Source organism: Cryobacterium sp. Y11 (assembly GCF_002929535.1).
GTDB lineage: Bacteria > Actinomycetota > Actinomycetes > Actinomycetales > Microbacteriaceae > Cryobacterium.
The window spans coordinates 1-115,343 of record NZ_PJJO01000059.1; the positions used below are offsets into that span (position 1 = coordinate 1).

Annotated in this window: 103 protein-coding genes, 3 tRNA genes and 2 pseudogenes; 61 read left to right on the plus strand and 47 right to left on the minus strand. The window is 61.7% G+C overall.

Annotated features, from left to right (window positions below):
- The first annotated feature begins 283 nt into the window (after nucleotides 1-283).
- Nucleotides 284-928, plus strand: coding sequence for a penicillin-binding transpeptidase domain-containing protein (locus CXY75_RS13445; RefSeq protein WP_104083338.1), 645 nt, complete (start codon nucleotides 284-286; stop codon nucleotides 926-928).
- A gap of 339 nt (nucleotides 929-1,267) precedes the next feature.
- On the opposite strand, the gene CXY75_RS19525 is transcribed toward CXY75_RS13445, so the two are convergent.
- From CXY75_RS19525 to CXY75_RS13465, 3 genes are all read right to left on the minus strand, one after another.
- A complete protein-coding gene (locus CXY75_RS19525) occupies nucleotides 1,268-1,621 on the minus strand; it encodes a hypothetical protein (RefSeq protein WP_146069477.1) in 354 nt (117 codons plus the stop codon).
- A gap of 512 nt (nucleotides 1,622-2,133) precedes the next feature.
- Nucleotides 2,134-2,601 (minus strand): Dps family protein, encoded by a 468-nt coding sequence (locus tag CXY75_RS13460; RefSeq protein ID WP_104083569.1) that lies wholly within the window; start codon nucleotides 2,599-2,601, stop codon nucleotides 2,134-2,136.
- Between the two features lie 405 nt (nucleotides 2,602-3,006).
- Nucleotides 3,007-3,675: a metalloregulator ArsR/SmtB family transcription factor gene (locus tag CXY75_RS13465; protein ID WP_104083341.1), complete on the minus strand. Its 669-nt coding sequence runs from the start codon at nucleotides 3,673-3,675 to the stop codon at nucleotides 3,007-3,009.
- A gap of 101 nt (nucleotides 3,676-3,776) precedes the next feature.
- Here CXY75_RS13465 and CXY75_RS13470 point away from each other — a divergent pair, with 101 nt between their 5' ends.
- Nucleotides 3,777-5,006 carry an NAD(P)/FAD-dependent oxidoreductase gene (locus CXY75_RS13470; RefSeq protein ID WP_104083342.1) on the plus strand — a complete coding sequence of 410 codons (1,230 nt, stop codon included), beginning with the start codon at nucleotides 3,777-3,779 and terminating at the stop codon, nucleotides 5,004-5,006.
- A 101-nt stretch (nucleotides 5,007-5,107) separates the two neighbouring features.
- Nucleotides 5,108-5,698, plus strand: a pseudogene (gene ribA, locus CXY75_RS13475) (GTP cyclohydrolase II); the annotation flags it as partial.
- Between the two features lie 418 nt (nucleotides 5,699-6,116).
- Here the strand turns inward: ribA and CXY75_RS13480 are convergent.
- The 5 genes from CXY75_RS13480 to CXY75_RS13500 form a co-directional block, all read right to left on the minus strand.
- Entirely contained in the window at nucleotides 6,117-7,493 is a 1,377-nt protein-coding gene (locus CXY75_RS13480) for a glucose-6-phosphate dehydrogenase (protein ID WP_104083344.1), read from the minus strand.
- A gap of 527 nt (nucleotides 7,494-8,020) precedes the next feature.
- Complete coding sequence (locus CXY75_RS13485; protein WP_199182466.1) at nucleotides 8,021-8,743, minus strand: ABC transporter ATP-binding protein; 723 nt, start codon at nucleotides 8,741-8,743, stop codon at nucleotides 8,021-8,023.
- On the minus strand, nucleotides 8,740-10,497 hold the full coding sequence (locus CXY75_RS13490; protein WP_104083345.1) for an ATP-binding cassette domain-containing protein: 1,758 nt from the start codon (nucleotides 10,495-10,497) through the stop codon (nucleotides 8,740-8,742). Before CXY75_RS13490 ends, CXY75_RS13485 begins: the two co-directional genes overlap by 4 nt.
- A complete protein-coding gene (locus CXY75_RS13495) occupies nucleotides 10,484-11,341 on the minus strand; it encodes a branched-chain amino acid ABC transporter permease (RefSeq protein WP_104083346.1) in 858 nt (285 codons plus the stop codon). Before CXY75_RS13495 ends, CXY75_RS13490 begins: the two co-directional genes overlap by 14 nt.
- A gap of 43 nt (nucleotides 11,342-11,384) precedes the next feature.
- A complete protein-coding gene (locus tag CXY75_RS13500; protein ID WP_104083347.1) occupies nucleotides 11,385-12,566 on the minus strand; it encodes an ABC transporter substrate-binding protein in 1,182 nt (393 codons plus the stop codon).
- A gap of 487 nt (nucleotides 12,567-13,053) precedes the next feature.
- Here CXY75_RS13500 and mftF point away from each other — a divergent pair, with 487 nt between their 5' ends.
- On the plus strand, nucleotides 13,054-14,541 hold the full coding sequence (gene mftF / locus CXY75_RS13505) for a mycofactocin biosynthesis glycosyltransferase MftF (protein ID WP_158251210.1): 1,488 nt from the start codon (nucleotides 13,054-13,056) through the stop codon (nucleotides 14,539-14,541).
- Between the two features lie 56 nt (nucleotides 14,542-14,597).
- Here mftF and mftG read toward each other — a convergent pair whose 3' ends face one another.
- On the minus strand, nucleotides 14,598-16,250 hold the full coding sequence (gene mftG, locus CXY75_RS13510) for a mycofactocin system GMC family oxidoreductase MftG (protein WP_104083349.1): 1,653 nt from the start codon (nucleotides 16,248-16,250) through the stop codon (nucleotides 14,598-14,600).
- A 14-nt stretch (nucleotides 16,251-16,264) separates the two neighbouring features.
- On the minus strand, nucleotides 16,265-16,897 hold the full coding sequence (gene mftR / locus CXY75_RS13515; protein WP_104083350.1) for a mycofactocin system transcriptional regulator: 633 nt from the start codon (nucleotides 16,895-16,897) through the stop codon (nucleotides 16,265-16,267).
- Nucleotides 16,898-16,996: 99 nt separating this feature from the next.
- On the opposite strand from mftR, the gene mftA reads away from it, so the two are divergent.
- The 12 genes from mftA (at nucleotide 16,997) to CXY75_RS13575 (ending at nucleotide 27,661) form a co-directional block, all read left to right on the plus strand.
- A complete protein-coding gene (gene mftA / locus CXY75_RS13520; RefSeq protein WP_104083351.1) occupies nucleotides 16,997-17,128 on the plus strand; it encodes a mycofactocin precursor MftA in 132 nt (43 codons plus the stop codon).
- Between the two features lie 9 nt (nucleotides 17,129-17,137).
- Complete coding sequence (gene mftB / locus CXY75_RS20810; RefSeq protein ID WP_104083352.1) at nucleotides 17,138-17,413, plus strand: mycofactocin biosynthesis chaperone MftB; 276 nt, start codon at nucleotides 17,138-17,140, stop codon at nucleotides 17,411-17,413.
- Nucleotides 17,410-18,786: a mycofactocin radical SAM maturase gene (gene mftC / locus CXY75_RS13530; RefSeq protein WP_104083353.1), complete on the plus strand. Its 1,377-nt coding sequence runs from the start codon at nucleotides 17,410-17,412 to the stop codon at nucleotides 18,784-18,786. Before mftB ends, mftC begins: the two co-directional genes overlap by 4 nt.
- A 274-nt stretch (nucleotides 18,787-19,060) precedes the next feature.
- Nucleotides 19,061-19,894, plus strand: coding sequence for a mycofactocin-coupled SDR family oxidoreductase (locus tag CXY75_RS13535; protein ID WP_104083354.1), 834 nt, complete (start codon nucleotides 19,061-19,063; stop codon nucleotides 19,892-19,894).
- 35 nt (nucleotides 19,895-19,929) lie between these two features.
- Nucleotides 19,930-20,763, plus strand: coding sequence for a mycofactocin-coupled SDR family oxidoreductase (locus CXY75_RS13540; RefSeq protein ID WP_104083355.1), 834 nt, complete (start codon nucleotides 19,930-19,932; stop codon nucleotides 20,761-20,763).
- 63 nt (nucleotides 20,764-20,826) lie between these two features.
- A complete protein-coding gene (locus CXY75_RS13545) occupies nucleotides 20,827-21,666 on the plus strand; it encodes a mycofactocin-coupled SDR family oxidoreductase (protein ID WP_104083356.1) in 840 nt (279 codons plus the stop codon).
- A gap of 157 nt (nucleotides 21,667-21,823) precedes the next feature.
- Nucleotides 21,824-22,651 carry a mycofactocin-coupled SDR family oxidoreductase gene (locus CXY75_RS13550; RefSeq protein WP_104083357.1) on the plus strand — a complete coding sequence of 276 codons (828 nt, stop codon included), beginning with the start codon at nucleotides 21,824-21,826 and terminating at the stop codon, nucleotides 22,649-22,651.
- A gap of 122 nt (nucleotides 22,652-22,773) precedes the next feature.
- Nucleotides 22,774-23,628: a mycofactocin-coupled SDR family oxidoreductase gene (locus tag CXY75_RS13555; RefSeq protein ID WP_104083358.1), complete on the plus strand. Its 855-nt coding sequence runs from the start codon at nucleotides 22,774-22,776 to the stop codon at nucleotides 23,626-23,628.
- A gap of 44 nt (nucleotides 23,629-23,672) precedes the next feature.
- Entirely contained in the window at nucleotides 23,673-24,584 is a 912-nt protein-coding gene (locus CXY75_RS13560; RefSeq protein ID WP_104083572.1) for a MoxR family ATPase, read from the plus strand.
- Nucleotides 24,585-24,722: 138 nt separating this feature from the next.
- On the plus strand, nucleotides 24,723-25,565 hold the full coding sequence (locus CXY75_RS13565; protein ID WP_199182467.1) for a VWA domain-containing protein: 843 nt from the start codon (nucleotides 24,723-24,725) through the stop codon (nucleotides 25,563-25,565).
- Between the two features lie 25 nt (nucleotides 25,566-25,590).
- On the plus strand, nucleotides 25,591-26,796 hold the full coding sequence (gene mftD, locus CXY75_RS13570) for a pre-mycofactocin synthase MftD (RefSeq protein WP_104083360.1): 1,206 nt from the start codon (nucleotides 25,591-25,593) through the stop codon (nucleotides 26,794-26,796).
- A gap of 49 nt (nucleotides 26,797-26,845) precedes the next feature.
- On the plus strand, nucleotides 26,846-27,661 hold the full coding sequence (locus CXY75_RS13575; RefSeq protein WP_104083361.1) for a mycofactocin-coupled SDR family oxidoreductase: 816 nt from the start codon (nucleotides 26,846-26,848) through the stop codon (nucleotides 27,659-27,661).
- A 121-nt stretch (nucleotides 27,662-27,782) separates the two neighbouring features.
- On the opposite strand, the gene CXY75_RS13580 is transcribed toward CXY75_RS13575, so the two are convergent.
- Nucleotides 27,783-28,649, minus strand: coding sequence for a mycofactocin-coupled SDR family oxidoreductase (locus CXY75_RS13580; protein ID WP_104083362.1), 867 nt, complete (start codon nucleotides 28,647-28,649; stop codon nucleotides 27,783-27,785).
- Between the two features lie 134 nt (nucleotides 28,650-28,783).
- Here CXY75_RS13580 and CXY75_RS13585 point away from each other — a divergent pair, with 134 nt between their 5' ends.
- Nucleotides 28,784-29,350: a TetR/AcrR family transcriptional regulator gene (locus CXY75_RS13585; RefSeq protein WP_104083363.1), complete on the plus strand. Its 567-nt coding sequence runs from the start codon at nucleotides 28,784-28,786 to the stop codon at nucleotides 29,348-29,350.
- A gap of 184 nt (nucleotides 29,351-29,534) precedes the next feature.
- Here the strand turns inward: CXY75_RS13585 and CXY75_RS13590 are convergent, their stop codons facing one another.
- Both CXY75_RS13590 and CXY75_RS19850 read right to left on the minus strand, forming a co-directional pair.
- Nucleotides 29,535-30,716, minus strand: coding sequence for a gluconokinase, GntK/IdnK-type (locus CXY75_RS13590; protein ID WP_233201908.1), 1,182 nt, complete (start codon nucleotides 30,714-30,716; stop codon nucleotides 29,535-29,537).
- A 75-nt stretch (nucleotides 30,717-30,791) separates the two neighbouring features.
- Nucleotides 30,792-30,938 carry a hypothetical protein gene (locus CXY75_RS19850; RefSeq protein ID WP_158251211.1) on the minus strand — a complete coding sequence of 49 codons (147 nt, stop codon included), beginning with the start codon at nucleotides 30,936-30,938 and terminating at the stop codon, nucleotides 30,792-30,794.
- Nucleotides 30,939-31,680: 742 nt separating this feature from the next.
- Here CXY75_RS19850 and CXY75_RS13595 point away from each other — a divergent pair.
- Genes CXY75_RS13595 through CXY75_RS13605 form a run of 3 tightly spaced genes read left to right on the plus strand, consistent with a single transcriptional unit; the run spans nucleotide 31,681 to nucleotide 34,664 of the window.
- Complete coding sequence (locus tag CXY75_RS13595; RefSeq protein WP_104083365.1) at nucleotides 31,681-33,405, plus strand: carbon starvation protein A; 1,725 nt, start codon at nucleotides 31,681-31,683, stop codon at nucleotides 33,403-33,405.
- Between the two features lie 6 nt (nucleotides 33,406-33,411).
- Nucleotides 33,412-33,705: a cory-CC-star protein gene (locus CXY75_RS13600; RefSeq protein WP_233201909.1), complete on the plus strand. Its 294-nt coding sequence runs from the start codon at nucleotides 33,412-33,414 to the stop codon at nucleotides 33,703-33,705.
- Nucleotides 33,696-34,664 (plus strand): ArsA family ATPase, encoded by a 969-nt coding sequence (locus CXY75_RS13605; protein WP_104083366.1) that lies wholly within the window; start codon nucleotides 33,696-33,698, stop codon nucleotides 34,662-34,664. The genes CXY75_RS13600 and CXY75_RS13605 overlap by 10 nt, the downstream gene beginning before the upstream one ends.
- Nucleotides 34,665-35,105: 441 nt before the next feature.
- Here CXY75_RS13605 and CXY75_RS13610 read toward each other — a convergent pair whose 3' ends face one another.
- Nucleotides 35,106-35,540 carry a transposase gene (locus CXY75_RS13610; protein ID WP_104083367.1) on the minus strand — a complete coding sequence of 145 codons (435 nt, stop codon included), beginning with the start codon at nucleotides 35,538-35,540 and terminating at the stop codon, nucleotides 35,106-35,108.
- Between the two features lie 256 nt (nucleotides 35,541-35,796).
- Nucleotides 35,797-35,880, minus strand: a tRNA-Leu gene (locus CXY75_RS13615).
- Between the two features lie 350 nt (nucleotides 35,881-36,230).
- Here CXY75_RS13615 and CXY75_RS13620 point away from each other — a divergent pair.
- The 7 genes from CXY75_RS13620 to pknB all read left to right on the plus strand — a co-directional run bounded on the left by CXY75_RS13620 (nucleotide 36,231) and on the right by pknB (nucleotide 45,080).
- Nucleotides 36,231-36,980, plus strand: a complete 750-nt coding sequence (locus CXY75_RS13620) for a DUF3662 and FHA domain-containing protein (RefSeq protein WP_104083368.1) — start codon at nucleotides 36,231-36,233, stop codon at nucleotides 36,978-36,980.
- Nucleotides 36,977-37,519, plus strand: a complete 543-nt coding sequence (locus CXY75_RS13625) for an FHA domain-containing protein (protein WP_104083369.1) — start codon at nucleotides 36,977-36,979, stop codon at nucleotides 37,517-37,519. The genes CXY75_RS13620 and CXY75_RS13625 overlap by 4 nt, the downstream gene beginning before the upstream one ends.
- Nucleotides 37,520-37,522: 3 nt before the next feature.
- The gene (locus CXY75_RS13630) at nucleotides 37,523-38,752 is read left to right on the plus strand and encodes a PP2C family serine/threonine-protein phosphatase (protein ID WP_104083370.1); all 1,230 of its coding nucleotides are present in this window, start codon (nucleotides 37,523-37,525) and stop codon (nucleotides 38,750-38,752) included.
- Complete coding sequence (locus CXY75_RS13635; protein WP_104083574.1) at nucleotides 38,736-40,136, plus strand: FtsW/RodA/SpoVE family cell cycle protein; 1,401 nt, start codon at nucleotides 38,736-38,738, stop codon at nucleotides 40,134-40,136. The genes CXY75_RS13630 and CXY75_RS13635 overlap by 17 nt, the downstream gene beginning before the upstream one ends.
- Entirely contained in the window at nucleotides 40,136-41,587 is a 1,452-nt protein-coding gene (locus CXY75_RS13640) for a penicillin-binding protein 2 (protein WP_104083371.1), read from the plus strand. Before CXY75_RS13635 ends, CXY75_RS13640 begins: the two co-directional genes overlap by 1 nt.
- Nucleotides 41,584-43,302: a protein kinase gene (locus CXY75_RS13645; RefSeq protein ID WP_104083372.1), complete on the plus strand. Its 1,719-nt coding sequence runs from the start codon at nucleotides 41,584-41,586 to the stop codon at nucleotides 43,300-43,302. Before CXY75_RS13640 ends, CXY75_RS13645 begins: the two co-directional genes overlap by 4 nt.
- A gap of 77 nt (nucleotides 43,303-43,379) precedes the next feature.
- Nucleotides 43,380-45,080, plus strand: a complete 1,701-nt coding sequence (gene pknB, locus CXY75_RS13650) for a Stk1 family PASTA domain-containing Ser/Thr kinase (RefSeq protein WP_104083373.1) — start codon at nucleotides 43,380-43,382, stop codon at nucleotides 45,078-45,080.
- A gap of 110 nt (nucleotides 45,081-45,190) precedes the next feature.
- Here pknB and CXY75_RS13655 read toward each other — a convergent pair whose 3' ends face one another.
- Genes CXY75_RS13655 through CXY75_RS13660 form a run of 3 tightly spaced genes read right to left on the minus strand, consistent with a single transcriptional unit; the run spans nucleotide 45,191 to nucleotide 46,921 of the window.
- Nucleotides 45,191-45,829, minus strand: coding sequence for an aminodeoxychorismate/anthranilate synthase component II (locus tag CXY75_RS13655; protein WP_104083374.1), 639 nt, complete (start codon nucleotides 45,827-45,829; stop codon nucleotides 45,191-45,193).
- Nucleotides 45,826-45,987 (minus strand): hypothetical protein, encoded by a 162-nt coding sequence (locus tag CXY75_RS20115; protein ID WP_199182468.1) that lies wholly within the window; start codon nucleotides 45,985-45,987, stop codon nucleotides 45,826-45,828. The genes CXY75_RS13655 and CXY75_RS20115 overlap by 4 nt, the downstream gene beginning before the upstream one ends.
- Nucleotides 45,988-45,997: 10 nt before the next feature.
- Entirely contained in the window at nucleotides 45,998-46,921 is a 924-nt protein-coding gene (locus CXY75_RS13660; protein WP_233201910.1) for a class E sortase, read from the minus strand.
- A gap of 79 nt (nucleotides 46,922-47,000) precedes the next feature.
- Here CXY75_RS13660 and CXY75_RS13665 point away from each other — a divergent pair, with 79 nt between their 5' ends.
- Nucleotides 47,001-47,246, plus strand: coding sequence for a cell division protein CrgA (locus CXY75_RS13665; RefSeq protein WP_104083375.1), 246 nt, complete (start codon nucleotides 47,001-47,003; stop codon nucleotides 47,244-47,246).
- Nucleotides 47,247-47,365: 119 nt separating this feature from the next.
- Here CXY75_RS13665 and CXY75_RS13670 read toward each other — a convergent pair whose 3' ends face one another.
- Nucleotides 47,366-47,980: a rhomboid family intramembrane serine protease gene (locus CXY75_RS13670; protein WP_369826728.1), complete on the minus strand. Its 615-nt coding sequence runs from the start codon at nucleotides 47,978-47,980 to the stop codon at nucleotides 47,366-47,368.
- Between the two features lie 243 nt (nucleotides 47,981-48,223).
- Nucleotides 48,224-48,763, minus strand: coding sequence for a peptidylprolyl isomerase (locus tag CXY75_RS13675; protein ID WP_104083377.1), 540 nt, complete (start codon nucleotides 48,761-48,763; stop codon nucleotides 48,224-48,226).
- Between the two features lie 143 nt (nucleotides 48,764-48,906).
- On the opposite strand from CXY75_RS13675, the gene CXY75_RS13680 reads away from it, so the two are divergent.
- Nucleotides 48,907-49,434: a hypothetical protein gene (locus CXY75_RS13680; RefSeq protein ID WP_104083378.1), complete on the plus strand. Its 528-nt coding sequence runs from the start codon at nucleotides 48,907-48,909 to the stop codon at nucleotides 49,432-49,434.
- Between the two features lie 166 nt (nucleotides 49,435-49,600).
- On the opposite strand, the gene CXY75_RS13685 is transcribed toward CXY75_RS13680, so the two are convergent.
- The 9 genes from CXY75_RS13685 to dnaA form a co-directional block, all read right to left on the minus strand.
- A tRNA-Ala gene (locus CXY75_RS13685) sits at nucleotides 49,601-49,673 on the minus strand.
- A 49-nt stretch (nucleotides 49,674-49,722) separates the two neighbouring features.
- Nucleotides 49,723-49,796, minus strand: a tRNA-Ile gene (locus CXY75_RS13690).
- A gap of 139 nt (nucleotides 49,797-49,935) precedes the next feature.
- Nucleotides 49,936-50,340, minus strand: coding sequence for a DUF3566 domain-containing protein (locus CXY75_RS13695; protein WP_104083379.1), 405 nt, complete (start codon nucleotides 50,338-50,340; stop codon nucleotides 49,936-49,938).
- Nucleotides 50,333-52,900, minus strand: coding sequence for a DNA gyrase subunit A (gene gyrA / locus CXY75_RS13700; RefSeq protein ID WP_233201935.1), 2,568 nt, complete (start codon nucleotides 52,898-52,900; stop codon nucleotides 50,333-50,335). The genes CXY75_RS13695 and gyrA overlap by 8 nt, the downstream gene beginning before the upstream one ends.
- 76 nt (nucleotides 52,901-52,976) lie before the next feature.
- Nucleotides 52,977-55,007, minus strand: a complete 2,031-nt coding sequence (gene gyrB, locus CXY75_RS13705; protein WP_104083381.1) for a DNA topoisomerase (ATP-hydrolyzing) subunit B — start codon at nucleotides 55,005-55,007, stop codon at nucleotides 52,977-52,979.
- A gap of 121 nt (nucleotides 55,008-55,128) precedes the next feature.
- Entirely contained in the window at nucleotides 55,129-55,668 is a 540-nt protein-coding gene (locus tag CXY75_RS13710) for a DciA family protein (protein ID WP_104083382.1), read from the minus strand.
- A complete protein-coding gene (gene recF, locus CXY75_RS13715; protein WP_104083383.1) occupies nucleotides 55,661-56,830 on the minus strand; it encodes a DNA replication/repair protein RecF in 1,170 nt (389 codons plus the stop codon). The genes CXY75_RS13710 and recF overlap by 8 nt, the downstream gene beginning before the upstream one ends.
- A 4-nt stretch (nucleotides 56,831-56,834) precedes the next feature.
- The gene (dnaN, locus tag CXY75_RS13720; RefSeq protein WP_104083384.1) at nucleotides 56,835-57,983 is read right to left on the minus strand and encodes a DNA polymerase III subunit beta; all 1,149 of its coding nucleotides are present in this window, start codon (nucleotides 57,981-57,983) and stop codon (nucleotides 56,835-56,837) included.
- A gap of 440 nt (nucleotides 57,984-58,423) precedes the next feature.
- On the minus strand, nucleotides 58,424-59,842 hold the full coding sequence (gene dnaA, locus CXY75_RS13725) for a chromosomal replication initiator protein DnaA (RefSeq protein ID WP_104083385.1): 1,419 nt from the start codon (nucleotides 59,840-59,842) through the stop codon (nucleotides 58,424-58,426).
- A gap of 483 nt (nucleotides 59,843-60,325) precedes the next feature.
- Between dnaA and rpmH the strand changes: the two genes are divergently transcribed.
- The 8 genes from rpmH (at nucleotide 60,326) to CXY75_RS13765 (ending at nucleotide 65,503) form a co-directional block, all read left to right on the plus strand.
- Nucleotides 60,326-60,463, plus strand: a complete 138-nt coding sequence (gene rpmH / locus CXY75_RS13730; RefSeq protein ID WP_010204566.1) for a 50S ribosomal protein L34 — start codon at nucleotides 60,326-60,328, stop codon at nucleotides 60,461-60,463.
- 23 nt (nucleotides 60,464-60,486) lie between these two features.
- Nucleotides 60,487-60,873, plus strand: coding sequence for a ribonuclease P protein component (gene rnpA / locus CXY75_RS13735; protein ID WP_104083386.1), 387 nt, complete (start codon nucleotides 60,487-60,489; stop codon nucleotides 60,871-60,873).
- Nucleotides 60,870-61,181, plus strand: coding sequence for a membrane protein insertion efficiency factor YidD (gene yidD, locus CXY75_RS13740; protein WP_104083387.1), 312 nt, complete (start codon nucleotides 60,870-60,872; stop codon nucleotides 61,179-61,181). The genes rnpA and yidD overlap by 4 nt, the downstream gene beginning before the upstream one ends.
- Before the next feature lie 8 nt (nucleotides 61,182-61,189).
- A complete protein-coding gene (yidC, locus tag CXY75_RS13745) occupies nucleotides 61,190-62,179 on the plus strand; it encodes a membrane protein insertase YidC (protein WP_104083388.1) in 990 nt (329 codons plus the stop codon).
- A gap of 29 nt (nucleotides 62,180-62,208) precedes the next feature.
- Nucleotides 62,209-62,787 carry a R3H domain-containing nucleic acid-binding protein gene (locus CXY75_RS13750; RefSeq protein ID WP_104083577.1) on the plus strand — a complete coding sequence of 193 codons (579 nt, stop codon included), beginning with the start codon at nucleotides 62,209-62,211 and terminating at the stop codon, nucleotides 62,785-62,787.
- An 11-nt stretch (nucleotides 62,788-62,798) separates the two neighbouring features.
- Complete coding sequence (rsmG, locus tag CXY75_RS13755; protein ID WP_104083389.1) at nucleotides 62,799-63,494, plus strand: 16S rRNA (guanine(527)-N(7))-methyltransferase RsmG; 696 nt, start codon at nucleotides 62,799-62,801, stop codon at nucleotides 63,492-63,494.
- 76 nt (nucleotides 63,495-63,570) lie between these two features.
- Nucleotides 63,571-64,527: a ParA family protein gene (locus CXY75_RS13760; protein WP_104083390.1), complete on the plus strand. Its 957-nt coding sequence runs from the start codon at nucleotides 63,571-63,573 to the stop codon at nucleotides 64,525-64,527.
- A 13-nt stretch (nucleotides 64,528-64,540) separates the two neighbouring features.
- On the plus strand, nucleotides 64,541-65,503 hold the full coding sequence (locus tag CXY75_RS13765) for a ParB/RepB/Spo0J family partition protein (RefSeq protein WP_199182470.1): 963 nt from the start codon (nucleotides 64,541-64,543) through the stop codon (nucleotides 65,501-65,503).
- A gap of 1,325 nt (nucleotides 65,504-66,828) precedes the next feature.
- On the opposite strand, the gene CXY75_RS13770 is transcribed toward CXY75_RS13765, so the two are convergent.
- The 6 genes from CXY75_RS13770 to CXY75_RS19530 all read right to left on the minus strand — a co-directional run bounded on the left by CXY75_RS13770 (nucleotide 66,829) and on the right by CXY75_RS19530 (nucleotide 74,730).
- Nucleotides 66,829-67,785 (minus strand): D-alanine--D-alanine ligase, encoded by a 957-nt coding sequence (locus CXY75_RS13770; RefSeq protein WP_104083392.1) that lies wholly within the window; start codon nucleotides 67,783-67,785, stop codon nucleotides 66,829-66,831.
- 43 nt (nucleotides 67,786-67,828) lie between these two features.
- Nucleotides 67,829-69,199 carry a PLP-dependent aminotransferase family protein gene (locus tag CXY75_RS13775; protein ID WP_104083393.1) on the minus strand — a complete coding sequence of 457 codons (1,371 nt, stop codon included), beginning with the start codon at nucleotides 69,197-69,199 and terminating at the stop codon, nucleotides 67,829-67,831.
- Nucleotides 69,200-69,300: 101 nt separating this feature from the next.
- Nucleotides 69,301-69,624 carry a thioredoxin gene (gene trxA, locus CXY75_RS13780; RefSeq protein ID WP_104083394.1) on the minus strand — a complete coding sequence of 108 codons (324 nt, stop codon included), beginning with the start codon at nucleotides 69,622-69,624 and terminating at the stop codon, nucleotides 69,301-69,303.
- Between the two features lie 10 nt (nucleotides 69,625-69,634).
- On the minus strand, nucleotides 69,635-70,606 hold the full coding sequence (gene trxB, locus CXY75_RS13785) for a thioredoxin-disulfide reductase (protein ID WP_104083578.1): 972 nt from the start codon (nucleotides 70,604-70,606) through the stop codon (nucleotides 69,635-69,637).
- 187 nt (nucleotides 70,607-70,793) lie between these two features.
- Entirely contained in the window at nucleotides 70,794-72,431 is a 1,638-nt protein-coding gene (gene murJ / locus CXY75_RS13790) for a murein biosynthesis integral membrane protein MurJ (protein ID WP_104083395.1), read from the minus strand.
- Nucleotides 72,424-74,730, minus strand: coding sequence for a DUF6049 family protein (locus tag CXY75_RS19530; protein WP_146069478.1), 2,307 nt, complete (start codon nucleotides 74,728-74,730; stop codon nucleotides 72,424-72,426). Before CXY75_RS19530 ends, murJ begins: the two co-directional genes overlap by 8 nt.
- 80 nt (nucleotides 74,731-74,810) lie before the next feature.
- Between CXY75_RS19530 and CXY75_RS13805 the strand changes: the two genes are divergently transcribed.
- From CXY75_RS13805 to dnaB, 9 genes and pseudogenes are all read left to right on the plus strand, one after another.
- Nucleotides 74,811-76,241 (plus strand): CCA tRNA nucleotidyltransferase, encoded by a 1,431-nt coding sequence (locus tag CXY75_RS13805; protein WP_104083579.1) that lies wholly within the window; start codon nucleotides 74,811-74,813, stop codon nucleotides 76,239-76,241.
- Nucleotides 76,231-77,127: a carbohydrate ABC transporter permease gene (locus CXY75_RS13810; RefSeq protein ID WP_233201913.1), complete on the plus strand. Its 897-nt coding sequence runs from the start codon at nucleotides 76,231-76,233 to the stop codon at nucleotides 77,125-77,127. Before CXY75_RS13805 ends, CXY75_RS13810 begins: the two co-directional genes overlap by 11 nt.
- Nucleotides 77,114-77,944 (plus strand): carbohydrate ABC transporter permease, encoded by an 831-nt coding sequence (locus CXY75_RS13815; RefSeq protein ID WP_104083399.1) that lies wholly within the window; start codon nucleotides 77,114-77,116, stop codon nucleotides 77,942-77,944. Before CXY75_RS13810 ends, CXY75_RS13815 begins: the two co-directional genes overlap by 14 nt.
- A gap of 44 nt (nucleotides 77,945-77,988) precedes the next feature.
- Entirely contained in the window at nucleotides 77,989-79,332 is a 1,344-nt protein-coding gene (locus tag CXY75_RS13820; protein WP_104083580.1) for a sugar ABC transporter substrate-binding protein, read from the plus strand.
- 167 nt (nucleotides 79,333-79,499) lie between these two features.
- Nucleotides 79,500-79,868: pseudogene (gene rpsF / locus CXY75_RS13825) on the plus strand (30S ribosomal protein S6); the annotation flags it as partial.
- A gap of 246 nt (nucleotides 79,869-80,114) precedes the next feature.
- Nucleotides 80,115-80,633: a single-stranded DNA-binding protein gene (locus CXY75_RS13830; RefSeq protein ID WP_104083400.1), complete on the plus strand. Its 519-nt coding sequence runs from the start codon at nucleotides 80,115-80,117 to the stop codon at nucleotides 80,631-80,633.
- 49 nt (nucleotides 80,634-80,682) lie between these two features.
- On the plus strand, nucleotides 80,683-80,946 hold the full coding sequence (rpsR, locus tag CXY75_RS13835) for a 30S ribosomal protein S18 (protein WP_035835236.1): 264 nt from the start codon (nucleotides 80,683-80,685) through the stop codon (nucleotides 80,944-80,946).
- A gap of 9 nt (nucleotides 80,947-80,955) precedes the next feature.
- Nucleotides 80,956-81,405 (plus strand): 50S ribosomal protein L9, encoded by a 450-nt coding sequence (gene rplI, locus CXY75_RS13840; RefSeq protein ID WP_104083401.1) that lies wholly within the window; start codon nucleotides 80,956-80,958, stop codon nucleotides 81,403-81,405.
- Between the two features lie 624 nt (nucleotides 81,406-82,029).
- Nucleotides 82,030-83,325 (plus strand): replicative DNA helicase, encoded by a 1,296-nt coding sequence (gene dnaB / locus CXY75_RS13845; protein ID WP_369826732.1) that lies wholly within the window; start codon nucleotides 82,030-82,032, stop codon nucleotides 83,323-83,325.
- A gap of 102 nt (nucleotides 83,326-83,427) precedes the next feature.
- Here dnaB and acs read toward each other — a convergent pair whose 3' ends face one another.
- Both acs and CXY75_RS13855 read right to left on the minus strand, forming a co-directional pair.
- The gene (gene acs, locus CXY75_RS13850) at nucleotides 83,428-85,518 is read right to left on the minus strand and encodes an acetate--CoA ligase (protein ID WP_104083582.1); all 2,091 of its coding nucleotides are present in this window, start codon (nucleotides 85,516-85,518) and stop codon (nucleotides 83,428-83,430) included.
- A gap of 69 nt (nucleotides 85,519-85,587) precedes the next feature.
- A complete protein-coding gene (locus CXY75_RS13855; protein ID WP_104083403.1) occupies nucleotides 85,588-86,178 on the minus strand; it encodes a flavin reductase family protein in 591 nt (196 codons plus the stop codon).
- A 137-nt stretch (nucleotides 86,179-86,315) separates the two neighbouring features.
- Here CXY75_RS13855 and CXY75_RS13860 point away from each other — a divergent pair, with 137 nt between their 5' ends.
- Entirely contained in the window at nucleotides 86,316-87,689 is a 1,374-nt protein-coding gene (locus CXY75_RS13860) for an LLM class flavin-dependent oxidoreductase (protein WP_104083404.1), read from the plus strand.
- A gap of 99 nt (nucleotides 87,690-87,788) precedes the next feature.
- Here the strand turns inward: CXY75_RS13860 and CXY75_RS13865 are convergent, their stop codons facing one another.
- A complete protein-coding gene (locus CXY75_RS13865) occupies nucleotides 87,789-88,358 on the minus strand; it encodes a CoA-binding protein (protein WP_104083405.1) in 570 nt (189 codons plus the stop codon).
- Nucleotides 88,355-89,665, minus strand: coding sequence for an O-acetylhomoserine aminocarboxypropyltransferase/cysteine synthase family protein (locus tag CXY75_RS13870; RefSeq protein ID WP_104083406.1), 1,311 nt, complete (start codon nucleotides 89,663-89,665; stop codon nucleotides 88,355-88,357). Before CXY75_RS13870 ends, CXY75_RS13865 begins: the two co-directional genes overlap by 4 nt.
- A gap of 153 nt (nucleotides 89,666-89,818) precedes the next feature.
- Between CXY75_RS13870 and CXY75_RS13875 the strand changes: the two genes are divergently transcribed.
- From CXY75_RS13875 to CXY75_RS13890, 3 genes are all read left to right on the plus strand, one after another.
- Nucleotides 89,819-90,325 (plus strand): OsmC family protein, encoded by a 507-nt coding sequence (locus tag CXY75_RS13875; protein ID WP_104083407.1) that lies wholly within the window; start codon nucleotides 89,819-89,821, stop codon nucleotides 90,323-90,325.
- Nucleotides 90,326-90,859: 534 nt separating this feature from the next.
- Nucleotides 90,860-91,486, plus strand: coding sequence for a hypothetical protein (locus tag CXY75_RS13885; RefSeq protein ID WP_104083409.1), 627 nt, complete (start codon nucleotides 90,860-90,862; stop codon nucleotides 91,484-91,486).
- A 71-nt stretch (nucleotides 91,487-91,557) separates the two neighbouring features.
- The gene (locus CXY75_RS13890) at nucleotides 91,558-91,767 is read left to right on the plus strand and encodes a hypothetical protein (protein WP_233201914.1); all 210 of its coding nucleotides are present in this window, start codon (nucleotides 91,558-91,560) and stop codon (nucleotides 91,765-91,767) included.
- Nucleotides 91,768-91,845: 78 nt separating this feature from the next.
- Here the strand turns inward: CXY75_RS13890 and purB are convergent, their stop codons facing one another.
- Nucleotides 91,846-93,228: an adenylosuccinate lyase gene (purB, locus tag CXY75_RS13895; protein WP_104083410.1), complete on the minus strand. Its 1,383-nt coding sequence runs from the start codon at nucleotides 93,226-93,228 to the stop codon at nucleotides 91,846-91,848.
- Between the two features lie 177 nt (nucleotides 93,229-93,405).
- Here purB and CXY75_RS13900 point away from each other — a divergent pair, with 177 nt between their 5' ends.
- Both CXY75_RS13900 and CXY75_RS13905 read left to right on the plus strand, forming a co-directional pair.
- On the plus strand, nucleotides 93,406-93,687 hold the full coding sequence (locus CXY75_RS13900; RefSeq protein WP_104083411.1) for a hypothetical protein: 282 nt from the start codon (nucleotides 93,406-93,408) through the stop codon (nucleotides 93,685-93,687).
- Nucleotides 93,684-95,144 carry a hypothetical protein gene (locus CXY75_RS13905; RefSeq protein ID WP_104083412.1) on the plus strand — a complete coding sequence of 487 codons (1,461 nt, stop codon included), beginning with the start codon at nucleotides 93,684-93,686 and terminating at the stop codon, nucleotides 95,142-95,144. Before CXY75_RS13900 ends, CXY75_RS13905 begins: the two co-directional genes overlap by 4 nt.
- A gap of 12 nt (nucleotides 95,145-95,156) precedes the next feature.
- Here the strand turns inward: CXY75_RS13905 and CXY75_RS13910 are convergent, their stop codons facing one another.
- A complete protein-coding gene (locus CXY75_RS13910; protein WP_104083413.1) occupies nucleotides 95,157-95,549 on the minus strand; it encodes a phage holin family protein in 393 nt (130 codons plus the stop codon).
- A gap of 113 nt (nucleotides 95,550-95,662) precedes the next feature.
- Between CXY75_RS13910 and CXY75_RS13915 the strand changes: the two genes are divergently transcribed.
- From CXY75_RS13915 to CXY75_RS13930, 4 genes are all read left to right on the plus strand, one after another.
- The gene (locus tag CXY75_RS13915) at nucleotides 95,663-96,769 is read left to right on the plus strand and encodes a histidinol-phosphate transaminase (RefSeq protein WP_104083414.1); all 1,107 of its coding nucleotides are present in this window, start codon (nucleotides 95,663-95,665) and stop codon (nucleotides 96,767-96,769) included.
- A 91-nt stretch (nucleotides 96,770-96,860) separates the two neighbouring features.
- Nucleotides 96,861-97,952 carry a thiamine pyrophosphate-dependent dehydrogenase E1 component subunit alpha gene (locus CXY75_RS13920; protein ID WP_104083585.1) on the plus strand — a complete coding sequence of 364 codons (1,092 nt, stop codon included), beginning with the start codon at nucleotides 96,861-96,863 and terminating at the stop codon, nucleotides 97,950-97,952.
- Nucleotides 97,952-98,956: an alpha-ketoacid dehydrogenase subunit beta gene (locus CXY75_RS13925; protein ID WP_104083415.1), complete on the plus strand. Its 1,005-nt coding sequence runs from the start codon at nucleotides 97,952-97,954 to the stop codon at nucleotides 98,954-98,956. The genes CXY75_RS13920 and CXY75_RS13925 overlap by 1 nt, the downstream gene beginning before the upstream one ends.
- Nucleotides 98,957-98,979: 23 nt before the next feature.
- A complete protein-coding gene (locus CXY75_RS13930; protein WP_104083416.1) occupies nucleotides 98,980-100,347 on the plus strand; it encodes a dihydrolipoamide acetyltransferase family protein in 1,368 nt (455 codons plus the stop codon).
- 409 nt (nucleotides 100,348-100,756) lie between these two features.
- On the opposite strand, the gene CXY75_RS13935 is transcribed toward CXY75_RS13930, so the two are convergent.
- The 5 genes from CXY75_RS13935 to CXY75_RS13955 all read right to left on the minus strand — a co-directional run bounded on the left by CXY75_RS13935 (nucleotide 100,757) and on the right by CXY75_RS13955 (nucleotide 105,919).
- Entirely contained in the window at nucleotides 100,757-101,698 is a 942-nt protein-coding gene (locus CXY75_RS13935) for an aldose 1-epimerase family protein (RefSeq protein ID WP_104083417.1), read from the minus strand.
- A 10-nt stretch (nucleotides 101,699-101,708) separates the two neighbouring features.
- Nucleotides 101,709-102,668 carry a glycoside hydrolase family 43 protein gene (locus tag CXY75_RS13940; RefSeq protein WP_233201915.1) on the minus strand — a complete coding sequence of 320 codons (960 nt, stop codon included), beginning with the start codon at nucleotides 102,666-102,668 and terminating at the stop codon, nucleotides 101,709-101,711.
- Nucleotides 102,669-102,719: 51 nt separating this feature from the next.
- Nucleotides 102,720-103,598 (minus strand): carbohydrate ABC transporter permease, encoded by an 879-nt coding sequence (locus tag CXY75_RS13945; protein WP_233201916.1) that lies wholly within the window; start codon nucleotides 103,596-103,598, stop codon nucleotides 102,720-102,722.
- Nucleotides 103,595-104,518, minus strand: a complete 924-nt coding sequence (locus CXY75_RS13950; protein WP_233201917.1) for a carbohydrate ABC transporter permease — start codon at nucleotides 104,516-104,518, stop codon at nucleotides 103,595-103,597. The genes CXY75_RS13945 and CXY75_RS13950 overlap by 4 nt, the downstream gene beginning before the upstream one ends.
- Nucleotides 104,519-104,611: 93 nt before the next feature.
- Nucleotides 104,612-105,919 carry an ABC transporter substrate-binding protein gene (locus tag CXY75_RS13955; protein ID WP_104083419.1) on the minus strand — a complete coding sequence of 436 codons (1,308 nt, stop codon included), beginning with the start codon at nucleotides 105,917-105,919 and terminating at the stop codon, nucleotides 104,612-104,614.
- A 217-nt stretch (nucleotides 105,920-106,136) separates the two neighbouring features.
- Here CXY75_RS13955 and CXY75_RS13960 point away from each other — a divergent pair, with 217 nt between their 5' ends.
- The 3 genes from CXY75_RS13960 (at nucleotide 106,137) to CXY75_RS19855 (ending at nucleotide 111,454) form a co-directional block, all read left to right on the plus strand.
- Complete coding sequence (locus CXY75_RS13960; protein ID WP_104083420.1) at nucleotides 106,137-107,186, plus strand: LacI family DNA-binding transcriptional regulator; 1,050 nt, start codon at nucleotides 106,137-106,139, stop codon at nucleotides 107,184-107,186.
- 20 nt (nucleotides 107,187-107,206) lie between these two features.
- Nucleotides 107,207-109,042: a glycoside hydrolase family 2 protein gene (locus CXY75_RS13965; RefSeq protein ID WP_104083421.1), complete on the plus strand. Its 1,836-nt coding sequence runs from the start codon at nucleotides 107,207-107,209 to the stop codon at nucleotides 109,040-109,042.
- Between the two features lie 693 nt (nucleotides 109,043-109,735).
- Nucleotides 109,736-111,454, plus strand: a complete 1,719-nt coding sequence (locus tag CXY75_RS19855) for a cell wall-binding repeat-containing protein (protein WP_158251212.1) — start codon at nucleotides 109,736-109,738, stop codon at nucleotides 111,452-111,454.
- A 123-nt stretch (nucleotides 111,455-111,577) separates the two neighbouring features.
- Here CXY75_RS19855 and CXY75_RS13985 read toward each other — a convergent pair whose 3' ends face one another.
- A complete protein-coding gene (locus CXY75_RS13985) occupies nucleotides 111,578-112,369 on the minus strand; it encodes a DUF1684 domain-containing protein (protein ID WP_104083425.1) in 792 nt (263 codons plus the stop codon).
- Nucleotides 112,370-112,520: 151 nt separating this feature from the next.
- On the opposite strand from CXY75_RS13985, the gene CXY75_RS13990 reads away from it, so the two are divergent.
- Nucleotides 112,521-114,041: a class I adenylate-forming enzyme family protein gene (locus CXY75_RS13990; protein ID WP_104083426.1), complete on the plus strand. Its 1,521-nt coding sequence runs from the start codon at nucleotides 112,521-112,523 to the stop codon at nucleotides 114,039-114,041.
- A 38-nt stretch (nucleotides 114,042-114,079) separates the two neighbouring features.
- On the plus strand, nucleotides 114,080-115,285 hold the full coding sequence (locus tag CXY75_RS13995; protein ID WP_233201919.1) for a beta-ketoacyl synthase: 1,206 nt from the start codon (nucleotides 114,080-114,082) through the stop codon (nucleotides 115,283-115,285).
- Nucleotides 115,286-115,343: the final 58 nt, after the last annotated feature.

Consider the following 115,343-nt stretch of genomic DNA (forward strand, 5'->3'; position numbering starts at 1 on the left):
GCTTCGCGCTGGACCCCGATCTTTCACGCCACGCCGCAATCGAAACAGCAGACGCATTCGAGCGAACGTCGTTCTTCCTGAAAACCCATTTAAACTAGGCCAGCCAGCCACTTCCGTAAAGATCACCACCACTCATCGACAGCGCTCACGGTTGATGGTAAAGCCAATTCTCAACCCCGCAACCACAAGTCTTGCCTGCGATGCAACGCACATTTCCATGCTTGATCGCGGTCCACTTGTGTCGCGCGGGCATGTAAACAACCCGCGAAAGTTTCAGCTCGAAATGCCGGACAGCGTCACCAACGGTGCCGCCAACGACTATGCCGCCAATAAGATGCGCCGCGATTATATTCTTGAGGAGATGCTTACCGAGGAGACGATCTCTGCAGCCCAGTATGAGGGAGCTGTTGCTACGGTGATTGCACCGGTCATCACGGCGTCCACTACCGGCTGCGCTACGGCCGGTGCCAACGCCTACTTCTGCGAGTACGTCGTGCACGCACTCCAGACCGACCCCATTTTTGGTGAGGACGAGGAAACGCGGCTGCTTAATTTTCGTCGCGGTGGGTACGACGTGTACACCACGCTCGACCTGGACCTGCAGGGTGCGGCCGTGACGGCCATGAACGAAAACGTTCCCAAGATCTCCGACGAGGGAGACGTGGGCGCCGTCATTTCCAGCGTTCAGGTCGGCACCGGCCGGGTGCTCGCGATGACCCAAAACAAGGACTATAGCCAGGATCCGGCCGTGCTGAATTCCGGGGCCAACTCCACCGCGATCAATTACAATACCGACCGTGCTGCTGGGGGCTGGAGCGGTTTTCACCCCGGTTCCACCTACAAGGTATTCACGCTGGCCGAATGGTTGAACGAAGGGCATTCCCTCAATGAGCGCGTCAATTCTGCGCGCACGTCGCACTGGGGCTGAACGATGCAAGTCACGCAGCTGAACAATGGGGCTCACTCGCACCACAAGTGGTGCCCACCGAAGCCAATATTCAGAAAGCAGATCGGAGGCCATTATGCCTCTCGGTTAGTTCTTCTCCGGGCTCAACCGCGGAAGCGTGGCCCAATGGTGGCGCTTGACGTGCTGACTGTCGTCGCCGTTGTTCGATCACCCGATCACGCAGCTGTGTGTTTGATCTTCCTGGTCATCAAATAACGTCCCGCTGGTCGCTGCCAGATTCAGGCGGCTACAGTGGCTCGCTATCGATAAGAGAAAGTGGCCAATAAGTCACTATTCAAAGTTCTTAATTGGGGCGGCAAATTAGGTTACGGGGCCGTTAGAAGGGAAGGACCTGAGCTCTACGGAAAACGCTCGTTCGTTGTCATCAGTGGTAACAGGAACCGAATTAACCTTGATAACCGGCTCCTCTCGACCAGTACGCTGCCAACGATGTGAGGGATTTGCAACTTCTAGAACAGCTACTGGATCACCGACTTGAATGCCGTCAACGGTCTCGGGTTCTCTCCCGAATACATCCGTGAACGCAGCGGCCAGCAGTTCAGTGGGTTCGAAATAATCCAACTCATCGCCAATTGTTTCATCGGCCAGGACGACCTGGAAACTACTCGCAGACACAACCAAATGGGCCGGCGCGGCACGAGCCTCAAGGCTCACTTCACTCTCTCCTGTGGCCGTTGGGGTAACCGCTGAAGCCGGAATATTTGGTTGAGGCCCATTCGAGGAACAACCGGTCAGGACCACAGCCGTCAAAACAGTGACGCACATCCACTTCGTTGTCCATATCCATACTGAGCTTTCCGATGTGGCACACGTATGCCTACGCGTCAACGGGTCTGTCCAGACACGCCTCATCTTTTTGGCCGCTGCGTGCGCGTCGAACATGACAGGCTGCACTGCTGCACTCGGCGGCTCTTCAGTGCAGGCGCGCACGGCGGAAGAGAACGTCATTGTTGCTTGAAAGCAGCAAGCGCCGGATCGGAGGATATCCTGAGCACACGCGTTCTCGCCGCATCTTCCAATCAAACCAACCTCGCGGAGACTGAGACAGTGGTCTTCGAGACCTTCGTAAAGAATGAAGGATCAAGGATGCTCCGAGGAGTCACCGCCCTCGACTACGACACGGATCAACTCGTTGAAATTGAACCCGTCGAAGCCTGAGCTTGGGCTTAGTTCTGCGCCGCCGATTGTGGCTGTCGATTCTCGGCGCTGACCATCCAGGCGTGCTGTTCCAACTTCTCAATGAAAATGTGCAGGATATCGGCGCTGGTGGGATCTTCCTCGTCGACGTCATCGTGCACGATCCGCATGTTCTCTACCGTGAGGTTCAGGCGTTGTGTGATGAGGTTGACCGCGTCCGTGGTGAGTACCTCGCCAGCGGGAAAGCTCGGCAAGTGCGTCGTCGCGGCCACGGTTTCGATGCGTCCGTCGGGCTGCGCGTTGAGGGCGCGCAAGCGTTCGGCCAGTTGATCAGAGAATTTACGCACATCTTCGACGATTTCGTCGAGTTGCAGGTGCAGGTCACGAAAGTTTGGTCCGACGATGTTCCAGTGTGCCTGCTTGCCCTGCAGATGCAGCGCAATCAGGTCGACAAGAACGGACTGCAAGTTTGTACGGAGTGTTTCGGAGGCGTGCATGGTGTCCTTCCGTGGTACGGGATCGGGCTCAAAATTTGACGCCATTGCATCAGCCACCCGTGTTGTTGAACGGGTTTCAACGAACGGCTTGACCTGCTTGAGCTGTCTCTTGATGATATGACCATCAACCCAAAGACCGCGTCGAGCCGTATTTTTCCCGGCAGTGCGCCTGACCTTGTTGTGAGAACAGCTCACAAAAAGCAATGTTCACTAGCGCAAAATCACGTCGGGACTTCACTTCCGAATATAAGAACGAGGCCGTGAAATAGGTCGTCTTCACAACCGGGCCGTCACGACCGCTCTTCGGGGGCGTGGTGTCAACGAGACCACTCGGTGCGGTTGGGTGATACCGTTTACGACCCGCCATGAGACCGTACAGGTCGAAGGAAGGTCAGAACGCCCCGCCTACTCGGTATTTCGGGCGATGCGCACGCAACAGTATCCGTCTCTCGGCGCAAATTCGATCTTGCGCGCGCTCTCACCCGCACCTTCCGCGACTCCTATCAGTAGGGCGAGGTTGGCTGCACAGATGGTTTCGGTATGGCCCTTAGCCAGCTGGTGAAATGGGCAGTTGTGAAGAAGCAGCCCGCCATCACCATCGTCCAAAGGCTCATATCCGGTTGACTGCAGCACCGCATCGAGCGAACCGGCACTCATGCCCAATGCACGACCGTGTTCTACAGATACCCGAGTGAGCGACTCCCGGACGGGCTCTCCTGTGCGATCGGATTGTTCAATGGCAGAGATCAACACCTCGCCGGCCAGACCGTAGTGTCGACCCGGAACGGACACAACGATTTCGTCGACCGCACGCCGATACAGCTTGGCAGGCCGTCCAGCACCAGGACCAGTTCGGCCCGTGCGGCGTTGGAATTCGGTATCCAACAGCCCACATCGAGCAAGTCTCTCCAAGTGAAACGCCACCGTCCCGCGCGGAACGCCCAGCGCCTCGGCCGCCTCATCACGGCCTATCGGCGTGGCGCTTTGAGAGACAAGATCGAACAAAGCACGACGTAATGGGTCGCTCAGCGACGCTATAGCGGAGATGTCGTCCGACCGTGATTGTTCGTTCATAGTGATGATCGTAACTCTAAAACAAAGTATCTTGACAAAAGAAACGGAAGGCTCCTAAAGTTGGGCTACGAAGCTCGCCAGCAGACCAGTAAAGAGGAAACATGCCGGATTCTCAGAGTTATGTCATCGTCGGAGCAGGGCTCGCTGGTGCGTCCGCTGCCAGGACGCTGCGCGGAGAGGGCTTCACGGGACCGATCCAGCTGATCGGCGCCGAGGCGCACCGGCCCTATATCCGGCCCCCGCTTTCGAAGGATTACCTCAGCGGATCCAGTGACCGCGACTCTGTCTACGTAGAGCCTAAGGACTGGTACGCGGAACATGACGTCGACTTAATCCTCGGCACTTCTGTTGTCCGCATTGATGCCGCCCGCCAGCTCATTCATACCGCCGCCGGTGAGGACCTCGCGTACAACAAGCTGTTACTAGCCACTGGCTCGTCACCCCGCCGCCTGTCGATTCCTGGGGCAGACCTCGACGGGGTGCGCTATCTGCGTACCCTCGATGACTCCGACATGCTGCGCCCTTTGCTTGCGGGTGGCAGCTTGCGCCTCGTCTTGATCGGCTCGGGCTGGATCGGCATGGAGGTGGCTGCGACGGCACGCACCCTCGGAAACGACGTGACAATTCTCGAACGCGACCCGATCCCTTTGGCGAACGCGCTCGGCGACGAGCTGGGCCAAATGTTCGCTGATCTCCACGAACAAAACGGCGTCATTTTGCGACGTTCGGTGTCCGTTGACAGTGTTCTCGGACAGGACGGCCGAGCTACCGCTGTGAAACTCAGCAGCGGGGAGGTCATTCCCGCAGACCTCGTCTTAGTCGGCATTGGTGCCACGCCCAACGTTGAGTTGGCCGACGCAGCGCGGCTAACGATCGATAACGGTGTCTCCGTCGATGCATCCCTTCGTACGAGCGACCCGGCAATCTACGCAGCGGGTGACGTTGCCAATGCCTACCATCCCGTGGCAAAGTTGCGGCTGCGCAGCGAACACTGGGCCAACGCATTAAATGGTGGGAAGGCTGCGGCCCGGTCGATGCTCGGCCAGAAGGTGTCCTTCGACGACATCCCCTATTTCTATACCGACCAGTTCGACGTCGGAATGGAGTACTCCGGGTTCGGGCCCTTGGCCCGGGGAGCTGATGTGGTGTACCGAGGCGACCGGGCTGGTCGCGAATTCATCGCCTTCTGGGTCGCGGGTGGAAAAGTTGTGGCGGGAATGAACGTGAATGTCTGGGACGTCAACGAAGCCGTGCAAGGCATCATTCGGCGCGGCAACCAGGTCGATCGCGCCAGGCTCACGGATACCGACGTACCACTGGAATCGCTGTGATCATGACCGAAACAAGTTTCAGTATCAACCCGACGGGGTCACCCGCCACCGCACTCTCGGCAGAAGAAAACAGTATCTGCGCTGTCCGTACCATCGCGATATCCGGTGTCACCTTTGAAGTTGAAACGACCGTCCCTACCAAGCATGGCACTTTCCAGTTCCGCGCCTATCGCGACCTTGTCTCCGGCAGCGAACATCTCGCTGTCGTGTCCGGCGCACCAACCGACGGCTGCTTCGTTCGTGTCCACTCAGAATGTCTGACCGGTGAGGTGTTCGGGTCTCAGAAATGTGAATGCGGTCCACAACTTGACGCCGCCCTCGACATTATTAATAAGAAGGGCGGCGTTGTGATCTACATGCGCGGTCACGAAGGGCGCGGCATCGGTCTCGTCAACAAACTCAAGGCCTACCGGCTGCAGGAAGCCGGTTTGGACACGCTCGATGCGAACCTCGCGCTGGGCCTCCCCGTGGACGGCCGTGACTACTCTGCCGCGGCTGCGATCCTCCACGACCTTCGGCTTCATGCGGTGCGCCTCCTCACAAACAACCCCGACAAGGTCGACCAGCTCACCGAGCACGGAATCACCATCCTCGAACGCGTACCACTTACAGCAGGCGCGCATCCGGCCAACTCCGCCTATCTACGCACCAAACACGATCGCATGGGGCACCTCCTTCAACACGCGCTCTGATCCTGGGGTCCGAAACCCCGTCGAGCCAACTCGTGACTGACCTGGTCGCGGCCGCACAATCATCGTTCATACGCCACCCGAATGCTTAGGAAATTTCCAAAAATTTCATGCGGATTCATATCTGGCTGTGAAAGATCCCATTCTGCGAAATACCCGTGGCAGCTCAGTTCAACCTGACCCGCGCCTCCGCGACCATCGCCGGCGACGAGCTCACATGAGCGTCCACAGCGACAATCCGCCGCACATTCGTCAGCATCCCCGGCCCGCATCGGTCTCAACAGAAACACCAGTGGAACACTCCGGGCAGAGAGACCCGGGCCTCAACCGCGCACAAAACACCCAAATAGAAACAAGCCGAAATCAGAATCCCTCACAAGCCGACCGGTGGAATCACCGGCTAAGCCTTCCTAACTTCGGCCTAAGCGATCGGGGCCCAGTTCGACGGGCCCTGCGTCCCGGCCGCGTATTCGTCGAGCGGCACTTTTTTCGCTCGCCAGGCCGCCAGCACGGGCGCCACGATCCGCCAGCATTCTTCAGCCGTGTCACCGCGCACCGCAAGCGATGGATCCCCGTCGAGCATTCCTTCGAGCACTTCACCATGCGCGAGCAATTGGCCGGGACCGAAGGTGGCCCCGAGGCTGACGCGCTCGAGTTCATACGGATCGCCTGGGCCGTTGAGGTTGAGTTCGAGTGACATCTTGTCTGGGGCGAGAAAGATCCGCAAAACCGTCGGCTCCTCATGACCGTGCAGGCCCGTCGGTAAATGCGGAACGGCTCTGAACGTGATCACTATCTCGCGACGTCGAGTTTTGAGCCCCTTGCCAGACCGCAGCGTGAAGGGCACGCCGGCCCAACGCCAGGTGTTGATCTCAAAGGTCACCTCGGCGAGCGTTTCGGTGTCGTTCTCCGAGTCGACGCCGGACTCGTCAACGTAGGCAGGCAGCGCGTGCGAGTCGACCGTGCCTGCTGCGTACCGCGCACGCCGACTCGAACTCGCCGCACTGCCGCCGCGCACGCGCGCCGCCCGCAGTAAAATACCCTTTGCATCACGGAGGTCGGCGGCGCCCAGCGACGACGGCGGCTCCATTGCCAGGACGGCCATGACCTGTAGCAGGTGACTCTGAATCATGTCTACGAGGGCACCGGCGTGGTCGTAGTATCCGGCGCGGCCCTCCAAGCCGAGCTGTTCGTCGTAGACGATATCGACGCGCTCAATATGGTTGTTGTTCCACAGCGGTTCAAAGATACGGTTGGCAAACCGCAGCCCGACCAGATTCAAAACCGTCGATCGGCCCAGGAAATGGTCGACGCGGTGAATCTGGTCTTCCGGAACGAGTTTCTCCAGCCGCGCATTGAGGGCACGGGCACTCGGCTCGTCGACTCCGAACGGTTTCTCCAGGGCGAGCACGGTGCCTCCGGGCAACGCAACCTCGGCAAGCGCATCACAGACCAGCGCCGTGACGACGGGCGGGAGTGCAAAGTAGATGGCGGGGGTGCCAGCGCACTCCGCGAGCAGCCGTTCCATCTCTGCCGGAACAGTGACGTCGGCCGTACGGTACACGGTTGTGGCAAGGAGCTCGTCGACGGCGGCTCCGGAGGCCTCGGCTGTCGTAAACGATTTCTTCACCGTGGCCTGCCACTGCGCAGGGGTGAGCTTCTTCCGCCCGGTACCGATCAGGTGCAACGGCCGGTCAGGGTGAAGGGTGAGGAGTTGTCCGAGGGCGGGAAGCAGCAGTCGGGAAGCCAGATCTCCGGATGCGCCCAACACCAGAAGAGTCGAGATGGACGAAGTCATCCCTCCACCGTAGCTGTCATGGTAGGTTCATGGCACTCAACACGAGGACTATGCCCTGATCAGCGATTGTCACACAACCGTCCTGGTCGGCCGTGACTGCAGCATCGACTCGCTCTGTTCCCCCTCCCGGCTATGATTCCGCCTCCATGTTTGGTGCCCTACTCGGCGACGAACAGCACGGGCGGTGACTCCTTGGGGTTCGAAGTGGGTCATCCGATAGGAATTCTTCGACGACTCGCCGGACGCCAGAGAGCACCCCGACTGCCGATATAAACCGCCGGAAGTTTAACAGCGCACTGGCGGCGGGCTAATCCTCCATCTCGAACTGCCCCAACCGGGACTGTCTCTTAAACGGTGTTGAGGTCTGTTTTCACACACTGGGTTCAACACCCTCCACCCTCGATTAACAGCGCCCACGCGGGGAAAATCCGAGCGGACTGAGCAGTCGGCGGGCTACCGACCTCATGGCCGAGTACGCCTAGCCCCGGCACTGTTTGAGGATCGCCGTGTCGTCGCGATAGCTTGTTCTATGGCTCCGGTTGCTGGCGAGAAGCAACGCCCAAGTAGTAGGGCGAGATGCGCGAGGTATGATCTTGCAATATTGTGCTGCATGCGTCCGTGTGGACGATCTGGCCTCGTTCCATGACATAGGCCGTGGTGCCCACCCGAAGGGCTACCTCCGCAAATTGCTCGACCAGTAGGATCCCCATGCCGGACTCGGCGAGTTTCACCAGCGTATCCATGAGCATGCGCACAGCCCGCGGTGCGAGGCCGAGGGACAGCTCATCGATTAGCAACATCGTCGGCCTGGTCGCGAGTGCCCGTGCGATGATGAGCATCTGCTGCTCTCCGCCCGAGAGGAGGCCGGCGCGCACGTTCCGTTTGTCGGCGAGCCGAGGAAACAGTTCAAAGGCCTTGTCACGTGTGTGCTGGGAGCGATCAACGACCGCGAGGTTCTGCACGACCGTGAGGCGGGAGAAGACGCTCCGCCCCTGCTCGACATACGACAGTCCGAGAGAAGCCCGGCGGTGCACAGGTATCGCATCGATGCGGCGGGCTCCGATCGAGATAGAACCGGCAGCCGCGGGGAGTACCCCAGCGATTCCATCGAGCAACGTTGTCTTGCCCGCACCGTTTGCGCCGAGCAGCACCGTGATCTCACCTTTAGGAACGGTGAGATCGACGTCGCGGCAGATCGTCAGGTCGCCACGCTTGACCGTGAGCCCCTCCACCCTCAGTCCGCTCGTCACGATGCCGTCTCCTGCCCCAGATAGGCCGCGATGACACGCGGGTCATCGAGTACCTCGGAGACCGCGCCGCTCGTCAAGAGGCGACCATCATCAAGTATGGTCACCCGGGTCGATGCCACACGGACGAATCCCATGTCGTGTTCGATCAACAACACCGCGCAGCCGAAGACAGCCGGAATCTGACGCACGCGTTCCGCGAGCGCGCGACTCTCGGCTTCACCGAGTCCCGCGGCGGGTTCGTCCAGCAACAGGATTTCTGGCTTCGATGCCAGCGCGCCCGCGATCTCGAGAATGCGGCGGGAGCCGACGTCCATGAGACGGATTGGTACACCTCCGTCAGGTAGATCGAGAAACTCACGGACGGCGGGGATTCGCTCGGAACCTGCAGCGCCAGCGGCGAGCTTCAGATAGTTCTCTACCGTGATCGCGTCGATGGCATGCACATGCTGGAAGGTGCGGCGGATGCCGAGCCGGGCACGTTCTCGGGGTCCAAACCGCTCGATCGGCTTTCCGTCGAGGCTGACCCGTCCCTCGTATGAGGGCAAGAACCCGGTGACCGCATCGACGAGCGTCGATTTACCCGCGCCGTTCGGGCCGATGAGAGCGTGCACCTCTTCGTGTTCGACCGTGAGGTTCACCGCTTCGAGCACCCGGTGGTCGCCGAAGGCCACCGTCAGGTTGTCGACGTGAAGGCAGGCTGCCTGGAGCGTTTGATGCTTCACGGTTTCACCTTGCAGCGCTGCACCGTCAGGTTGCATTGCGCCAACCTGCAGCCGTTCGTCGCTTACTGGTAAGAGTTGGCAAGTCACCCGGGTGTTTCGAAAGGCGCGCTCTTGGAGTTGGTCGTTCAGCTTCTCGACCAGGCCGCCACCCCCGCGTCGGAGCACATCGAAGGCACCGAGCGCGAGCAACGCGTTTGCGGCGTCGAGGGGAAGGCCTATGCGCCGTAGTAGCTCGGGAATGAAGACAACGAACACCCCGGCGAGCACCGCACCACCGAATACACTCGCCCCGCACAACACTGCGGTCACCAGGTGCACCATCGAAGTCAGCGGGGTGAAGACTGCCGTAGTCAACAGTCCGTATTGTCCGGCCAGCAAACCGCCGGCGATGCCCGCGAATAGTGCCCCAAGAGCAAAAGCGCTCGTCTTCGTACCCCCGACCCGTACGCCCAGCGCCGCTGCCGCCCGCTCGCTCACTCGCACGGCTGTCCAACCAAGTCCGTGCACGGAGCGGCTGAGGGCCCTGATGCCGATCTGCAGCACAATTAGTAGCGCCCAGGCGAGGGCGAAGAACCAACGCGGGTCATCAAACGGCGCTGAAGGGATCACCGGTGTGCCCTCACCGACGCCGGGGAAGCTCCCCTGCCGCAATACGAGATCGAGTGCGGTCGCAAACCCTACGGTGACGACCGCGAGCTCGACGCCGCGAACACGAGTGGTGGCGATGCCGATCAGTAGTCCGACCGGAGCGGTTACGGTGCCTCCGATCAGTACGAGCAGCGGGAATGGGGCCGTCGGCCAGGCAATGGCAAGATAGGAGACCGCCCAGCCGCCGAGCGCGGCGAACGACATCTGGCAGAGCGTTATGATGCCAGCCTGATGCGTGACGAGGCCGATGCTGCGCGCGATGATTGCCGTGATTGCAACAGTAGAAAGTAGATACACCCAATATGTTGGGAGAATCAGGCCGAGCGTCACCAGCACGAGAAGGAACAGTCCTCCGCCCAGATGGGTCGGTTTACCGAGCCGCATCCCACACCTCTCTCCGGCGCAACCAGATGAGCGCGACGATGATAATGGCGAACGGGATCGCCCCGCGATAGTCCGCGAGCCCCTCGATCCGGGCACCCGCACCCTCGACTGCCCCGATGGCGAGGCCACTGGCAACGGCGATCCACACGTTTGAGAACGCCCCGAGCAGGCCTGCGACCAACGCCGGCACGACGAGAAATGACATCGACTCAAACGTTGGGTTACGGGTCGGCGCGATCAGCAGCATCGCTAGTGTCGAAAGCAATCCCGTCGCGGCCCACACCCCGACGGCCAGCTGACGCGAGTTCACACCGAGCAGTTGCACGGTCAGTGGACGCTCCGACATAGCTTCAAGACGGATGCCCAGCTGCGTGTAGCGCAGAAGGAGTGATAGCACACCCGCAATCGCAATGGTAACCAGCAGTGCGATTACCGTACTGAGCGACACGCGTACCCCGCCCAGATCAAATGACGCCTCCGGTACGAGACTCGGCATCGCTCGGGGCGAGTCACCGAAAAGCCTGAAGCCAGCGGTAAGCAGCAGAATCAAGAGCACCACCGTGCCGACTGACCGCGCGATCGCCGACGGTTCGCCCAACCATCTAGCCAACACCCAGCCGGAGAATCCGGCGGTAACGCTCGCGACGGCGAGGCCACAGAACACCGCGAGCGCGAGCGACACCTCGGCACCGACCAACGCGTAACAAACATAGGCGCCGAGCGCGCCGAGCGCCGCCTGGCCGAAGTTCAGCACGCCGACAAGTCTATACAGCACGACCACGCACACGGCCAGGATTGCGTAGGTGGACCCCGACACGAGCCCGGAGATGATTCCGTCCAGCACGGTTAAGGGCGCCTCACCTCTGCGGTTCCGCCCGGGCCAGGTGTCACGGCACCCGCACCCAGTCGCTTACGGTCTCCCACCCGTTCTCGCCAGCCTGCACCATCATGCTCGCCCGGTTAGGGTTATGCGCGGTTTCATCACCGAAGGTAAACGGCATGCCCATCAGCGGATTCTCCACCGGTTCGAGGCTGCGGAACGCCTCGGTCACCGACTCGCTAGTAATGTCACCCTCGATGCTTTTCAACACGTCGACGACGATCTCGGCGCTCACATACCCGCCCATGGACAGGGAAGTGAGCGGCACTCCCGCATCGGTGAGGGTGCTGCGCCATCCCGCCAACTTGGGATCGTCACTCATGAAGGGGAGAAACTCGGAGTTCGCGTACAGGCCCAGCGTGCCCTGCTCCTTCAGCGCCTCGAACACGCTCTCGCTGTACGCCGAAGTCAGTGTCAGCCAGTCCATCTGGTCGAGCAGCTCCTGCTGTTTCACGGTGTTCATGAACGCGACGGCAACGGGCTCGTTCGCGTTGAATACGACAGCCTCGCACCCCGCATCCCGCGCGGCGAGGATCGCCGGCGTCGGGTCATCGCCGAGCACCACCGAGGTGTCGATGTGGGCAGCGGTGCTTCCGGTCTCCTCTTCCCACTTTTCTATGAGTTCGAGGTAGGGGTCAGTCAGGCCGGCGCTATTGAGAATCACCGGGCACACCTTTTCGTGACCGAGTGTTTCGGATGCGTAGTAGAGCAGGCTCGCGTAGCCCTGAATCGTGCCGTTATTCACCGGAGCGATGTTCGTTGACTCGAAGCAGGCTGGCTCGACCCCGGTTCCTGAGATGGAGACGATGTCACGCTGCGCGTAGAACGCGGCGTTCGCACTGCACTCGACCAGGCTCGCGGAACCCACGAAGGCGACAACCTTGTTCTCGTCGACAAGGCGCCGCGCGGCCTGGCTTGCCTGTGCGGGGTCGGCCCCGTCGTCCTCGGAGAAGAACTCGATCGGCCTGCCGTTGATGCCACCCTCGGCGTTTACGCGGTCGAAAACGGCCTGCGCAGCCCCGGGAACTTCCGGGAATGGCGCCGGGCCGGTAATTGAGCTCACTGCTCCGATCTTGATCGCCTGCGCCTCGTCGGCGTTGCCGCTCCCTGCCGCGCAGCCGGTCAACCAGAGACCCGCGATAGTGGCGAGCGAGATCAACGCGATACCTCGTGTTCTGTGCGGCGTCATTCTGCCGCGATCTTCTCTGGGTCAGTGTTTTTCTGCAATGTTTATGTGCTCGCTTTCTTCGGCCAAAAAGAGGAAACGCAGGCGAGGCACGACGGTCTTCCGATGAGAGTCCAAGGATCAGCATCGATACGCGCTCAGATGTGCTGCCCGCTTTCTCGGCTCACAGCTCTGTGTCGATATTGGTCGTTAGTAACATTGAGCGTCAATGGAAAAGATGGTCAAAACAGGCGCCGACGATATTTCGGAAGAGGTGGCCCGACGACGACCTCACGCTAATAGTACGCTCGCCAAGGCGTGGAGCGTTGCTCATTTTGGCACCCGGTGTCAATATGTCAGGATGGGGCGGTTCCCGAAGTGCATCAGATGGTGTGCTGCGAAGCGTCACATCGAGAAGGCGGTGCAGAAGTGGGTACTGCGACCGGACTCCGCTGAGATCCTGGTATCGCCGGCCAAAAGTCCGTCTCGTTTTGATCACGAAAGAGTGTCCATGACCGATTCCACACGCGCCGCCGCCTGGGGGCCACCACCATACCCGGCGCCGCCGGCCAGAACGCGGGAATCCTCCGAGTTCACGCGCCGAATTCCCATGGCGTGGACAACGGGGGTGGCGCTACGCAATCGAAAGATCGCGATCGGTGGGTCCCCGTGGGAAGTGACGATGTTGCCGGAGGAGGTACGTCCCTTCGCGCGCAAACTCTATGACTCCGAACGCAGAGGGATTGTGGCAACTGACGCCACGGAACAGGACGCTGCGATCTACCTACTGGATCATGGCATCGCCGACCCATTGCCGCTCATTGATCGCACCGTGAACGATGTCGAGATCGTTATCCCGGTCTACGGAGACGCCGGGCCGCTTGCACGCTGTCTGGAATCTCTCAAAGCCGAAGGGCTGCCGGTCACCGTGGTCGACGACGCCTCACCGGAGCCATTCGCATCCGCTATTAAAGTTGTCGTTGCAGCTTTCGGTGCACGTCTCATTGTCCGTGACGAGAATGGAGGCCCCGGCGGGGCACGCAATGCCGGTGTCGCCGCGACAACGGCACCGTTCGTGGCGTTTATCGATGCGGATGCGATCGCCGCCCCCGACTGGATCGCGAGGATGCGCCCCCTGTTCGACGACCCGCGCATTGGCGCGCTTGGCCCACGCATCCGCCCTGATCTGCTGGGCAACTCTGTAATCGAGCGCTATGAGGAGACCCGTTCGGAACTCGACATGGGAGCGGAGCCGAGCCGGGTGGTGCCCGGGGTGCCGGTGGGATGGCTGCCGAGCGCTTCAGTGCTCGTGCGCCGCGAGGCGGTGACCGATCCTGCGTTCGAGCCCGGGCTTCGGGTCGGTGAGGATGTCGACTTTTTCTGGCGTATGGATGAGGCGGGATGGACGGTCCGCTATGTGACAGATGTGCTGAACTATCACGGCGTACGCACGTCACTGAAAGAATTCTCCTACCGACGCACCATGTACGGCGGATCAGCCGCGGAGTTGGAACAGCGCCATCCGGGACGCCTAATTCCGGCTCGCCCATCTATTTCCGGCCTCGCAGCGGTTGCGGCTCTTGCTCTTGGTCGACCCTGGATCGCTGCGAGTATCGCCGGATACGAACTGGCGCGGCACCGGCGCCTCTTGGACCCGGAAATTCCACTGCCGGTAGTCGCCGAAATCGTCGCTCGCACTATGTGGTCCGACGGTTTCTGGATGGGACATCTCCTGCGCCGCGACTGGTGGCCGGTGGGTCTGGCCGTGCTGATAGCCACACCGAAGTCTCGCCTTGCCCGAGGAATCGCCGTCGCGATGCTCTGGGAGCCCGTGCGCGACCATCTGCTGCGGCCCACCCGGTTAGACCCAGTGCGCAGCCTCGCGCTGCGCGCACTCGATGATGCGTCATATGGCACGGGGGTCATCAGAAATGCGATCCGGAAGCGAGTTCCGAATGTCGTCACTCCCCGACTTCGATTTCCCCGCTGGCCGCGCTGACCCAGCGATTCCTCCAAGGGATCCAATCAGCGTCACTCGAAGAAGAGCCCACCTGACTACAGTCCGCGGCGAATAAAGTCGGCCACGAGTTCACCGACGAGAACGGCGGTCGCGGCCGGGCCGCGCACGGGCGTTGTCGGTAAAATCGACGTGTCGGCGACGCGCAACCCGTTGATACCGTGCACGCGCCCGTATTGGTCGACGACGGCGTCCGGGTCATCTGCTGGCCCGAAGCGTGCACTGCCGCACAAGTGGATTGCCGTTCCGAGGTGCGACCGCAGCCAGCTATCGAGCAGGTCGTCGCTCTCGAGGACGGTGTCGGTGAGTTCGGTCAATCGCTTAAACAGGGGTTGGTAAGCATCCGTTCGGAGCAATTGCACCGCCACCCGCACGACTTCGCGCATGCGTTCGAGATCCCACTCGGTTGAGAGGTAGTTATAGTCAATCCGCGGTTGCACGGCCGGGTCACCCGAGGCGAGGCTGATGCGCCCGCGCGATGTCTCCGACTGCACGGCAACGAGAAATGCGAGGTCGCCGCGGTGGGCGACCTGTTTTGCGAAGCGCCGCACCGATATCCCGCGCGTTGCCCGGAGCGTTCGAAGCGGATGCCGCACTGCGGCCCTTACTCCGACAAGGACGCCGCGCGCGCTGCCGGTCAATAGATAGCCCATCGGTTTGATTATCGGAAGGATCTCCAGATCCCCGAGCACGGTAGAACCGGTCGCCGTGAAGTTCAGGCACGCCGCCATCGACTGCGTCGTGCGATAGTCAACGATCTGTCGGCGCGGCTGCCACTGCACGGCGATGTCCGGATGATCGCTAAAATTTGCCCCGACCCCTGGCAAGTCACGCACGACAGGAATATTGAATTGTTCCAACTGTTCCCGGGGTCCGACCCCGGAAACCAACAAGAGGTGGGGCGACTTAATCGCACCGGCCGAGAGCACAATCTCGCGCCCGAGCACCTGAACGATGGCGTCGCCGTGCGCCACCTCGACGCCGATGGCCGTCGTACCCTCAAACAGCACGCGGCGAACCTCGCTGTTACCCCAAACAGTAAGGTTTGTGCGGTACCGCACCGGATTCAGGTAGGCGATCCCGGTGTTTTGCCGCACACCGTCGATCGTGTTCATCGGCAGTGGTCCGTGTCCCGGCATGCCCTGATCGTTCTTGTCGGGTTCGTCGGCGAAGCCCAGCTCGGCCGCCGCCGCGCGAAAGGCGACCGTGGCCGGATGGTCCTGCGCTGGACGACCGACGACCATCGGCCCCGCACCACCGTGGACGGCAGTCTCGCCATATTGCAAGTCGGTTTCAATCCGGCGATAAACGGGCAAGACCTTCTCCCAAGCCCATTCGGGTGCCCCGACCGACCAGGAATCGAAGTTAGCTTTTCTGGCGCGAATAAAATATGCGCCGTTGATCGTCGAAGATCCGCCGAGGATCCGGCCGCGCGCGATTGAGTAGGGCAGTTTCGGTGTGAGATTGCCCGTGAACGACCAATTCTGCGGATGTCCCGGCATTGCTCCCTGCACGGTTCCAGCATCGAGTAACTCGGGCGGGAATCGGGCGGCGGACCGTGGCACCGGTCCTGCCTCGAGGAGCAGAACCCGCCTCTCGGGATCTTCACTCAGCCGGGCTGCGAGTGGGGCCCCAGCTGCGCCGGCACCGACCACGATCACGTCATAGTTCACGTTCGTCAAGTCCGACATCGGTACCCGTGGGTTCATGTCCGCCCTCCGGGTTCAACTGTTGGTAATTCGCCCGGCGCGAACCCTTCTTTGAGCAGGAGCAACGCCGATTCGAGCAGCTCAATCAGGTTGGAGTTATCGCTCCGAAGCCACTGCTCGTAAGCCGCAAGCGATGCACCGAGGAATACCCAACCGATCACCGTCGGTTCGATCGCGTCAACAGCGACTCCCAAGCGGCCAGCCGCGAAATCTGACACCACACGCCGCCACTCGGCATACCGCAGCGCGGAGTGCGCCACGAGCGCCGGAACGTTTAGCAACAGGTTCATCCGCTCGCGATGAAAGGGTGCCTCTTCTGGTGGGAATCGATTGAATTCGACGACCGCCCGGGCAAGCGCATCGACAAGAGACACAGCCGTATCCGTGGCAGCGAGGATCGCGCGCATACGCGCGAGTTCCGCATCGAAGTCCCCCCAGGGCAGATCGTTCTTGGAAGGAAAGTAGCGAAACAAAGTTCGACGCCCAATTCCGGCGGCGCGGGCAATGTCGTCGACAGTCGTCCGTTCGAAACCGCGCTCGAGGAAAAGCCGAAGTGCTACGTGGCTCAGGGCAGCGCGGGTCGTCAGCGGCTGTCGGCCCATCCGCGGTGCCATAGAGCACTCATTCATTTGTTCTCATCCCTATACTTTCGGCACTGAGTGCCACTAGTCTGGTGCATGCACGAGATTTTCGCCACCGACGTCGATTTCTAACGCAGGGAGAACCACATGGTTTCCGCAAGAAAAATCAGCCACATCGAGTTTGCACCCGCGGGCCCTGAACAATCCGCGGGGTCCGATCTCGAATCTGACACCCTGGTCGAGGAAATCTCGATCGACGGCATGTGCGGCGTCTACTAAATCGCAGACATGCCCGCCCTAGATCTTGCCCTTGGATGGGATTTCCATCCCCCAGTATGCGTTCGCCCGGAGCTGTTCGGTGCGCTGCTCTACCATTTCGGCACCCGCACGCCCTCATTCCTAAAAGATACGACACTTCTCTCCGTCGTGAGGACTCTCGTCGACGTACCTTCCGCCCGTGCAGCGTGCACGGTCGCGGGCGTCTCTGACTGCGATCTGCCCCGCTATCAGTGTGCTCTCGGCACGCTCGCGAAATCGTCCATGGTCGTCGAAAGGGCCTCATGACACTCCTCGATGCGGCCGGCACGTCCCCGTTCGTTCTCGCCCCGAAAGACACTCCGCGAAAGACCGAACGTCTCGTGGATCTCTCCGAATACGGTCTCGACGCCCCCATCTGTCTCACCTGGGAACTCACCTACGCCTGCAATCTGTCCTGTGTTCACTGCCTCTCGAGTTCCGGGCGCCGCGATCCTCGCGAGCTGACGACGGCAGAGCCGAAGGCCGTCATCGACGAGTTCGAGCGGATGCAGATCTTCTACGTCAACATCGGCGGTGGCGAACCGACGGTGCGTCCCGATTTCTGGGAACTCGTCGCCTACGCATCAGAGCACCACGTCGGAGTCAAATTCTCCACCAACGGCGTGAAAATTTCCCCTGAGGTTGCCCAGCGCCTCATCAGAAGCGACTACGTCGACGTGCAGATCTCACTCGACGGCGCCACCGCCGAGGTCAACGATCGCGTGCGCGGCCCTTGCTCCTACGCCACAGCCATGAAGGCCATGCAAAACATGTACGACGCCGGCTTCAAAGGATTCAAGATCTCGGTCGTCTGTACGAGTCAGAACATCAGCCAGCTCGACGACTTCAAGGCCATCGCCGATACGTTTGACGCCCAATTGCGGCTCACCCGCCTGCGCCCCTCCGGTCGCGGAGCGGGCGTCTGGGACGAACTTCACCCGACCCAAGTGCAACAGCGCGAACTTTACGACTGGCTCGTCGCACACGGAGACGGGGTGCTCACCGGAGACTCGTTCTTCCACCTCTCCGCCTTTGGTGACGCGCTGCCTGGCCTCAACCTCTGCGGCGCCGGCCGGGTGGTCTGCCTCATCGACCCCATCGGCGACGTCTACGCCTGCCCCTTCGCCATCCATGAAGAATTCCTCGCCGGCAACGTGCGCTCACCGGGCGGCTTCCAGGAGGTCTGGAAGTACTCGGAACTCTTTCTCAAACTTCGCGAACCACAATCCGGTGGAGCCTGCACCTCGTGCGCGTTCTTCGATACCTGCACGGGCGGCTGCATGGCCGCCAAGTTCTTCACTGGATTACCGCTGGACGGCCCCGACCCGGAATGCGTCCAGGGCTACGGCGAAGAGTTACTTCAGAACCGTAAAGGTAAGGCGGTGGAACCTCCAAAATCGTCAATCGTCGACCACTCCCACCGCACTACCCGAGCCGGGCGCGAAGGAATGGGACCGGTACAGCTCACGCTGAGCCGTCGCACGGGGATGGTTCCAGTGAACGCCAGCGACTACGGAGTCAGTCCCCTCGTCGGGTTCACGCCCGAACGACCACCGGCAGGAGCTTGTGACGAGAGCCCGCTGGCCGGGATGAACCTGCTCGCAACTTCGCAATCCACCTGCGCTGGGAGAGCGGCGTAGAAGGAACGTGCGGCTGTAGTTAGAGTTCTCAACCCAGAGAGACGTGACAAGCGCCCGGTGCGCTTGCGACAGAGAGTCGGTGGTCTTCAACCAAAAAATGCGTTATCAAGTATCGGAACGCGCGACTGCTTCGACGAACGGGGACTCTGAGCCGTGAGGTGCAGCACGACGCAGTCGCAGAGTACGCCTTTTGATCGGATGCCGCGCCGCTGCGATGCCGTGTCGGTTTCAGTCGACTGTTTAGAACCTGAACATCAAAAATGAGGAGGAAACCATGGGAAGAGTAGAAGGCAAAGTCGCATTCATCACGGGTGCAGCCAGAGGCCAGGGGCGTAGTCACGCTATCCGACTGGCACAGGAAGGCGCAGATATCATCGCGATCGATGTCTGTGAGGACATTCCCGGAGCGCCCTATGCCGGGGCCACGGAAGAAGATCTGGCCGAAACCGTTCGTCAGGTCGAGGCACTCGATCGTCGCATCATCGCTACTAAGGCGGATGTGCGCGATTTTGATGCCCTGAAATCCGCAGTGGATGAGGGTGTAGCGCAGCTCGGACGCCTCGACATCGTGTCGGCCAACGCCGGCATCGTGACCGACATGGCACCCACCGAGGAGCTCTCGGAGGAGATCTGGACCGACATGATCAACGTGAACCTGTCCGGTGTCTGGCGCACCACAAAAGCAGCGATCCCGCACATCAAGGCCGGTGGGCGCGGTGGATCCATCATCCTGACTAGTTCTAACGCCGCTCTGATGGTTTATCAGAACCTTGCCCACTACACCGCAGCTAAGCACGGTGTCGTGGGACTCATGCGAACGCTGGCCCTCGAACTGGCACCACACATGATCCGTGTCAATAGCATCCATCCGACGCAGGTCAACACTGACATGATCCAGAACGAGGCGATCTACAAGCTATTCCGCCCTGATCTGAAGAACCCCACCCGAGAAGATTTCAAGACTGCATCGTTTGCTATGCAGGCGTTGCCGATTCCGTGGCTGGAAGCAATTGATATTTCCAACGCGTTACTATTCCTGGCCTCCGATGAGGCGAGGTACATAACCGGCGTTGCCCTGCCTGTCGACGCGGGCGGCAGCATCAAGTAAGAATATTCGCTTCACAACTCGACGAGGAGAAGATCATGGGAAGAGTAGAAGGCAAGGTAGCGTTCATCACCGGTGCCGCTAGAAGTCAGGGGCGCAGTCATGCGCTGCGCCTGGCCCAGGAAGGCGCGGACATAATTGCGGTCGACATTGTCGGTCCTGTCGAGTCGGTGCACGCGTACCCAATGGCCACCGAGGAGGATCTTGCCGAGACCGTGCGTCAGGTGGAAGCGTTGGATCGCCGCATCATCGCTACACAGGCCGATGTACGTGACTCAGCAGCGCTGAAAGCGGTGATGGACGATGGAGTCGCTCAGCTGGGACGGCTCGATATCGTGTCGGCCAACGCGGGGATCTTTCAGATGTCCCCGGCGCTCGAGCTTGACGACGCCGCTTGGCAGGAAACCATCGACATTAATCTGACTGGCGTCTGGAACACCTGCAAGGCGGCACTACCGCATCTCATCGAAGGCGGACGAGGCGGGTCGATCATTCTTACTAGTTCGACTGCAGGGCTCAAAGGACTCGCTAACACCGTCCACTACACAGCGGCCAAGCATGGGGTCGTCGGCATCAAACGGACGCTTGCCAACGAGTTCGCTCAATACTCAATTCGAGTGAACTCGGTGCATCCCACAACGGTCAACACGATCATGATCCAGAACGAAGACGTTTGGGGGTTGTTCGATCCGGCTAATCCGAACCCTACGCAGGAATCGGCGGTCGAGGCTTTTAAAAGTCTCAACGCCCTGCCCGTCTCTTGGGTGGAATCGGTCGACATTAGCAACGCGGTATTGTTCCTAGCCTCCGACGAGGCGAGGTTCATCACCGGAGTCACCCTCCCCGTGGACGCGGGCAACCTCGTCAAGTAACCAATCGACGCGGGGCGATGCACTGTGCACCGCCCCGCCATCTACGAAAGAAAAGAGACAGATATGGGAAACCTTGACGGCAAAGTCGCCTTCATCACCGGCGCAGCCAGAGGGCAGGGCAGAAGCCACGCCATTCGCCTGGCGAAGGAGGGCGCCGATATTATCGCGATCGACCTCTGCGAAGGTGTCGACAGCGTCACCTCATTTTATGAGCTAGCAACGGCTGAGGATCTGGCGGAGACCGTGCGGCAGGTCGAGGCTCTCGACCGGCGTATTGTGGCGAAACAGGCGGACGTGCGCGATATCGAAGCGCTGACCAAGGCCGTGGATGAAGGCGTCGCAGAATTGGGACGGCTCGACATCATCGTCGCCAACGCCGGAATTTTCACCTTCGGATCGGACACCCAGAAGATCGAAGAGCAGTCCTGGAAAGACCTTATGGACATTAACCTGACCGGGGTCTGGCACACCTACAAGGCGGCTGCCGATCATCTGATCGCATCAGGTGCCGGTGGATCGGTCATTATTATCTCCTCACTGGCCGGATTCAAGGGACTCGCCAACGTCGCCGCCTATACGACTACCAAGCACGGCATCGTCGGCCTGATGAAGGTGCTCGCCAATGAACTCGGTCCGCACGGAATTCGGGTCAATACGATCCACCCGAACTCGATCGACACGAAGATGGTGAAGAACAGCAACACCTACAAGCTGTTCCGCCCAGACCTTGACGATCCGCAGGCCGAGGATGCCGAACCCGCATTCGCCGGGTTGAACCCTATGGGCAAGGCTTGGATCGAGCCAATCCACGTGTCGAACGCGGTCGCTTGGCTGGCCTCCGACCAGTCATACTACGTCAGCGGAGGCCAGATACCAGTCGACGGCGGAGCGTCCATCAAGTAAACCAGCCCTGTTCCAGATGAAGGAGAACACGTGGCACCGAGCACCATCGTCGATACCGGCCAGCTCGTCACGTAAATGGTCTGAAACCCGGGGCGGTGCATTGCGCCGCCCCAGGCCCACACGAAATCGCAAACCACTCAAGGAAGAGAGATACAACATGGGAAAACTCGATGGCAAAGTCGCCTTCATCACCGGAGCAGCCCGCGGCCAGGGCCGCAGCCACGCGATAGCGCTCGCGAAAGAAGGTGCCGATATCATCGCCGTCGACATTTGCCGGCAGGTTGAGACTGTCCCGTATACCACTGCGACTCCCGACGACCTCGCCGAGACAGTGCGTCAGGTAGAGGCGCTTGACCGGCGCATCATCGCCAGCCAGGTAGACATCCGAGATTCGGCGGCACTGAAGTCGACCGTGGATGCTGGCGTTGCCGAGTTCGGCAGGCTCGACATCGTGCTTGCCAACGCTGGCATTTCAGTGCCGGCCCCGACTCTCGAGATGGACGACGAGATCTGGGACACCATGATCAACGTCAACCTGACCGGACAATGGAAGTCACTCAAGGCATCCGTTCCCCATATCATCGCCGGCGGTCGAGGCGGGTCTGTAGTAATCATCAGTTCGATCGCCGCGCTCAAGGGCAATGCCAACGTCGCGCATTACTCAGCAGCGAAGGCGGGCCTGATCGGCCTTATGAAGGTTATGGCCGTAGAGCTGGCATCGAAGAGCATCCGGGTCAACACGATCCACCCGACGACGGTCAATACCGACATGGTGCTCAACGACCCAACCTACAAGCTGTTCCGCCCGGACATTGAGAACCCGACTCGCGAGGACTACAACGCGGCAGCGCTCACCCTCAACAAGATGCCAACCAGCGGGCTTGAAGCCATCGATATTTCGAACGCCATCCTTTACCTCGTGTCGGACGACGGCCGCTTCGTTACGGGAACCACTCACGTCGTCGACGCGGGTGCCGCTCTCTAACCACGGCCCACTGGCGCGTGTTATGCCCGACAAGTTCTTCGTGAAAAAAGAACGAAGCATCCCCTGCCAAACGCAGGCGTGGTCATAAACAGCTAGAACGCACGACAGGAAGAAGAGAAATCATGAGTTTACTCGACGGCAAGGTTGCACTCATCACCGGTGGAGCCCGCGGTCAGGGCCGCGCGCACGCCATCACATCGGCGCGCGAGGGTGCCGACATTATTCTGGTCGACATCGCCGACCAGATCGATTCCGTGCCGTATGCGATGGGTCGGGCCGCTGACCTCGCTGAGACCGTACGCCAGGTTGAGGCACTCGACCGCCGGGTGCTCAGCATTGAAGCGGACGTGCGTTCACAGCAACAAATGGACGATGCTGTCGCGAAGGGTATCGCGGAGTTTGGGCAGATCGACATCCTCATCGCCAATGCCGGCATCTGGACCCAGGGCGCCTTCTGGGAGCTCTCCGAAGAAGCCTGGGACGACATGATCGGCGTGAATCTCACTGGTGTCTGGAAGTCAGCCAAGGCGATCGCCCCACACATGATCGAACGGCAAACTGGGTCGATCGTGATCACTTCGTCGGTCAACGGCCTCGAACCGGGTGCGAACTACGCGCACTACGTCGCGGCAAAACACGGCGTTATCGGGCTGATGAAAAACATCGCACTCGAACTCGCGCCGCATGGCATCCGTTGCAACTCGATCAATCCCGGCGCCATCAAGACCCCGATGACCGACCATCAGGGCGCGTGGGACATGTTCGCGGGGCACCCTGGGGGCACCGCGGCCGACATGATGGAAGGCGGCTATTCATTCCACGCGCTGAAGGGTATGAGCTTCATGCCACCGCAGGTGATCGCCGACACCGCTCTTTACCTCAACTCGAATCTGGCGGCCGCAGTGACGGGAGTCACCATCCCCGTCGATGCCGGCCACATGATTCTTCCCGGTTTCAATCACGCTCCGGTGAAGTAGCACTGATGCCATCCGCCGCTATCGCAACCGAAGTGGATCGTTCCATGAACATTCCCGACATTTCCGAAACCCGGCAGCGGGTGGCGGCGCACCTCGTTGGCCGTGAACGTGAGATTGAACTCGCACTCGCGGCCGTCGCGGCTAACCGCGACATCCTGCTCGAGGGGCCGCCCGGAACCAGCAAGACCACCATACTCAAAGCTATCACCGCGGAGTGGGGCATCCCCCTGCTCTTTGTTGAAGGCAATGCAGACCTCACCCCGGCCAAACTCGTTGGTCACCACAATCCGGCTCGGGTGCTGCGGGAGGACTATAGCGACGAGAACTTCGTGGCCGGGCCGCTCGTCGAAGCGATGCAACGCGGCGGGTTCCTTTATATAGAGGAATTCAACCGGGCACCCGAAGACACCCTCAACTCGCTACTCACTGCGATGGCCGATCGGGCTATAGCCGTGCCGCGCGTGGGAACCATCACCGCTCTGCCAACCTTTCGGGTGATCGCGTCGATGAACCCGTACGACAACGTCGGCACGACACGTCTGTCTACGAGCGTGCACGACCGCTTGAACCGGCTCGTCATCGACTACCAGGACGAGCCCGCTGAACGCGGCATCGTCACACTCCGTACCCAGGCAACGGGGGATCTCGCCGATCAACTTGTAGTGGATGCCGTTTACGTCACGAGGGGGACCCGGCGGCATCCGGATATAAGGCAGGGCAGCAGTGTGCGTGGCGCGATCGATTGTGTGCTCGTTGCGCTGCAATTGTCCCTGCTGCGTAACCTCAGGTCGCCCGATGACGAGGGCTACCCCGAACTCGTCTACGACGCTATGACAGTCTCCTTGTCGGGTCGCATCCACCTCGACGAGGCCGCAGGAAGCACGCCCGAGCGTGTGTTGCGCGAAATTTGGGAGGACCGCTTTGTCCTCGACCCAGCCATTGCCGAGCCGGGCTGAAGGGAGATCGAGGCGGATACCCCGATCTCCCGGGAATCCCGCCAGAAGCGCACAAGCACCCCGCTGCGCCGCAAACCCAAGCAACTCAAGGAGGATCCGGTCGTATTCGAGCCCAGCACGGGAGGCAACGGTATAGTCTTGCGCGCTCAGTCGACCACACCAGGCGCGACGACGAAATCTCCCCCTGGACACACGGCGGCGGGCATCACCGATGAGGCTGGTGAGGTCGTGCTGGCCGGTGCCGGTGCTGTCGCCATCGATCCCATCGTGCGCGCCAAGGCCAGGCAGATCGCGTCGCGCTTGGCCATCCCCCGGCCGAAAACGGATGCGATGGCCCGCCGTGGGTCTGGCAAACTCGCCAGCATCCCTTATCGAGGCGGTTCGGACGAAATTGACCTCGACCGCACGATCGAAATGCTCGCCGAACACCCGGTTCCGGAAGACGAGGACATCATCGTGCGCGAGCGCATTCGCACCCGCCGGTCGGTCGTGCTTCTCGTTGATGTATCCGGATCGATGAAGGGCGAGCGGGTGCAGACCGCCGCGGCGACGGTCGGTGCCCTCGCCGGCGAACTCCAGAACGACGCCCTCGCTGTCATCGCCTTCTGGTCGGACGCAGCGATACTGCTCCAGCTGGGTCAGAAAGTGAAACCGATGGACCTGCTCGATTCCATCCTGCAGATGCCGGCCCGCGGACTCACCAATATCGCGTTTCCGCTCGAGCTTGCGGCGCGTCAGCTCGCGCGCGCGCCGGTGCGCGACGCGAGGGTCGTGTTGCTGTCCGACTGCGTGCATAACGCGGGGCCGGATCCCCGGGAGCTGGCCGCGCGGCTGCCTCGACTCGACGTGCTGATCGACGTGAGCGGTGAGAAAGACACTGAACTCGGCCGCCAGCTCACGACAGCGGGGCACGGTACCGCTCATCTCGTGCGCACCCACCGTGACGTAGCGCCGGTCCTGGACCAACTTTTTAGAACCTGAACGACTACAGAAAGCAGGAAGTATCATGGCAAAAAATGCGTGGTTCGAAACCGTTGCCGAAGCGCAACGACGAGCCAAGAAGGCGCTGCCCTCGTCCGTCTACGGGGCTCTCGTTGCGGGGTCTGAGCGCGGGCTGACCATCGACGACAACATGGCAGCATACGGTGAACTGGCCTTCTCACCGCATGTCGCCGGGCACCAGGCGGTGCGCGACCTGTCAACGACCGTAATGGGCATCCCCATTTCCTTGCCGGTCATCATCTCACCAACGGGCGTGCAAGCCGTGCACCCCGACGGTGAAGTGGCCGTTGCCCGGGCATCCGCTAACCGCGGCACCATCATGGGCCTGAGCTCGTTCGCGAGCAAGCCCGTTGAGGACGTGGTCGCTGCCAACCCGAATACGTTTTTCCAAATGTACTGGTCGGGCTCGCGGGAGGCGATGGTGCAGCGAATGGACCGGGCGCGGGCCGCAGGCGCCAAAGGCCTCATCGCCACCTTCGACTGGTCATTCTCCAACGGTCGCGACTGGGGAAGCCCGCAGATTCCGGAGAAGATGAGCTTGAAGACAATGATCGATTTCGCGCCGAACGTGCTCCCGCACCCGCAATGGCTGCTGAGGTTTTTGAAGTCAGGTCGGCTCCCCGACCTAACGGCCCCCAACCTCACGCCGCCCGGCGGTACAGCCCCGACGTTCTTCGGAGCGTATGGCGAGTGGCTGCAGACGACACCGCCCACCTGGGACGACGTGGTCTGGATGCGCGAAACCTGGGGCGGAGCGTTCATGCTCAAAGGGGTCACCCGCATCGATGACGCCCGTCGCGCAGTTGACTCGGGCGTCACGGCCATCTCGGTCTCCAACCACGGCGGCAACAACCTCGACAGTACGCCAGCGACGATCCGCATGCTCGCCTCGGTGGCCGAAGCCGTCGGCGACGACGTGGAAATCGTGCTGGACGGCGGCATCCGTCGGGGCAGCGACGTAGCCAAGGCTCTCGCGCTCGGCGCGCGCGCGGTCATGATCGGCCGCGCCTACCTGTGGGGCCTCGCTGCGAACGGCCAAGGCGGAGTCGAGAACGTACTCGACATTCTGCGCGGTGGCCTCGACTCGGCCGTTCTCGGCCTAGGCCATTCGTCGATCCACGAGCTGTCACCCGCGGACTTCTACATTCCGCCGACGTTCTCCCGTATCCTCGGCGCTGACAGCACAGCCGACTCCGTGACCCGCTATTAGCGATCGCATCGCCACATCAACATCAACATCAACAGGTAGGACGAACATCATGACTGGTCGACTCGAAGGCAAGGTCGCCTTCATCACTGGCGCTGCACGGGGGCAGGGCCGCGCCCACGCAGTCAAGCTGGCACAGGAGGGCGCGAATATTATTGCGATCGACCTCGCCGGCCCCATCCCCTTGGTGCCCTACGACTCCTCGTCGATGGAGGACCTGGCCGAAACGGTGCGTCTGGTCGAGGCGGAGGACCGCCGTATCCACTTTGAACAAGGTGACGTGCGGGACCTCGAGGGGATGCGCGGAATCCTTGAGCGGGGCGTCGCTGAATTCGGCCGGCTCGACATCATCGTCGCGAACGCGGGCATCTGCATTCCGGCCAGGTGGAACGAGACGACTCCCGAAATGTTTCAGGTGACGATGGACACAAATGTGACCGGGGCCTGGAACACCGTCATGGTGGGTGCGCCGCACCTGGTAGCAGCCGGTGGCGGATCGATTATCCTCACCAGCTCGTATGCCGGCAAAAAGGTGCAACCGTTCATGGTGCATTACACCGCGAGCAAGCATGCCATCACCGGCATGACCCGGTCGTTCGCGGCAGAACTGGGTAAGGACAACATTCGCGTGAACAGCGTGCATCCCGGGGCTGTCAACACCCCGATGGGCTCGGGTGACATGGTCTCGGCGCTCACACATGCCAGCGAGAGCAACCCGGCGCTCAGCGTGATGGGTACGCCCTTTCTGCCGGACGGAACGGCGGAAGCCAGGGATATTGCCAATGCCGTTGCCTTCCTGGCCTCAGACGACGCGCGCATGATCACCTCGGAGCATTTGAGCATCGACGCCGGCGCTCAGTACTTTTAGGCGCCCGGACCACAACTGTTACCGCCGACGCGATAATCGTGTCGGCGGTGGCAGTTGGTCACCACAGGTCTGGCCGCCAGGGGCGTCGCCCCAATTTTCGCCGGCATCGCTAGCTAGAGAATTACGCCGGAGCGCCGGAAGTCGTGGACGCGAGGAGCGCTCCGGCATCGACCTTGAGCTGAAGTCCGGTGACGTATCGTGATTCGTCCGACGCCAGGAACAACACGGCATTGCTAATATCGACCGGCTCCACGTAACCGATCGGCATGGGCTGCATAGACGGAAATGCCAGCTCGGCGTCTTCCCGAGTCGGGTTCTCCAAGTCTGGTCGGAAGATGTTGTACATCGGTTGGCTCTGCAGCATGTCGGTGTCGACATTTGTCGGATGCACGGCATTCACTCGAATCGAGTGCGGGGCAAGCTGCAGTGCCAAATCGTGCACGAAGCGTGCCACGCCACGTTTCGCGTGAGAGTATCCGGCCCCGCCGGGACCGTTCGCGGGGGTGGACGTGCCTCCCGCCATGAGCCCGGCGACGGATCCGGTGCAGACAATGGATGCCCCCGCACTCAGGTGAGGAAGAGCAGCGGAGACGGTATTGATCACGCCGATCAGGTCGACCTGAATCGCATCGAGAAAACCCTGTGCCGGGACATCAGCTCCGAGCGGGCAGATTCCTGCATTCGCCACGACGATATCAACTCTGCCCAGCTCGGCGATACCGTCGGCCAACGCTGCTACGAGTTGCGCGGGCTCGCGAACATCCGCTTTGCGCGTCACGACTCGTCGGTCAAGCGCCTCGATCAATCGGGCTGTTTCGGCGAGATCTGCCTCGGTCGACAGGGGATAGTGGTTGGTTTCAATGTCCTCGCAGATGTCAACGGCGATAATATCCGCCCCCTCTTGCGCCAGCCGCAGCGCATGACTCCGGCCTTGACCTCGGGCTGCTCCAGTTACAAAGGCGACTCTACCTTCAACGCGTCCGGTCATCGGAACGCCATCCTTTCACTAGGTGGTCGACCGAGCCCCGACAGCGCGGCCACCTTGCTGCACTGAGTGCAACAAGTCTTTGAAGCCTAGCGCGCTGCTCCCCGCCAAGCCAGTAATCTTTCAGAGTGCTCTCCATGACGATTCGAGAACAGCAACGACGCAAAATCTGGCGCGCCTTGCAGACCGCAGCTATCGACCTGGTCGACGAGCACGGTTTCGCCAGCGTGACTGTCGATGACATCGCTTCGGCCGCTGGCGTTTCCCGACGCACCTTCTTCAACCACTTTCCCACGAAAGCTGCGGCGCTTTTCGACCCCGATCCCGACGACGCCGACCGCCTCGCCTATCTGCTAGAACGACTCGATAACCAGGTTGACCTATGGCCCGCCTTAGGCTCGGTTTGTGTGTCCTTCGTCACCGGCCATGAGAACGTCATCGCGGTTCGCCGTCGGCTCATCGAGGACGAACCGGAACTCGACCAGTATCACCGCACCGCTCACCAGCACGTCGAGGTGGCGCTTCGCCGGTGGGCTGCTACCCGAACGGATTTTGATCCGTATACCGCAGCATTACTAACTCATACCGCGACCGCTGTGCTCATTTCCGCCTTCTCCATCTGGAAAGCCGACGACGACCCCGTACACTTCGTCACGCTCGTACAGCGTGGCTTCGACATCATCGCGGCCGGATTCCCGACCTGAACCCGGTATCTGTTCCCGTTTTTCCAGAAGAATCTGGGCTCACTCCGGCCGCTAGCCCAGCTACCCGGGTGGCCGACCAAATTCTTCAGGTTTGCGATAGGCGCCCCGGGCGGGACGGCCAACAGGACGCGTCGGGGACGTTCCGGCGACATCCTCTGGCAGAACGTCTGCCCGATCACAGCACTCATGGCGTGGGTATCCCCCGATGCCAGCAGGATCTCGTCGTTCGACAATTGGCGGTTTCGACGCACAGCACTCCGGTCCATTCATCGGCGCCGAAGTCGGGCATGACTGCCGCTTTAGCGCTCCGCGGGTTCCAAACCACGCTGCTCTGCGAGCCCTCGGTGGCGATCGACAGCACACGCACGGTCCCATCCGAGATGCGCGCCTCAGCGCTGGTGCCGATGTAAATCCGGTCCGTTTCGGCGGCAAACATCACGGACACATCATCGAGGTTGTGCACCCGCAGCGCGACGGCGAGCTCGGCATCGACCGTCACCGTGCAGAGAGCCTCAAACCGATGCGGCCACACAGACCGACGGGATTGCTTACTGTCGCTCAAGTGAAAGACCAGCACGATGTCGTCGCCGGCTTCGCTGGTCTGCACCAGCCGCCATTCCGCGAGGCGGGCAAACCCGTGGGGTGGAGCCGTCGCATCAGTTTCATTCAGCCCAAACCACGGCAAGCAGATCGGCATGCCCCCACGAATGGGCCGGCCGGGGGCATATCCGCTCAGCGTGCTCATCCACAATACCGACGGCTGTCCCTCCGGGTTCCAACTCGTCATGTGCGCATCCTGCAGATATACCGCCGCTGCGCCGACTAGCCCGTTCACCCGAACCACGGGCAGCCCGACCTGGCCAACACCAATGTGAACGGATGCCGGCAGCTTTGGTGCGTCCACCCGCGCCTTAGATTCCGTGACCACGTTCGACACGAGCCAATCGATGCCCACAGATAAGCCCGGCTCGTCATCATGAAGTTCTTCCAAAGTCGCAAGCTGCGACCGGAGTAGGACTGGCGGCATGAAGTGTTCACTACGCCTTTCGTGCCAGTTGTCGAGCACGTCGAGGGTTCCGGCCAGGTGCACGAACCGCACGTTAGGGGCCGCCGCGACGATGGCGTCACGGTAGACGCGTTTGAGCGCTGAGCAGGCGATGACCAGACCGGTTCCCGCTGCACCGGTATCAGCCAGAGCCTGGCCGACCAGCGCGAGCCATGGACAGCGGTCAGCATCCGTTAACGGCACACCGCTGGCCATCTTGACGATGTTGGCCTGCGGGTGCAGACCGTCAGCACCGAGAAACGGCACGGTGAGCACACGGGCGAGCAGTGCGCCGATGGTACTCTTTCCCGAGTCCGACACGCCCAATCACCACGACGCCACTGACGGTCGCGCTCACCGGTCGTGCACCGTTCCAGCGGCCAACTGATTGTACGGCTAGTAGGTCGTGATGTAAGGATACTTGCCAGCTCCGTCCACATCGAGTTCAACACCGAGCCCCGGTTTGTTACCCGGGTGCAGCATGCTGTTGTTCCAGCTGTGATGCTGCTCAAAGACCGCGTTGGTCTTGTCGACGTGCTTCATGTATTTTCGAATGCCGACGTTGGCAGAAAGCGCCAGCCTACATCTGGCCCCAGTCGTGGTCCTCGAACGCAACGATGAGCTGCCAGACGCTTTCCTGCACATTTACCATACGGACGCACATGCACACGGGCAGGTGCAGCAGCGGGCCCATCCACGTACATCCTGACGTCGAACGACTTCGCACGAGCGATCCAGGTAGGTTTCAGTTGGGGCATGCTTCCCGAACAGCAACGCTCCGAGGAGATCGCAACCGGACGCTTGGTCGACCTGGCACCTCGATCTGCGGTCGCCGTTTCGCTCTACCGGCAGCGGTGGAACCTTTCGTCGCCACTGCTGGATTCCGTCTCGCCAGCTGTGGGGGTTGAAACGCCGGCGGGGGGTGCGACCGTTCTAAGTTTCCGAATTCGTTCAGTAGACACCGCGCTAACGCCGCGTACTGCACAAGGTGAAAGCCCTGCATCCCAATTTTCATAAGAAATACCGGGCTGTCTCCGGGCGTGCCCCTGGAAGAATTCGCTCTCCTATAAACGCCCATTCAACATCGTCGATCGGGTCAAAAACCGCGTAAATTCAACGTTCTTGAACCACAGTTGGCTTTCGCACTAGAAAAATTCCGGTCAGAACTGATAACTTCGAAGAGATTTGATTGACGTTACTTTGGCTATCATCGCAAAATTGTGTCGGTCCACTCGCGCTATCGGACAGAGCTGCCCACGGTGGCTCAAGACAGGGGGAGAACTTCATGGGTTCCCTAGTTCTCATGATCATTGGTCTGGCCGTCATGGTGGCTGGATACATGGTCTATTCCAAATATCTCGCACACAGGGTCTTCAAACTCAACGACGCTTTCGTGACCCCGGCTCACGAGCTTAAAGACGGCGTGGACTACGTTCCCACGAACAAGTTCATTTTGTGGGGCCACCATTTCACGTCCGTCGCCGGCGCTGCTCCCATCGTCGGGCCCGCGATTGCAGTGATCTGGGGCTGGCTTCCAGCCTTGCTCTGGGTAACCCTCGGCACCGTATTCTTCGCTGGGATGCACGATCTCGGCACGCTGTGGGCTTCGTCGCGCAACAAGGGACGCTCCATCGGCGCCCTGTCCGCCCGGTACATCGGCAAACGCGGAGCCAATCTGTTTCTGGTTGTGATTTTCCTGGTCCTGCTCATGGTGATCGCGGCATTCGCCGTCGTCATTAAGAACCTCCTCATCAGCACACCGGGAGCGGTCATCCCCGTGTGGGGTGCGATTGTCGTCGCCCTTCTGGTGGGTGTGGCTGTGTACCGGCTTCACTGGCACCTGCTGCCCGTTACCGTCGTCGGCGTCGCAGCGCTCTATGCGCTCATCCTGGTTGGCGACAAGATGCCGGTGGTGCTCCCCGAATCAACACTGGGCATGTCACCGGCCACATTCTGGATTGTCGCCCTGTTCGTCTATGGGGCGATAGCGTCCCTTTTGCCGGTGTGGGTCTTGCTGCAGCCGCGTGACTATATCAATGGTGTGCAGCTTTTCGTCGGCTTGATCTTGCTGTTCGGGTCCGTGCTTTTGGGTGCGCTGTTCTCCGCAACACCACCGGATATCGTCGCTCCCGCCATCAACATGAACGTTCCCGAGGGCACGCCGAGTATGATTCCTCTGCTGTTCGTGACCATCGCGTGTGGTGCCATCTCGGGATTTCACGGCATGGTGTCCTCCGGCACCACTTCGAAGCAGCTCGACAAGGAAACGGATGCTCGTTTCGTCGGGTACTTCGGCGCTGTCGGTGAGGGACTGCTCTCATTGGGAACGATCCTCGCAGTCATCGGTGGATTCAAGTCAGTTGCTGAGTGGAACGAGATCTACAGCTCGTTCGGTTCCGCCGGAGTTGATGCCTTTGTCCAAGGCGGCTCGACGCTGATGCAGAACGGCATCGGCTTGCCTGCATCACTGAGCGCCACGCTGTTGGCAACCATGGCGGTGCTGTTTGCCGCAACCACGATGGACACCGGAATGCGACTGCTGCGCTTTGTGGTCCAGGAAGCCGGCGAGGCCTTCAAGTTGAAGATCGGAAAGACCCCGGCGACCCTCATCGTCGTGGCACTCGGCCTCGGCCTGACGTTCTCGCAGGGAGTCGGAGGCGAGGGCGGTCTACGCATCTGGCCGTTGTTCGGAACCACCAACCAGCTGATGGCGGCGTTGAGCCTGTCGATTATCGTGGTCATCCTGATTCGCAAGGGGCGCAACCCCATCACGGCGTTGGTACCGCTCGTGATCGTTTTCGTCATGGCATTCTGGGCAGCGATCGTACAGCTTGCCAGTTTCGCGAATCCCGGTGATCCGGATTGGATGCTCTTCTCGCTCGATGTGATCATCATCGTGGCCAGCGTGTGGGTCGCCGCCGAAGCGATCATCGCAATGCGCAAGGCCAGGAACATGGTTCCCGAAGATGAGGACGCTGACGCAGAACTGACCGGCACCAGGGCGTCGTAAATCTCGATGCGATCGAAGCCGACGAACCGGCGCCGGAAGGACTCCTTCCGGCGCTGGTCAGCGTTCTGGGAGGGACTGCACGAGTTCTACGTGGGGCCGTACCGTCAGATGTTCAAACGGGAGCAGCAGTCTGAAGATGACCTGTTCATGATTGCTGTTTTGGGCGAAGCCCTTGGCGTGCCGGACCCGGCCGCTTATTACACCGCCGAACTCATGCCTGCTGTTTGGGAGAATTTCCATGCCTGGCATCGCCGTATCGGAATCCCCCACTCCCCATTGGACCATATCGGATGCTGCTGACACTCGCTCGCGATCGGCAAGTGCTCTTCGTTGGAGGCAAAGGCGGAGTCGGCAAGACCTCGGTGGCATCCGCTTTGGCGCTTGCGCGTGCCCGGAACGGCGGTCGGGTACTGCTCGTCTCCACCGATCCGGCACACAACCTCGGACATATCTGGGACACGGCATTATCGGATGCTGTCGCCCGAGTTTTCACCGCTTCCGATGGATGTGTGGATGCCGTTGAGATAGACCCCCGCGCCACCATCGAGCGCCATTTCAAGACAGTCAGCGCCACGATGATGAAGCTTCTGCCCGAGCAGCTGCACCGTTCGGCGAAGGCACACCTTGAGCTCGCAAAAACCGCGCCCGGCAGTCACGAGTCTGCCATGCTCGAACGGGTCGCCGAGCTCATAGACCACGGCATCGACGCCTATGACCTCGTATTGTTCGACACTGCACCATCGGGCCACACGCTACATCTGCTTAGCCTGCCGGAGAAGTTGACGGGGTGGACGGAATCGCTGCTCGCCAGCCGCTCCAGATCGGACCGATTCGCCGCGGCAGCCCGAGGAATTGTCGGCCGTGAAAACCCGGAGACCGCAACCGACTCGGAATTGCGGCGCACATTGGTGGCCCGTCGTGACCGGTTTTCCCGCATGAACAAGACGATCACCGATGGCACCATCACGGGCTTCGTGGTCGTGACCCTCGCCGAAAAGATGCCGGTTGCCGAATCCCTTGACATCGTCAGGCAATTGCGCGGTTTGGGCGTCGATGTCGCATCTCTTGTTGTCAACCGCCGCTCCCCTGCTGACGCCGGCGCCTTCCTTGCTGAACGCAGGATACTCGAAGATATTTGTCTTCAAGAGCTCCGTGAGCACCTTCATACCGTGCCGATGACCGAACTGCCACTGCTGGTTCGAGACATGACCGGAGAAGATGCGTTAAAGGAACTCGCGGCGCTACTCAGCGCACCCTAGCGCTTCAGCACCAACGCGTTCGAAGCACGCTTGCGGGCCTGGCATCGCTGAAGAGCAGCTGGTAATGCAGCATTCGATGCAATGCTGTTCAAATAGGTTTAATGTGTTAATTTTTTGGCATGGTTCATAGTGGATGGGTATGACTTCAGTTGATCCGTAGCAGTTGAGTGATCATGTTGCATTGGATGTTGACGCGAATTCCTCCGCCCGATGAGTTGGATACCGTTATTGCACGGACAGGTGCGCAGCAGCGGAATGCCTCTGTCAGCGATTGGCGAAGTGTTGTATGCGTTCGGGGTGGCGCAGGAGCAGATTCATGGCAGCGAGTGTCATCACCGGATCATCGTTCTGATTGAGCACTTCAACGGCGGTGTACATCAGTTCGCGATCTGGTCCCGGCCGCCCCTGCCCTTCTCGCCAAGATAAACACGAAATAGCCGTCTATCGCCACTTCGCGGCGAAGGAGGCGCTGACTTTTCCCAGGAATTCAATCTCCCTTTTCAGCTCAGCATTCTCGGGCTGCAAAACCATGAATTTGGCCCACTCGACCGGACCATGCTCGGCAGCGCCAGCCTCGGGATGTTCCTCTTTCCAGAGACGAACCCAATTACCCAGCGTCCCCTCGACAACACCAATCTCGGGCGCAACTTGAGCGATCGGCCGACCCGATGAAATGACCAGCTCCACAGCCTCGGCCCGAAACTCGGCATTGAACTTACAACGATTAGTCCTGAAACAGATTCCCTTACCGCCGTCTCGGCAAACCTCCGCAAAACGTACGACTTCTACGTAAAAGCCGCCGAGCTCGAACGTGGTGAGAAGCTTCCGCGGGAACGACGACGCAAAGAAGCCACCGGAACACCGCTGACCACACACAGCGCACTCCCGGCACTGTCACCCCCGCGCTCACAACCGCGCCTCTGACTCTGGCATGACCCCACCGCACACCGAAAGCTTTAGCCTGCCCACCGGCAGGCATTTTTGCATTTAACTCACCGTCGCCAACGTCACCGAGCCGATCAGTGTCGCGCACGCCGTTAAAAACCGAAGGCCGGCTGAGTATTTCTACTCAACCGGCCTGTTCGCTTGGATTCCATGAAAACAAATTCTTAATTTCCTGAAACATCCACAGTGCGCGAGAGGGGACTTGAACCCCTACGTCCTTTCGAACACTGGCACCTGAAGCCAGCGCGTCTGCCAATTCCGCCACTCGCGCGAACTTAGGAATGCTAACACTGCGAGGGGGGTCAGCGCCATTCGACGGCGCGTCGCGTGGTTGAATGGCGCCCCTGGAGCGTGACCGCGCCAGTTGGCGGTCCGCGCGCCAACTGTAGCTGGCGCACTCACCGTTACCTTGCGCGGTGAACAGTGGATGCCGCCGAACCGCCGCATCCGCTCGTCAATACTCTTCAAAAAAGTTCGAAGGAATGCCCACAAAGGGCGCGGAATTCGGTCAGCGGCCCTCCGCAGGTAGTATGACTATTCGTGCCGTTTGCGCGCCCAAGGCGGGTTGTCACCCGCGACAAGTAACATGCTCATAGCCAAACGGACCGGATCGGGAGACCTGTGGGCATACTGGATAACTTTGAAAAGGGATTGGAGCGCGCCGTCAACGGAGCGTTCGCCAAGACCTTTCGATCGGGCTTGCAGCCGGTAGAAATAACCTCCGCGCTGCGTCGTGAGCTCGACACCAAGGCCGCTGTTGTCTCGCGGGATCGCATTCTCGCGCCCAATCGTTTCACCGTGCGCATGTCTCACGCCGATTATGCGCGCATGAACGCGCTCGGTGTCACACTCATCGACGAGCTCACCGCCCTCGTGCAGCGGCACGGTACCGAGCAGCGGTACCAGTTCACCGGCGGCATCGTTATCACCCTGCACGACGACCGCAGCCTCAGCGAGGGTATGGTGCAGATCGACTCCAGCACAGTCACCAGCACGGTCGCGTGGACCCCGGTGCTCGACATCAATGGCACCCGCTACCCGCTGACCAAGGACCGCACCGTGATCGGCCGAGGCTCCGACGCCGACATCACCATCGACGACACCGGCACCTCGCGTCGCCACGTCGAAATTCTCTGGGACGGCGCCCGCGCCCAGGTGCGCGACCTCGGCTCCACCAATGGCTCCCAGCTCAACGGCGCCCCGGTCAGCCAGGCCATCCTCGAACCCGATTCGATCGTCACGATCGGCCGCACCCGCATCGTCTTTCGCGTACTCGCGCAAGCCTCCACCGACTCTCCGCGCGCTGCCGCACCGACCGACCCGGCCACCGAACGTCACGACATGGGTGGATTCTGGGGGCCGAACGCATGAACGTCAGCGAACTGACCCTGCTGGTGCTGCGCATCGGCTTCCTCCTGCTGCTCTGGATGTTCATCTTCGGCATCGTCTACGCCCTGCGCAGCGATCTGTTCGGCCAGCGCGTGCGCAAATTAACAACGGATGCTGCCGCTCCCGTCCCCGCGTTCCCGGTCGCCGCAGCTCCCGCCGCCCCGGTCCCGCGGGCCACCCCGGCTGCCCCAGATGTGCCGGGTGCCGCTTCGGGACTAGCTACCAGCCAGAACACCACCCGCCTCGTGATCACGAGTGGCCCCAAGGCTGGCACCGAATTTCCACTCGGCGCAGACCCGATCACGATCGGCCGCTCGGCCGATTCGAGCTTGGTCATCCGCGATGACTACACCTCAACACACCACGCCCGCCTCATGCTCTGGAACGACGAGTGGATGCTGCAAGACCTCGACTCCACCAACGGCACCTTTCTTGCTGGCGCCCGCGTCACCGTGCCGACCAAGATTCCCTTGAACGCCACCGTGAAGATCGGCGCCACCAGCTTCGAGCTTCGGCGGTAGGTCATGGCGACGGTCAGTCATAGCGCAGCCGCGTCCAACGTCGGCAAGGTTCGCTCCAACAATCAGGACTCCGCGTACGCCGGACGCACCCTGTTTCTGGTCGCCGACGGCATGGGCGGCCACGCCGGCGGCGACGTCGCGTCCTCGATTGCGACCAAGCGCATCATCGAGGCCGACCAGGCATACCCGAGCGCGCAGGACGCCGAATTCGCCCTGCAGGCCGCCCTCATCGGCGCCAACGCCCAGCTCGCCGAGACGGTATTCGAGCACACAGAACTGACCGGCATGGGCACAACCGTCAGCGCCCTCATTGTGCTCGAGAACGAGGTCGCGATCGCCCACATCGGCGATTCGCGCATCTACCTGCTGCGCGACAACGAGCTCTCCCAGATCACCATCGACCACACCTTCGTGCAGCGCCTGGTCGACAGCGGCCGCATCACAGAGGCCGAGGCCATGGTGCATCCGCGCCGCTCCGTGCTCATGCGCGTGCTCGGCGACGTCGAGGCGAGCCCCGAAATCGACACGTCCATTCTGGCCACGATCACCGGCGACCGCTGGCTGCTCTGCTCAGACGGTCTCACCGGCGTCGTGTCACACACTGGCATAGCCTCAGCCCTGGCAAGCGGCGCCAACGCGCAGGATGTCGCCGACCTGCTCGTCAAAGAGAGCCTCGACGGCGGCGCCCCCGATAACGTGACCGTGGTCATCGTCGATATCGGCGAGGGCATACATCGCACGGACAGCCCCGTCATCGTCGGCTCGGCCGCCAATCCGCTCGCCTTCGGTGAGGAACCCGGTCGCAACCGCGCCCTGCGCATCCCGACTCTGCGCCTACATCCGGTGCGCGAAACACACTTCGAGCCCGATTCGCAGGATTACCTCTCCGAACTGATCGAAGAGGATGCCCGCCGCGCGCGCCGCCGCAGGGCCACCTGGCTCTTCGGTGTGATCGTGCTCGTGCTCGCTATCGTTGGTACTAGCATTTTGAGCTACCAATGGACCCAAACTCGATACTTCGTCGGAGCCCAGGATTCAACCGTGGCGATCTATCAGGGCGTGCAGCAGGATATCGGCCCGATCAAGCTCTCCAGCGTCTACAAAGACACCAATATCAACCTGTCCGACCTGCGCGTCTACGACCGCCAGCTGGTCGAGCAGACCATCAATGCCGGCTCGCTCGCGGACGCGCAGGCCATCGTCGAACGACTGAAGGATGCGATCGTTGAGTAAGGCATCCGCTCAACAAGCACGTCAGACGCCGGTTACCCAGCCGGTGCGTCGTCTGCACCTGCCACAGAAGCTGCGAAATCTCGAGCTGTTCCTGCTACTGATCGCCTGTTTCATCAACGCGAGCGCCGTCGTTTTGGTGCAGTTGGGCGCCCTTGGCGAAATCGACACGACCCTGGTGCTGCTGGGTGCCGGTCTGGCGGTGCTCGTGATCGGACTGCATGTCGTGTTGCGCTTCGTCGCCCGCGACTCCGATCCGTTCATATTGCCGATCGCCACGGTGCTCAACGGCATCGGCATCGCCATGATCTACCGCATCGACATCGCCGACCAAGATAGCGGATGGGAGAGCGCGGCCGTGCGCCAGACGGTGTGGAGTGCCCTGGCCATCTTGAGCGCTATCGTCGTGCTTCTGGTCATTCGCAATCATCGCGTGCTGTTTCGGTACACCTATATTTTCGGATTTCTTGGTGTGGTTTTGCTGTTTCTGCCGCTCATTCCCGGCCTTGGCCGCGAGGTTAGTGGAGCGCGGGTCTGGATCGGATTCGGGAGCTTCGCCACCTTCCAGCCCGGCGAGATCGCCAAGATCGCCCTTGCCGTGTTCTTCGCCGGTTATCTGGTGCGCAACCGCGACAGCCTTTCCATGGTCGGCAAAAAGTTTCTCGGCGCGCGTTTTCCGCGCCTGCGCGACCTCGGCCCGATTCTCGTCGTCTGGGCCCTGTCGATGTCGGTCATCATCTTTCAGCGCGACCTCGGCACCGCCCTGCTCTACTTCGGCTTATTCCTAGTCATGCTCTACCTCGCCACCGGGCGCCTGAGCTGGGTCATCATCGGCCTGAGCCTATTTCTTGGCGGAGCACTGCTGGCCAGCCAGACCCTCGACTATGTCAACGGCCGTTTTACGAACTGGCTCGATGCCTTGAATCCGGATGTTTACGAAGCGCGCGGCGGCAGTTTTCAGCTGGTGCAGGGCCTGTTCGGCCTGGCCAAGGGCGGCCTGCTCGGCACCGGCTGGGGCCAGGGACGGCCGGAAATCACCCCGGTTCCGCAGAGTGATTACATTATCGCCAGCCTCGGCGAAGAGCTCGGGCTCGCCGGAATCTTCGCGATTCTCGCGCTCTACCTCTTGTTTGTGGCGCGTGGCTTTCGCATCGGCTTCGCCGGTCAGGATGACTTCGGCAAGCTCCTCGCCGTCGGTCTCGCCTTCGTCGTTGCACTGCAATGCTTCATCGTCATCGGCGGCGTCACCCGGGTCATCCCGCTGACCGGTTTGACCACCCCGTTTCTGGCCGCCGGAGGCTCCTCGCTCGTGGCGAACTGGATCATCGTTGCCCTGTTGCTGCGGCTGTCCGATACCGTGCGCAACCAACCCAGGCTGGTGATCTAGTGAATCGCGAACTTAAACGCGTCAGCATCGTAGTGCTGTTGATGTTCATCGCTCTGCTCAGCTCGACCTCGATCGTGCAGGCCTTTCAAGCCGATAATCTCTCGGCCGATCCGCGCAACACGCGCACGCTCTACGACAGCTACCAGGTCGAGCGTGGCGCCATCCTGGTGGCCGGTGAACCGATCGCCCAGTCCCTGCCGGCCGATGACGACTATAAGTTTCTGCGCACGTACACCAATCCAGAGCTGTACGCACCGATCACCGGGTATATCCCGATCAACGGCGAACCGACCGGGCTGGAATTCGCCCTCAATGCCGAGATGACCGGCACCTCCAACTCGCAGTTCTTTGACAAGATCAGCGCCCTCGTCACTGGCCAGGACCCGAAGGGCGCCGCCGTCGAGGTCACTATCGATCCCGTAGCCCAGCAGGCGGCCTGGGATGCCCTCGGCGATTACACCGGATCGGTTGTCGTCACCGAACCCGCGACCGGCCGCATCCTGGCCATGGTCTCTAAGCCGAGCTTCAATTTGAACCTGCTCACCGTGCACAACAATAAAGAGGTCACCGCGAGCTACGAGGCACTCCTGGCCGACGATAACAACCCGCTGATCAACAGGGCGATCAATTCCCTCAACCCTCCCGGATCGATCTTCAAGCTCGTCGTCACCACGGCTGCTCTCGAATCAGGCGACTACACCCCGGAAAGCACCTTTCCGAATCCGGCCGTCTATACCGCGCCCGGCACGACAAGCAAGATCGAAAACTCCAGCGGTCAACCCTGCGGTACCGGCGACACGGTCACCCTGGCCACGGCCCTCCGGCTCTCCTGCAATATTCCGTTCGCCGAGCTCGGCGTCAAGCTCGGCGACACGGCTATTCGGGAAACCGCCGAGAAATTCGGTTTCAACAAGAGCTACAGCATCCCCATGACCGTGGCTGAGAGCGTCTACCCAAACGGACTCGATGATCCGCAAACCGCGCAGTCTGCGTTCGGCCAATTCGACGTGCAGGCCACCCCGCTGCAAATGGCGATGGTCAGTGCTGCCATCGCCAACGGCGGTGTCGTGATGGCACCGACCCTGGTTCAAGAGATTCTCGCGCCCAACCTGAGCGCCATCCAAACCTTCGAACCAGCCGAAATGGGGCGGGTGATGAGCGAAAAAACAGCCGCAACCCTGACCGGAATGATGATCAATGGCGTTCAGGATGGCGCCGCTAGCAATGCAAGAATAGACGGGGTCGACGTGGCAGGGAAAACAGGCACGGCGCAGAACGGGTCAACTGATCCCTTCACATTGTGGTTCACCGGTTTCGCGCCGGCAACGGACCCGCAGTATGCCATCACCGTTCTGATCGAGGACGGCGGGGGAATGGAACAATCCGGGTTCGGCAACCTTCTTGCCGCACCCGTCGCAAAAGCGGTACTAGAGGCGGTGCTTAACAAATGAGACCCACAGCAGGCCTCACCTTCGGCGGACGATACGAGCTGCAGTCGCGCATTGCGATTGGCGGCATGGGTGAGGTGTGGAAGTCCACCGATCTCGTCATCGGCCGCAGCGTCGCGATCAAGATTTTGAAGGACGAGTATCTCGGCGACCCCGGCTTTCTCGAGAGGTTTCGCGCTGAAGCACGCCACGCTGCCCTGGTCAACCACGAAGGCATCGCGAATGTCTTCGACTACGGCGAAGAAGACGGCAGCGCCTTTCTGGTCATGGAACTCGTTCCCGGCGAAGCCCTGTCGACCATTCTTGAGCGGGAGCACGTTCTCCCTACCGACAAGGTGCTCGACATCGTCGCGCAGACCTCGGCCGCGCTACACGCCGCCCACGCCGCCGGTCTCGTGCACCGCGATATCAAGCCGGGCAACCTGCTCATCACGCCAGAGGGCCGGGTCAAGATCACCGACTTCGGCATCGCCCGCATCGCTGACCAGGTTCCGCTCACCGCGACCGGCCAGGTCATGGGAACCGTGCAGTACCTTTCGCCGGAACAGGCCAGCGGTCACCCGGCGTCCCCCACCACCGACATCTACTCGATCGGTATTGTCGCCTACGAGTCCCTCGCTGGACGCCGCCCATTCACGGGCGAGTCGCAGGTTGCGATCGCCATGGCCCAGATCAACGAAATCGCGCCCGATCTTCCGGTGACGGTGTCGGAGCCGGTGCGCAATCTGGTCTTCGCCTGCCTGGCCAAGAACCCTGCCGATCGCCCGGCGTCTGCTGCCCACCTGGCGCGCGCGGCATCCGCTTTGCGACGCGGGGATGTGGCCGCTGCCGCCGTGGCCGTGCCATCCATTCTGGGCGGTCTCTCGGCCACCAGCGCCACCATGCTCATGCCCGGGGCCGGCTCAGACCAAGCCACCACCGTTTTGCCGGCCACCGGCGCACCCATCACGCGGGCATCCACGGCCACCGCCGAAGCCGAAAAGAAGAAACGTAGCCCGTGGACCTGGCCACTCATCGCCCTCGTCGCACTGCTGATGATCGTGCTCACCGGCACGCTGATCGCCCTGTTCGCGCAAAACAACGAGGCTCCGGCAGCGCCGGTCCAGACCTCGGCCACCCCCTCGGCGACCCCCTCGGCGACGCCATCCGCCACTCCAACACCTACGCCCACACCGACGCCCACTAATGCGTCGATCAACCCAGACGACTTCGTGGGTATGCTCAGCTCTGAAGCCGCCGCCAAGCTGGTCGGCATGGGTTTCGTTGCCGACATTGAGCCTGGAAACGCGGCGGAGACCGCTGAAAACGTCGACCGGGTCTACCGGGTCAACCCCACCGGACCGGTTCCCGAGGGCGCTACAGTCACCCTCACGGTCTGGGGCGCTGTGGCAACTCCGACCACGCCCACGTCCAAACCGACGGCAACGCCGCTCGCTGTGGCCGAAGACGGAACGGTGACGATCACCTGGGGCGCACAGACGTGTCCCACCGGTCAGACGCTGTCGGGTTACAAAGTCGTCGCCGAGGGTGGCGGCGCCACCGTCGCCGCCGACGGCCTCACCGCGGCGGCGGTTGTGACCACAACCGTGACGGCCGGAAACGCAGACTTCACCGTAAAGTACAGCTACTTCTGCGGCCAGGTCAGTTCGGAATTCTCGCCGTCCTCGGACACCGTGGTGGTCGCACCGGCAGCGGTCGTTCCGGGCATCGGCGGCTAACTCCCCGCTGTCGTGCGGTAAAGTAGCGCTCACTGTGTCTAACCGGGCGCGGTGTCTGATTGTGGGGGAGTACGCACGTGCCTGACTCTGGCCGTTTGATCGCGGGCCGCTATCGCGTCGGTGCCCTGCTCGGCCGCGGTGGCATGTCCGATGTGCACATCGGCACCGATTCCCGGCTCGGCCGCACGGTGGCCATCAAGTTGTTGAAGTCATCCCTCGCCGTCGATCCGGCCTTCCGCACCCGGTTCCGCCAGGAGGCCCAGGCCGCAGCGCGCATGGCCCACCCGACCATCGTTCGGGTATTCGATGCGGGCGAAGAGACCGTCACCGACGAGGCCGGGCACGACTCGCAGGTGCCATTCATCGTGATGGAACACGTCGACGGCCGGCTGCTCAAGGACATTATTCGGGAGGGCCCGATCGAGGCCGCCGAAGCCGTGCGCATCATCGACGGCGTGCTGACCGCGCTCGAATACTCGCACCGAGCGGGCGTCGTGCACCGCGACATCAAACCTGGCAACATCATGATCACCAAGTCCGGGCAGGTCAAGGTCATGGACTTCGGCATCGCCCGCGCCATTTCCGACTCGGCCACGACCGTTGCCCAGACCACAGCCATCCTCGGCACAGCCGCCTACTTTTCCCCTGAGCAAGCCAAGGGTGAATCGGTCGATGCCCGCACCGACCTGTATTCGACCGGAGTCGTGCTCTTTGAGATGCTCACCGGTCGCCCGCCGTTCCGCGGCGACACCCCCGTAGCCGTCGCGTACCAGCATGTCAGTGAACTTCCCATCAAACCGTCCACCCTCAATCCCAAGGTGTCCCCCGCCCTGGATTCCGTGGTGTTGCACGCCCTCGCTAAGGACCGATTCAATCGGTACCAAAGCGCCGTCGAGTTTCGGGCAGACGTTGAGACCGCTGGAAGCGGCCAGATCCCCATCCACCGCGTCGGCGATGAGGTCGGTGCTGGCCTGTTCGGGGCAGCACCGGCCGCAGTGACCGGTTCGGCACTCGCCCTCAAGCAACTCTCCGAAGATCAAACCATGGTGCGCACCCAGCGCCGCCCCCCGGTTATCTGGGTCTGGGCCGGAATCGTCTGCGTCATCGTCATCGTCGTGGCGGTAATGATCTGGGTGCTGAACCTGCAGCCATCGGTGGAGCTGCCAGACAGCTCCCGCAAGGTTCCGACCCTGTCCGGGCAAACCTACGACGAGGCCCAGAACACGTTGCTCGACCTCGATCTCGCGGCCACCAGAGCCGAGGAAACCAGCGCCACAGTGCCCGTAGACGGGGTCATCCGCACCGACCCGCCGGCCGACACGATCGTGAACCCCGCCGACGTGATCAAGGTCTTCATCTCCACCGGCCCCGTCGCCGTCATTGTTCCCGACGTCACCAATCAGGCCATAGCGGATGCCCAGGCCGCGATTGAAGCGCTCGGTTTCGTTTCCGGGTCGGTCACCGCGGAAAATTCTCCCACCGCGGCCGCAGAAATTGTGATGCGCACCGACCCCTCAGCCGCGGCATCCGAGTCCGCCGGCGTGACCATTAATTACATTGTCTCAAGCGGACTCGTCACCCTCCAAGACCTCACCGGCCAGTCCCTGGTGGCGGCGAGTGACCTCGTCAACGGCGAGTCGCTCCGGCTGGTGGCCATTCAAAAGCCCGACTACACCTGTACCCAACAGTCCGGCTCCCCGGTCAAGGCGCAGTCCCTAGCCCCCGGCGACGTTCCCCAGCGCTCGGACATCGAACTCACCTACTGCGCCGGCTCTTAACCCCTTTTGGACGGGGCCCGGGCCCCGTCCACGGGCCCAGCCTATAAACTGGGCCCCTGGTTACAAGGTGGACCCAGTGGCCGCAAGACGCCAGCGTAGGCACCCTGCCACTAGCTGAGGCGCAGGAGCGGGTGCAGGCCCTTCGCGGTCTCTGGGGCGCTTGCAAGGCCGGTCAGGGCCAACCAATTGCCGAGCATGCGGTAGCCACCCTCCGTCAGCACAGACTCCGGGTGAAACTGCACCCCAAGAATGGGAGCGGATGCGTGCCGCAGCCCCATGATGACGCCGCCCTGCGTGCGCGACGTGACAACGAGGTCCGTCGGTACCGTCGACGCGACCACCGCGAGCGAGTGATAACGCGTTGCGGTGAACGGTTGTGGCACACCGTCGTAGAGCTCGCTACCGTCGTGCGTGATGACTGACGTCTTACCGTGCATGAGTTCTTCAGCGTTAGTCACCGTCGCTCCGAACGCTTCAGCGATGGCCTGGTGGCCGAGGCATACGCCAAACAGGGGCAGGTCAGTGGCCAGAGCCGCCTCAACGACGGCAATGGAGACTCCGGCATCCGCTGGCTTGCCCGGTCCCGGCGAGATCAGCACACCGTCGTACTGTGCAATACGGGCGGCCGCGTCGGGCTTCTCGAATGAGTCGTTGCGCACGACATCCGTCTCGGCGCCGAGCTCCATCAGGTACCCGTTGATGGTGTACACAAAACTGTCGTAGTTATCGATAACGAGAATACGGGTCATGCGCCGCCGACCGTCGCTTCCTGACTATTGAGAATACCGTCGATCCAGGGGTACACCCAGGTGGCCAGCACGGCCAAGACGGCCAGTACCAGAATCACGACCAAAATGATGCGAACCCAGATAGGTCCGGGAAGAACACGCCACAGTGCTGCGTACATGAGAAGTCTCCTAGCCCTGGGCCGCGATAATCGGTGCAAGTTCGGCGGGCGCGCCCGCCGACAGCGGCTGCCACGATTCCAATACGCCGTAGGCGATGATGCGTTCGGCGGTGGAATATAGCGGGTTGCAGCTGGTCAGGGTGATGATGCGATCCACCGCGGTTCCGACGGGATTGTTCGGAACGGATGCCAGCACCTGCACCTGCGAGGGCGCCACATACTCGGTATCGCGGTATCGATAGGTGTAGTAGCCGTCGGCTGTTTGCACGTATATGGCGTCACCGAGCTGCAGTTCGTTGATGAGGTGCATGGCACCGCCGAAGGCGCTCCGGTGCGCGGCAACGGCAAAGTTGCCCACCTCACCCGGCATCTGAGTTTCGGCATAGTGACCGATGCCCAAACGGTTACTGTTCAACACGTCGTGGCCGGTCCCTTCGGCAATGCTGCGGTGATAATCGGCGCCGAAGCGCGGAACGTAGAGCACCGCGAAAGCCGTGGCGTTGGCCGGAACCGCGCCAACGACGGGAGCGCCATAATCGGCCAGGACTGGCGCAGCGCTCGGTTGTGTCGAGTCAACGATCGGTTCGGGCTCGGGTGTTGTCGGTGCGGCAGCGATCCAGTCCTGGCTGATCTGGCTCGCAGCGTCAGACTGTGCGTTGGCCATCATCATGTCATTCCACCAGAGCTGCCAGCCCAGAAAGAGCAGCACGAGGGCGCCAGCGGTAATGAGCAGTTCGCCGAGCACACCGACCACGGTGACCTGGCCTGACTGCGTGCGCCGTCGACGTCTGGGTCTGGAGGTGAGTTCGGGTGCCACGGCGTCAATAACGACAGTTTCAGACGGTTCTGTCGTGACGTAGCTGTCCGAATGCGCCTCCGCCGGCTCCAGCCCATCGGGAACCGATGCTGTGGGATCGTCTGACTGGGGACACATACCTCGAGTCTACCGATTCGTTGCGTTGGCTATTCCCGAGCAAATCCAAGAAAACGGGTGGAGACGCTAGAATCGCAGAATGGCACGTAAGAATTCTCGCACCCGGCCCGCCCGCACCGATGTTGCCCGCTCGAAGGACGATGCGCCGAACGCCGTCTGGTTCAAGCCGGTCATGTTCGGTTTCATGCTGCTGGGCCTGGCTTGGATCATCGTTTTCTACGTAAGTGGCAGCACTTTGCCCATCGCGAGCCTGGGCGCCATGAATATTCTGGTGGGCTTCGGAATCGCCTTCATCGGCTTTTTGATGACCACCCGCTGGCGCTAACGAGACGTTCGACCCGTCCCAGCCAGCGGCACCGCCACTCCTGCGGTGCACGGTAATGACAGCGGTGTAATTATCCCCATGTGGATAGACCTGTGGATAACTCTCGTATGGGTAGCGGGCTAGCTCACCAAGAAGCGAGCAAAACTCAGCAGAACCAGCAGTATCGCGAATGCACCGATCAGCCCGTTCTGCAGTGATTTCTGCCGAATGCGGCGAGTCTGTACGTAGATCAGGCCGAGCACGGCGCCGCCGATCATGCCGCCAATGTGGGCCTGCCAGGCGATCTGGAACGAGGGGATGAACCCGATCACGAGGTTGATTCCAACGAGCACGAGCAGCTGGGTGGCGTTACCGCCCAGTCGTCGCTGAATCACGAGGAATGCGCCCATCAGACCGAAGATGGCACCGGATGCCCCCACCACCGCCGTGAACGGATCCGCCAGAAACAACACCCCGAGAGAACCGGCCAGCGCGCTGAGCAGATAGAGCGCGAGGTAACGACCCCGGCCGAGCAACTGTTCGAGCGCTTGGCCGAAGATCCACAACGTGTACATATTGAGCAGTACGTGAAAGAGGCCGCCGTGCACGAGCGCGGTCGTGAGCAGGCGCCACGGTTCAAAGTTGCCCGCATAGGAATAGACGCCGGCATACAACAGTAGGTTGGTGATCTGATCCCCGAAGACGAACTGCAGCAGATAGACGACCAGGGTTATTCCAATAATGGAATATGTCACAGTGGGCTGCCCGTTCCCGGTCAGCCGGGTGAGTACCGCTGGCTTGGTACGGGGTGCGTTCTTACGCTGCTCTTTCATACATTCGGGGCAGATGACCCCCACTGCTGCCTGCGTCTGGCACTCGGCACAGATCGTGCGGCCGCAGCGCTGACACAAAATGAAGCTCTGCCGCCCCGGGTGGCGGTAGCAAAAATTCGCCGCCGAGGCTGGCAGGTCGCTCATTCTGATGAAGGGTTGTACAGACTAGACCGACTCGACGGAAACGCTTTGGATGACGACGTCTTCCCGAGGGCGATCGCGGCCGTCGGTGGCGACGGTCGCGAGCTTCGCGACGATGGCGCGGCTGTCTTCGTCTTCAACCGCACCGAAAATGGTGTGCTTGCCCTGCAGCCAGGTCGTCGGAACGACCGTGATGAAGAACTGCGAGCCGTTAGTTCCGTGTCCACCCTGAATTCCCGCGTTCGCCATGGCGAGCACGTAGGGCTGGGTGAAGTCGAGGTCTGGGCTGATTTCATCATCGAACTGGTAGCCGGGGCCGCCGGTGCCCTGGCCGAGCGGGTCGCCAGCCTGGATCATGAAGTCCTTGATGATGCGGTGAAAAACGGTGCCGTCGTAGAGCGGCGTGGTGGAGGCAATTCCCGTTGCCGGGTGCTTCCACTCGATCTCGCCGGTGGCGAGGCCGACGAAGTTCTTGACCGTCTTCGGAGCGTGATTACCGAAGAGATTGACCTTGATCGGTCCGAGGGTGGTGTTCAGGGTGGCGACAGCGGTGTGCTTAGACATACCCCGATTCTTGCACAGCAACCTCTGGCCAATCTGAACAGCCTGGCAAGGCGTCGAGTGCACGCCCGGAATTCAGTGGCAAGATGGGCACTCAGTGGCAAGATAGATACACATTCGCCACACGACATCGATGGAGGGTCCAGATGAGCCTGTCACGCAAGCGCCGCAAGGAACTCACTCGGCTGCGCAAAAGCGCAGACGAACTATGGAGCCACCAACAAGAGGTATTGGAACGAGCGAACGTTCTCGCTCGACAGGCCGGACACCAGGCCGGCATTCTCGCCCGCGAAGAAGTTGGTCCGCGCGTACGAGAGAGTTACGACCATTACGTTCGCCCAGGAGTGAACGCCACTCACGACGCCGCCGACGGTGTTCGTCGCCGCGTGGTGAACGATGTTCTTCCGGGAATCGGTACCGCGATCGGAACCGTCATGTCGGTCGGGGACGTCGCTCGCGACGCCCGGGTGCGTGCCGCGCTGTCCCGCATCCGCTTTCAGAAGCCCGTTGTGGTCGAACCGAAGGGCCCGGGAGCTGGAACATACTTTGCCCTCGGACTCGCCGTGGTAGCCGCTGTGGGCGTCGCGTACGCCGTCTGGCAGACTTTTCGCGCCGATGACGAGCTGTGGGTTGCCGACGACGAGGTCGAGCCGGCTACCGCGCAGGAAGACTAGCTCCACCCGCTTTGTAGGACCCGCATCCACCGGATGCGGGTCCTACGTCGTTAACGACAGCAACGGCCCGCAGTGGCCTCTCCGGCGCCGGTGAAGCGGATGCCGCGCCGGTTCCGCACGCCCGGTACACAAAAGGGCCCGTCCGAGGACGGGCCCTTTCTATGTGTGGAGCCACGGGGAATCGAACCCCGGACCTCCTGCTTGCAAAGCAGGCGCTCTACCAATTGAGCTATGGCCCCAGTTACCCGCCAGTGAGAACGGGTGCGAGCTGATGAATCTGGTGCTGCGTGGGGATACCGGGATTTGAACCTGGGACCTCTTCATTATCAGTGAAGCGCTCTAACCAACTGAGCTATATCCCCCTCTTGGGCAGATTGAAGACTACCGGAATCTGACCGGATCCTGAAATCGAGCCGCCCTTCCACGACGGAGAATATCTCGAAACAGGCTGCGAGGGCTGTTTCGCGGGGAGAAACAGCCCTCGATCGTACGTAAAAGAGACTAATTGTTCGTGAATCCGACGAGTAATCCGCCGGTGATTTTCACGCTCAGGTTGTACAGCACGGCGTAGATCGCGCCGAGAGCTGTGACCACGACCATGTTCAGTACGGCTACAACGACCGCGAAGCCCATGACGTTGCCGATGGAGAGAATGGCCGAGAGATCCGCCGATTCTCCAGCTACCGTCGCATAGAGGTCGTCAACCTTGGTCAGTACCTCGGTCTGCACCAACACGGTGTAGATAAGGAATGTCGCCACGATCGTGACGATCGCCAGGCAAATCGCCACCAGGAACGATAGCTTGACGCTCGACCAGAAGTCGACGTAGACGAGTTTGAGACGAACTTGCTTGCTCACGGTCTTGCGCGTGGATTTTTTTGCCAGCTTTTCAGCGACGCTACTCATTCGGTGACTCTACTTTCCCTGAATCAGCATTCGAGACAGCGCCATCTGCGGCACTGGTGTCGACGTCACCGTCTGGTGCGTCGGCATCCGTTACGCCTTCTTCTTCGTCGGTGGCGACCAGATTACGTTCGATGTTTTTCGCGATGGAGATAATTCTGTCTTCATTCGCAAATTTTGCGAAGACAACACCCATCGTGTCCCGGCCCTTGGCTGGAACCTCGGCGACGTCAGAGCGTACCACCTTGCCACTGGCAAGAACCACTAGAACCTCGTCCTCTGGGTTCACGATCAACGAGCCCACCAGGTCACCTCGGTCGTCGCTCAGCTTGGCTACCTTGATGCCGAGGCCCCCTCGATTCTGCAATCGGTACTGGTCAGCGGCAGTGCGCTTGGCATACCCGCCCTCTGTCACCACGAAGACATAGCCGTCGTCGTTGATAACGGATGCGTCCAGCAGGGTATCCTCGCCGCGAAAGTGCATTCCAATCACGCCGGAGGTGCTGCGGCCCATCGGACGCAGCGCCTCGTCGGTGGCGGTGAAGCGGATCGACATTCCCTTGCGGGAGACCATCAGCAGGTCGGAGTCGTCTTCGACCAGCAGCGCAGAGACGAGTTCGTCGCCCTCACGCAGCTTGATCGCGATGATGCCGCCGGTGCGGTTGGTGTCGTACTCGTGCAGCGCTGTCTTTTTGATCAGGCCGTCGCGGGTGGCGAGGGTCAGATACTGGGCGACGTTGTAATCGCGAATATCGAGAATCTGCGCGATTTCCTCACCCGGCTGCAGGGCGAGCAGGTTGGCGACGTGCTGGCCCTTGGCGTCGCGGCCGGATTCCTGGGCCTCGTAGGCCTTAGCCCGGTATACCCGTCCGGTGTTGGTGAAGAACAGCAACCAGTGGTGCGTCGTGGTGACGAAGAAGTGTTCGACCACGTCGTCGGCGCGCAACTGGGCACCCTTGACTCCCTTACCGCCGCGGTGCTGGTTGCGGTAGTTGTCGCTGCGGGTGCGCTTGATGTAGCCGCCGCGTGTGACGGTGACCACCATCTCCTCTTCGGGGATGAGATCTTCGATCGACATGTCGCCGTCGAAACCGTACATGATCTCGGTGCGCCGGTCGTCGCCGAACTTTGCGGTGATCTCGGCGAGTTCTTCGCTGACGATCGTGCGCTGACGTTCCGGGCTGGCCAGGATCGACTTGAATTCGACGATCTGAAGTTCGAGTTCGGCGGCCTGGTCAATGATCTTCTGGCGTTCGAGGGCGGCCAGGCGGCGCAGCTGCATGGTGAGAATCGCGTCGGCCTGGAGTTTGTCGACGTCGAGTAGGGCCATGAGGCCTTCGCGGGCGTCGTCGACCGTGTTGGAGCGACGGATGAGCGCGATCACCTCGTCGAGGGCGTCGAGGGCCTTCAGGTAGCCGCGCAAGATGTGGGCGTCCGCTTCGGCCTTATTCAGGCGGAATTGGGTGCGCCGAACGATGACGTCAATCTGGTGGGCGACCCAGGCCGAGATGAAACCATCGAGGGCGAGTGTGCGCGGCACACCGTCAACGATGGCGAGCATGTTGGCGCCGAAGTTCTCCTGCAGCGGGGTGTGCTTGTAGAGGTTGTTCAGCACGACCTTCGGAACGGCATCACGCTTGAGCACGATGATGAGGCGCTGGCCGGTGCGACCAGAGGTCTCATCGCGAATGTCCGCAATTCCGGTGACCTTGGCATCCTTGACCAGATCCGCGATCTTGATCGCGAGGTTGTCTGGATTCACCTGGTAGGGCAGCTCGGTGATGACGAGGCAGGTCCGGCCCTGCAACTCCTCGATGCTGACCACGGCACGCATGGTGATCGAGCCGCGCCCGGTGCGATAAGCATCCTGAATTCCCCTGATACCCAGAATCTGAGCGCCGGTGGGAAAGTCGGGGCCCTTGATACGAGCGATCAGTGCATCCAGCAGCTCATCGCGGGTCGCGTCGGGGTTGTCGAGGTACCACTGGGCGCCGGCAGCGACCTCACGCAGGTTGTGCGGCGGAATGTTCGTGGCCATTCCGACGGCGATCCCGACAGAACCGTTGACCAGCAGGTTCGGAAACCGGGCCGGCAGCACGGTCGGCTCGAGGGTACGACCGTCGTAGTTGTCCTGAAAATCGACGGTGTCTTCGTCGATGTCACGAACCATTTCCATGGCCAGCGGGGCCATCTTGGTCTCGGTGTACCGCGGGGCTGCTGCGCCGTCATTGCCGGGGGAACCGAAGTTTCCCTGGCCAAGGGCGAGCGGATACCGCAGGCTCCACGGCTGCACGAGACGCACCAGCGCGTCGTAGATCGAGGAGTCTCCGTGCGGGTGGAACTGTCCCATGACGTCACCGACGACGCGCGCGCACTTGGAGAACGCCTTGTCCGGGCGGTAGCCGCCGTCGAACATGGCGTAGATCACACGACGGTGCACCGGCTTCATGCCGTCGCGCACGTCGGGCAGCGCGCGCCCGACGATGACGCTCATCGCGTAGTCGAGATAGGAGCGCTGCATTTCCAGCTGCAGATCGACCTGGTCGATCTTGCCGTGCTGCACGAGGTGGGCTGCCGCAGCGGCGGCCGTTGCGGCCGTCTCCTCGGCGTTGGCGCCCTCGGAGCTGCCCGTGGTGTCGTCAGATATCAAGGAAACGCACGTCCTTCGCGTTTTTCTGAATGAAGTTGCGTCGAGATTCGACGTCTTCACCCATCAGGGTGGAGAAGATTTCGTCGGCGGATGCCGCGTCGTCCAGGGTGACCTGCAGCAGGGTGCGGGACTCGGGGGCCATGGTGGTTTCCCACAGCTCCTTGTAGTCCATCTCGCCCAGACCCTTGTAACGCTGGATGCCGTTGTCTTTCGGGATGCGCTTGCCGGAGGCTGCTCCATCGGCTAGGAGCGCGTCGCGCTCCACGTCGGAATAGACGTATTCGTGCGGGGAGTTGCTCCACTTGAGCCGGTATAGCGGCGGCTGGGCCAGATAGACGTAACCCAAATCAATCAACGGTCGCATGTAGCGGAACAGTAGGGTGAGCAACAGGGTGGTGATGTGCTGCCCGTCAACGTCGGCGTCGGCCATCAAAACGATCTTGTGGTACCGCACCTTGTCTGGATTGAATTCTTCACCCATGCCGGCGCCGAAGGCCGTGATCATCGCCTGAACCTCAGCGTTACCGAGGGCCCGGTCGAGGCGCGCCTTCTCCACGTTGAGAATCTTGCCGCGAAGGGGCAGGATGGCCTGAAATTCGGGGTTACGCCCCTGCACGGCTGAACCGCCGGCCGAGTCACCCTCCACGATAAAGATCTCCGATAGTGATGGGTCTTTGCTCTGGCAGTCTTTGAGCTTGCCTGGCATGCCACCACCCTCGAGCAGTCCCTTGCGACGCGCGGTTTCGCGGGCCTTTCGGGCTGCCATCCGAGCGTTCGAGGCTTGAAGTGACTTGCGGATGATTTCACGGGCCGGATTCGGGTTGCGGTTGAACCAGTCGGTGAGCTGGTCGTTGGCGACCTTCTGCACGAAAGACTTTGCCTCGGTGTTGCCGAGCTTGGTCTTGGTCTGGCCCTCGAACTGTGGTTCGGCGAGTTTAATCGACACGACCGCGGTTAACCCTTCGCGCACATCGTCGCCGGTGAGGTTGTCATCCTTTTCTTTCAGGATGCCCTTCTCGCGGGCGTACTTGTTCACCAGCGTGGTCAGCGCGGCGCGGAAACCCTCTTCGTGGGTGCCGCCCTCGTGCGTGTTGATCGTGTTCGCGTAGGTGTGCACGCTCTCGGTGTATGCAGTGGTCCACTGCATGGCCACTTCAAGGGCCATCTTGCGCTCGTGGTCTTCCCACTCGAAGGAAATGATCTCTTCGTTGACGAGGTCGGCCTTCTTGGCCCGGTTCAAATACTCGACGTAGTCGACGAGTCCCTGGTCGTACTTGAAGGTGTTGCTAACGAACTTGCCGTCATCAGTACGGCTGGTTTCACGCTCGTCGGTGAGGGTGAGGCGCAGGCCCTTGTTCAAGAAGCCCATCTGCTGAAAACGAGCCCGCAGGGTTTCGTAGTCAAATTCAATCGTCTCGAACGTTTCGGCGCTCGGCCAGAAGGTAATGGTGGTGCCGGTTTCATCGTTGGCTTCGCCCTGCTCGAGGGGAGCGTTGGGAACACCGTTGGCGAAACTTTGGCGCCAAATGAATCCCTGGCGGCGCACCTCAACCTCGAGGCGGCTCGATAGGGCGTTAACGACGGAACTACCTACACCGTGCAGTCCGCCGGAGACGGAATACCCCCCGCCGCCAAACTTTCCACCGGCGTGCAGAACGGTCAGAACGACCTCAACGGTCGACCGACCCTCAGCCTTGTGAATGTCGACTGGGATGCCACGGCCATTGTCTTCGACGCGAATCGCGCCGTCGGCCAAGATACGAATGTCGATGGTATCGCAGTGCCCCGCGAGAGCCTCGTCGACAGAGTTGTCGACAATCTCATAGACGAGGTGGTGCAGTCCGCGCGGTCCGGTGGATCCGATATACATTCCGGGTCGCTTACGAACGGCCTCTAGGCCCTCGAGTACCTGGATATCGTCGGCACCATATTCGTGCTCCGGTTCCGGCTCCCGCTCCGCCTCACGTTCGTGCTGGGAAATGTCTGGGGACGTTTGTTCGGGCGTCGGTTCAACTGTCATCTGAAATTAGGCTCCTGACCGTCGCACTGGCGACCATTCAGTTTACCAAATGGAGCGAGCCGAACCAGCCATAATCGCCGTTTGACGCGTTTTGCTCAAGGGGTTGACCTTAATTGGCGGGTCACCCGTAGGTATCGCGTGGACCACGCCCTGGAATTGATCTGGGACCCTTTTTCCAGGACGGAGCGCCGGGCCCCTGGAATCGAATCGATTGGATTCCAGCATCCGGGTACCGATTTGCGATGTGCTCCATGATGACGTTGCGCATTAAGCGCAATTGTGTCGCCCAGGCCGTCGACTCGCAGTGCACGGTGAGTACGCCGTCGTCGATACCCGCCGGAGTGGAATGATTGGCTGTTTCTTCACCGGCCAACAGCATCCAGGAAGCTAACAGGTCCGATTGCGCCAACGTGGAATTCCACCCCAGTTGCATCGTGAGTGAGCTGATCGTGTCGCCTAGGCCGTGCGGATCGCGGCCAATTCCGAACGGAACACTCGAGCCGGCAACCGGTGCGATGCGCTTGCGCGCACGCGTGCGCCGCGCGTTGGGATCACCGAAAACGCTCTTAAATCTCAGGTACACCTGGCTCGCTTCACTGGCATTCAATTCCAGCGGTTCCGTCTGATCAGGTGTTTCACGTGGAACATTGTCGTCACCCATTGACAACCGCTCCGGCGTGAATATGAATAGTGTGCGCGACCAGCTCTTTGGGGACGTCTTCCAAAACGGCAGCGGTGATCAAGACCTGTTCGAACGAGCCGATTGCTGCGGCCAGCCGGGCTCGACGGTTCAGGTCGAGTTCCGCGAAGACATCATCAAGAATCAACACCGGGTCACCACTGGCCGAATCCTGACGCAACAGCGAAGCGGATGCGAGTTTCAACGAGAGCGCGAACGACCAGGACTCCCCATGGCTGGCGTATCCCTTGGCCGGGAGCGCATTGAGCATGAACACGAGGTCGTCGCGGTGCGGGCCGGCGAGCGTCATACCCCGTTCCAACTCGCGCTTGCGCAGTCCCGCCAGTGCCGTGCGAAAGATTTCGTTGGTCGGCGACTCCACCGAATCTACCGACGCCAGCGGAATCCCGACAACGGCCCCGCCGAGATCGGCGTCTTCGTCTGCGCCGAGAATACTCAGGCTCGTCACCAACGCCGGCCCATGGTCCTCATTCACTACGGCGCGATAAGCAGCACGCAATGGCTCACCGAGCAGTTGAACGAGTTTGGCGCGTTCGTCAATGATTTCCGAACCGAATTCCACCAGGCGTTCATCCCAGATATCCAGGGTAGACAGCTGGTTACCGCGCGCGCCTGAGGCTCGCGCGGTCTTCAGCAGGGTGTTGCGCTGCTTGAGCACGCGGTCATAATCGCTCTGCACGGCGGCCAGGCGGGGGCTGCGCAGCACCAGGAGCTGATCGAGAAATTTACGGCGTCCGGACGGATCGCCTCGAACGAGGGCGAGATCTTCGGGGGCGAACACCACACTGGAAAAATAGCGGGGAAGGTCACGGGTTTTAATAACCGAGCGATTAATTTGGGCACGGTTTTGTCCCGTGCGGTTGAGTTGTACCTCGGCCAGAATATCGCGGCCGTTGTATTCGAGCCTGGCACGAATGATGCCGGCATCCTGCCCAGCCCGAATCATGGCCTTGTCCGTGGATACTCGGTGTGAACCCAGCGTGCTCAAAAAACCGAGGGCTTCGACCAGGTTGGTCTTGCCCTGCCCATTGCGGCCGACGATGAGGTTAGGGCCGGGCACGAACCCAACCTCGGCGCTCGCGTAGTTGCGAAAGTCGGTCAGCGCAAGGTGGGTAACTCGCACGTCGCTAGCGCAGCAGCAGGTTGGGCTGAAGCAGGTACTTGTAGCTGTCTGCTCCGGCCTGCTCGCGCGAGGTCTGGCTGGTGATGAGCACTGGCCCTGGCTTGTTCGGGTTTTCCGTCTTCGTGAACGAAATACGCACGAATTCGGAGTGCACCGCGCTGAGCCCATCGAGCAAAAACTGCGGCTTGAGCGACACGACGGTTTCGGTTCCGGAGAGAATGGCGTCGATGGTCTCCGAGGCCTGGGCTTGTTCGGAGCCGACTGCCTCCAGGGTGACTCCATCGGTGGCAAACGTGAAACGCAGCGCGGCCTCGCGTTCCAGCACAAGCTGCACTCGGCGCGTGGCCTCGATCAGGTCAGCGGTGTTCATAACCGCATAGTTGTCAACCGTCTCGGGGAAGAGCCGGCGAACGGGGGGAAAATTGCCCTTGATCAACAAAGACGTGACGGTCTTCTTATTCGCGGTGAACGCGATCAGTTCACGGTCATCGGTGTTCGTGATAGAAACTGAGATGGTACCGCTGTGGCCGAAGGTTTTGCCGACCTCCTGCAAGGTGCGGGCCGGAACCAGAGCCGTAATTGTTCCCTCGGTCGAGTTGCTGCCTGAATCCCAATCGATTTCACGAACGGCAACCCGGTAGCGGTCGGTGGCAACCAGACTCAGGCTATTTTCGGTGACTTCGAGTTGCACTCCGGTGATGACGGGAGTGACATCATCACGGGATGCCGCGACGGCTACCTGGGCGACGGCAGCGGCGAACTCTTCGGCTGGTACGAGCCCCGTTTGGCTACTGACCTGCGGAATGCTGGGATATTCCTCAACCGGCATTGACAGCAACGTGAAGCTTGCGGATCCGCAGCTGACCTTGATGCGAGAACTCTCCGTTGAAAAACGCACCGGTGCGTTGGGCAGACGGCTTGCAATCTCGGCCAGGAGACGTCCGGATACAAGTACCTTGCCGGTCTCTTCAACCTCGGCAACGATCTCAGTCTGGGCGGAAACCTCGTAGTCGAACGACGACAGGATCAGGCCAGTGGCTGTGGCTTCAATGAGCACGCCGCTCAGAATCGGTAGCGTCGTGCGCTGCGGAAGCAGCTTGACGGCGAAAGAAACTGCCTCGCTGAAGACATCCCGATTTGCTTGAAATCTCACGATGTCAGTCCTTAGCGTTGCAAAAACAGATGAGCGGATGGGTGGGCCTCAATGCTAGCTGTCTTCACGGGGGAGTTCGTTACCCGGTCTGTTCGGAGGCCGTGGCGGTCAAGGTTGTCGGCGAGAGAAAGGTTAAAGAATTTTTGTTAATCTTCTTAACCGTTGTGGAAACTGTGGATAACTCTGTGAAATCAGCTCAGGCACTGGGAACTACAACTGTGTAACTTGTGAGTGAGCTGTGGAAGTTTGTCATTCGTTTGAGTAGCCGGGCCCCACGGTAATTACACGTTTCTACAGGCAGCCCCCGAGTTTCTACAGAGAACGACAAGTTGTATGAGTTAATTCCACAGGGTTATCCACAGGTGTGAAAACTAAAAAAATTCGGCCCCTCCGGGTCAAAACTCGTCAGAGCTGCCGGTGGGGCCGAAAAAATTAAGCTTCTACTTGTAGCGGTGATCCTGTTTGATGCGGTTCGTCAGTTCGGTGACCTGGTTGTAGATCGACCGACGCTCTTTCATAAGTTCACTGATCTTCTTATTGGCGTACATCACAGTCGTGTGGTCACGATTACCGAACAACTGACCAATCTTGGGCAGGGATAAGTTGGTGAGTTCGCGGCACAAATACATGGCGATTTGACGAGCGGTCGCGATAGCCTGTGATCGACTTGAGCCGTACAGGTCATCCACTGAGAGCTTGAAGTAGTTCGCCGTGTTGGTGATGATGTCCACCGGGGCAATGACGTTGTCTTCGTCGAGGGTGATGAGGTCCTTCAACACCGTTTGCACGAGATCCATATCGACCGGAGTCTTATTGAGGCTCGCAAATGCGGTAACACGAATCAGAGTTCCCTCTAGCTCGCGAATATTGGAGGAGACCTTCGTCGCCATGAACTCGAGAATGTCGTGGGGAACCTGCAGTTTCTCGCTCTGCGCCTTTTTTCGCAAAATCGCAATGCGGGTCTCCAGGTCGGGAGCCTGGACATCCGTGATGAGGCCCCACTCAAAGCGACTGCGCATGCGGTCCTCAAAACCAGTGAGGTGCTTCGGCGGGAGGTCACTCGTAATAACCACCTGCTTGTTGTGGTCATGCAGGGTGTTGAAGGTATGAAAGAACGCTTCCTGGGTCTCCGCCTTGTTTTGCAGAAACTGGATGTCGTCGATCATCAAAATGTCGATGTTTCGATACCGGGCCTGAAATGCCGCGCCCCGGTTGTTCGCGATCGAGTTGATGAAGTCGTTGGTGAACTCCTCGGAACTGACATACCGCACGCGGATGCCCGGATACAGGCTCATGGCGTAATGGCCGATCGCGTGCAGAAGGTGGGTCTTACCCAGCCCCGACGAACCATAAACGAACAGTGGGTTGTACGCCTTGGCCGGTGCCTCGGCAACGGCAACGGCAGCGGCATGGGCGAATCGGTTAGATTGCCCAATCACGAAATTATCGAAACTGTACTTGGGGTTTAGCCGGGTTTCATGCGCCTGCGCGGCAACGGCGCCCTCGAACACCGATTGCGGTGGTGCCGGCATGATGATGTCTGGCGGAGTCAACGTCTGCTGCACCGGGCGCAAGGATTCTTGTTCTAACTCGGGATTGACGACTACATAGAAGGTAGACACCGCGGTTGCCTCGTCGAGCTTTCCCATCGCGGTGAGGAGCGGAACTCGCATCCGCTGATTGAGCATGCTCGCGGTGAACTCGTTGGGCACTTCGAGATAGAACGTACCGGCCGCGATGCCCTTCGGCTCGACCAGACTGAGAAAGCCATAGAGCATCGGCGTGATGGTGGCGTCTGATTCCAAGGTGGTCAAAACTGACCGCCACGTTTCGGCTATCGGCGCTTCGACATCTGCCATGGTTCCTACAATCTGTGTGTTTCGAAATTTGTTCGCTCTTCAACTGCGGAGACCTGCTGTGGCGTTGCCGGCGTGCAACGGACCCAGCTAGAACCCGTGTTTCGTTCATGCTGGGGGTGGTGGTCGCTGGGCAGCTTTGCACCCTTACGTTAAAGTTATCCACCGGTTGTGTATAAATCCGGCTAAATTCTCAGGTTACGGTCAAACCCTGTGGATAACTTTGTCGTAACGGTAGCCGATCCCGCGCGACGAGGCTACTTCACCCCCGCTAGCGCTGGGGCGTCGCGTCGTTGCTCGATATCTACGGTGGAGTCATTATTGTGGAGTTTCGGCTTATTCGTGGCCTGAGTTTGACCAGACGTGGCCGAAGCCGTAGTTTTAATCAGTTGACCCCATCCTGCGGGCATCCAACTTCTGTGCGCGCTGCTGTTCTGGCCGAGGGGATTTTGGCCAGCGGTGATTCAAATACGTGGAGATTGAACTATGAGCAAGAGAACTTTCCAGCCGAACAACCGTCGTCGCGCCAAGGTGCACGGCTTCCGTCTGCGCATGCGCACCCGCGCCGGCCGCGCCATCCTCGGTGCTCGCCGTCGCAAGGGTCGCACTGAACTCTCCGCCTAGGTTCTCGTGGGGCTGCGGTTCTCATGCTGGCTCACGTAAATCGCATCACGAGCGGTAGCGATTATCAGGGCGTCGTTCGGCGCGGTGTGCGGATCGTTGGTGCGCACACCGTTCTGTACGTGCGCACGAGTACCGATCGACCGAGTCCATCTCAAACGGATGTTGGTGAACCGGTTCGCTTTGGATTCATCGTCGCAAAGAATGTTGGTAACGCCGTGAGGCGCAATCTCGTTCGCCGCCGCCTTAAGGCGGTCACGTTCGAATTACTCCCCGCGGTGTTACCGGGAACGGATGTCGTCATCCGCGCCTTGCCGAGTGCGCACGGTGCCGCGTGGCAAACGCTGCACGATGAGGTTCAGCGTTCACTGGCGCGCCCGCACCCAGCGCGAAAAGGCAGTCGAGTGCGATGAATCGCCTACTCGCGACAATTTTTTTACTGCCCCGTAACATAGGTGTGCTGATTCTTCGCGTGTATCGCGCCGTGATTTCTCCCCTCTATGGGGATGTGTGTCGTTTTTATCCTTCTTGCTCGGCCTACGCACTGGGAGCCGTTCAGGAACACGGACTAGCGTGGGGCTGCGCCCTTGCTGCCCGCAGGCTGAGCCATTGTCATCCGTGGTCTGAAGGCGGCATCGATGATGTACCTCTCAAAAGCACGCGTCGCTTTCGGCTGACGTCGTTCGGTTTTGTCGTTGCACCTAGCCACGGAAAGGGCTAACCCACAGTATGGACCTGATAGGTACGATCCTCTGGCCTCTGAAATGGGCGGTCGAGCTGCTGCTTGTGGCCTTCCACTGGCTCTTTACCAACCTGGGAATGGATTACGACGACGGAATCACCTGGGTTCTATCGATCGTGGGCCTGGTCATCGTGGTGCGCGCCGCGCTCATTCCCATTTTCGTGAAGCAGATCAAGAGCCAGCGCAAGATGCTCGAGGTTGCCCCGCAGCTCAAGAAGATTCAAGACAAGTACAAGGGCAAGAAAGACCAGTTCTCGCGTGAGGCAATGTCCCGCGAGACCATGGCCATGTACAAGAAGACGGGAACCAACCCGCTGAGTTCGTGCCTGCCACTGCTGCTGCAAATGCCGATCTTCTTCGCCCTGTTCTCGGTACTCAACGACGCACAGCCAAGAGGTGAGCAGGATGCGCAGGCCGGCGTTGGACCGCTGAACAGTGACCTCGCGGTCAGCTTCGGCAATGCGGAGCTTTTCGGGCAGGCGCCACTGCACGACACCTTCGCCTCGCAGTGGTCACTCTGGACCGCCGGGCAGAACTTCAACGGGACCGTCATGTTGATTGCCGCCACCATGGTGGTACTGATGACCGCCTCACAGTTCTTTACCCAGCTGCAGATCGTCTCCAAGAACATGTCGCCGGAGACCAAGGCCAGCCCCATGTTCAAGCAGCAGCGCATCATGCTCTACCTGCTCCCCCTCGTCTTTGCCTTCTCCGGTGTCGCGTTCCCGCTCGGCGTCATGTTCTACTGGCTCACCTCGAACGTCTGGACCATGGTTCAGCAGTTCCTGGTCATTAGAAACATGCCCACCCCCGGCAGTGAGGCCGCCAAGGCCCGCGAAGAGCGACTGGCCCGCAAGGGCAAGCTCATTGCGACCGACGGTGACATCATTGTTGTTGAGGAACCTGCCAAGCCGGCGCAGCGTCAGCAGCCGGTCGGCAAGGCTCGCGCCAAAAAGCAAACCGGCCCAAAAAAGTAGTGGAGAGCACCGTGACGGAAAAGACTGGCCTGACCGACGGTTCTGTTGTCGACGACAGCGCACTCGGCACGGATGTTGCCAAAACGGATGCATCGCACGTCGCGGTCGAAACCGGTTCCGTCTCCACCGCGGAGGTCCCACTCACAACCGGCCAGCTCGAGCGCGAGGGCGATATTGCGGCCGACTATATCGAGGAATTTCTCGATATCTGCGACTTAGACGGCGACATCGACATTGATGCCCGCAACGGGCGTGCCTACCTGTCGGTCAAGGCCTCCGACGCGGACAACCTTCGGTTACTCTCCAAACCGGAAACCGTCAACGCCCTGCAAGAATTGACGCGCCTCGCCGTGCAGAACAAGACGGGGTCCTTTTCCCGTCTCATTCTCGACATTGGGGGATCACGTGAGGCCCGCGAAGCCGAGCTCGCTGCGCTCGTGGCCCGTGCTATCGCTCGCATCGAAGCCGGCGCGACCGAGGCAGACTTGCCCGCGATGTCGTCATACGAGCGCAAACTCGTGCACGACATCGTTGGTACCAGTGATGGTTACCGCTCAGAGTCATCGGGCGAGGGTCGCGACCGTCACACCGTCATTACCGCAGCGTAGTCTTCGCGATCATGTCGGAATCTGTCGCACCCGCCTCCAACGTGCCTGATCGCGCGGAGTCCGAACCCCTTGTCGTCGAACCGGTTGAGCTGGAGATTGAGCCGGCCGCTGCGGCCGGCCTGTTTGGCAGTCAGATCGACCGTATTCGTGCATTTACGCACAATTTGGCTGATCAGGGCGAAAAACTTGGACTCATTGGTCCATTAGAACTCCCCCGACTGTGGTCGCGTCACATTCTGAACTGCGCCATTGTTGCGCCATTATTGAACCCTGGTCTGGTGGGTGACGTCGGCTCCGGCGCCGGGCTGCCGGGTTTAGTGTTGGCCATTGCCCGCCCCGATGTGAACTTCGTGCTGATCGAACCGATGGAGCGACGGGTTGCCTGGTTAAATGATCAGGTAACTGCACTGGCACTACCCAATGTGACCGTCGTGCGCGCGCGTGCAGAGGAAGCCCGCATGCCACATCCGCTCGACCAGGTAACGGCGCGTGCCGTCAGCGCATTCAGCAAGCTGATTCCCCTGACTGCTCCCCTGCTGCGCAAGGGCGGCGAGCTCATTCTTATGAAGGGCGAGGGTGCGCAGCGTGAGATTGAAGCGGCTACGCAGCCCATTCGCAAGTATCGCCTGCGTGATGTCGAGATCATTACCCTCGGAGCGGGCGTGCTGCCGGAGGTAACCCGGGTCATCCGGGCTACAGTGGACTAGTCCCGAATGCCGAAGACAGTGGTATTCGGGAGTCCCTTTCGGGTGGCTCATCAACCGTCGATCGTAAAGGTTTCACGTGAAACATCCTGCTGAAGACCAGCGAGTTGACAAGGCTGCTGGGTTTGACGCCACCACTCCGCTCGCTCGTGAAATTGCGGAACTGACGCGTCGGCGCCAGGTGATTGCGGCGGGAGACCTGCCCAAGCCCGACAAGACGCGGGTCTTGACCATTTCCAACCAGAAGGGCGGGGTCGGAAAAACGACCACTGCCGTCAACCTCGCCGCAGCACTCGCCCGCCAGGGCGCCCGGGTTTTGGTCATCGATCTCGATCCTCAGGGCAATGCGTCGACCGCCCTTGGCGTTGAACACCGCGCCGAGACACCGAGCGTGTACGACGTCATCATCAACGACATGCCCATGATCGAGGTCGTGCAGAAAAGCCCCGAATTCGGTGCACTGTTCTGCGTGCCCGCCACCATTCACCTGGCCGGCGCGGAGATTGAGCTGGTGTCACTGGTAGCCCGCGAGCAGCGGCTGCGTCGTGCACTCGATCTGTATCTCGCCGAGGTGACCGAGCGGTATGACTATGTTTTCATTGACTGCCCGCCGTCACTGGGACTGCTTACCATTAACGCCTTTGTCGCTGCCCGTGAGGTGCTCATTCCCATTCAGTGCGAGTACTACGCTCTTGAGGGGCTGAGCCAGCTGCTCAAGAACATCAAGCTCATCGAGAAGCACCTGAACCCCGACCTGGTCGTGTCGACAATTCTGTTGACCATGTACGACAGCCGCACCAATTTGGCGACCCAGGTCGCAAAAGAAGTGCGCGATCACTTTCCCCAAGAGGTGCTCAATACGGCAATTCCGCGCTCTGTGCGCGTTTCTGAGGCCCCGAGCTATGGTCAGAGCGTCGTGAGCTATGACCTGAACTCCGCAGGATCGCTCTCGTACCTCGAAGCAGCAGCAGAAATGGCCCACCGCGGGGCGCCTGGCGCGGGAAAACAGCCCCACATAAAGGAACAGTCCAAATGAGAGAACAGCACTGATGGCGAAAAGAACCGGACTCGGCCGCGGTATTGGCGCACTCATTCCGATTCACGAAGACTCCTCGGCTCCCAGGCCGGTCGATGTGTTCTTTCCGCGTGCTGTCCCGACTGAAGCGGATGCCTCCCCCGCGTTGGTGTCCGACGTTTCGCTAACGCGTGGAGCACATCTCGCGCACCTGAACCCGCACGACATCGTGCCTAATCGTGCCCAACCTCGCACCATTTTCGACGAAGATGATCTCGCCGAGCTCGTGCACAGCATTCGTGAAGTCGGCGTGCTTCAGCCGATTGTCGTGCGCCCGCTCAGCGATGAGCCCGGCAAGTATGAACTCGTCATGGGCGAGCGTCGGCTGCGTGCGACCAAGGAGGTCGGACTAGACAGCATCCCGGCCGTCGTTCGCGAGACCGCCGATGTCGACATGCTCCGCGATGCACTGCTCGAGAACCTGCACCGCGCGCAGCTGAACCCGCTTGAGGAGGCTTCGGCTTATCAGCAGCTTTTGGCCGATTTCGGGATCACGCAGGAAGAACTGGCGATGCGAATCGGTCGGTCTCGCCCGCAGATCACGAACACGCTGCGGCTGCTTAAGCTGCCGGAGCCGGTGCAATTGCGCGTTGCTGCCGGGGTGCTTTCGGCCGGTCACGCCCGGGCAATTCTGTCCGTTGGCGATGAGGCTGGCATGCTGCGCCTAGCCGACAAAATTGTTGAAGAAGATCTTTCTGTGCGGGCAGCGGAGGCTGCGGCAACGTTGGTTCCGAAACCGGTGAAGGCGAAGCCACTTCCTGGCCGACGCCAGGGACACCTCGACGAGATCGCCGAGCACCTCGGGGATCGGCTCGACACTCGGGTGAAGGTCAATCTCGGGGCGAGAAAAGGCCAGATCACAGTTGATTTCGCAACCATCGGTGATCTGAACCGCATTCTCATCCTGCTCGGAGAACCGGCTTTTAGCGCGAGCTAGATCAGGCCGTCTTGCCCTCGCGTTTCATGTGAAACACCCCGCCCGTGGTGGAGGTGTTTTTCGTGAGTTACCTCGAGATTCTCGATCTGTTTCACGTGAAACCTCTCCCGAGTGTCGGCCGTGTTTCACGTGGAACATCCCCGCAACGTTCCGGAGAGCGTGCCGGTGCACACTTCCTGCAGGCACCGTGCCGCCGGTGCACGGCGATCTCGGCAAGCTCGATCAGCGGTGGTTGCGTAACCAGGCGGCTGGCTCACCCGCACGGCGATCCTAGGTCGGCTCTGTCGACCTGTCACCCTCGGGTGCCTGCGGGAGAGCGTGTAGCCTCGTTGTTTCACGTGAAACAACGCGAACTGTTGCCAACGCCCAGGTTGCGCGCGGGAGCTGCTGCCACAATGTTTCACGTGAAGCGCAGACGACCATCGCCCTCCCCGCGGCGATCTGCGGGACAGCCCATGCCGCTGGTCGAGCTTGCCGAGACCGCCATCGCCCTCCCGCGAGCAGCGGGCAGGAGACGCTGTCCCAATGTTTCACGTGAAACGTAGACGCCCATCGCTATCCCGACGGAGGCCTGCGGGGCTCGCCATTCCGCTGGTCGAGCTTGCTGAGACCGCCATCGCCCTCCCGCGGGCAGCGGGCGGAAGACGCTGTCCCAATGTTTCACGTGAAACGTAGACGCCGATCGCTATCCCGACGGAGGCCTACGGGGCTCGCTATTCCGCTGGTCGAGCTTGCCGAGACCGCCATCGCCCTCCCGCTGACTATCTGCAGAACCGGCTGCCGCGATGTTTCACGTGAAACGTAGACGCCCATCGCTATCCCGACGGAGGCCCACGGGGCTCACCATTCCGCTGGTCGAGCTTGCCGAGACCGCCATCGCCCTCCCGCTGACTATCTGCAGAACCGGCTGCCGCGATGTTTCACGTGAAACGTAGACGCCCATCGCTATCCCGACGGAGGCCCACGGGGCTCACCATTCCGCTGGTCGAGCTTGCCGAGACCGCCATCGCCCTCCCGCTGACTATCTGCAGAACCGGCTGCCGCGATGTTTCACGTGAAACGTAGACGCCCATCGCTATCCCGACGGAGGCCCACGGGGCTCACCATTCCGCTGGTCGAGCTTGCCGAGACCGCCATCGCCCTCCCGCTGACTATCTGCAGAACCGGCTGCCGCGATGTTTCACGTGAAACGTAGACGCCCATCGCTATCCCGACGGAGGCCCACGGGGCTCACCATTCCGCTGGTCGAGCTTGCCGAGACCGCCATCGCCCTCCCGCTGACTATCTGCAGAACCGGCTGCCGCGATGTTTCACGTGAAACGTGGCTATTGCGTGACGAGAGCGTTCGTGGCCAGAGCGGAGTAGATAGCTCCGAGGGTGTGGCTCGCGGCCTCGATGGCCTGGGGAACCAAAGACGTTTCCGTCAGTCCGGGCAGTACATTGGCCTCGAGGAACCACGGCGTGCCTGCCGCGTCGACAATAAGGTCGACGCGGCTGATGTGACGCAGCCCGAGTAGCCCGTGAATAGCCACGGCCGTCGCGGCGACGGTCGACGAGATGTCTTCGGAGAGGCGAGCAGGGGTATAAAAGTTCGTCTCCCCGGCGTTGTAGCGTGCTTCGAAGCTGTACACACCGTCAACAGGGACGATTTCTACGATCGGCAGGGCCATCGGGCCGTCCCCGGTGTCGAGTACGGCCACGGTCACCTCGGTGCCATCGATGTGCGCCTCCACCAGGGCGGTGTCGGCGTAGGTGTAGGCGTCCACCATCGCGCGCGGCAGATCGGCAGGGGTGCGCACGATCGTGACGCCTTGCGATGACCCACCCTGGGCTGGCTTGACCACGAGAGGCAGCCCGATTGCGCTAATTAGGTGTTCGAGCACACTCGTGGCGCCGAGATCGCGAAACGTCTCGGTCGAGAGTGCGATCGCTGGGGGAGTGGCGAAGCCGGCGCGCAGTACGAGTTCCTTCGCGGTGGGCTTATTCCACGCCAGTGCGGCCGCCGGTCCGCGTGACCCGAGGAACGGAATACCCGTGGTGGCCAGCAGTGAGAGCAGTGCTCCGTCTTCGCCGGTGGCGCCGTGCAGGGTAGGCCAGATGAGATCGGGCGCCGTATCGCGCAGGGTGGTGAGCAGGTTCGCGCCGGGGTCGAGTACGGTGACCTTGTGACCGGCGTCGGTGAGGGCATCCGCTACCCGTCGGCCGGAGCGTAGTGACACATCACGTTCGTGGGAGATGCCGCCGGCCAGCACAATGATGTTAAGTGCGGTGAATTCGCTCATGATCAGGTATATTTCCTAGCTCAGTATGGGTAGTTAGGCGAATTTAGGAGATATTGGCGGGCGGGCCGCCGAAGCGCTGGTTCTGGGCTCCTGGGCGATCGGGGGCGGCACCGAGCGAGCCAGTACCGGCGAAGGTGTCGAGCAAATCGAGCTCGCCGCGAATCACGGTTGCGAGACGTCGGATGCCCACCCGAATATTATCCGGCGTGGGATAGCAGAAGGCGAGGCGCATGTTCTGGCGACCATCACCGTCGGCGTAGAACGCCGTGCCTGGCGTGTAGGCCACGAGTTCCTTGACCGCGCGGGGCAGCATGGCCTTGGAATCGAGCCGCTCTGGCAGACTCACCCAGACGTAGAATCCTCCCGTGGGATTGGTCCAGGTCAGGTCGGGCAGGTACTCAGTGAGGGCAGAGAGCATGGCGTTCTTGCGCTCGTGATAGACGCCGCGGAAGGTGTTGATTTGCCCCTTCCAATCGGCCGTGGAGAGATATTCCGAGATGACCATTTGGGTGAAGGAGCTGGGGGAGAGCACTGCCGCTTCGTTGGCGAGCACAAGTTTCTCGCGGATCGCGTGCGGGGCGAGTGCCCAGCCCACCCGAAAACCGGGGGCGAGGGTCTTGGAGAAGGTGCCCAAGTAGACGACACCGTCGCGCTCGAGCGAGCGGATGGCATCCGGGGCTGGCTTATCAAAGTAGAGCAGGCCGTACGGGTTGTCCTCGAGAACCAGAATATTGTTCGAGCGGCAGATTTCGAGAATCTCCAGGCGGCGTTCCCAACTGAGGGTCACGCCGGCCGGGTTGTGAAAACTCGGAATCGTGTAGAGAAACTTAATCGTGCGCCCGGCCGCCTTCAGCGTAGCAATGTGCTCGCGCAGCGCTTGCGGGATGAGGCCGTTCTCGTCCATGGGCACATGGTCGACTTCGGCCTGGTATGACTTGAAGATCACCATCGCGGTGACGTAGCTGGGGCCCTCAGAAATAACAACATCGCCGGGGTCCAAAAATAACTTACTGACCAGTTCGAGGGCGTGTTGGGAGCCGGTGGTGACGACCACGTCGTCGGCGTTCGCCTTGATTCCCTCGAGCGCCATAACGTCGAGAATCTGCTCACGGAGCAAGGGAACTCCCTGACCAGAGCCATATTGCAGGGCTGTGGCCCCCTTCTCGCGCATGACGCGATCCATGGCGTTGATGACGAGATCCTGCGGCAGGGCTGCAACGTATGGCATGCCGCCGGCGAGCGAAACCACCTCGGGGCGTGAGGCGACGGCAAAGAGGGCACGCACCTCGGAGGCCTTCAGACCCGCGGCCCGTTCGGCGTAGTGGTGGTACCACGGGTCGAGGTTGTTTCCGGCCTGCGCAGTACCGGTCTTGGTCTGCTTGGTACTGGCGTCAGTGGAACCCTGATTTGTCACGTCACATCCGTTCTGCTGTTCACTTCATCGTATGGGGTGGCGCCAGGTACGAAAAAACCCACCCGGTCGAAACCGGGCGGGTTGTCTCGTGCCTGTATGGATTAGACCAGGTAGTCGGCCAGGTCCTTTTCCAGCTGGGGCTTCGGCTTGGCGCCGATGACGGTCTTGACGACCTCACCCTTCTGGAAGACCTTCATCGCGGGGATGGAGGTGATCTGGTACTTGGCGGCCAGGGCCGGGTGCTCGTCGACGTTGAGCTTGACGATGTCGAGCTTGTCGGAGTTCTCGGAGGCGATCTGGTCGAGGATCGGGCTGACGGCGCGGCAGGGGCCACACCACTCGGCCCAGAAGTCCACCAGAACGGTCTTCTCGTTGTTGATGACTTCTTGTTCGAAGTTGGCTTCGGTGACGGATCGTGCGGTCATATTGTTCTCCTTAATTAACGGATGCGAGTTCGGTGTCGCCGGCTTGTGCCAGCAAGTCTCGGGGAAGGGTGCTGAGGTAGTGCTCGGCGTCGAGGGCGGCCGCGCAGCCGGAGCCGGCGGCGGTGATGGCCTGGCGGTAGCTGGAATCAATGACATCGCCGGCGGCGAACACGCCGGCCTGGCTGGTCAGTGACGACCGGCCGGCGACGGCAATGGTGCCCTCGGGGGTGAGGTCGAGCTGCTTGTGCACGAGGTGCGTGCGCGGGTCGTTGCCGATCGCCACGAACACGCCGCCGACCGGGAGGCTGGTCTCGGTTCCGGAGACGGTATCGCGCAGGGTGAGGCCGTCAACGGCCTCGGTACCGGTGATACCGACGACCTCGGAGTTCCAGATGAACTCGATCTTGTCGTTGGCGAAGGCGCGCTCCTGCATGATCTTCGAGGCTCGCAGCTCACCCTTGCGGTGGATGACGTGCACCTTAGAGGCGAACCGGGTGAGGAACGTTGCTTCTTCCATGGCCGAGTCGCCGCCACCGATGACGGCGATCTCCTTGCCCTTGAAAAAGAAACCGTCGCAGGTGGCACACCAGGACACGCCGCGGCCTGACAGGCGCTCTTCGTCGCTGAGGCCGAGCTTGCGATATGCCGACCCGGTGGCGAAAATAACGGCGAGTGCCTGTTCGACGTCACCGTTGCCGAGGGCGACCGTCTTGATCGGGCCGGACAGATCGATCGATTCGACGTCGTCATAGACGACCTCTGTGCCGAACCGTTCGGCCTGTTCCTGCATCTTGGTCATGAGGTCTGGGCCCTGGACACCCTCCGGAAAACCGGGAAAATTCTCTACGTCGGTGGTGTTCATCAATTCGCCGCCGGCCTCAACAGAACTGGCGATCAGTAGTGGCTTGAGGTTGGCCCTTGCGGCATAGATCGCCGCGGTGTAACCGGCCGGCCCTGAACCGATGATGATAATCTGACGCACGCGCACACTCCTTGCAATGGGGCAAGACGGGCAATAACCAGCCTCACGTTTCGATACAACACATCCTAAGCGGATGCTATTCCAAGCCCTCCCAGCTTGAGCGGCGCCGCTCAAGCCCGTGGTTCACCCGGTGAAATGGGGGCGGCGCTCAGACGGGCGCTGTGGCTCCCGCTGGCTATCCGGGTATTCAGCGGTGCAAGCGCGCCCGCAAGGGTGTGAGGAACGCTGTGAGCTCTGCGCTGCGCATGAGCAGCAGCAGGCCGAAGTAGGCGGCGGTCATGACTAGGCCGATCAGGAGCATAGACACCATGGCGGTGAACCGCGAAGCGACGGCGAAGTCGTCAGTGCTGGCGACGCCGAGGGTGCCGAGCACGGTGAGGCCCAGGCCGACTGGAATGATCGCAGCGACGAGATATTTCACGAGGCTACGCAGGATGCGACGCCCGTCGATGCCGCCCAGTCGGCGTCGCAGCAAGGTCGCGGCCAGAATGGCTTGCAGGGTGCCGGTCATGGTGATCGACGCGGCGATGCCGACCGCGATCGTGTCGGTGGGCAGGAACGAGCAGGCCAGCACGGCGCCGATCAGTAGAACGACCTGAAACAGGGTGAAAAAGAACGGCGTGCGGGTGTCACCGATGGCGTAGAACGTGCGCTGCAACACGAACAGCACGCAGAACGGTACCAGTCCCACTATGAAGGCCAGGATGACGTTGCCGACGGCCGGCACCTGGTCGAAGGGAACGAAGACCGCGGCGAACGGATAGGCACAGACCGCGATGACGGCTGCCGCGAGCACGATCAAAAGTGACGTTCCCCGAATCGCGCTGGAGGCATCCGCTTTCAGTAGTGCCCAATTCCCGAGCGAGGCGTGCTCACTCATGCGGGTGAAGTAGGCCGTCGCAACCGACACGGTGATCACGGAGTGCGGCAGCATGAAGATCAGCCACGCCGTCGCGAGCACCGCAACGGATGCCTTACCGTGCGCGAGCGTGACAACCTGCGTTTCGACGATGCCGGCGAAGGTCGTCAGGAGCAGCATTCCGAAGGTCCAGCTCGCCAACTTGCCTGCGGTTCCCAGGCCAACGCCGCGAAAGTGAAAGTCGGGGCGAAAGCGCAGGCCGATACGCTTCCAGAAATAAAACAACACGACGGCCTGCACGATGACACCGAGGGTGGCGCTGCCGCCGAGAATGGCCACCATGGCTGCTGTGATATCGGCGGCCGACCGATCACCAGCTGGGTCGGGACTGAACAGGGCCGCAAAGACGACGAGGCCGATGATGGCGACGACGTTGTTCAGTACGGGCACCCAGGTGAACGGCCCGAAAGATTTTCGAGCATTGAGCACCTCGCCGAGCAGCGTGTAGAGCCCATAGAAGAACATTTGCGGCAAGCACCAGTAAGCGAACGCTACGGCGAGTGCCTTCTGGTTTTCGGGAAGGTTTAGTCCGATGAACCCGGTTATCACCGGCGCCAACAGCGTAGCCGCGAGGGTCGCCGTGAAAAGAATGACCAATGCCAGGGTCAGCAGCTTGTTGATGTAGGCCGTGCCGCCATCTGCGTGCACGGTGGCTCGAACAATTTGCGGCACCAGAACGGCGGTCAGGATGCCACCGGCCACGATCGTATAGATCGTGTTGGGCAGTTGATTGGCGATCGAGAACGTGTCGGCGGTGGCGCCGACCGCGCCGATGATGGCGGTCAAAACGATGACTTTCACAAAGCCAAGAATGCGCGACACGATCGTGCCCGAGGCCAGAAAGGCGCTGGCCCGGCCGATACCGCCTGGCTTGTCGCTGCCCGGCCCCGCGATGGCGTCAGACATGCGGTTCCGTCGGGTGTGTCGTTTTAGAAACGAATGCCGCTGCGGGTACCTCGGCCGCGTTCTCGCGGCGTCGACGCACAATATTGCGCCAGATGCCGAATCCGAAGAACCCGACGACCAGAATGGCGAAAATGCTCGCGCCAAGGCCCTCCCAATCAGCGCGCACGCTGACGTCGATCGGAGCTGGCTGGCCCAGTGGCGTGCCCGTCAGGGTGAACAGGGTGACCCGCAGAACGACGTCGCCATTACCGACGGCAGCGCTCAGCGGCACAGACACCGCCTGAGCGGAGTTGGGCTGAATTGTGGTCGCGAGGGTATCGCCGACAACGAGGCGCCCGTTGGATGGCACAACCTCCGTGCGCACGGTGACGGTCTGATCCAGTGCGTTGGTGAGGGTGATGCGTAGGTCGACGTTGCTGCCGACCACGACAATTGGTCCGCGTGTGGTCACGGTCACGGCGTGCAGGAGATCGACGGAGGTGGCCAAACTGGTTGCCACCTGCTCCTGCCAGAGAGACGATTGTGACGTCCACGAGGTGGAAAACAGGGCGAGCAGACCAAGACGCTGCGGGGCGGTGATCAGCACGGGGTCGGCGAGGATCGTTGCAAAATCAGTGACGGCAGCCTCATTATCAAGAAGTGAGCGTGCGGCGGCGACCCGGCTGGCCGCGATCGACTCGTCGTCGAAGGTCACCGTTGGCGCCGGCGTAGCGGTCAGGGCTGACTGCAGGAGGGCGGTGTTTGCCCAGGCCAGCCCATCGAGGGCAGCCATCGTCTGCCCGACCCGGCTAGTGCTGGTGGTACGGCTTCGGTCGAAGGTGACGAGCAGGGTGCGTGCCGAATCGGGGTTCTCGGCCGACACGATGGCCAGCAACGATGCCGCCTCCGCCATGCTGGCACGCCAGTCCTCGTCACTGGCAGCCTCCGCGGCGGTGCGAATGGCCCTCGACAGGGCCGAATCACTGACCAGGCCGAGCCCGGTCGGCAACGTGAGCGCCGTGTTCGGGGTGAAGGCGTCGGACTGCTGCACATTGCCGCTCGAGAGGATGGTCGTGGTCTGGCCGCTCGCGGCAAACACGTCGAGATCGCTGCTGGCAACGTTGCCAGCCGCCGGCCAGGCGATTTCTGTGCTCGTGTATTCCCAGGCGAGCAGGTCGCTCGTTGTGGGAATCACCGTTTCGCCCGGCGAAACCGTGGGAGAAGGGGTTGGGGTGGCGGAGGCTTGGGAAGATGTGTGGGACGTGACGCTGGGCATATCCGTGACACTCGGCTCCGCCCCGGGCGCCTCTGCGGGTACGACGAACAAACTGGGGTCAATCGCCGGGTCGAACGAGGTCGGTGTCAGCACTGCCGTGGCGCCGGCCTGCGCCTGCAGCGAGATGTCGGCATCCGCGTAGGCGAGCGGAAAAATGTCGTTGCTCGCTGTGGCCAAGCGATCCAGCCAGGCCAGAGCCGAGACGGGCGCCGCGGTGCCGAGCACGCGAATGGATGCGATGATCTGCGGGTCGATGGCGATTGTCAGTGACGGCGCATTAAAGACGGAATCCAATTGGCTGGTCAGCAGGCCCACCGAGCTGGTGTACGACTCGAGTTCCTTCGCGGTGATCAGGCCTGTCGCGCCAGCAGGCACCGTGATGGGCATGATCGACGCCACCGCGACGGGAGTGGGGACGCTGCCCTGGGACCAGACAAAAGTGCCGCGTCCCTCGGCGCGCACCGTTTCCCCGATCCGCAGAACGGCAGCGACGCCGCGCGCTCCCCATGCGTTCTGCTCGGTCAATCCAACGGATGCGGCGGGGACGGTGATCGACAGGCTGGTGCTTGCTCCCACCGGGATGATCTCCGTGGTCGGCAGGCTGAGCAGCAGGTCGCCCGAGTTCGAGTCTTTATCGGGTCGCAACCAGGAATCGAGTGCGGTTCGCGTGGTCAGGGCCAGCCCGGCGAGGTAGATATCGACGGTGCCAACCGGTACAGCGGCATCCGTGTTGTTATGCAGGGTCAGGGTCAGCGCCAAGTCTTGACCGGGGGTCAGCACGGACGACGTGCTCGGCGTCACGGTGATTCCGACTGAATCCGGCGGAGTCGTCGCGGTGCGCGTGGTCTCGCGCTGGGCGGCCTGGGCGGCGGTCGGTGCCAATGAGGGGAACAGGATCAGCGACGCGAGGGTGAAGAAAGCCACGAAAAAAGCCGCAACCGGGCGCATCCGTTGACGACGATGTGTGCGCGGCGCCGGGCGCACGGCAGTGCGTTCGGCAACCGAGAGCGCGGGCCGATGCGCAGAATCTGACTCGGCCACCATAGGGGGATTCTACGGCGTGCCAGCTGGTAGCCGCCGCCTGCGCGTCTTTGTGCGGCGATCTGACAACTAATATGGAGCATATGCAGAGCGTCGCGGCAGCCCTCGCGCGACTGGGGGACTTGGCTGCCACTCCCACCGTGTCCCGCTTGGCGAACGCATTTGCGGCGGCCGGCCATGAGCTAGCCCTGGTGGGCGGTCCGGTGCGTGACGCCTTTCTCAATCGAACGCTGCATGACCTGGATTTCACCACGGACGCCACACCGGACCAGATTCTCGCGCTCGTCAAGCCGCTCTCCGAAGCGCAGTGGGACATCGGCCGGGCCTACGGCACGATCGGCGCGAGCCTCGCCGGCGAAACAGTGGAGATCACCACCTATCGGGCCGACAGCTACGACAAAACGACCCGCAAGCCCGACGTGGTGTTTGGTACGAGCCTCGAACCCGACCTGCTGCGTCGCGACTTCACGGTCAATGCCATGGCCCTGCGCTTGCCGCAACTGACCCTGGTCGACCCGGCCGGGGGCATCGACGACCTTTTAGCCCAGCGCCTCCGCACCCCGAGCACCCCGGAGGTGTCGTTTGGCGACGATCCATTACGGATGCTGCGCGCTGCCCGGTTCACCGGTCAGCTCGGTTTCACGCTGGATTTGGACACCGCACTGGCCATGGAAAAGATGCGGGAGAGCATCCGTATTGTCTCGGCGGAACGCATCGGAGACGAACTTTCAAAACTGCTCGTCTCGGCAGACCCGCGCGCCGGCATCGAGGTGCTCATGGAATCGGGGCTGGCCGAGATCGTGCTGCCCGAGATTCCCGGCCTGCGGCTGGAGATCGACGAACACCACCACCACAAAGACGTCTACCAGCACACCCTGACCGTGCTGGAGCAGGCGATGGGCTACGAGAAATCGCGTGGCAATCTAGAGGCCCCCGACCTGATCGTGCGCCTGGCCGCGCTGCTGCACGACATCGGCAAGCCCGCCACCCGCAAGCTCGAACCCGGCGGGGTCGTCAGCTTCTACCACCACGACGTGGTCGGCGCCAAGCTCGCCAAAAAGCGATTGCGGGCCCTGCGCTTTGACAACGACACCATTAACGCGGTGTCCCGGCTGATTGAGTTGCACCTGCGATTCTTCGGTTACACCGAGGGTGCCTGGACCGACTCCGCCGTTCGTCGCTACGTGCGCGATGCCGGTGACCAGCTGGAGCGGCTGCATATCCTCACCCGTGCCGATGTCACGACGCGCAACCGGCGCAAGGCCGATCGGCTCGGCTTCGCCTATGACGACTTAGAACAGCGCATTGCCACCCTGAACGAGCAGGAAGAGCTCGGTGCCGTGCGCCCAGCTCTCGACGGGGAGCAGATTATGGCCATCCTCGGCCTGCTGCCGGGGCGCGAGGTCGGCGAGGCCTATCGTTACCTGCTCGAGCAGCGGCTCGACGATGGACCGCTCAGCGAGGAGGAAGCCACCCGCCGGTTGCTGGAATGGTGGGCGGGGCGTGGCCAATAGAAGCAGTCTTCGCCAGCGCAGCTTTCGTAGGCGCAGCGCGATCACCGGGTATTCCTTGCTCGCGCCGAGTCTGTTCGGCGTGGTCTGTTTTCTCCTGCTCCCGGTGCTCGTTGTGCTGTGGCTCAGCTTTCAGAGCTGGGACCTGATTGGCCCGATTGACTATGTCGGCCTCGACAACTACCGTTCCGTTCTCACCGACGGAGTTTTCGGTAATTCTCTGCTGGTTACCTTGATTTTCGTGGCACTCGTGGTGCCCATTCAGACCCTGATCGGGCTCGGTGCTGCCACGCTGCTCACTCGCGGATTGCCAGGCTCTGCCTGGTTTCGTACCATTTACGTGTTGCCGTGGATTGGCGCCCCCCTGGCCTTGGGTGTTGTCTGGAAGTGGATTCTTGCCCCCACCGACGGTGCCCTGAATACCCTGCTCGGCCAGCGCGTGGAGTGGCTGAGCGATCCGGCCCTGGCCCTACCGGCTGTGGCCGCCGTCGTAATCTGGACCAACGTGGGCTACGTCACGCTGTTCTTTATGGCTGGGCTGCTCAACATTCCCGCGCAGATTCTCGAGGCGGCCCGCATCGACGGAGCTGGAGCGCTGAAGATGTTCTGGTTCATCAAGCTGCCACTGCTTCGTCCAACCATGTTCTTCGTGCTCGTGACAACGGTCATTTCGGCCTTTCAGGTCTTCGACCAGGTGTACGCGCTCACCCAGGGTGGCCCTGCCCGATCAACGGATGTCGTCGCCGCCCGCATCTACTACGAAGCCTTCGACGCCTTCGACCTCGGCCGCGCCGCCGTTATGGCGATCGTTTTGCTGGTCGTTCTGGTGGTCATCACCCTGGCCCAGCAGCTGTATTTTCGCCGGAGGGTCACCTATGAAATGGACTAAATTCTTTTCAACGGGCGCCGTCTATCTGGTGCTGATACTCGGCGCGTTATTCACCCTTGGGCCGTTTCTGTTGAGCATTTTGACCGCGTTCAAGACCCGCGAGCAGTTCGCCCAGCAGTCGGTGCTGAGCTGGCCTGACCCGTTCACCCTGGAAAATTTTGCGCTGCTACTGAACGGCCCTGCACAATTTGGCCGCGCCATTCTGATCACGATGTTGGCAGCCGTGCTCATTCTGGTCGGGCAACTCATCTGCTCGATCCTGGCCGCATACGCCTTTGCCCGGGTCGATTTTCCGGGCCGTGAGGTGTTTTTCTGGGTGTATTTGTCAACCCTGATGATTCCGCCGGTCGTGCTCGTCGTGCCGCTCTACCTGATGATGACCGAGGCTGGCTTGCGCAACTCGTTCTGGAGCCTCGTGCTGCCGTTTGCGTTCGCATCGCCGTACGCAATCTTTCTTCTGCGCGAATACTTTCGTGGTATTCCCCAAGAACTCATCGACGCTGCCCGACTCGACGGTGCGAATACCCTCGACGTTTTGGTTGAAATTGTCGTTCCGCTGTCGCGCCCGATCATCGCAACCCTGACCGTGATCACCATCGTCAGTCACTGGAACAGTTTCATGTGGCCGCTCGTGGTCGCCTCCGGCACCGAGTGGCGGGTCGTGACCGTGGCCACGGCGAGCCTGCAGAGTCAGTTCAACGGCAACTGGACCCTCGTAATGGCGGCCACGACCCTGGCACTGGTTCCGCTGCTCGTTTTGTTCCTGTTGTTCCAGCGCAGCTTCGTGCGGTCGATCACCATCGCGGGATCTGCGTAGGCTAGGCCATCGACGTGCAGTTCAATCCGTTAAAAAAGGACATCATGGCCAAGCGTTCCACCATTATTGCCGCCGGCGCCGCCGCTGTGGTTCTCGTCATCGTCGGAGTGGTTGCAGCTTTGAACTCCCGCTCCGGTCAGCAGACCGCGAACGAGCAAACCACCGTGACGGTGCGGCTTTGGGATGACCAGGTTGCCGCAGCCTACGAGAAATCGTTTGTCGCCTTCGAACAGGACAATTCCGATATCAACGTGGCCGTCGAGGTCGTGCCGTGGGCTGACTACTTTGAAAAGCTCCGCACCGATGTGGCGGGAGGCGGCGCCGCCGATGTTTTCTGGCTCGACGGCGGCAGCTACCCCGCCTACGCCGATGCCGGCGCGCTGCTCGACATCACGGCATCCATTTCAGCGGATGCTCAGGCCGGCTGGGCTCCGTCCGTCGTTACGCAATACACCCGTGACGGCATCCTCTGGGGCGTTCCCCAGCTGGCCGACCCGGGGATCGCCGTTTTCTACAACGCCGAGCTCCTGGGTGAGGCTGGCCTGTCGCCCGAGGACATCACCGCGTTGACCTGGGACCCCACCGGAGAAAACGACACGCTCATTCCGGCCTTGCAAAAACTCACCAAGGATTACAACGGCAACACGGCTGACAGCGCGGACTTTGACGGAACCAACCTCAGCCAGTACGGCTACAACGCCGGCTACGACATGCAAGCGATGTTGCTGAATTACCTGGCTTCCAACGGTGCTGAGTTTCAGGACGACGCCGGTCAGTATGCGTTCGCGTCCGACGCCGGCATCGCTTCCGTCGGGTATCTGGTCGACCTTATGAATAAATGGCATGTCTCCCCGTCGGCCGCGGACACGAACACCAACGGCGACTTCAGCCGCGACCAGTTTCTGCAAGGAAAAATGGCCCTGTTCCAGAGTGGTGTCTACAACCTCGCCAACGTGAGTTCCGGCGCCAACTTCGACTGGGGTGTTGCGTTGCTGCCGAGCGGTCCGGCGGGTGCCATCAGTGGTGTCGACGGAATCACAGCGGCGGGTAACGCGGCGTCAGAACACCCGGCCGAAACCCTGCGCGTTCTGGAATGGCTTGGAAGTACCGCGGGGTCCACGTACATCGGAACCTCCGGGTCGGCCTCGCCCGCAGTGCTGGCCGCGCAGCCCGCCTACGCGCAGTACTGGGCCGACCAAAACGTTGACATCAGCCCGTTTTACGACGTGTTGGCCGCCGGCACAGCGCCAGCACCGCGGGGAGTTGGCTGGCCGGCCGCCGAAAATGCCATGCGTCCACTGCTCGACGAGGTGTTCTTGGGGCGCACAGCCGTTGATGCCGGGGTGCGTGCCGCGCAGGACGCCGCCAACGCAACCCTGGCCAAGTAGCGGTGACGGCGCAGGTAAGCGGATGCGGTGGCGCAAGCCGCCGGCATCCGGTAGACTGGGCAGGTTGCCTGCGTGCCGGATTCCCGGACTAGCGCAGGCAGCACATGCACAACCCTCCTGTTGCAGAAAGTCTGTAGCCGTTTTAGTCCGAAGGAGGTGGGTTAGTCATGCATCAGTACGAACTAATGGTAATCCTCGATCCCGAGATCGATGAGCGCACCGTAGCTCCCAGCCTTGACAAGTTCCTCAACGTTGTTCGCAACGATGGTGGAACCATTGACAAGGTTGATGTCTGGGGTCGTCGTCGTCTCGCTTACGAGATCAACAAGAAGACCGAAGGCATTTATGCCGTTGTCGACTTCACCGCGAACCCCTCAGCCACGGTCGAGCTCGACCGTCAGCTGAGCCTGTCCGAAGCCGTCATGCGCACCAAGGTGCTTCGTGCCGAAGAGGGCATCGCTCAGGTCGTCGTCGCGAGCAAGCTGGCCGCCGAGAAGGCTGCCCGCAAGGCTGCCAACCCGAAGGTCATCGCAGCCAAGGCAGAAGCTGCTGCTGCAGCCGCCGCTGCACCGGCCGCTAAGGTTGCCGCTGCTGCGAAGCCCGCTACTACCGAGGTTGCTGCTGCTCCGGCCGCTGCTGCTCCGGTTGCCGCGAAGGTTGAAGCTGCCGCTCCGGTTGCTGCCGCTTCTACCGCTGCTGTCGCAGCGAAGGTTGCTGCCGCCAAGCCTGCTGCTGCTAAGGCTCCGGTTGCTGCTGCCGACAAGGCAAGCGACAAGTAGCCCATGGCTGGCGAGACCGTAATCACCGTGGTGGGCAACCTCACCAGCGATCCGGAACTGCGGTACACGCAGAACGGGCTGGCGGTTGCCAACTTCACCATCGCATCCACTCCGCGTACGTTCGATCGTGCGGCCAACGAGTGGAAAGATGGCGACGCGCTGTTCCTGCGTGCGAGCGTTTGGCGTGAATTCGCCGAGCACGTGGCAGGTTCATTGACTAAGGGGTCGCGTGTCATCGCTTCCGGGCGTCTCAAGCAGCGTTCGTATGAGACGAAGGAAGGTGAAAAGCGCACGAGCATGGAGCTCGAGATTGACGAAATCGGTCCTTCGCTGCGCTACGCCACCGCTTCCCTCACTCGCGCGCAGTCCTCCGGTCCCAGAAGCGGCGCTCCCGCTGTCGGCGGCCAGGGCAATGATGAGCCGTGGGCTCCGAGCGCCCCCGCCAGGACGGCTGCACCAGCAGCATCCGGTGGGGACGTCTGGAACAGCCCCGGTAACTTCAGCGACGAGACCCCCTTCTAAGCTCGCCTCGCGCGTAGCTAACGTCTTCTTTTGAGAAAGTAAGGAAATCATGGCTGGAAAGTCGAGCGGCGACCGCCGCAAGCCGCTTCGCGGAGCTAAGGGTGGCAAGAACGCCGCTCCCGCGAAGTCGATTCGGGTTGGTGTCATTGATTACAAAGATGTCCCCACCCTGCGCAAGTTCATCTCCGAGCGTGGAAAGATCCGCGCCCGTCGCATCACAGGCGTTTCCGTTCAGGAACAGCGCCTCATCGCCCGTGCCGTCAAGAACGCCCGCGAAATGGCCTTGCTGCCCTACGCAGGCTCAGGCCGGTAAGGAAACCAAATGTCGAAATTGATTCTGACGCATGAGGTCTCCGGCCTCGGTGCACCCGGCGACGTTGTAGACGTCAAGAACGGGTTTGCTCGTAACTACCTCGTTCCCAAGGGCTTCGCTGTGGCGTGGACCCGCGGTGGCGAGAAGCAGATCGAGCAGATCAAGGCCGCCCGCGCAGCGCGCGAGCACGCCACCTTCGAAGAGGCCGAGGCTCTTAAGGTCAAACTTGAGAACACCAAGGTGACCCTGGTCGTCAAGGCCGGCGCCGGTGGACGCCTGTTCGGTTCGGTCAAGACCACGGATGTGGCTAACGCCGTCGCAGCCGCCGGTCTCGGCACGGTCGACAAGCGCAAGATTGAGCTCAACCCGATCAAGCTGACCGGTGAGCACACGGCAACGGTTCGTCTGCGTGACGAGCTCAGTGCCACGATCACCCTCGTGGTGGTCGCTGCCAAGTAAGGTCGTTGGCAAGTAAGGTCGATCCTGGCGGTACCAGCTGTACCGGTAGGTTTACCTCTTCCATAGCGGAGGGTTCCGAAAGGAACCCTCCGCTATGTGGCGTTAAGGGCCATTTTGTGGGGATAGACGCAACGCTTTTGTGCACAGGTGAGCATTCGTAGCGTCAAGGTTCAAGGGTTGATTGAGGCTACTTTATTCACAGCCTCGTCTGTCACTTAATTACCTGATCAGATCGATTTAATTGGTCACCTTCGACAATCTATCCACAACTGAGTGCACAGGTTCTGCACAATCTGTACGGCGTTTCGCCCAGATTCTCCACAGAGTTATCCACAGGGGGGTTTGTGGGGCTGGCGCTTCCTACTTAGGGTGAACCAGTGCCGGTTTCTCGCTAACGCTGGTGCATCGCGGCCCGTGTCGGCGGGTCCTGGTACACCTGAAAGCACAGGGATAACCCCAAGCACACGAAGAAAGAGGTACCGAGTGTCGATCGCTCACCTGGGCCTGGCCAACCAGCCAACGTCAAACGAGTACGGTTCGTCAGCCCGCGGCGGCGCCGTCGATCAGAACCGTGCCGAACGACCCGCCGAAGCCTGGAAGTCGGAGCGTGCGCTTCCGCACGACTTGCTCGCTGAACAGAGTGCCCTCGGCGGCATGATGCTCAGCAAAGACGCCGTTGCCGATGTCGTCGAGACCGTGCGCGGCGGAGACTTCTACATTCCCAAGCACGAGATCATTTTCGACGCTATTCTCTCGCTCTACGCGCAGGGCGAGCCCACCGACGTCATCACGGTCACCGACGAGCTCACCAAGCTCGGTGAACTATCCAGGGCCGGCGGCGCCGACTACCTGCACACCCTGACGAGCCTGGTGCCCACAGCAGCCAATGCTGGCTTCTACTCGACCATCGTGGCCGAGCGTGCCCTACTGCGCCGTCTCGTCGAGGCTGGTACCCGCATTGCCCAAATGGGCTATGCCGGCGAGGGCGAAGTGCTCGACCTCGTCAACACGGCCCAAGCCGAGATTTACTCGGTCACCGGCGGCACCGAAACCGAAGACTACGTTCCGCTCACCGATGCTGTCACCGCCGCGATCGAGGAGATCGAGGCGGCCAAGCTCAAGGACGGCCAGATGAGCGGAGTGCCCACCGGCTTCGCCGATCTTGACGAACTCACCAACGGATTCCACGGCGGTCAGCTCATCATCGTCGCTGCCCGTCCGGCCCTTGGAAAGTCCACCCTGGCGCTTGACTTCGCTCGCTCGGCGTCGATCCACAACAACATGCCCAGCATTTTCTTCTCACTCGAAATGGGACGCAGCGAAATTGCCATGCGCTTGCTCGCGGCCGAGGCATCCGTTCCTTTGCAGAGTATGCGCAAGGGAACCGTCGAGGCCCGTGACTGGACGACGATCGCGGCCACACGTGGTCGCATCAACGACGCGCCACTGTACATCGACGACAGCCCCAACATGACCCTGGTCGAGATTCGGGCAAAATGCCGTCGGCTCAAGCAGCGGGTTGGCCTCAAGATGGTCATCATCGACTACCTCCAGCTCATGACGAGCGGTAAAAAGGTCGAGTCACGCCAGCAAGAGGTCAGTGAGTTTTCGCGAGCCCTCAAGTTGCTCGCGAAAGAGCTGCAGGTTCCCGTGATCGCGCTCTCGCAGCTCAACCGTGGGCCGGAGCAGCGCGCCGACAAGATGCCGGCCATCAGCGACCTTCGTGAGTCCGGTTCGCTCGAGCAAGACGCCGACATGGTTATTCTGTTGCATCGTGAGAGCGCATACGAGAAAGACAACCCGCGTGCCGGTGAGGCCGACCTCATCGTGGCCAAACACCGTAACGGCCCGACCCGGACCGTCACGGTCGCCTTCCACGGCCATTACTCCCGTTTCGCCGACATGGTCGCCGGCGGTTAGCTCGCTGTAGATCCCGAGGTGTTGGCCAGAAAACGATGGAAACACTGGCCGAGGAAGCAACTACGTCTGTGGATTCTTCATGCGATTTTCATTTTGATGAGCTCACCGTTGACGCTGTATCGGGCGTTGACGCGGTTGGCCCGGTGAGCGCCTGGCGTCTAGGATCTGTCTGAGCTGGAGCGGCACCGTGTCATCTTGCAGCGACGTTGTATCGCCCAGTTCGCGTCCGTCCATGAGATCGCCGAGCAGGCGACGCATGATCTTGCCCGATCGAGTCTTAGGCAGGTCGGGTACCACCACGATCTCCCTCGGCTTAGCGATCGCTCCGATCTGGACGGTGACCTGAGAGCGGAGCACCGGCGAGAGTTCCGCTTCGAGGGCACGCCAGGTTCGGGGATCGGCGGACTCCGCAGCGGAGAGTGACCGAGCGGGGATCACGAAGGCGGCGATGGCCTGCCCGGTGGTCTCGTCATGAACGCCGACAACCCCGGCCTCGCCGACGGCGGGATGCGCGACAAGTGCCGACTCGATCTCGATGGTCGACAGCCGGTGTCCGGACACGTTGATGACGTCGTCGCTGCGTCCGAGCAGCCACAGGTAGCCGTCGGCGTCGATCTTCGCGCTGTCGCCGGCAAGAAAATAGCCTTGCTCGGCGTACTTCTTCCAATACGCGTCGCGGTACCGCTCGGGGTTGCCCCACACGGTGCGGGCCATAGCCGGCCACGTGCCGTCGACCACGAGGGATCCGCTCGACCCGGGCTTGGTATCCGTGCCCTGATCGTCGACCACGCGCACGGTGAGTCCCGGCAGCGCGTGGGTAGCTGACCCCGGCTTCAGGGCCGTGACCCCGGGCAGCGGGGCCACGATTGCCGCTCCGGTCTCGGACTGCCACCAGGTGTCGACGATGGGGGCCGTGCCGGCACCGATATTCTCGCGAAACCACAGCCAGGCGTGCGGATTTATCGCCTCGCCAACCGAGCCGAGGAGACGAATGCTGGAGAGGTCAAAGGTGGCGGGCACGCCGTCTGGGAACCAGGTCATGAGGGTGCGCACGAGGGTCGGAGCGGTGTAATAGGTTGTCACGGCGTAGCGTTCGATGATCTCGAAATGGCGCCCAGGGTGCGGAATGTTCGGGGTTCCCTCGTAAATGACGGAGGTCGCGCCGTTGGAGAACGGGCCGTAGAGCACGTAGGTGTGAGCCGTGACCCACGCGAGATCGGCCGTGCACCAGTACACGTCGGAGTCTTTTGCATCGAAGATTGCCCAGTGGCTCCACGACGCTTGCGTGAGATAGCCTCCCGACGTGTGCACTAGCCCCTTGGGGGTGCCCGTGGTGCCCGAGGTGTAGATAATGAAGAGGGGCGTTTCGGCGTCGAAGAACTCGGCCTCGTGGGTGTCTTCGGCGGTGTCGACGACGTCGTGCCACCAGACATCCCGGCCGGCGGCCCAGGGCACGTTGGGGGTCAGGTCTCCGGTGCGCCGCACGACGAGCACGTGTTCGACCGCGTCGATGCCCGCAACAGCGATATCCGCCTGCCCTTTCACCGCTACGGCGGCCCCGCGGCGAAACTGGCCGTCGGAGGTGACGAGCAGTTTGGCCCCGGTGTCCTCAAGGCGAAATCGCAGCGCCTCGGCCGAGAAGCCACCGAACACCAGGGAGTGCACGGCGCCGAGCCGGGCAATGGCGAGGGTGATGACAATGGTCTCCGGTATGACCGGGAGGTAGACGACCACGCGGTCGCCCGCCACGATTCCCAAAGCGATGAGGGCGTTCGCGGCTTGCGCAACCCTGCGCTGGAGATCTGCATAGGTGATTACCTCACGGTCGCCGCGCTCTCCCTCGAAGTTGATGGCGACCCGATCGCCGCGCCCGGCATCGACGTGGCGGTCGACGCAATTGACTGCCACGTTCAACCGACCGCCGAGAAACCACTGGGCACGGGGGATCGAAAGCAGCGGATGCCCGTCCGATCCGAGCGCGCCGCTGGCGTCGGCGACGGCCGGCTCCCACGTGTGGGCGGTGTGCCAGCGTTCCGCCCAGTCGAGGCGATCGGCCTGCCGCTCCCAGAATGCAACGGGGTCAGTCGCGGCGGCGGGCCATGCGCCGGAGCCCACGTTGGCGGAGTCGACGAAGCCAGCAGGCGGATAGTAGAGGCTGTCGTTGGCAGCAGCGGTCTCGAGGGGAAGGATCATCGCTTTGACGTTACCGCGCGGCGCCGGGCGGCGCACACAGGCGGTAAGGCGGCGTAATGTAGGCGCTTTTCACGCTCCCGGTATGCTCCGCAGTGCCGAGTGCTCGTCGAGGCTGTGCCAGGTGCGGTTGTGATACACCAGCGGGTCGGATCCGCATTGATCGGTGGCGACCGTCGCTTCGAGGGCGTGCACGGCAATGATCGTGGAACTGCCGGCGGCCATCCGGTTGATGATGCGCCCACGAATCCAGGCGTGGGCGCTCGGGAAATACGGTTCACCGGTAGCGAGCCTGGCCCAAATTTCAGTATCGGCGAAACGGTTGACGCCGCTGGTAGCGCAGAGCTTTGCGATGTTCAATTGCTCAGCCCCGAGGAGATGCACGACAACAGTGTCGGCGCGGCGGATTGTCGGAGCGCTGGAGGCGTGATCCGAGAGGGAGAACACCAGCAGCGGTGGCTCGGCGCTCACCGAGAACACCGAGGTGGCGGTCAGGCCGACCGGGCCATCGCCGTCATCGGCGGTGATTACCGCGACACCGGCGGCGTGATTGCGAAACGCCAGCTTGAACTCGTCCGGATGCAGCCCGCCGAGATGTTTCGCACCCTGGTCACCGTCGGTCAGCCACGGCCCGGCGAGTGCGGCCTGTTCTTGAGTTCTCATCGGGTTCCGTTCGCAAAATAATCAAAGACAGAGTCAAGGATCCCCCGCAGGGAACTGTGAGCGTGAATGTGTGTCGCAGTGTGACGCCATGTTGCGTCATAGTCCGCGGTTCGGGTCTCAACAGTCACGATAGACAGATGCCCAGACAGATACGATTCAACGCCTTTGACATGAACTGTGTCGCCCACCAGTCCTCTGGAATGTGGCGGCACCCGGATGACCAGTCCTGGCGGTACAAAGACCTGCACTACTGGACCGAGCTCGCAAAACTGTTGGAGCGCGGAAGATTCGACGGCATCTTCATCGCTGACGTGCTGGGCACCTACGACGTGTACGGCGGCTCGAATGAGGCCGCGATTCGGCATGGTGCGCAGGTTCCCGTGAATGACCCCGTGCTGCTGGTCTCGGCGATGGCATTAGTGACAGATCATCTGGGGTTCGGGGTGACCGCTGGTACGGCGTACGAGCATCCGTATCCGTTCGCCCGACGGATGTCGACCCTTGACCACCTGACCAATGGGCGGGTGGGCTGGAACGTGGTGACCGGATACCTACCATCCGCCGCACGAAACATGGGTCAAGAAGATCAACTCGAGCACGACGCGCGCTATGACCACGCGGACGAGTACCTCGAGGTGTTGTACAAGTTGTGGGAAGGGTCATGGGAGGACGACGCCGTCATCCGCGACCGCGAATCCGGGGTGTTCACCGACCCGAGCAAGGTTCACGAGATCGGCCACCACGGTAAGTTCTTCACGGTCCCGGGTATCCACCTCTCTGAGCCGTCGCTGCAGCGCACACCGGTGATCTACCAGGCGGGGGCCTCCTCCCGCGGCATCGACTTCGCTGCCGGTAATGCAGAGGCGATCTTCGTTGCGTCATCGACCAAGGCTGGGCTGAAGGCCATCGTCACGAAAATTCGGGATGCCCTCGAAAAGGCAGGCCGCGGCCGCTATTCCGCGCGCATCTACACCCTCCTCACGATCATCACCGACGAGACGTCGGAGAAGGCGACGGCCAAGTACCAGGACTACCTCTCGTATGCCAGTGAGGAGGGGGCGCTCGTCTTCATGTCCGGCTGGATGGGCATCGACCTCTCGCAGTACGACCTCGACGAGCCCATCGGCAATGTCAAGAGCAACGCGATTCAGTCCGTCGTGGCCAACTATCAGGAGGCGAATGAAGACGGCAGCGAGTGGAAGGTCCGCGATATAGCCAGACTGGCGGCTATCGGCGGCCTCGGCCCGTTCATCGTTGGTTCAGGCGCGGAGATTGCCGACACCCTGCAGGAGTGGGTGGAGGAGACGGATGTGGACGGTTTTAACCTGGCCTATGCCATCACCCCCGGAACGTTTGAGGATGTCGTCACCTATGTCATCCCCGAGCTGCAGGCACGTGGTGCCTACCCGACGGAGTACGTCGAGGGCACGCTGCGCAATAAGTTGCACGGACGGGGCGGCCGTCTTCCCGACGAGCACAAGGGGGCGAACTACCGGGTGCGATCCGCTTAGTGGTCAGTCGGTGAGCGGCTCTCGAGTGATCAGAGAGCCGCTGGTCGACGTCGAACGGTGAAATAACGAGGGCAGTGTCGGCTTGAGTATTTGACGCTCTCAGCGGGCCGTCTTTCGCGCCGAGATCACGCCGGTGTTGAAGCCAAGGAGATAGAGGCCGCCGTTGAAGCGGGCGTGCTCAATCTTGAGGCAGCGATCCATGATTACCGTTAGACCCTGGCTCTGCGCGTAGGTCGCCGCATCTTGGTTCCAAATGCCAAGCTGCATCCAGACGGTCGGAGCGCCGATGGCGACGGCGTCGTCGATAACCGAGGAGATTTCGCTTTCCCGGCGGAACACGTCGACGATGTCGGGCACCTCGGGCAGTGCGGCAAGAGAGGGGTAGGTCTTGTGGCCGAGAATCTCGTCGGCGTTCGGGTTGACGAAATACACCCGGTAGCTGCTGGACTGCAGCAGGTAGGTTCCCACGAAGTAGCTTGCCCGCGCCGCGTTGGGCGATGCGCCCACGATGGCGACCGACGTGGCACCCTGCAGAATCTTGAGGCGTTCCTTGGCGCTGGGGCCGATCCAGGTTCGCGGGGACTTCACTCGGTTCGCGCCGGCCACACTCACTGGCAGTTCGCAGGCGGGGCCGTTGGCCAATGGTGAGGGTACTGCTTCCGTGCTCATTGCTTGCCTCCGGTTGCTAGGCTCAGCGCCTGGTCGAGGTCGTAAATAATGTCGTCTGGATCTTCGATCCCCACGCTAATGCGTACAAGGCCCGGCAACACTTTCGCGTCAACAAGTTGCTGCTCGGTGAGCTGCGCGTGAGTGGTGGACGCCGGATGAATAACCAGTGTCTTCGCGTCGCCGACGTTGGCGAGGTGGCTGGCCAGGGTCACTGACTCGATGAAAGTGCGCCCGGCATCCCTGCCGCCCCTGACGCCGAAGCTGAAGATCGAGCTCGGTCCCTTCGGCAGGTATTTCTGTGCGCGGTCAAAGTGCGCGTGCGAGGGCAGCCCGGCCCAATTGACGAATTCAATTCGAGGATCGGCCTCGAGCCACTCCGCGACGATCCTGGCATTGGCGACGTGCGCTTCCATCCGAAAGGCCAGGGTTTCGACGCCCTGGGCGAGGAGGAACGCGGAGTGTGGGGCCAGGACAGGTCCGATATCCCGCAGCTGCTCGGCACGCAGGCGGGTGAGAAAGGCATACTCGCCGAAGTTGCCCGACCAGTTGAGGTCGCCGTACGCCGGCACTGGAATATCGAATAGGGGGAACTTGCCGTTGTTCCAGTCGAACCGACCGGACTCCACCACGACACCACCCAGAGTGGTCCCGTGGCCGCCGAGAAATTTCGTCGCCGAGTGGATGACCACGTCTGCTCCCCATTCCATTGGCCGGTTCAGGTAGGGGGTGGCAAAGGTCGAGTCGATGATGAGTGGAATACCCGCGGCGTGGGCGACGTCGGCCAGACCCTCAAGGTCGGCGATCTCGCCGGACGGGTTGGAGATGGACTCGGCGAAGATCAGTCTGGTCTTGTCAGTAATCGCAGCGGCATAATCGGCCGCATCTGTGCCCGGCACAAACGTGGTCTCCACTCCGAACCGACGCAGCGTGGTGTCAAGCTGCGTAAGGGAACCGCCATAGAGGCTCGCAGCTGCGACGATGTGGTCGCCAGAACCCACGAGCGAAGCGAAGGTGATGTACTGCGCCGACAGGCCGCTCGAGGTAGCGACAGCGCCCAGCCCACCCTCAAGGCTTGCCACACGCTCCTCGAATGCGGCGACCGTCGGGTTGGCGAGGCGGGAATAGATATTGCCGTACTTTTGTAGGGCGAACCGGGCCGCAGCATCGGCGGTGTCATCGAAGACGAAGGCCGTGGTCTGGTAGATGGGAATGGCTCTGGCGCCAGTCACCGCATCCGGAACATTTCCTGCGTGGATGGAACGGGTGCGAAAACCCCACTCCCTGTCTGTGCGGTCGTGGTTTACCATTCCTTCACGCTACCGGAACGTGCTCCCCGGCAACTTCGTGTGGACATGCACGGTAACAATGGGAGCAATCTGCGGTAGCTCGTGTTGCCGGCGGATACTGTGGAGGAAGCGTTGCCGACCGCGCGCTTCGAAACTAGTTGGAGATGATGATCAGTGACTATCAGCGACCTGCGCACGGTGCAAGCTCCTCTGAAGCAGCAGTACCGCGACGACCCCGACACCGCGCTGGTGACGCTTCGAGCCAATGGTGAACTGGGCGCGGGTATCAGTTGTTCGGTGCAGACCGGGCAGGCCCTGGTGGAGGCTGGTTTGCACCCCGCCACCGGAGGCGACGGTCTCTCTGTGTGCTCCGGCGATATGCTCCTTCAGGCACTCGTTGCCTGCGCTGGGGTGACTCTGGCCGCAGTCGCGTCCTCGCTGGGCCTCGACGTCACCGGTGTGGTGCACGCCGAGGGAGACCTCGATTTTCGCGGTACGCTCGCCGTCGACAAGCAGACGGCGGTCGGCTTTCAGGACATCAGGATGCGGTTCGAGTTAACATCCGATGCGGATGAGGAGCAGATTGCCACCCTCATCCGTTTGACGGAACGCTATTGCGTCGTCTTCCAGACACTGGCCGTTCCACCGAAATTAGCGGTATCGCACAGCGTCCACTCGTAGTCGCTAACCACGCCTGGATCCGTCGGTCAGCCCGCTGCTGGACATTGAACACAAAACAAGCCAGGTGAGCTACGACCTCGCCAAACTCCGCGCTAACGGTCTCATCCAACGCTGTAAACACAGCAATACCTGCGTCCTCACCGCCGATGGGCAACGCATAGCGTTCTTCTACACGAAGCTGCAGGCCGGCTGCTTTGGCCAGTCATCGCAGCAACCACGCCCCCAGTACCAGCCCCGCTGCGCCAGGCATTAAAGACCATCAAGGAACACCTCGACAGTTATCTCAACGACGCCCACATGACTAACGCTGCCTAAAACTCGATACAAACGCCCAACTTCTGCCCCTCAGTAAGCTAGAGAAACTGCGCTTCTCTGACAGATCGGCGCTCTCCAGCGTCTCCCACTACAGAATGACGACGTCAGCGATGGCGTCGTTGGGGAGAGTATCACGTCGCACGCAGGCGGCTCGCAGTCCCGAAGCTGCCTCGCCACGTAGACTGAGTACGACAAAATTTGCAACGAAAGAGGTCGTGCGTGGCGCGCAACCAGGCACCATCAAACGTCGGACCCCGTTACTGGACCGTGCCCGTCGGGCGTGCCCTGATCGCGCTAGTTCCGGCCGTGGTGATCACCTTCAATCGGGATCATTCCGCTGATCTGGGGCTGTTGGTGTTCGGAGCATTCGCCCTCGCCAGTGGACTCCTGCTTGTTCTGACCGGTCCGCGTACACTCACCGTGGCCACCGACCGCAGCCTGTTTTTGATTCAGGGCATCGTGAGCCTGGTCGCTGGCGGCGTCGCCCTCGGCTTTCACTCCGGTGGCCACGGCTTCTTCCTGTTTCTCGTGAGCGTCTGGGGAGCCGTCACCGGATTCCTGGAAATCTATGCCGGCATCCGCATTCGCAAACGGGCGCTGCCCGCCAAGGATTGGCTGTTCACCGGAATCGGTGCAGCAGTGCTGGCCCTCCTCTTTCTGCTGCTGCCGCCCAACCCCGTGGTCTCGGTCGGCCTGTTCGGTGCATACCTGGTCTTTCTCGTCGTATTTCTTCCCATCGCCGGGTTGTCTCTCAAATGGGACGCTCCCCGGCAGCGCCGTGACAACGCAGACCCTGCACAAACCGTGCCCACCAGCACCGCGCCCAACGATTCGGACTCACTGTGATTGCTCAACCTCCCACTTCCAATACTCCCGGCACGCCAAACTCCCCGCAGCAGCCCAGTCGATCCGACCGGTTGAAGCCCGTTGAACTGCTCGGCATCTCGGGCGGAATGGCGCTGTTCGTCGCCCTGACAATTCTGTTGACAACGCGGGACTTGATGTTAGCGGCGATCGCATTGGGCGTGACGTTTATCGTGGCGCTCGTGGTGATTGCCATGTTCGTGCTCGGCATGAAGCCCAACGCCTCGGAGCAGACTGACCTCGACGAGCAGAACGGGCACTGACCTACGGTTCACTGACACCAGAAAGCACCTGCGTCGCGGAGACGGAGGTGCTTTCTGGTTGGTGTCAGCGGCGGCTAACTACGGCAGGTAGTCGACCAGGGGGTCGGCGAGGCCGACGTAGGTTCCGGGAGTCAGCGCCAGAAGGCGAGCCTTGGCTTCGTTGCCGATGTCGAGGGCTGACACGAATGCGGCCAGATCCGTGCTCGTGATGCGCTTACCGCGGGTCAGCTCCTTGAGCAGTGCGTACGGGTCCTCAATCGAGGAGCGTCCGGCAGAGACCTCGGCGCGAATCACGGTCTGAATGGCCTCGCCGAGAATCTCCCAGTTTGAGTCGAGATCGCTTGCTAGCTGCACTCGATCGATGTCGATCTCGCCCATACCGCGCAGCAGGTTGTCGAGCGCGAGCAGGGAGTGCCCGAAACCCACGCCGATATTGCGCTGGGTGGTCGAGTCGGTAAGGTCACGCTGCAGCCTGCTGGTCACGAGTGTTGCGGAGAGCGAGTCGAGGATGGCGCAGGACAGCTCGAGGTTGGCCTCGGCGTTCTCAAAACGGATCGGGTTGATCTTGTGCGGCATGGTGGACGAGCCGGTGGCGCCGGCCTGCGGAATCTGGCGGAAGTAGCCGATTGAGATGTAGGTCCAGATGTCCGTGGCCAGGTTGTGCAGGATGCGGTTGGCGTGTGCGGCACGGGAATACAGCTCGGCCTGCCAGTCGTGGGATTCGATCTGGGTGGTGAGCGGGTTCCAGCCGAGGCCGAGACCCTCGACGAAACCACGGGAGACGGCGGGCCAGTCAACAGCGGGGTCGGCAGCGACATGGGCGGCGAAGGTGCCGGTGGCTCCGCTGAACTTGCCGAGGTACTCTCCGGCGTCGATCTGTGCGGCGACACGCTCGAGGCGATAAACGAACACCGCGAGCTCCTTACCCATGGTGGTCGGCGTCGCGGGCTGCCCGTGGGTGCGGGCCAGCATCGCATCCGCTCGAAATTCGAGCGCGCTGCTGCGCAGGGCCTCGATGACTAGGCGCAGCTTGGGAAGCCAGACCGTCTGTACCGCATCGCGTACGGTGAGGGCATACGAGAGGTTGTTGATGTCTTCGCTGGTCGCGGCGAAGTGGGTGAGCTCGCTAATGTGGTCGAGTCCGAGGGTGGTGAGGCGGCGTCGCACCAGGTATTCGACGGCCTTGACGTCGTGACGGGTGGTCGCCTCGAGCTCGGCCAGTTCGTCAATTTCGGCCTGACCGAAGTCGGTCACCAGGGCGCGGAGGGCACGCTGCTGCTCGGCGGCGAGGGGCGCGGATCCAAACAGGCTCCGGTCAGTGAGGGTGATCAGCCATTCGACTTCGACGCGCATACGGGCACGGTTGAGACCGGCTTCGGAGAGGAACTCGCCCAGATCGGAAACGGCGGTCTTGTAGCGGCCATCAAGCGGGCTCAGAACCTGTACGGGTAGGTGACTCATCGGACTCCCTGTCGAATTGCGGGTGCAAGTTGTTTCAAAGTGCGTTGTTAGCACTCTCAATCATGCCCAATACTGAGTCCTCCACACGCCCACTTTCAGGAGTCTGTGCACAGATTGCCCGAATCGGGGCTGATGGGCACTAGATTCTGCCACGATCGTCCGTGACCCGGAGGTGTCATGGACGGTCTTGACGGGGTGTGGACTACCACTCCCACCGATCAGCTTCCGGCGTTCCGACGTCAACGGCAGCTCATACTGAGCCTCATCGGTGATGTCGCCCTGGTGCAACGGCGGTTGAATAATGTTGACCCCAGTGAATTCTGGCGGTCGAGCGCGCAGCGGGCCTACCGCGAGCGGATAAGCGAGATTGTGCACGATCTGAGCAGCGTCTTGAATCTTCTCGATGACGCGCAGCAGCAGTTGCAGTTGAATATTTCCCAGTTGGAGCTTGGACAGTGACGAAGAACCGCGATGATGCGGGGGGAAGCGACTTGACTGTCTCGGTGGGGGGAACCACGGTCGTATCGACCGACGTCGTACTGGCCGAAGCCGAGATGCTGCGGTATGCCCAGGGTGAGGTCGGGGGCTTTCGCGCCAGGGTGGACAAAATACGGCAATTGGATCCCCCTGGCGGGGCCCTGAAATGGACGCCACGGGACGCGGGACTACCGCTGCTCTGGGCCAGTGGGGCCCTCGACAAACTAGAACAGCGCAGCGGCGACCTTGCCGAGGCCCTGGTGGCTGCCGCGGAACGGTACGGCTGGGCTGAGCACAGCGCCCTGCGGCTGGCCGTTCTCGGGAGCGCAATGGCGGGTCATAACGTCGGCACTGTCCTCAGGCTGATGCTCCTGCTCGGAGCCTCACCACTCTTTCTGGGACTACTCGCCACCGCACCGCTTTCTCTCGGAATCGTTACCTGGGCCATGTCGTCGGGGCTGCTCAAGCGCGACAAGGAAAGTGGGTTCGTTTTCGACCAAGCGGTCGTCACGGACCCGCAGACGGTCTTGATGACCAAACTGCTCGTCTCCTCCCTCGACGACGTTGCTTTGGGCGCCGTGGGAGTGCCCCTGGGGGTCGACCTGGTGCTCGGAGACACAGGTCTGGGCGTGACGGGTGTTTCCAGTACAGCTCTGCTCGTGCTGAAAGCGGCCCGTAGTGGTGGTTTTTTTCGGGAGGGGCCGGTGACGGTTCGCTCGGTCGGCGTTGCGGCGACGCCTGCGGCCCCCACCGGTGTCGCCGACATTGCAGCGCGAATTCCCAAGGCCGTTCCGGGGCGGCCTCAGGTGCGCATCGAGAAGTATGGTCACGGCGGGCAGGCCTCCTGGGCCGTGTACATCGGTGGAACGGTCGACTGGAGCGCGGTCTCATCCAGTGAACCCTTCGACCTCACCGCTAACGTCGAAGCCATAGCCGAGGTGAACGCCGGGTCGTTCAAGGCGGTGATGGAGGCCATGCGTAAAGCCGGCATAGAACCGGGTGACCCCGTGGTCGTGGCCGGTCACTCCCAGGGCGGTTTGGTAGCCACGCAGGTCGCCGCGTCAGGGGCGTTCAACGTGCAGGCCGTTGCGACCTTCGGGGCGCCCGAAACGGCGGTGCCGGTACCGCCCGGCGTCAGCACCCTCACCGTTGAGCACGACGACGATATCGTCACCGCGGTAGGCGGGGCCAGCCTGATCGACTCGGACGATCGCCTCACCGTGCGCCGAGAGGTTTTCGCATCGACGGAACCTCCGGCCGGGGCCGTTCTGCCGGCACACCACCTCGATACCTACCGCGAGACGGCGCGGCTCATCGACGCGTCACCTCAAGAGAACCTGCAAGAGTTTAGGGACACGGTGACCGGCATTGTCGGGAATGGGAACGGCGAGGCCGTGTTATGGCGGGGTATCCGCTTGCCAGAAAGGCCAGCGCATTAGGTTCAGCCCGACTCAGTCGCGGGCAGTTACCGGGCGCACGATCAGGCCGAGTAGCCACGAAATAATGCCGAGCACGAGGGCGCCGAGTACTCCCCACCAAAAGCTGTCGACGACGAGACCGAAGCCCAGAAACCCCGACAACCAGGCCACGAGTAACAGCAGTAGGCCGTTGACGATCAGCGAAAACAGGCCAAGCGTCAAGATGTACAGCGGAAAAGCCACGACGCGGATGACGCCGCCGACGACGGAGTTCACAAACCCGAAGATCAGCGCGATGAGCAGGTAGGTGACGACGCTCGCTCCCGCGTCGGGCGCATACGGTGCGACGTGCACGCCAGTGACGAGCAGGGCGGTGAACCAGAGGGCCACCGCATTGACGATGAGCTTGATAATGAATCTGGCCATGCCCCTACTATCTCACTCGGTCGTGCCAAAGGGGGCAGCACCGAGCCAGTTGGACCAAAGTCGGGCGAACATTCATTCGTCTTTGCGAATATACCCGGGCGTAGACTCACCGAGTGAGCCCTTCAGACCGACCAACAGTCCGCCTGCGCCGGGAGATCGTCGCCCTCCCGGCCTATAAACAGGGCAAACCGGCCGATGCCAGTGCCTTCAAGCTCTCCAGCAACGAGAACCCGTTCGACCCACTTCCCGGGGTAATCGCTGCGGTCGCCGCCGAAACGGCGTACAACCGCTACCCGGATGCCTCCGCGCTCGCACTGCGTGAACGCCTCGCTGCCAAATACCGCGTTGATGTCGATCGGGTGCACGTCGGGTCGGGCTCTGTAGCCCTGCTCGCCCAGCTGATTCTCGCTGCCGCTGGCCCCGGTGATGAGGTGCTGTACTCCTGGCGCTCGTTTGAGGCCTATCCCTCGCTCGTCACCGTCGCTGGCGCCACGAGCGTGCGGGTGCCCAACCGCGCCGACCACGGTCATGACCTCCCGGAAATGGCCGCAGCGATTAGCGACCAGACCCGCGTCGTCATCATCTGCTCGCCAAACAACCCCACCAGCACGATCGTAACCACGGACGAATTCGACGCCTTCATGGCCGTCGTTCCGACCGACCTGCTGGTCATTCTCGATGAGGCATATATCGAGTTCGTCACCGAAGCGGATGCCGTCAGCGGCCCATCGCTGCTGGCCCGCTACCCGAATCTGGTCGTTTTGCGCACCTTCTCCAAGGCCTACGGCCTGGCCGGACTGCGGGTCGGTTACGCACTCGGACCGGTGGAGATTCTAAACGCTGCCCGCTCCACGGCGATTCCACTCTCGGTTACGGCGCAGGCAGCCGTCGCCGCGATCGCCTCACTCGACGCCGAGAAGGAACTGCTCGAGCGTGTTCGCGTGATTGCCGCGCGTCGCGACGCGGCCTGGCAGGCGCTGACCGGGCAGGGCTGGAACATTCCCCAGCCACAGGGCAACTTTCTCTGGCTGCCAACGGGCGCCGAGACTGCGACTGTGGCCGAAGCTCTCGGCGAGGCCGGTCTGGTCGTGCGGCCATTCGTGCCGGAGGGCATCCGAATATCGATCGGCGAGGAACAGGCTGTGGCGACACTCCTACTAATAAGCGCGGATCTTGTCGACGCTCTTCCCGCCGGTCACCCGGCACGAAAGATAGGTTAGTACGGTGTCAGCCACCCGAAACGACGCGACTGCTCCCACGTCAGCAGCGCCCACAGCCTTTGGTCTCGATGGTGCGGAGACCTGCGTGCGCATGATCAATCCGAACGGCGCGTTCGAACCCAACGCCGCCGCCGAGGAGTTTCTGCCCTACCTCGACCGCCTCACCGAGGCAGATCACCGCCGCTTCTACCGTGACATGGTCGTGGTGCGTAAGTTCGACACTGAAGCGGCCAACCTGCAGCGTCAGGGCCAGCTCGCCCTCTGGGTGCCGAGCCACGGCCAGGAGGCCGCCCAGGTGGGCTCCGCTTACGCCACCCGGCCACAGGACCACGTCTTCCCGTCGTACCGCGAGCACGTCGTCGGCATGATTCGCGGCCTCGACCTCGTCGATATTCTGCGGATGCTGCGGGGCGTCACCCTCGGCGGCTGGGTGCCAGAAGAGCACGGCAACTTTCACCTCTATACCCTCGTGCTCGCCTCGCAGACCCTGCATTCCACCGGCTACGCCATGGGTATGCAGCTCGACGGATCGACAGCGACCGGCAACCCCCAGACCGATCAGGCCGTCATCGTCTATTACGGCGATGGTGCCTCCTCGCAAGGCGACGCCAACGAAGCGCTCGTCTTCGCGGCGAGCTACCAGACGCCGCAGGTGTTCTTTCTGCAAAACAATCACTGGGCCATCTCGGTGCCCGTGGCACGTCAATCCCGTACTCCGCTGTACCTGCGGGCCAGCGGCTTCGGCATGCCCGGCATTCAGCTCGACGGCAACGATGTGCTTGCGACCTTCGCCGTCACCGCGAAGTCGATGGATGACGCGCGCGCCGGCCATGGCCCGTCGCTGATCGAGGCGCTCACCTATCGGGTCGGCGCGCACACCACCGCCGATGACCCCACCAAGTACCGTGGCGCCGAAGAAATGGCCTACTGGGTGGCCCGCGACCCAATCGCGCGCTTTCGCAGCTACCTTGAGAGCCGCGGCATCGAGCAGGAGTTTCTTGACTCCGTCGACGAGGAAGCGGCCGACTTCGCCGCCGATGCCCGCAAACGCGCCCTGGAGATAACCGGCCCGGAGCAATCGGTGATCTTTGACAACGTCTATGCCGAACCGCATCCGCTGGTAGCCGAGCAAAAGGCCTGGCTGGAACGCTACGAAGCATCTTTTGATGAGGGCAAGAACTGATGAACGCTGTAGTTGACACGAGCGTGGCATCCGCTTCGCTGCCCATGACGAAGGCCCTGAACGCAGGCCTCCGCCGGGCGATGCTTGATGACCCCAAGGTGCTGCTGATGGGCGAGGACATCGGCCCGCTCGGCGGTGTTTTTCGGGTCACCGAGGGGCTGATTGCTGAATTCGGGGACAAGCGCGTGCTCGATACCCCGCTCGCGGAGTCCGGCATTATCGGCACGGCCATCGGCCTGGCCATGCGCGGGTTCCGGCCGGTCTGTGAGATCCAGTTCGACGGTTTCGTCTTTCCCGGGTTCGACCAGATCACCAGCCAGCTGGCCCGGATGCGCAACCGGCACGAGGGTGGCCTGATCATGCCCGTCGTGATTCGCATCCCTTATGGCGGACACATCGGCTCGATCGAGCACCACCAGGAGAGCCCGGAGGCCTACTTCGCGCACACCCCCGGCCTACGCGTGGTGAGCCCGTCCAACCCGCACGACGCCTTTTGGATGATGCAGGAAGCCATCAAGAGCGACGACCCGGTGATCTTCTTCGAGCCGAAGAGTCGCTACTGGCCCAAGGGCGAGGTGCGCTTTGGCGAGAGCGGAACGCCATTACACGCCAGTCGCGTGGTGCGGGCCGGCACCGACGTGACCGTGGTCGGCCACGGCGCCATGGTGAGCGTGCTGCTGCAGGCCGCCGAACTTGCCGCCGCCGAGGGCATCAGCCTCGAGGTGATCGACCTGCGCTCGATCTCCCCGGTCGACTATGGACCGATCCTCGGTTCGGTGGGCAAGACCGGGCGCCTCGTCGTCGCCCAGGAAGCCCCCGGCTTCGTCAGCGTTGGCAGCGAGATCGCCGCAACGGTCGCCGAGCGGGCGTTCTACACGCTCCAGGCACCCGTACTGCGGGTCTCTGGCTTCGACACCCCGTTTCCGCCTGCCGCCGTCGAGACGCACTTTCTGCCGAGCCCCGACCGGGTGCTTGAAGCCGTCGACCGCGCCCTCGCCTACTAATACATTTCAGGAAAGGCACGATTATGAGCGTTTCGAAATTCACCCTTCCCGACGTCGGCGAAGGCCTGACCGAGGCCGAGATCGTCGAGTGGAAGGTCGCCCCCGGCGACACCGTGACGATCAACCAGGTGCTGGTCGAGATTGAAACGGCCAAATCTCTGGTCGAGCTTCCGTCTCCGTTCGTGGGCGTCGTCGGTGAAATTCTGGTCGCGGCTGGCACGACCGTCGATGTGGGTACGTTGATCATCACGATTAATTCCGACAGCGACGGGTCGGCAGACGTGACGGATGCAGCGCTGACAGCGGATGCCGCGGCATCCGCTGTCGAGATCCTGGCCGCCGACAGTAGCAGCAGGATCAGCGACGAAGCCCCCGAGCCGGTACTGGTCGGCCGCGGTGCTGCCGCCACGATGCCGACGCGTCGTCGCCGGCACACCGGAACAAACGTTGCCCACGAGACGCTCGCGCCGGAACCCGCTGTGCGGGCGTGGGCCGAGCCGCTGGAGCCGACTCGGCGGTCGGCATCCGCTGGACCGGTGATGGCCAAGCCGCCCATTCGCAAGCTCGCCAAGGACCTCGGCGTCGACCTCACGCTCATTGAGGCGACCGGCCCGGTCGGTGACGTGACCCGCGAAGACGTGCTGCGCGGGGCCACCCAGACCAGTGTGTTCCGCAACATTCAAACGCCGGACTGGTCGGTAGATCGCGACGAGCGCATTCCGGTGAAGGGCGTGCGCAAGGCGATCGCCCAGGCGATGGTCAAGAGTGCGTTCACGGCGCCACACGTGAGCCTGTTTGTTGATGTCGATGCGACCCGCACGATGGAATTCGTCAAGCGGCTCAAGGCATCGACCGACTTCGCCGGTGTTCGCGTGTCGCCGCTGCTGATCATGGCCAAGGCCATGATCTGGGCGGTTCGCCGCAATCCAACCGTGAACTCCACCTTCACCGATGAGGAAATCATCGTGCGGCACTACGTGAACCTCGGCATTGCAGCGGCGACGCCGCGCGGGCTGATCGTGCCCAACATTAAGGAAGCGCAGGACATGAGCCTGCTCGAACTCGCTCGTGCGCTCGAAAAGCTGACCATGACCGCGCGCGACGGCAAAACGAGCCCGGCCGAGATGAGCAATGGAACGATCACAATCACCAATATTGGCGTGTTCGGCATGGACACCGGCACCCCCATTCTCAACTCCCCTGAGGCCGGAATCGTGGCCCTCGGCACGATCAAGCAGAAGCCGTGGGTTGTCGACGGCGAGGTGCGGGTGCGGTACGTGACCACGATCGGTGCGAGCTTCGACCACCGAGTCGTCGACGGCGATGTCGCGAGTCGTTTTCTCGCCGATGTCGCGAGCATCATCGAGGAGCCTGCCCTGCTGCTCGAATAGTTTGCTGCTTTCAGTCCCCGTCTGTGCGCGCCAAGCGCAGCGCGGAGCACCCGTGCTCCGCGCGCACTACGCCCTGATCCGCGGATAGAACCGGCGGTCCGGCGCCCGCGGATGTCAGCGGCCGGCGAGTAGATGTGGGACCTGCTGGACTTGGCGGGGAAGGTCCGGGCGCGTCAGGCTGCGGAGCGCGAGCGCACTGTGGCCGAGACGGAGGCCGCGGTCACCATCATTCATATGTGGAAACGGAGGACGCGACCTGCGTGCCGAACCTATGTGCGGTCAGGGACCTAGCTCCCGTCGATGGGTCTTCCCCATTTTCGCAACCAGGAACCCTCTTTAGGGGCAGGTGATGAGGTTGCGACAACCGATCAGTCCGACGCCGCTTCAGTTTTGGAGCGGCGTCGCATAGTTAGTCGATTGCGCGAATCGTCCAGGAAGCGTCGGCCGAGCCTGCTGGCTCAAGGACTCGCAGGTTCACTCCGGAGTTGAATGCATCCGGCGGGCACGTCATTGGTTCGACGGCTAATCCGATTCTGTCAATAGCGGGTGAGAGTTGGTCCGCCGTGTGCACCTGAACCCACGGGCATTCGCCATCCCAGCTCAGCGCGACTCCACTACCCGTGTTCGTCGTCACTCGAACTGTCGCGTCGCCTTCCTCGTCCCGACCGAGGCCTGTGAAGGCATGGTCGATGAAGGTGTCGTTGATGGTCCGTGGCGCGCGAAAATCAAAGGCAGCGAGGTCATCTTCCTCGAGGTCACGAAGGCGGAGGGGAATGAGACGGTCAGGCGTCACGGTTAGTATCTGCCTGGCTGGGAGTTCGAGAATCCAATCGTTGACACGGCCCTCGCCAGCGACAAGGTACGGATGCGGAGCGATACCAAAGGGGGCAGCATTCGAACCGACATTCACTGCCGTCACTGCTGTTCGAAAGCCCCCGGCATCGAGCATAAATTCCACCTCCAGGGCCACCCGATGAGGATAACCAGATTGCGCCTCGATAGTTGCGCCGAGAACCAGCCGACGGGTCGTCTGCCTCACCACAGCAAAGTCCAGCCAGGCCACGAGTCCATGGAGAGCGTGTCCCCGCAACGGTTCTGTAATGCTCAGCTGTTGTTCAACCTCACCGAATGAGTACCGTCCATCAACGACTCGGTTCGGCCACGGTGCCAGCACTGCGCCGCGAAAGAACGGTCGCACTTGGTCGGCGTCGAATGGCACAAGGAGATTCCGCCCGTGGTACTGGAGCGATCGAACGGTCGCGCCGATGCTCGCGATCGAGGCGGCGTATCCGTTGGCTTCGAGAACGAATTGTGTTCCCGACAGTGGCCTGAGCGATAGAGAGTTTTTCAATGGACGCCATTCAGTGAGCGTTAGATTGCTTAGTTGGGATCACGATCCGAGGAATGTCGGCATCCCAATCTGCCTCAGCAACGTGCAATGCGCGATATGTGTAGTCCTTGTCCCACGCATGGAAAACGATGTAGTCCTTACCACCCACATCCATGACCACGTCTTGGCCACCGGGCCCGCGATATCGACCACCCGAAATGTCGGTCGAGAGGATCGGACCAACGATCTTCGTCCACGGGCCGTCGATTGAGGCAGCCGTAGCCGCACCGACCGCGTACTGGTCGCCTCCGTAGGAATTCGCGGAGTAGAGCATCACAAGTCCTGACCCTCGAGCCACAATGGTCGGAGCTTCGATAAGGGCGCCCTCCCAATCTTCGGTTTGCTTGAGGATGCTGATGGGATCACCGGTGATGCTGCGTCCGTTGGGAGAGAGTGTAGCCGCCTGAATCCAGGTATCGAGTTCGCAACAGTTCCCATCATTTTTCCAGACGAGGTACAGAACGTCGTCGATGACGACGGTGCTCGCATCGATTGCACCGCCCTGGTCTTCGGGACACACGATCATGGCGTCGCCCTGAACAGTGAACGGTCCGGCCGGATCGGTGGCCGTGGCAACCCCGATGCACTGCAGCGTTGGCGCAAAATTCGTCGCCGTGAAGTACATAACGAAGGAATTGTCGGTGAGCCTCGTTACTTCGGGCGCCCAGGTCTTCCCCGGGATGATCCAGCTCGGCAACTCCGGCAAGGCGTCGGGAAGGACCTTCCAATTGAGAAGATCAGTGGAGGAGGCGACCTGCACGTTGCGGTTGTTGTCGTTGGTGGCATACGCAAAGTACGTGCCGTCCACCTTCATTACGTCGGGGTCAGCAAAATTCACGTTAAGTACTGGGGCGCCCGCGATGGCGAGCTCCGGAGGCGCCGATTGCACTGGCACTGCCGTGCAGCTGGTCACCGTGATGGAGAACATCATTGCTGCCAACATCGAGGCTAACGCTGCGGGTCGAGGCGATTTCATCGAGTGCTATCCCTTAACGCCGGAGCGAGAAACACCCTCAATGATGAAGCGCTGGAGAAAGACGAACAGCGCGAGCACCGGCACGCTCGCGACGACCGCACCGGCCATCAAAAGGTCATAGCGCACTGCATTCGCGGATTGAAGCGTGGACAGGCCTGCGGGCAGCGTTTGTACCTCCGGGCTGAACAAGACGTAGACGGGCCAGAGAAAGTCGTTCCAATTGCCGAGAAAGGCGAGCAGCGCGAGTGTTGCAAGGGCGGGCTTGGCGAGCGGCAGAACTACTTGCGTGAAGATCACGAATCGGTTAGCCCCATCGAGCCGGGCGGCCTCCTCCAACTCTACGGGCAGGCCCACGAAGAACTGTCGCATGAAGAACACTCCAAAAGCGGATGCCGCCGTTGGAATGATGATCGCGACAAGGGAGTTGAGCCACCCCAATTCGCTCACGATGAGGTAATTGGGAATCACCAGAATGACCGGCGGCACCAGCAAAGTTGCAACGATGATGACGAAGACGAAATTCTTGCCGCGAAACTGCATACGCGCGAGTGGATACGCAGCGAGTGACGCTGTGATGACGACCAGCGTGGCATTCAGGGTGGCTGCAACCATGCTGTTTGCAAACCATTGCAGCACCGGAGTCGTGGTCCCGGGAGCCAAAATAGACGCGAAAGCTTGCAGAGAAATCGGATTGGGAATCCACGACGGTGGAATAGCAGTCGCGTCGGCACGGGTCTTGAGGCTGGTCACGATCATGAAGATGATGGGGCTGATGAACGCGATTGCAATTGCGCTGAGAACGACGACTCGAGTGATACTGCCACTCAGCCGGCGTGCACGGCGTGCACGCGATCCCGCACGAACCGTCGTCGTGAAATTGCTCACGAGCGCACCTCCTTATCGAGCTTCCTCGGCCGTTTTTCGCGGAAAATATAGAAGACAAAGGCACTGATCGCCATGAGGAAGACGGTCAGCACGTAACTCATCGCTGCTGCGCTGCCCATCTGAAAGTTGCGAAGACCTGTGTCGGCGATCTGATAAATGGCCGTGCGCGTTTCACGTCCGGGGCCGCCCTGAGTCATGAGATATGACTGACCAAACATGTTGGCGGATGCAAGGAGGGTGATGATCGTGATGAACGACAGGATGGGCCTGAGCCCCGGAATCGTCACGTGCAGAAATTGCATCCACGGTCCGGCTCCATCAACACGCGCGGCTTCATAGAGCTCGATCGGGATGTCCTGAAGGCCGGCAAGGTAAATGACGGCGTTGAATCCGAGCGTCCACCAGACAGTCACTCCCACGAGCGCGACCCAGGCCGCGGGTGTCGTTGTTGTCCACGCGGTGTCGTCCGGGAGTCCGAGCAGCCCCAGATAGTGGTTTACGAGTCCAATATTGTTGTCGAGCAGGTATCGCCAGAGTACCGAGATGACGGCGACGCCGAGCACGTACGGGGCGAAGTAGATGGCTCGGAGAAAGTCTCGGCCAGGAAACTTCTTGCTCATGAGCAACGCAACGGCGAGTGGGACGATTAGAAGCAGCGGCACGCTGAGTAACGTGAAGATTCCAGTGGCCCGCATAGATCCCCAGAACGGGCCAGAAACCGTCGATCCGGGCGAGAACAAGGCGACGTAGTTGTCGAAGCCGACAAAAGGTTTGTTTGGCAGCGTGTAGTCCCAGGAATGAAGACTGATCCACACCCCGAGAACTGCCGGAAGGATGACGAAGCTGCCAAACAGCAGCAGGTAGGGCGCGAGAAAGAGCCAGGGCGTTGCTATCCCCTGTTGCCGATGAGCCACTCGCACTCCACGATTTTTCTGCGACTCCGGTTCGGAAGTCGACGGGCGGCGCGCCCTCCCCGCAGGAAGTGCGCGCTCACCAACCTTCGTCGGCATTGGTCAGCCCCCGAACGAGGCTTTGTTGTCGTCCATGAGTTGCGTCGCCGAGTCGGCGGCTTTTTTGAGCGCCTCACTCGGTGTCGTCGCTCCCTGAACCCCGTCGGCGACGGCGATTTCGAGGGTCTCGGCCTGCACTCCGCCGATCCCAGGAATGGGCGGCAAGAAACGCATTGAATCGATCGTCCCCGCGATTGGTTCCTGCGGGAGCCCCTTGAGGGCGCCCTCATCGCGCACTGACTGGCGAGCCGGGATCATGCCCGAGCCCGCCCACTCAGCCGACTGCTCGCTCATCCAGGCGATGAATACCTTCGACGCGTTGATCTTGTTCTGGTCAGCTGTGCCTTGGCGCGGAAGGAAGAAGTTATGGGAGTTGGCCCAAACAGCGTCTGTTTCGCCGATTGTGGGAATCGGGGCGACCGCGTACGGAAGACCGGACTGGGCGAGGTCGTTGATCTGCCAGATGCCGTCCCAGGTAATCGAGGTCTCACCGTTCTTGAAAGCGACGTATTGAGAGTCGATGGCGACGTCGCCCGGGCTATAGCCGTCGTCCACGATGGAGCGCTGCCATTCGAGTGCCTGTACCCCGGCCGCTGAATCAAAAGTTGCTCCGTCGTCGCCATACGGTTCACCGCCGTTCTGCCAGAGCAAGGAGAGATTCATGAGGTGGCTCGGCCACCTCGTCGGCATCCAGAAAGGAGTTTCATAGCCAGCTGCCTGAAGTTTGGTGAGCGCATCTTGGAAGGAAGCCGCGTCGGTCGGGGCCTCTGTGATCCCCGCAGCGGCGAAATGTTCGGTGTTGTAATACATAGCTAGGGAATGCACATCAAGCGGAATGCCGTATCGGGCGTCCTCATAGACGCCGGCATCCCAGACTTCCTCGGTGAAGTCAGCCGACGTTAGACCCAACTCCTCGGCGAGATCGTCGATCGGTACGATGACGTTTCGCGCGGCATTGGTCGCGAGCTGGTCCAGGTGCATCACGCCGACGTCGGGGCCTTCGCCAGCGGTCACCGCCGCGGGAAGGCGCTGGTAGAAATCGATCCACTGCATCGTGTTTGAGACAACCTCGATATTGTCGTGCTCCGCGTTGAAGTCGGCGACCATCGTCTCCATGAACGGACCATCACCGCCAGTGAATCCGTTCCAGTAGGACAGCTCGACTTCAGGTCCGGTGTATTCACCGGTGAAGGGCGCACTCACCGCCTGCTCTGTTTCACTCGCAGAGCATCCGGCGAGTACCAGCATGAATGCGGCACCGAGAGCGGTGACAGCAATCGCTCGCCGCCGCGAAAAATCGTTCTGTTTCATGATTGTTCGTCCTCCTCATTGAAAACATCGCTCCGCAACCCATGCGCGTAGCGGGCTACACATCTCTTCCAACGATCGGAGAGTAAAATTAGCACCTTCCACAAATATACAGCGCTGGAAAGATGGTTGTCTACCCGTCGCGAATTCCGCGACAATCGAGGTTTTACAGCGCTCGGCCATAGCCGCCTTAGGATGGATCCGACTGGACGGGGAAAACATGGCAAGGGTTCGATTAATAGACGTCGCGGAACTCGCGGGCGTGTCCATGAAGACCGTCTCGAACGTCGTTCACGACTATCCCCATGTGGCCCCAGCCCTGCGCGAGAAGGTGCAGGCAGCCATTGACCAGCTCGGCTATCGCCCCAACCTGACGGCACGGCGTTTGGCTACTGGGAAAACCGGAATGATCGCTCTGGCAATCCCCGAAATCGACCATCCGTACTTTTCGGAACTCTCCCGGCAGATTGCCGAAGAAGCAACTCGGCGGGGATACCGCGTCATCATCGAGCAGACCTTGAGTGATCCTGTCACGGAACGGGCCGTACTCAACGACCGCGAGGCCGGACTGGTCGACGGCGTAATCTTTCACCCCGTCCGCATGGAAACGCTCGACATCGCGAAGCTTGATGCTGGCACTCCTCTAGTGCTACTCGGCGAGGCGGCCATGCCTGTCATGACAGACCACGTGATGATCGACAATGTCTCGGCCGCTCTTGATGCCACGCGGCATCTCCTGGCGAGCGGATGTCGCCGCATCGCTTTTCTCGGCGTCATCGCGGCGGACATCACTGGTTCGACAAGTCAGCGCCTTTTCGGATACCAACAGGGCCTGCTGGAGGCCGGGGTTCAACTGAATCCTGAGCTGGTCTTGACGGCGTCGGAATTCACGGCTGAAGCGGGTGTTCATTCAATCACTGAGGCGATTGATCGGGGGGTACGTTTTGACGGCGTGGTCTGCCGCGACGACCGGTTTGCAATCGGCGCGCTGAAGGCCCTCCACGATTCTGGGCGGTCGGTGCCAGAAGATGTGGCGGTTGTCGGCTGGGACAACACTTTTATGGCTGCGTACACGTCCCCAACGCTCACCTCGGTGGCGCCGGAAAAGACTGCAATTGTCGTGGCTGCTTTCAATCTTCTCGAGGAACGAATCGCCGGATATCGGGGTGTGGGCCGCCACGTGATCGTGGGGCATTCGCTCGAGGTGCGTGAGAGTGCTCCCCTCGCTCCTTCACGTCTCAGATCTCGCACGGATTTTACAGCGCTGTAATTTGACGGCATGATTGCGGTATGTCGCGAACTTTCCCGATTTCTGCCAGTGCCCAGGGTGGCGTGTATCCCCGCCCCCAACTTGTCCGCCCGAATTGGCATGACCTTGCCGGTGAGTGGGCGTTCGAACACGACGATCGAGACATTGGTAGGAGCGAGAACTGGTACGCAAACGCTGCGCACTTTAGCCGGGTCATCACTGTTCCGTTTCCGCCGGAGTCGGAGATGTCCGGAATCGCCGATCCGGGCTTTCATCCCGTTGTCTGGTACTCCCGCGTCATTAGCCCCGAGGACGTGGCCGCGAGTGGTCGGTCGGGCGAGCGTGACCGGGTGGTGTTGCATTTTGGAGCTGTCGATTACCGCGCATCGGTATGGATCGATGGTCAGTTCATCGGGTCACACGAGGGTGGCCAGACGCCGTTCTTCTTTGACGTCACCGAAGCACTGTCGCCCCAAAAGGCCTGCGTGCTTGTGGTTCGTGCCGAGGATGACCCGCACGACGTCGCGCAGCCGCGCGGCAAGCAGGATTGGCTCGAAGAGCCGCACGTAATTTGGTACCACCGCACCACGGGGATTTGGCAACCGGTCTGGCTCGAGTCCGTGCCAGATCAGCGCATCGAGGCGCTGAGTTGGACTCCGAATGTACCGGCTGGGAACGTCGAGATCGAGGTCGTCCTGACGCGTCGACCGACGAAGACCGTAACCGTTCAGGTGGACCTGTCTCTCGCGGGCGAAATTCTCGCCCGACAGTCTTTCTTGGCCACGGAGCCGCGATCACAAACAACCATTCAGATTCCGCGACAGTCGAACGGTCAGGCCTTCGAGACGCTCTTGTGGTCACCGGAAAACCCGCGCCTGATTGACGCGCAGGTCTCGATCCTTGCTGACGATGGGAGTGTCCTCGACGAGTCGTTCTCCTATTTCGGGCTTCGCAGCGTCGGTGTCGCGGGCGGTAGGTTCCTACTCAATGACCGTCCGTATTTCGTTCGATCGGTGCTAGAGCAGGGCTTTTGGCCACAGTCGCACCTCACTGCGCCTTCGGCCGAAGCTCTGCGTTCCGAAGTGGAATTGATTAAGGCCCTCGGGTTCAACGCGGCGAGAATTCACGAGAAGGTCGAGGACCCCCGATTCCTCTACTGGGCGGATCGGCTCGGATTGCTCATCTGGGGTGAAATGGGGAGCACCTACGAGTTCTCTTCCGAGGCCGTGTCTCGAGTCACCCGCGAATGGACCGATGTTGTGCGCCGCGACCGATCGCATCCGTCAATCGTCACCTGGGTTCCCCTCAACGAAAGCTGGGGCGTTCAACAGATCTCGCACGACGCCGCCCAGTTGAGCTTCGCCCAATCGCTTTACCACCTGACAAGAGCGCTCGATCCGAGCCGCCCCGTCATCTCCAATGACGGCTGGGAACACGCCATCTCTGACATCCTCACGATCCACGACTATGCCGGCACGTCCGAACAGCTCGACGCCAACTACAGAGACATTGACGCCATCCGAGCCCTCGTCGCGGGAATGGGTCCAGCAGGCCGTCGCTTGCAACTCATTCCCCGCGAGGTCGATGATCAGTCAATTATGGTGACTGAATTCGGCGGGGTCAGCTTTGCGCCCGACGCTGCCGAGGACTCCTGGGGCTACACGACAGCAACGAGCCATGAGGACTTCGAAAATCGAGTTTCAGGTCTCATTCGCAGCCTTCGGGACAACCCGATACTCTCCGGCTTCTGTTACACCCAGCTGACGGACACAATGCAGGAGACCAACGGGCTCACCGACGCGAATAGGAAGCCTAAACTACCGATCGCCGTCATTCGCAGCGTCGTGTCGGGGGAGGACGAGCCTCTCCTAGAGTGACGGCTGGCATCCGTGATCTGGTTCAGGTCTCGGAAGGCGAGCATGTTGCGTCGGTTGCGCCGCCATGCATGCCCGCCGTAGGGATGCATCACCCGGCGGGGGACGGAGGGCCGCGTTCCACTGCTCCGGTGCTGCGTCCGCTGCGTCGATAAGCGCCGTCGTTCGATCCTGACGAGGTCGGCCCGGACCTGTAGCCAGTCGCGGGCCTTGCGGTTGTCCCCGAAAGGCCCGGCCGGCGGTGGAATCACTTAGGTCGGCGGCGCCCTGTCGGCCGATGTATCCACAGGTGCTCCGATGCGGCGATGGTGCATCTTCGCGCACGAGTCTACGGTCGAGCCGGGCCTGGTATCCTCGGCTCGAACGGCCGCGGCCAGGTGCGTGCGCACGTCGGCATCGCGGGCCCCATGCGCAGCCAACCGGCCCGCGAGAGATCGTCCTCGTAAGCCGGCATCCACTTCGAGGGTCTTTTTCACGACCGCGAACATCCGGTTGGATTCGCGGGATCGGGTGACTGCCACGTATGGCTGCTCACGTGACGTGGACTGAAATGTGGGCCGTGCCAATGCTCATGCATGCCGTGCACTCGGTTGATCATGACTGCGTAGCCGAGTTCCACGTGCATGGTCGCAAATTCGGCCGGTAGGGTCAGCACCTTTCGTGATAGACCTCTGGTGAACAGTCGAGGAGGGCGAGATGGTGGAGAACGGTGCGCGGGCGCAGCGGCGCCGGGTGGCGGTGCCCCTGCTGCTCTGCCTTGTCGTGCTGGGCCCGCTTATAGGCTGCGTGGGGATGCCGAGTCCGGTTCCGAGCACCCCACCGACACCGGTCGCGCTCGTCTCGCGCACCCTGCAGCCGGGCGCGTTCCTCACCGTGATCGACGATGCTGATCCGGTGGCCAACGCACTTGCTGTCAGTGCCGCCCTGTTCGACCGGGCGGAGTTGGTGCTGACGGCACCTGCTGGTGATGCCGACGCACAACTTCTGGCGGGTTCGGCGGCGGTGGCGCTGGGCGTTCCCCTGCTGGTGACTTCTCGGGAGAGCGCAGCGCTTGATCGGGAGCTCACTCGCTTGGGCGCGTCGACCGTTCTCAGCATTGGTGGGACCGGTCTGGAAAAGACGAAATCAGCGGATGCTCGCACCCAACTGTGGGTTCCGGCAACCATAGCCGCCGTCACTGCGGTGCTCCCGCGGCCCCTCCCCGGTTCTCAAGTCGTCGGCACCAACGGCCTCGCGCGCCTCGCCACCTTGGACGCCAATACCGGCACGCTGCTGACGCCGGCATCGGCGACAACCGGTGCGCGGTCCTCGACGTCGTCCGCGACCCGCGATCCGGTGGCCATGACCGACACCCTGCCGCGCGTGACGCGTCCGCGCGGCCTGAGCGACGTGCTGGTTCTCGCGACGGATGCCCCGGCGCAGCTGGCCGGTGTTGCCACCGCACGCGCGGCCGGAGCCGCCGTCGTGCTGGTGCCCATCGACCAGCCGAACCCGCAGGCATCCGCTGAGCTGGTGAGCGAAATCCGCGCGAGCGCCGCAACGACGGTACTCGCCCTCGGTCAACCGTTTGCCACCCAAACCAGCCTGGAGTGGAAGATCCGCTCGACCCTGACCGGCACCCAACTACCTGGCGGCGGTCAAACGCTGTTTCCGGGGCGGCTCCTCGTGGCGCTCTACGGCACACCGGGCGCGCCGGTGCTCGGCGTGCTCGGCGAACAAGGGTTGCCCGAAACGATCGCGCGAGCCCAGCAGACCGCTGCCGCGTATGCGCCGCACACCGCCCAAACCGTCGTGCCCATGCACGAGATCATCGCGACCGTCGCTGCGGCCGATGCCGGGTCAGACGGCAACTACTCCAATGAAATACCGGCCGACACACTGCGACCCTGGGTGGAAGCCGCCGGTGCCGCCGGCCAGTACGTCGTGCTCGATCTGCAGCCAGGGCGGAGCGATTTTCTCAGCCAGGCGGTGCAGTACCAAAGCCTGCTCGAGTTGCCCTACGTCGGGCTGGCGCTCGATCCCGAATGGCGGCTCGGCCCGAACCAGCGCCACCTCGTGCAAATTGGCGCTGTTGATGTGGTGGAGATCAATGCGGTCATCCGTTGGCTCGCCGCCCTCACCAGCGAGAAAGTCCTGCCGCAGAAACTGCTCGTTCTGCACCAGTTTCGCTCCAGCATGATCACCAACCGTGCGCTGCTCGATTTGTCGCACCCCGAGATCGCACCGCTCATTCATGTGGACGGCCTCGGCAGCCAGCCCGACAAGCAGGCCACCTGGTCGGCACTGCACAAAGACGCCCCGGCCGGTGTCGCCTGGGGATGGAAGAACTTCTACGACGAAGACACCCCTACCCTCAGCCCCGAGCAAACCATGTCACAGGTTGTGCCGGAGCCCGACCTCGTCACCTACCAGTAGTTGTGGCGTACCAAAAAAAGAGGGGGTATTGGGGGACACGACGTATCAAAATCGCACAATGGCGTGCATTGTCACTCCGCGGGCGTAGTCACGCGCTCCCGGTTCGTTCCGGCCTGCGTCGCGTTACAACGCGTCGTCGCCCCGCACCGGCATCCGTTCGCCCGCGGTCACCGCGATGGCGAGCCGGTTGCCGGGCGACGGCAGCGGGCAGAGGTAGTGGTCGCTGAACGCACACGGCGGCAGGAACGCGCGGTTGAAGTCAATCGTCGTCACGCCCGTGTTATCGGGCACGGGAATGCGCAGAAAACGGAACCGGTACGTCTGGCCACCATTCGTGGCATCGGCGAAGACGACCGCCAGCGTGTCAGCCCCGTGCGTTGCTGTCAGGTGGTGCGTCTGGCCGTTGAGGGTGAATTCGAGCGTGCCGGCAGTCTGCTGTAACGTGTGGTATCCATCGAACAGTTCGACTACGAGTGGTTCCGCGCGTGGGGTGAACTGTGCCTCCATCACCCAAGCGAGGTCGGGTTCGTACGCGTCGATCGACTGCAGCAACGTGCGTTGCCTCGCCTCGGGATCACTACGCCGGAGCGCTGGAATCCCGTCACGCACGAAGATGTGCAACAGGGAATCACCCGCGTGCACGGTGTCGCCCAACCGCAGAACGGCCGTGTCACCGACGGGAAAACCAGATGCGTCGGTGTAGCCCGACCCGGAAAGTCCGGTTCCAACGACCGTGTCGCCGTCGGCGCGCCAGGTGCCGGCAACGCCGTCGACGCGCTGTTCCTTTCGGTCGAGCCACACGGTGTCGGCCAGGGCGGCAATGCCATGCGGTGCAAAGACGTCGCTCCACCGTTCTTCCCGCCAGCGCTGCCAATCCTCCACGAATGATGTCGTCGTCTCCCGCAACTGCGTCATGCCGTCGCCACCTCTCTAGCTGTTCAAGGCTAGCCGATCTGCCTGCGGAAGCCGCCGTATCGACCTGGCGAAAACATGGCAATGCACGAGCGCACTACGCGCGGTGACGAGGCAGCCCCGTTCGGCCGGGCACCGGAACTACACTCAAAAGATGCCGTTCACCCGCACCATCATCGAGGTTGCCGAGTCCGATCCGCGGCGCCTCGCCCTCGCTGGCGATGGCGACCGTTTCAGTTATTTAGAACTGCGCGGTGCCTGCACGCTCATCCGAAGCGGCGTCGAGCACCTGCTCGACGGGCCAGATGCCATCTATCGAAGGGGCGCGAACGCGGAAACCGACGGCGTCCCCATCATTGCCGTCTCACTGTCCCGTGCCATCGACGTGGCCCGTTTCATCTGCGGAGTGGCAGGCTTTCGCGCGATCATCGCCGTACTTGATCCGTTGTGGCCGCAAGCCCACCGCCTCGAGACGATCCGCCGCGTTGACCCCGCGGTCGTCATCACCGACGACGTGGTATTTGAGGATGCCCTCGGAGCGCCCGAACTGTGGACCGGGAGGGCGGTTTCGCTCGCAGAGTTCGACGCTCTCGCGGCATCCGCCCCGGCATCGGCCGGCCCAGAGGTTCGCCCGCGCCATGAGCCGTTTCTGCTGCTGTTCACCTCGGGTACCACCAACTTGCCCAAGGGATTCCTGCGCACGCGCGGTAGCTGGGACCACAACGTCGGCATCAGCCGCGCCTACCTCGGAGCCGGGGAGAACATGTCGACCATCGCACCGGGGCCGGTGTCGTACAGCCTCACTCTCTACACTGTGGTCGAGGTCATGGCGACCGGTGGGTCCCTCTATCTTCAGTCGGGGTTCGATGCCATCGCGGCGGCGCACACGATCGATGCTGAGCGCATCGAACGCTTCGTCGGTGTTCCGGCGATGCTGCCCACGCTCGTGCGGGCGTCAGAACGATCAGAACTCTCGCTCGGCTCTCTCCGCGAGGTAATTACGGGTGGCGCGAACCAGAGTGAGCGCATCCGTGCGACTTTTGAAGCCGCCGCGCCGCATGCCCACCTGCGCAGCTATTATGGCGCCTCCGAGATCGGATTCATCGGCTACAGCGATTCCGATGACGGCACCCGGCTCACACCGTTTCGCGGCATCGGCGTTAGCGTGCGAGATGACGCAGGTGCTGGCGTACCCGACGGCGAGATCGGTACTCTCCACATCCGTGTGGTCTCCGCCGTTGAACGCTACCTCTCAGCGACCAGCGTCGACCGCATCACGGGCGAGGACGGCTGGGCGAGCGTGAACGATCAGGCATCCTTCGCTGATGGCGTGATCACCCTCGCCGGGCGTGCGGGCGATATTGCCGTCTCCGGTGGGCACAAGGTGTCGCTCCCGCAGGTGGAACGTGCTCTGGCCTCGGTGCCTGGATGTGAAATCTGCTGTGCGGCGGTGCTGCCGGATGCTGCGCTGGGCTCACTCATCGTGGTCGTCGTCGAGGGGTCGCAGGTGCCACCAAAGCACGTCATGCAGGAGGCGCTGCGATCTCTCCTCGCACCGCAATTCATGCCGCATCGCTATTATCGCGCCGACGAACTGCCGCGCACCGCAGGCGGAAAGATCAGACGCGTGGCCGTGACGGAGCTGGTCGAACGCCAACACGCCGAGCGGCTATGAACGCGATATCGAATGCTGGCGCGAGGTCCCGTGCTCTCGTGACCGGCATCGGCGCTGTAACACCGTGTGGGCTTGATGTCGCCTCAACATGGGATGCCGTTGTGGCGGGGCGAAGCGGTATCCGAGCCTTTGAGCGCATTGACGTCTCCGACCTCGCCGTCGCAGTCGGCGGTGAGGTGCACGGTTTTGACCCACTCGAGTATGTGTCGCGCTCCGACGCGCGGCGGCTGGACCGGCATGCCCTCTACGCGATCGCTGCCGCAGAGCAGGTGATGCATGGGTTCGTAGCAGAAGATCCAGCCCGATTCTGCGTGACCGTCGCCACCGGATCAGGGCCGGTCTCGCTCATTCAGGATGCTGTGCGCGCTCTCGATCAGAGCGGGTCGCGTTTGGTCCCACCAGGCGTTGTTATCTACGGCGGGCCGGATGCCGCGGCCACTTACCTTAGTCAGCGCTACGGTGCCAGGGGTGCGAGCGTTGGCACGTCGGCGACCTGCGCGAGCGGTACGGTCGCCCTCGGGGACGCGATGCGCCTCATCCGTCACGGTTATGCGGATGCTGTGCTCGTCGTGGGCGCGGACGACTGCCTCAACCGCGTGAACCTTGCCGTGAACTCCACCCTCGGATCCCTGGCCCGTGGCTTCAAGGATGAGCCGTCGCGGGCCTCGAGGCCGTTCGAGAAGTCGCGGAGTGGCTTCGTGATGTCGGCAGGCGCTGCGGCGCTGCTGATCGAGTCGGAAGAGCACGCCCGGCGCCGCGGCGCCGTTGTTCTTGGCGAGATCGCGGGCTATGGGGTCACCTCGGATGCCTACCACCCGACAGCACCTCGGCCGGATGGCCGTGGTGCGATCGCCGCCATGCGTGCGGCGCTTGATGACGCGCAGATCGCCGCGAGCGGGATTGACCACGTGAACGCGCACGGAACAGGCACCGCGCTAAACGACGAGATGGAGGCAGGGGCGCTGCGAGCGGTGTTTGGCGACGCCGTGGCATCCGTGCCGGTAACCTCGACGAAGTCGACCACCGGGCACCTGCTCGGTGCCGCAGGCACATTGGAGGCGATCCTGTCACTGCTCGCGATGCGTGACGGCGTGATCCCGCCCACGATTAATCTCGACGACCCGGCATTTCCCGAGCTTGACGTTGTCGCCAACGTGGCGCGCTCTGCGCGCACGCGCACGGTGCTGTCGAACTCGTTCGGTTTCGGCGGGCACAACGCGGCTCTGGTACTCCGCGCGGTGTGAACCCTATCCACACGTCGAGTAATCGCTGCAAATCGAGCAGTCGGCCAGCAGCCGCAGC

Excerpts from the sequence above, each read along its gene's own strand:
- CXY75_RS13870 (WP_104083406.1), bottom strand. The coding sequence starts at position 89,665 with ATGGTAAACCACGACCGCACAGACAGGGAGTGGGGTTTTCGCACCCGT.
- CXY75_RS13940 (WP_233201915.1), bottom strand. The coding sequence starts at position 102,668 with ATGATGTTCTCCATCACGGTGACCAGCTGCACGGCAGTGCCAGTGCAA.
- CXY75_RS13985 (WP_104083425.1), bottom strand. The coding sequence starts at position 112,369 with ATGACGCAGTTGCGGGAGACGACGACATCATTCGTGGAGGATTGGCAG.
- CXY75_RS13805 (WP_104083579.1), top strand. The coding sequence starts at position 74,811 with ATGCAGAGCGTCGCGGCAGCCCTCGCGCGACTGGGGGACTTGGCTGCC.
- CXY75_RS13660 (WP_233201910.1), bottom strand. The coding sequence starts at position 46,921 with ATGTGTCCCCAGTCAGACGATCCCACAGCATCGGTTCCCGATGGGCTG.
- CXY75_RS19850 (WP_158251211.1), bottom strand. The coding sequence starts at position 30,938 with ATGAAGCACGTCGACAAGACCAACGCGGTCTTTGAGCAGCATCACAGC.
- CXY75_RS19855 (WP_158251212.1), top strand. The coding sequence starts at position 109,736 with ATGGTGGAGAACGGTGCGCGGGCGCAGCGGCGCCGGGTGGCGGTGCCC.
- mftD (WP_104083360.1), top strand. The coding sequence starts at position 25,591 with ATGGCAAAAAATGCGTGGTTCGAAACCGTTGCCGAAGCGCAACGACGA.
- CXY75_RS13965 (WP_104083421.1), top strand. The coding sequence starts at position 107,207 with ATGTCGCGAACTTTCCCGATTTCTGCCAGTGCCCAGGGTGGCGTGTAT.
- CXY75_RS13605 (WP_104083366.1), top strand. The coding sequence starts at position 33,696 with ATGCTGCTGACACTCGCTCGCGATCGGCAAGTGCTCTTCGTTGGAGGC.
- CXY75_RS13635 (WP_104083574.1), top strand. The coding sequence starts at position 38,736 with ATGCGATCGTTGAGTAAGGCATCCGCTCAACAAGCACGTCAGACGCCG.
- purB (WP_104083410.1), bottom strand. The coding sequence starts at position 93,228 with ATGAGTCACCTACCCGTACAGGTTCTGAGCCCGCTTGATGGCCGCTAC.
- CXY75_RS13645 (WP_104083372.1), top strand. The coding sequence starts at position 41,584 with ATGAGACCCACAGCAGGCCTCACCTTCGGCGGACGATACGAGCTGCAG.
- yidC (WP_104083388.1), top strand. The coding sequence starts at position 61,190 with ATGGACCTGATAGGTACGATCCTCTGGCCTCTGAAATGGGCGGTCGAG.
- CXY75_RS13710 (WP_104083382.1), bottom strand. The coding sequence starts at position 55,668 with ATGGGTGACGACAATGTTCCACGTGAAACACCTGATCAGACGGAACCG.
- CXY75_RS13925 (WP_104083415.1), top strand. The coding sequence starts at position 97,952 with ATGAACGCTGTAGTTGACACGAGCGTGGCATCCGCTTCGCTGCCCATG.
- CXY75_RS13920 (WP_104083585.1), top strand. The coding sequence starts at position 96,861 with ATGATCAATCCGAACGGCGCGTTCGAACCCAACGCCGCCGCCGAGGAG.
- CXY75_RS13865 (WP_104083405.1), bottom strand. The coding sequence starts at position 88,358 with ATGAGCACGGAAGCAGTACCCTCACCATTGGCCAACGGCCCCGCCTGC.
- CXY75_RS13540 (WP_104083355.1), top strand. The coding sequence starts at position 19,930 with ATGGGAAGAGTAGAAGGCAAGGTAGCGTTCATCACCGGTGCCGCTAGA.
- CXY75_RS13765 (WP_199182470.1), top strand. The coding sequence starts at position 64,541 with ATGGCGAAAAGAACCGGACTCGGCCGCGGTATTGGCGCACTCATTCCG.
- acs (WP_104083582.1), bottom strand. The coding sequence starts at position 85,518 with ATGATCCTTCCCCTCGAGACCGCTGCTGCCAACGACAGCCTCTACTAT.
- CXY75_RS13445 (WP_104083338.1), top strand. The coding sequence starts at position 284 with ATGCCGGACAGCGTCACCAACGGTGCCGCCAACGACTATGCCGCCAAT.
- CXY75_RS13830 (WP_104083400.1), top strand. The coding sequence starts at position 80,115 with ATGGCTGGCGAGACCGTAATCACCGTGGTGGGCAACCTCACCAGCGAT.
- mftB (WP_104083352.1), top strand. The coding sequence starts at position 17,138 with ATGCCCGCCCTAGATCTTGCCCTTGGATGGGATTTCCATCCCCCAGTA.
- CXY75_RS13575 (WP_104083361.1), top strand. The coding sequence starts at position 26,846 with ATGACTGGTCGACTCGAAGGCAAGGTCGCCTTCATCACTGGCGCTGCA.
- rpmH (WP_010204566.1), top strand. The coding sequence starts at position 60,326 with ATGAGCAAGAGAACTTTCCAGCCGAACAACCGTCGTCGCGCCAAGGTG.
- CXY75_RS13665 (WP_104083375.1), top strand. The coding sequence starts at position 47,001 with ATGGCACGTAAGAATTCTCGCACCCGGCCCGCCCGCACCGATGTTGCC.
- gyrB (WP_104083381.1), bottom strand. The coding sequence starts at position 55,007 with ATGACAGTTGAACCGACGCCCGAACAAACGTCCCCAGACATTTCCCAG.
- CXY75_RS13595 (WP_104083365.1), top strand. The coding sequence starts at position 31,681 with ATGGGTTCCCTAGTTCTCATGATCATTGGTCTGGCCGTCATGGTGGCT.
- rnpA (WP_104083386.1), top strand. The coding sequence starts at position 60,487 with ATGCTGGCTCACGTAAATCGCATCACGAGCGGTAGCGATTATCAGGGC.
- CXY75_RS13820 (WP_104083580.1), top strand. The coding sequence starts at position 77,989 with ATGGCCAAGCGTTCCACCATTATTGCCGCCGGCGCCGCCGCTGTGGTT.
- CXY75_RS13930 (WP_104083416.1), top strand. The coding sequence starts at position 98,980 with ATGAGCGTTTCGAAATTCACCCTTCCCGACGTCGGCGAAGGCCTGACC.
- CXY75_RS13550 (WP_104083357.1), top strand. The coding sequence starts at position 21,824 with ATGGGAAAACTCGATGGCAAAGTCGCCTTCATCACCGGAGCAGCCCGC.
- mftG (WP_104083349.1), bottom strand. The coding sequence starts at position 16,250 with ATGTCGGACTTGACGAACGTGAACTATGACGTGATCGTGGTCGGTGCC.
- CXY75_RS13580 (WP_104083362.1), bottom strand. The coding sequence starts at position 28,649 with ATGACCGGACGCGTTGAAGGTAGAGTCGCCTTTGTAACTGGAGCAGCC.
- CXY75_RS13770 (WP_104083392.1), bottom strand. The coding sequence starts at position 67,785 with ATGAGCGAATTCACCGCACTTAACATCATTGTGCTGGCCGGCGGCATC.
- yidD (WP_104083387.1), top strand. The coding sequence starts at position 60,870 with ATGAATCGCCTACTCGCGACAATTTTTTTACTGCCCCGTAACATAGGT.
- CXY75_RS13560 (WP_104083572.1), top strand. The coding sequence starts at position 23,673 with ATGAACATTCCCGACATTTCCGAAACCCGGCAGCGGGTGGCGGCGCAC.
- CXY75_RS13955 (WP_104083419.1), bottom strand. The coding sequence starts at position 105,919 with ATGAAACAGAACGATTTTTCGCGGCGGCGAGCGATTGCTGTCACCGCT.
- CXY75_RS13535 (WP_104083354.1), top strand. The coding sequence starts at position 19,061 with ATGGGAAGAGTAGAAGGCAAAGTCGCATTCATCACGGGTGCAGCCAGA.
- CXY75_RS13490 (WP_104083345.1), bottom strand. The coding sequence starts at position 10,497 with ATGCGGCTCGGTAAACCGACCCATCTGGGCGGAGGACTGTTCCTTCTC.
- CXY75_RS13910 (WP_104083413.1), bottom strand. The coding sequence starts at position 95,549 with ATGGCCAGATTCATTATCAAGCTCATCGTCAATGCGGTGGCCCTCTGG.
- mftA (WP_104083351.1), top strand. The coding sequence starts at position 16,997 with ATGGTTTCCGCAAGAAAAATCAGCCACATCGAGTTTGCACCCGCGGGC.
- CXY75_RS13480 (WP_104083344.1), bottom strand. The coding sequence starts at position 7,493 with ATGACTTCGTCCATCTCGACTCTTCTGGTGTTGGGCGCATCCGGAGAT.
- rsmG (WP_104083389.1), top strand. The coding sequence starts at position 62,799 with ATGTCGGAATCTGTCGCACCCGCCTCCAACGTGCCTGATCGCGCGGAG.
- CXY75_RS13990 (WP_104083426.1), top strand. The coding sequence starts at position 112,521 with ATGCCGTTCACCCGCACCATCATCGAGGTTGCCGAGTCCGATCCGCGG.
- CXY75_RS13545 (WP_104083356.1), top strand. The coding sequence starts at position 20,827 with ATGGGAAACCTTGACGGCAAAGTCGCCTTCATCACCGGCGCAGCCAGA.
- CXY75_RS13900 (WP_104083411.1), top strand. The coding sequence starts at position 93,406 with ATGGACGGTCTTGACGGGGTGTGGACTACCACTCCCACCGATCAGCTT.
- CXY75_RS19530 (WP_146069478.1), bottom strand. The coding sequence starts at position 74,730 with ATGGTGGCCGAGTCAGATTCTGCGCATCGGCCCGCGCTCTCGGTTGCC.
- dnaA (WP_104083385.1), bottom strand. The coding sequence starts at position 59,842 with ATGGCAGATGTCGAAGCGCCGATAGCCGAAACGTGGCGGTCAGTTTTG.
- murJ (WP_104083395.1), bottom strand. The coding sequence starts at position 72,431 with ATGTCTGACGCCATCGCGGGGCCGGGCAGCGACAAGCCAGGCGGTATC.
- CXY75_RS13815 (WP_104083399.1), top strand. The coding sequence starts at position 77,114 with ATGAAATGGACTAAATTCTTTTCAACGGGCGCCGTCTATCTGGTGCTG.
- mftF (WP_158251210.1), top strand. The coding sequence starts at position 13,054 with ATGACCGATTCCACACGCGCCGCCGCCTGGGGGCCACCACCATACCCG.
- CXY75_RS13585 (WP_104083363.1), top strand. The coding sequence starts at position 28,784 with ATGACGATTCGAGAACAGCAACGACGCAAAATCTGGCGCGCCTTGCAG.
- rpsR (WP_035835236.1), top strand. The coding sequence starts at position 80,683 with ATGGCTGGAAAGTCGAGCGGCGACCGCCGCAAGCCGCTTCGCGGAGCT.
- CXY75_RS13960 (WP_104083420.1), top strand. The coding sequence starts at position 106,137 with ATGGCAAGGGTTCGATTAATAGACGTCGCGGAACTCGCGGGCGTGTCC.
- CXY75_RS13460 (WP_104083569.1), bottom strand. The coding sequence starts at position 2,601 with ATGCACGCCTCCGAAACACTCCGTACAAACTTGCAGTCCGTTCTTGTC.
- trxA (WP_104083394.1), bottom strand. The coding sequence starts at position 69,624 with ATGACCGCACGATCCGTCACCGAAGCCAACTTCGAACAAGAAGTCATC.
- CXY75_RS13555 (WP_104083358.1), top strand. The coding sequence starts at position 22,774 with ATGAGTTTACTCGACGGCAAGGTTGCACTCATCACCGGTGGAGCCCGC.
- CXY75_RS13675 (WP_104083377.1), bottom strand. The coding sequence starts at position 48,763 with ATGTCTAAGCACACCGCTGTCGCCACCCTGAACACCACCCTCGGACCG.
- CXY75_RS13600 (WP_233201909.1), top strand. The coding sequence starts at position 33,412 with ATGCGATCGAAGCCGACGAACCGGCGCCGGAAGGACTCCTTCCGGCGC.
- mftR (WP_104083350.1), bottom strand. The coding sequence starts at position 16,897 with ATGAATGAGTGCTCTATGGCACCGCGGATGGGCCGACAGCCGCTGACG.
- CXY75_RS13695 (WP_104083379.1), bottom strand. The coding sequence starts at position 50,340 with ATGAGTAGCGTCGCTGAAAAGCTGGCAAAAAAATCCACGCGCAAGACC.
- CXY75_RS20115 (WP_199182468.1), bottom strand. The coding sequence starts at position 45,987 with ATGTACGCAGCACTGTGGCGTGTTCTTCCCGGACCTATCTGGGTTCGC.
- rplI (WP_104083401.1), top strand. The coding sequence starts at position 80,956 with ATGTCGAAATTGATTCTGACGCATGAGGTCTCCGGCCTCGGTGCACCC.
- CXY75_RS13655 (WP_104083374.1), bottom strand. The coding sequence starts at position 45,829 with ATGACCCGTATTCTCGTTATCGATAACTACGACAGTTTTGTGTACACC.
- CXY75_RS13855 (WP_104083403.1), bottom strand. The coding sequence starts at position 86,178 with ATGAGAACTCAAGAACAGGCCGCACTCGCCGGGCCGTGGCTGACCGAC.
- CXY75_RS13680 (WP_104083378.1), top strand. The coding sequence starts at position 48,907 with ATGAGCCTGTCACGCAAGCGCCGCAAGGAACTCACTCGGCTGCGCAAA.
- mftC (WP_104083353.1), top strand. The coding sequence starts at position 17,410 with ATGACACTCCTCGATGCGGCCGGCACGTCCCCGTTCGTTCTCGCCCCG.
- CXY75_RS13470 (WP_104083342.1), top strand. The coding sequence starts at position 3,777 with ATGCCGGATTCTCAGAGTTATGTCATCGTCGGAGCAGGGCTCGCTGGT.
- CXY75_RS13465 (WP_104083341.1), bottom strand. The coding sequence starts at position 3,675 with ATGAACGAACAATCACGGTCGGACGACATCTCCGCTATAGCGTCGCTG.
- CXY75_RS13860 (WP_104083404.1), top strand. The coding sequence starts at position 86,316 with ATGCCCAGACAGATACGATTCAACGCCTTTGACATGAACTGTGTCGCC.
- CXY75_RS13500 (WP_104083347.1), bottom strand. The coding sequence starts at position 12,566 with ATGACGCCGCACAGAACACGAGGTATCGCGTTGATCTCGCTCGCCACT.
- CXY75_RS13625 (WP_104083369.1), top strand. The coding sequence starts at position 36,977 with ATGAACGTCAGCGAACTGACCCTGCTGGTGCTGCGCATCGGCTTCCTC.
- CXY75_RS13630 (WP_104083370.1), top strand. The coding sequence starts at position 37,523 with ATGGCGACGGTCAGTCATAGCGCAGCCGCGTCCAACGTCGGCAAGGTT.